Annotated in this window: 108 protein-coding genes and 2 tRNA genes (1 of these 110 only partly in view); 60 read left to right on the top strand and 50 right to left on the bottom strand. The window is 62.0% G+C overall.

Going from position 1 to position 110,997, the window contains the following annotated elements; genetic code table 11:
• The 7 genes from ACM6UT_RS09945 to ACM6UT_RS09915 all read left to right on the top strand — a co-directional run.
• A protein-coding gene (locus ACM6UT_RS09945; RefSeq protein ID WP_416797179.1) for a formate dehydrogenase beta subunit crosses the window boundary here: on the top strand, nucleotides 1-1,063 show its 3' portion. The gene continues 494 nt to the left of window position 1, outside the view; the window shows 1,063 of its 1,557 coding nt (coding positions 495-1,557); the start codon falls outside the window, past its left edge; its stop codon occupies nucleotides 1,061-1,063.
• Nucleotides 1,064-1,123: 60 nt separating this feature from the next.
• Nucleotides 1,124-4,006 carry a formate dehydrogenase subunit alpha gene (gene fdhF / locus ACM6UT_RS09940; RefSeq protein ID WP_416797178.1) on the top strand — a complete coding sequence of 961 codons (2,883 nt, stop codon included), beginning with the start codon at nucleotides 1,124-1,126 and terminating at the stop codon, nucleotides 4,004-4,006.
• Nucleotides 4,003-4,836, top strand: a complete 834-nt coding sequence (fdhD, locus tag ACM6UT_RS09935; protein ID WP_416797177.1) for a formate dehydrogenase accessory sulfurtransferase FdhD — start codon at nucleotides 4,003-4,005, stop codon at nucleotides 4,834-4,836. The genes fdhF and fdhD overlap by 4 nt, the downstream gene beginning before the upstream one ends.
• Before the next feature lie 25 nt (nucleotides 4,837-4,861).
• Nucleotides 4,862-5,059 (top strand): formate dehydrogenase subunit delta, encoded by a 198-nt coding sequence (locus ACM6UT_RS09930; protein ID WP_416797176.1) that lies wholly within the window; start codon nucleotides 4,862-4,864, stop codon nucleotides 5,057-5,059.
• Nucleotides 5,060-5,198: 139 nt separating this feature from the next.
• The gene (locus ACM6UT_RS09925) at nucleotides 5,199-6,545 is read left to right on the top strand and encodes a sigma-54-dependent transcriptional regulator (protein WP_416797327.1); all 1,347 of its coding nucleotides are present in this window, start codon (nucleotides 5,199-5,201) and stop codon (nucleotides 6,543-6,545) included.
• A complete protein-coding gene (locus ACM6UT_RS09920; protein ID WP_416797175.1) occupies nucleotides 6,538-8,562 on the top strand; it encodes a sensor histidine kinase in 2,025 nt (674 codons plus the stop codon). The genes ACM6UT_RS09925 and ACM6UT_RS09920 overlap by 8 nt, the downstream gene beginning before the upstream one ends.
• Before the next feature lie 296 nt (nucleotides 8,563-8,858).
• A complete protein-coding gene (locus ACM6UT_RS09915) occupies nucleotides 8,859-10,511 on the top strand; it encodes an OFA family MFS transporter (protein ID WP_416797174.1) in 1,653 nt (550 codons plus the stop codon).
• A gap of 64 nt (nucleotides 10,512-10,575) precedes the next feature.
• Here the strand turns inward: ACM6UT_RS09915 and ACM6UT_RS09910 are convergent, their stop codons facing one another.
• From ACM6UT_RS09910 to rocF, 4 genes are all read right to left on the bottom strand, one after another.
• Nucleotides 10,576-11,424 (bottom strand): asparaginase domain-containing protein, encoded by an 849-nt coding sequence (locus ACM6UT_RS09910; protein WP_416797173.1) that lies wholly within the window; start codon nucleotides 11,422-11,424, stop codon nucleotides 10,576-10,578.
• Between the two features lie 147 nt (nucleotides 11,425-11,571).
• Complete coding sequence (locus ACM6UT_RS09905) at nucleotides 11,572-12,051, bottom strand: chemotaxis protein CheW (RefSeq protein ID WP_112686511.1); 480 nt, start codon at nucleotides 12,049-12,051, stop codon at nucleotides 11,572-11,574.
• 215 nt (nucleotides 12,052-12,266) lie between these two features.
• Entirely contained in the window at nucleotides 12,267-13,475 is a 1,209-nt protein-coding gene (gene rocD / locus ACM6UT_RS09900; protein WP_416797172.1) for an ornithine--oxo-acid transaminase, read from the bottom strand.
• A gap of 18 nt (nucleotides 13,476-13,493) precedes the next feature.
• A complete protein-coding gene (rocF, locus tag ACM6UT_RS09895) occupies nucleotides 13,494-14,429 on the bottom strand; it encodes an arginase (protein WP_416797171.1) in 936 nt (311 codons plus the stop codon).
• Between the two features lie 120 nt (nucleotides 14,430-14,549).
• Here rocF and ACM6UT_RS09890 point away from each other — a divergent pair, with 120 nt between their 5' ends.
• Complete coding sequence (locus ACM6UT_RS09890; RefSeq protein ID WP_416797170.1) at nucleotides 14,550-14,978, top strand: Lrp/AsnC family transcriptional regulator; 429 nt, start codon at nucleotides 14,550-14,552, stop codon at nucleotides 14,976-14,978.
• Between the two features lie 41 nt (nucleotides 14,979-15,019).
• Here the strand turns inward: ACM6UT_RS09890 and ACM6UT_RS09885 are convergent, their stop codons facing one another.
• From ACM6UT_RS09885 to ACM6UT_RS09875, 3 genes are all read right to left on the bottom strand, one after another.
• Entirely contained in the window at nucleotides 15,020-19,183 is a 4,164-nt protein-coding gene (locus ACM6UT_RS09885) for a translocation/assembly module TamB domain-containing protein (RefSeq protein WP_416797169.1), read from the bottom strand.
• Nucleotides 19,184-19,225: 42 nt separating this feature from the next.
• Complete coding sequence (locus tag ACM6UT_RS09880; protein WP_416797326.1) at nucleotides 19,226-21,151, bottom strand: autotransporter assembly complex protein TamA; 1,926 nt, start codon at nucleotides 21,149-21,151, stop codon at nucleotides 19,226-19,228.
• 161 nt (nucleotides 21,152-21,312) lie between these two features.
• Entirely contained in the window at nucleotides 21,313-21,573 is a 261-nt protein-coding gene (locus ACM6UT_RS09875) for a YMGG-like glycine zipper-containing protein (protein ID WP_112686521.1), read from the bottom strand.
• Nucleotides 21,574-21,883: 310 nt separating this feature from the next.
• Between ACM6UT_RS09875 and ACM6UT_RS09870 the strand changes: the two genes are divergently transcribed.
• From ACM6UT_RS09870 to ACM6UT_RS09850, 5 genes are all read left to right on the top strand, one after another.
• A complete protein-coding gene (locus ACM6UT_RS09870) occupies nucleotides 21,884-22,372 on the top strand; it encodes a (2Fe-2S)-binding protein (protein WP_129333862.1) in 489 nt (162 codons plus the stop codon).
• A gap of 79 nt (nucleotides 22,373-22,451) precedes the next feature.
• Nucleotides 22,452-24,800 carry a xanthine dehydrogenase family protein molybdopterin-binding subunit gene (locus ACM6UT_RS09865; RefSeq protein WP_416797168.1) on the top strand — a complete coding sequence of 783 codons (2,349 nt, stop codon included), beginning with the start codon at nucleotides 22,452-22,454 and terminating at the stop codon, nucleotides 24,798-24,800.
• Between the two features lie 15 nt (nucleotides 24,801-24,815).
• The gene (locus ACM6UT_RS09860; protein ID WP_416797167.1) at nucleotides 24,816-25,610 is read left to right on the top strand and encodes an FAD binding domain-containing protein; all 795 of its coding nucleotides are present in this window, start codon (nucleotides 24,816-24,818) and stop codon (nucleotides 25,608-25,610) included.
• A gap of 218 nt (nucleotides 25,611-25,828) precedes the next feature.
• On the top strand, nucleotides 25,829-27,043 hold the full coding sequence (gene hemA / locus ACM6UT_RS09855) for a 5-aminolevulinate synthase (protein ID WP_416797166.1): 1,215 nt from the start codon (nucleotides 25,829-25,831) through the stop codon (nucleotides 27,041-27,043).
• Between the two features lie 75 nt (nucleotides 27,044-27,118).
• Nucleotides 27,119-28,114 carry a serine hydrolase domain-containing protein gene (locus ACM6UT_RS09850; RefSeq protein WP_416797165.1) on the top strand — a complete coding sequence of 332 codons (996 nt, stop codon included), beginning with the start codon at nucleotides 27,119-27,121 and terminating at the stop codon, nucleotides 28,112-28,114.
• A 145-nt stretch (nucleotides 28,115-28,259) separates the two neighbouring features.
• Here ACM6UT_RS09850 and dxr read toward each other — a convergent pair whose 3' ends face one another.
• Nucleotides 28,260-29,450 (bottom strand): 1-deoxy-D-xylulose-5-phosphate reductoisomerase, encoded by a 1,191-nt coding sequence (gene dxr / locus ACM6UT_RS09845; RefSeq protein ID WP_416797164.1) that lies wholly within the window; start codon nucleotides 29,448-29,450, stop codon nucleotides 28,260-28,262.
• A 115-nt stretch (nucleotides 29,451-29,565) separates the two neighbouring features.
• Between dxr and ACM6UT_RS09840 the strand changes: the two genes are divergently transcribed.
• Nucleotides 29,566-31,422: a heavy metal translocating P-type ATPase gene (locus ACM6UT_RS09840; protein ID WP_416797163.1), complete on the top strand. Its 1,857-nt coding sequence runs from the start codon at nucleotides 29,566-29,568 to the stop codon at nucleotides 31,420-31,422.
• 92 nt (nucleotides 31,423-31,514) lie between these two features.
• Nucleotides 31,515-32,012, top strand: a complete 498-nt coding sequence (locus tag ACM6UT_RS09835) for a YciE/YciF ferroxidase family protein (RefSeq protein ID WP_416797162.1) — start codon at nucleotides 31,515-31,517, stop codon at nucleotides 32,010-32,012.
• A gap of 37 nt (nucleotides 32,013-32,049) precedes the next feature.
• Here the strand turns inward: ACM6UT_RS09835 and ACM6UT_RS09830 are convergent, their stop codons facing one another.
• Complete coding sequence (locus ACM6UT_RS09830; protein WP_416797161.1) at nucleotides 32,050-33,126, bottom strand: DNA topoisomerase IB; 1,077 nt, start codon at nucleotides 33,124-33,126, stop codon at nucleotides 32,050-32,052.
• A gap of 18 nt (nucleotides 33,127-33,144) precedes the next feature.
• The gene (locus tag ACM6UT_RS09825; RefSeq protein WP_416797325.1) at nucleotides 33,145-33,411 is read right to left on the bottom strand and encodes a hypothetical protein; all 267 of its coding nucleotides are present in this window, start codon (nucleotides 33,409-33,411) and stop codon (nucleotides 33,145-33,147) included.
• A 167-nt stretch (nucleotides 33,412-33,578) separates the two neighbouring features.
• Here ACM6UT_RS09825 and ACM6UT_RS09820 point away from each other — a divergent pair, with 167 nt between their 5' ends.
• Nucleotides 33,579-33,923, top strand: coding sequence for a hypothetical protein (locus ACM6UT_RS09820; RefSeq protein WP_416797160.1), 345 nt, complete (start codon nucleotides 33,579-33,581; stop codon nucleotides 33,921-33,923).
• Nucleotides 33,924-33,939: 16 nt separating this feature from the next.
• Here the strand turns inward: ACM6UT_RS09820 and ACM6UT_RS09815 are convergent, their stop codons facing one another.
• Nucleotides 33,940-34,269, bottom strand: a complete 330-nt coding sequence (locus ACM6UT_RS09815; RefSeq protein WP_416797159.1) for a hypothetical protein — start codon at nucleotides 34,267-34,269, stop codon at nucleotides 33,940-33,942.
• A 124-nt stretch (nucleotides 34,270-34,393) separates the two neighbouring features.
• Between ACM6UT_RS09815 and ACM6UT_RS09810 the strand changes: the two genes are divergently transcribed.
• The 3 genes from ACM6UT_RS09810 to ACM6UT_RS09800 are packed head-to-tail and all read left to right on the top strand — an operon-like array spanning nucleotide 34,394 to nucleotide 35,289.
• Nucleotides 34,394-34,666 (top strand): hypothetical protein, encoded by a 273-nt coding sequence (locus ACM6UT_RS09810; RefSeq protein ID WP_416797158.1) that lies wholly within the window; start codon nucleotides 34,394-34,396, stop codon nucleotides 34,664-34,666.
• On the top strand, nucleotides 34,659-34,817 hold the full coding sequence (locus tag ACM6UT_RS09805) for a hypothetical protein (protein WP_416797157.1): 159 nt from the start codon (nucleotides 34,659-34,661) through the stop codon (nucleotides 34,815-34,817). The genes ACM6UT_RS09810 and ACM6UT_RS09805 overlap by 8 nt, the downstream gene beginning before the upstream one ends.
• 28 nt (nucleotides 34,818-34,845) lie before the next feature.
• Complete coding sequence (locus tag ACM6UT_RS09800) at nucleotides 34,846-35,289, top strand: HD domain-containing protein (RefSeq protein ID WP_416797156.1); 444 nt, start codon at nucleotides 34,846-34,848, stop codon at nucleotides 35,287-35,289.
• Here the strand turns inward: ACM6UT_RS09800 and ACM6UT_RS09795 are convergent.
• Together ACM6UT_RS09795 and ACM6UT_RS09790 are read right to left on the bottom strand one after the other, a co-directional pair.
• Nucleotides 35,284-35,360: transfer RNA gene (locus tag ACM6UT_RS09795), tRNA-Arg, on the bottom strand. The genes ACM6UT_RS09800 and ACM6UT_RS09795 overlap by 6 nt on opposite strands.
• 77 nt (nucleotides 35,361-35,437) lie before the next feature.
• Nucleotides 35,438-36,598, bottom strand: coding sequence for a M20 aminoacylase family protein (locus tag ACM6UT_RS09790; protein WP_416797155.1), 1,161 nt, complete (start codon nucleotides 36,596-36,598; stop codon nucleotides 35,438-35,440).
• 153 nt (nucleotides 36,599-36,751) lie between these two features.
• On the opposite strand from ACM6UT_RS09790, the gene ACM6UT_RS09785 reads away from it, so the two are divergent.
• On the top strand, nucleotides 36,752-37,864 hold the full coding sequence (locus ACM6UT_RS09785) for a D-alanyl-D-alanine carboxypeptidase family protein (RefSeq protein ID WP_416797154.1): 1,113 nt from the start codon (nucleotides 36,752-36,754) through the stop codon (nucleotides 37,862-37,864).
• Nucleotides 37,865-37,881: 17 nt separating this feature from the next.
• Nucleotides 37,882-39,009 carry a CobW family GTP-binding protein gene (locus ACM6UT_RS09780; RefSeq protein WP_416797153.1) on the top strand — a complete coding sequence of 376 codons (1,128 nt, stop codon included), beginning with the start codon at nucleotides 37,882-37,884 and terminating at the stop codon, nucleotides 39,007-39,009.
• 6 nt (nucleotides 39,010-39,015) lie between these two features.
• On the opposite strand, the gene ACM6UT_RS09775 is transcribed toward ACM6UT_RS09780, so the two are convergent.
• The 5 genes from ACM6UT_RS09775 to ACM6UT_RS09755 form a co-directional block, all read right to left on the bottom strand.
• Nucleotides 39,016-39,246, bottom strand: a complete 231-nt coding sequence (locus ACM6UT_RS09775; protein WP_416797152.1) for a sulfurtransferase TusA family protein — start codon at nucleotides 39,244-39,246, stop codon at nucleotides 39,016-39,018.
• Nucleotides 39,243-40,451 carry a L,D-transpeptidase family protein gene (locus tag ACM6UT_RS09770; protein ID WP_416797151.1) on the bottom strand — a complete coding sequence of 403 codons (1,209 nt, stop codon included), beginning with the start codon at nucleotides 40,449-40,451 and terminating at the stop codon, nucleotides 39,243-39,245. Before ACM6UT_RS09770 ends, ACM6UT_RS09775 begins: the two co-directional genes overlap by 4 nt.
• 167 nt (nucleotides 40,452-40,618) lie before the next feature.
• Nucleotides 40,619-41,572, bottom strand: a complete 954-nt coding sequence (locus ACM6UT_RS09765; protein WP_129333846.1) for an acetyl-CoA carboxylase carboxyltransferase subunit alpha — start codon at nucleotides 41,570-41,572, stop codon at nucleotides 40,619-40,621.
• A gap of 62 nt (nucleotides 41,573-41,634) precedes the next feature.
• Nucleotides 41,635-42,582: a site-specific tyrosine recombinase XerD gene (xerD, locus tag ACM6UT_RS09760; protein WP_416797150.1), complete on the bottom strand. Its 948-nt coding sequence runs from the start codon at nucleotides 42,580-42,582 to the stop codon at nucleotides 41,635-41,637.
• Between the two features lie 29 nt (nucleotides 42,583-42,611).
• Nucleotides 42,612-42,764, bottom strand: coding sequence for a hypothetical protein (locus tag ACM6UT_RS09755; RefSeq protein ID WP_416797149.1), 153 nt, complete (start codon nucleotides 42,762-42,764; stop codon nucleotides 42,612-42,614).
• A gap of 150 nt (nucleotides 42,765-42,914) precedes the next feature.
• Between ACM6UT_RS09755 and ACM6UT_RS09750 the strand changes: the two genes are divergently transcribed.
• Nucleotides 42,915-43,508, top strand: a complete 594-nt coding sequence (locus ACM6UT_RS09750; protein WP_416797148.1) for a shikimate kinase — start codon at nucleotides 42,915-42,917, stop codon at nucleotides 43,506-43,508.
• Nucleotides 43,501-44,628 carry a 3-dehydroquinate synthase gene (gene aroB, locus ACM6UT_RS09745; protein ID WP_416797147.1) on the top strand — a complete coding sequence of 376 codons (1,128 nt, stop codon included), beginning with the start codon at nucleotides 43,501-43,503 and terminating at the stop codon, nucleotides 44,626-44,628. The genes ACM6UT_RS09750 and aroB overlap by 8 nt, the downstream gene beginning before the upstream one ends.
• Nucleotides 44,629-44,753: 125 nt before the next feature.
• On the opposite strand, the gene ACM6UT_RS09740 is transcribed toward aroB, so the two are convergent.
• Nucleotides 44,754-45,035 (bottom strand): BolA family protein, encoded by a 282-nt coding sequence (locus ACM6UT_RS09740; protein ID WP_416797146.1) that lies wholly within the window; start codon nucleotides 45,033-45,035, stop codon nucleotides 44,754-44,756.
• A gap of 108 nt (nucleotides 45,036-45,143) precedes the next feature.
• On the opposite strand from ACM6UT_RS09740, the gene ACM6UT_RS09735 reads away from it, so the two are divergent.
• The 4 genes from ACM6UT_RS09735 to ACM6UT_RS09720 all read left to right on the top strand — a co-directional run bounded on the left by ACM6UT_RS09735 (nucleotide 45,144) and on the right by ACM6UT_RS09720 (nucleotide 49,748).
• Nucleotides 45,144-45,770: a J domain-containing protein gene (locus ACM6UT_RS09735; protein ID WP_416797324.1), complete on the top strand. Its 627-nt coding sequence runs from the start codon at nucleotides 45,144-45,146 to the stop codon at nucleotides 45,768-45,770.
• A 65-nt stretch (nucleotides 45,771-45,835) separates the two neighbouring features.
• Nucleotides 45,836-46,828, top strand: a complete 993-nt coding sequence (gene cobS / locus ACM6UT_RS09730; protein ID WP_129333839.1) for a cobaltochelatase subunit CobS — start codon at nucleotides 45,836-45,838, stop codon at nucleotides 46,826-46,828.
• Between the two features lie 15 nt (nucleotides 46,829-46,843).
• Nucleotides 46,844-48,742: a cobaltochelatase subunit CobT gene (gene cobT, locus ACM6UT_RS09725; RefSeq protein ID WP_416797145.1), complete on the top strand. Its 1,899-nt coding sequence runs from the start codon at nucleotides 46,844-46,846 to the stop codon at nucleotides 48,740-48,742.
• A 52-nt stretch (nucleotides 48,743-48,794) separates the two neighbouring features.
• The gene (locus ACM6UT_RS09720; protein ID WP_416797144.1) at nucleotides 48,795-49,748 is read left to right on the top strand and encodes an esterase-like activity of phytase family protein; all 954 of its coding nucleotides are present in this window, start codon (nucleotides 48,795-48,797) and stop codon (nucleotides 49,746-49,748) included.
• Between the two features lie 51 nt (nucleotides 49,749-49,799).
• Here ACM6UT_RS09720 and ACM6UT_RS09715 read toward each other — a convergent pair whose 3' ends face one another.
• Complete coding sequence (locus ACM6UT_RS09715; protein WP_416797143.1) at nucleotides 49,800-50,435, bottom strand: queuosine precursor transporter; 636 nt, start codon at nucleotides 50,433-50,435, stop codon at nucleotides 49,800-49,802.
• A gap of 109 nt (nucleotides 50,436-50,544) precedes the next feature.
• Nucleotides 50,545-50,835 carry a 50S ribosomal protein L28 gene (gene rpmB, locus ACM6UT_RS09710; RefSeq protein ID WP_129334129.1) on the bottom strand — a complete coding sequence of 97 codons (291 nt, stop codon included), beginning with the start codon at nucleotides 50,833-50,835 and terminating at the stop codon, nucleotides 50,545-50,547.
• 241 nt (nucleotides 50,836-51,076) lie between these two features.
• Between rpmB and ACM6UT_RS09705 the strand changes: the two genes are divergently transcribed.
• The gene (locus ACM6UT_RS09705; protein WP_416797142.1) at nucleotides 51,077-51,853 is read left to right on the top strand and encodes a DUF3108 domain-containing protein; all 777 of its coding nucleotides are present in this window, start codon (nucleotides 51,077-51,079) and stop codon (nucleotides 51,851-51,853) included.
• Nucleotides 51,854-51,998: 145 nt separating this feature from the next.
• Complete coding sequence (locus ACM6UT_RS09700; protein WP_416797141.1) at nucleotides 51,999-52,655, top strand: lysoplasmalogenase family protein; 657 nt, start codon at nucleotides 51,999-52,001, stop codon at nucleotides 52,653-52,655.
• On the opposite strand, the gene ACM6UT_RS09695 is transcribed toward ACM6UT_RS09700, so the two are convergent.
• Complete coding sequence (locus ACM6UT_RS09695) at nucleotides 52,652-53,077, bottom strand: cupin domain-containing protein (protein WP_416797140.1); 426 nt, start codon at nucleotides 53,075-53,077, stop codon at nucleotides 52,652-52,654. The two genes, ACM6UT_RS09700 and ACM6UT_RS09695, sit on opposite strands and share 4 nt — an antisense overlap.
• The gene (gene gloB / locus ACM6UT_RS09690; RefSeq protein WP_416797139.1) at nucleotides 53,077-53,847 is read right to left on the bottom strand and encodes a hydroxyacylglutathione hydrolase; all 771 of its coding nucleotides are present in this window, start codon (nucleotides 53,845-53,847) and stop codon (nucleotides 53,077-53,079) included. Before gloB ends, ACM6UT_RS09695 begins: the two co-directional genes overlap by 1 nt.
• 83 nt (nucleotides 53,848-53,930) lie before the next feature.
• Between gloB and ACM6UT_RS09685 the strand changes: the two genes are divergently transcribed.
• The 3 genes from ACM6UT_RS09685 to ACM6UT_RS09675 all read left to right on the top strand — a co-directional run bounded on the left by ACM6UT_RS09685 (nucleotide 53,931) and on the right by ACM6UT_RS09675 (nucleotide 56,826).
• Nucleotides 53,931-54,680, top strand: a complete 750-nt coding sequence (locus ACM6UT_RS09685; protein WP_416797138.1) for a class I SAM-dependent methyltransferase — start codon at nucleotides 53,931-53,933, stop codon at nucleotides 54,678-54,680.
• A 119-nt stretch (nucleotides 54,681-54,799) separates the two neighbouring features.
• Entirely contained in the window at nucleotides 54,800-55,897 is a 1,098-nt protein-coding gene (gene hisC, locus ACM6UT_RS09680; RefSeq protein WP_416797137.1) for a histidinol-phosphate transaminase, read from the top strand.
• On the top strand, nucleotides 55,894-56,826 hold the full coding sequence (locus tag ACM6UT_RS09675; RefSeq protein ID WP_416797136.1) for a prephenate/arogenate dehydrogenase family protein: 933 nt from the start codon (nucleotides 55,894-55,896) through the stop codon (nucleotides 56,824-56,826). The genes hisC and ACM6UT_RS09675 overlap by 4 nt, the downstream gene beginning before the upstream one ends.
• A gap of 3 nt (nucleotides 56,827-56,829) precedes the next feature.
• On the opposite strand, the gene ACM6UT_RS09670 is transcribed toward ACM6UT_RS09675, so the two are convergent.
• Nucleotides 56,830-57,849, bottom strand: coding sequence for a DUF2125 domain-containing protein (locus ACM6UT_RS09670; protein WP_416797135.1), 1,020 nt, complete (start codon nucleotides 57,847-57,849; stop codon nucleotides 56,830-56,832).
• A gap of 49 nt (nucleotides 57,850-57,898) precedes the next feature.
• On the opposite strand from ACM6UT_RS09670, the gene ACM6UT_RS09665 reads away from it, so the two are divergent.
• A complete protein-coding gene (locus tag ACM6UT_RS09665; RefSeq protein ID WP_416797134.1) occupies nucleotides 57,899-58,414 on the top strand; it encodes a gamma-glutamylcyclotransferase in 516 nt (171 codons plus the stop codon).
• 39 nt (nucleotides 58,415-58,453) lie between these two features.
• Here the strand turns inward: ACM6UT_RS09665 and ACM6UT_RS09660 are convergent, their stop codons facing one another.
• The 4 genes from ACM6UT_RS09660 to ftsE form a co-directional block, all read right to left on the bottom strand.
• Complete coding sequence (locus ACM6UT_RS09660; protein WP_416797133.1) at nucleotides 58,454-59,257, bottom strand: lysophospholipid acyltransferase family protein; 804 nt, start codon at nucleotides 59,255-59,257, stop codon at nucleotides 58,454-58,456.
• 74 nt (nucleotides 59,258-59,331) lie between these two features.
• The gene (locus ACM6UT_RS09655; protein ID WP_416797132.1) at nucleotides 59,332-60,042 is read right to left on the bottom strand and encodes a YdcF family protein; all 711 of its coding nucleotides are present in this window, start codon (nucleotides 60,040-60,042) and stop codon (nucleotides 59,332-59,334) included.
• 81 nt (nucleotides 60,043-60,123) lie between these two features.
• Nucleotides 60,124-61,131: a cell division protein FtsX gene (locus ACM6UT_RS09650; protein WP_416797131.1), complete on the bottom strand. Its 1,008-nt coding sequence runs from the start codon at nucleotides 61,129-61,131 to the stop codon at nucleotides 60,124-60,126.
• Nucleotides 61,124-61,783 carry a cell division ATP-binding protein FtsE gene (gene ftsE / locus ACM6UT_RS09645; RefSeq protein ID WP_129333825.1) on the bottom strand — a complete coding sequence of 220 codons (660 nt, stop codon included), beginning with the start codon at nucleotides 61,781-61,783 and terminating at the stop codon, nucleotides 61,124-61,126. The genes ACM6UT_RS09650 and ftsE overlap by 8 nt, the downstream gene beginning before the upstream one ends.
• A 198-nt stretch (nucleotides 61,784-61,981) precedes the next feature.
• On the opposite strand from ftsE, the gene ACM6UT_RS09640 reads away from it, so the two are divergent.
• The 3 genes from ACM6UT_RS09640 (at nucleotide 61,982) to ACM6UT_RS09630 (ending at nucleotide 63,780) form a co-directional block, all read left to right on the top strand.
• Nucleotides 61,982-62,674, top strand: a complete 693-nt coding sequence (locus tag ACM6UT_RS09640) for a hypothetical protein (RefSeq protein WP_416797130.1) — start codon at nucleotides 61,982-61,984, stop codon at nucleotides 62,672-62,674.
• 74 nt (nucleotides 62,675-62,748) lie between these two features.
• Nucleotides 62,749-63,303 carry a hypoxanthine phosphoribosyltransferase gene (gene hpt, locus ACM6UT_RS09635; protein WP_416797129.1) on the top strand — a complete coding sequence of 185 codons (555 nt, stop codon included), beginning with the start codon at nucleotides 62,749-62,751 and terminating at the stop codon, nucleotides 63,301-63,303.
• 117 nt (nucleotides 63,304-63,420) lie between these two features.
• Nucleotides 63,421-63,780: a response regulator gene (locus tag ACM6UT_RS09630; protein ID WP_129333822.1), complete on the top strand. Its 360-nt coding sequence runs from the start codon at nucleotides 63,421-63,423 to the stop codon at nucleotides 63,778-63,780.
• Between the two features lie 21 nt (nucleotides 63,781-63,801).
• Here the strand turns inward: ACM6UT_RS09630 and ACM6UT_RS09625 are convergent, their stop codons facing one another.
• From ACM6UT_RS09625 to argH, 4 genes are all read right to left on the bottom strand, one after another.
• The gene (locus ACM6UT_RS09625) at nucleotides 63,802-66,399 is read right to left on the bottom strand and encodes a TIGR02302 family protein (RefSeq protein WP_416797128.1); all 2,598 of its coding nucleotides are present in this window, start codon (nucleotides 66,397-66,399) and stop codon (nucleotides 63,802-63,804) included.
• 139 nt (nucleotides 66,400-66,538) lie between these two features.
• Nucleotides 66,539-67,807: a diaminopimelate decarboxylase gene (gene lysA / locus ACM6UT_RS09620; RefSeq protein ID WP_416797127.1), complete on the bottom strand. Its 1,269-nt coding sequence runs from the start codon at nucleotides 67,805-67,807 to the stop codon at nucleotides 66,539-66,541.
• Nucleotides 67,808-67,819: 12 nt separating this feature from the next.
• Nucleotides 67,820-68,011 (bottom strand): LPS translocon maturation chaperone LptM, encoded by a 192-nt coding sequence (lptM, locus tag ACM6UT_RS09615; protein WP_416797126.1) that lies wholly within the window; start codon nucleotides 68,009-68,011, stop codon nucleotides 67,820-67,822.
• A 98-nt stretch (nucleotides 68,012-68,109) separates the two neighbouring features.
• Nucleotides 68,110-69,513 (bottom strand): argininosuccinate lyase, encoded by a 1,404-nt coding sequence (argH, locus tag ACM6UT_RS09610; protein WP_416797125.1) that lies wholly within the window; start codon nucleotides 69,511-69,513, stop codon nucleotides 68,110-68,112.
• 24 nt (nucleotides 69,514-69,537) lie between these two features.
• On the opposite strand from argH, the gene tlpA reads away from it, so the two are divergent.
• A complete protein-coding gene (tlpA, locus tag ACM6UT_RS09605) occupies nucleotides 69,538-70,200 on the top strand; it encodes a thiol:disulfide interchange protein TlpA (protein WP_416797124.1) in 663 nt (220 codons plus the stop codon).
• 24 nt (nucleotides 70,201-70,224) lie between these two features.
• Here the strand turns inward: tlpA and ACM6UT_RS09600 are convergent, their stop codons facing one another.
• The 7 genes from ACM6UT_RS09600 to ACM6UT_RS09570 form a co-directional block, all read right to left on the bottom strand.
• Complete coding sequence (locus tag ACM6UT_RS09600) at nucleotides 70,225-71,106, bottom strand: 3-hydroxybutyryl-CoA dehydrogenase (protein ID WP_416797123.1); 882 nt, start codon at nucleotides 71,104-71,106, stop codon at nucleotides 70,225-70,227.
• Between the two features lie 129 nt (nucleotides 71,107-71,235).
• Entirely contained in the window at nucleotides 71,236-72,165 is a 930-nt protein-coding gene (locus ACM6UT_RS09595; protein ID WP_416797122.1) for an electron transfer flavoprotein subunit alpha/FixB family protein, read from the bottom strand.
• Nucleotides 72,166-72,190: 25 nt separating this feature from the next.
• Nucleotides 72,191-72,940: an electron transfer flavoprotein subunit beta/FixA family protein gene (locus tag ACM6UT_RS09590; RefSeq protein WP_182306098.1), complete on the bottom strand. Its 750-nt coding sequence runs from the start codon at nucleotides 72,938-72,940 to the stop codon at nucleotides 72,191-72,193.
• 181 nt (nucleotides 72,941-73,121) lie between these two features.
• On the bottom strand, nucleotides 73,122-73,895 hold the full coding sequence (locus tag ACM6UT_RS09585) for a rhomboid family intramembrane serine protease (RefSeq protein ID WP_416797121.1): 774 nt from the start codon (nucleotides 73,893-73,895) through the stop codon (nucleotides 73,122-73,124).
• A gap of 17 nt (nucleotides 73,896-73,912) precedes the next feature.
• Entirely contained in the window at nucleotides 73,913-74,491 is a 579-nt protein-coding gene (locus ACM6UT_RS09580; protein ID WP_416797120.1) for a cob(I)yrinic acid a,c-diamide adenosyltransferase, read from the bottom strand.
• A gap of 14 nt (nucleotides 74,492-74,505) precedes the next feature.
• Nucleotides 74,506-74,703: a twin transmembrane helix small protein gene (locus ACM6UT_RS09575; protein WP_129333811.1), complete on the bottom strand. Its 198-nt coding sequence runs from the start codon at nucleotides 74,701-74,703 to the stop codon at nucleotides 74,506-74,508.
• A gap of 28 nt (nucleotides 74,704-74,731) precedes the next feature.
• Nucleotides 74,732-75,565 (bottom strand): SDR family oxidoreductase, encoded by an 834-nt coding sequence (locus tag ACM6UT_RS09570; RefSeq protein WP_416797119.1) that lies wholly within the window; start codon nucleotides 75,563-75,565, stop codon nucleotides 74,732-74,734.
• A gap of 81 nt (nucleotides 75,566-75,646) precedes the next feature.
• Here ACM6UT_RS09570 and ACM6UT_RS09565 point away from each other — a divergent pair, with 81 nt between their 5' ends.
• Complete coding sequence (locus ACM6UT_RS09565; protein WP_416797118.1) at nucleotides 75,647-76,546, top strand: YihY/virulence factor BrkB family protein; 900 nt, start codon at nucleotides 75,647-75,649, stop codon at nucleotides 76,544-76,546.
• On the opposite strand, the gene gluQRS is transcribed toward ACM6UT_RS09565, so the two are convergent.
• A complete protein-coding gene (gene gluQRS, locus ACM6UT_RS09560) occupies nucleotides 76,511-77,395 on the bottom strand; it encodes a tRNA glutamyl-Q(34) synthetase GluQRS (RefSeq protein WP_416797117.1) in 885 nt (294 codons plus the stop codon). The two genes, ACM6UT_RS09565 and gluQRS, sit on opposite strands and share 36 nt — an antisense overlap.
• 53 nt (nucleotides 77,396-77,448) lie before the next feature.
• On the opposite strand from gluQRS, the gene ACM6UT_RS09555 reads away from it, so the two are divergent.
• Both ACM6UT_RS09555 and ACM6UT_RS09550 read left to right on the top strand, forming a co-directional pair.
• Nucleotides 77,449-78,099 carry a DNA-3-methyladenine glycosylase family protein gene (locus ACM6UT_RS09555; RefSeq protein ID WP_416797116.1) on the top strand — a complete coding sequence of 217 codons (651 nt, stop codon included), beginning with the start codon at nucleotides 77,449-77,451 and terminating at the stop codon, nucleotides 78,097-78,099.
• 136 nt (nucleotides 78,100-78,235) lie between these two features.
• Nucleotides 78,236-78,793 (top strand): HNH endonuclease, encoded by a 558-nt coding sequence (locus ACM6UT_RS09550; RefSeq protein WP_148154141.1) that lies wholly within the window; start codon nucleotides 78,236-78,238, stop codon nucleotides 78,791-78,793.
• 6 nt (nucleotides 78,794-78,799) lie between these two features.
• Here ACM6UT_RS09550 and ACM6UT_RS09545 read toward each other — a convergent pair whose 3' ends face one another.
• Entirely contained in the window at nucleotides 78,800-79,318 is a 519-nt protein-coding gene (locus ACM6UT_RS09545; protein ID WP_416797115.1) for a disulfide bond formation protein B, read from the bottom strand.
• 14 nt (nucleotides 79,319-79,332) lie between these two features.
• Nucleotides 79,333-79,923, bottom strand: a complete 591-nt coding sequence (locus ACM6UT_RS09540; RefSeq protein WP_416797114.1) for a YqaA family protein — start codon at nucleotides 79,921-79,923, stop codon at nucleotides 79,333-79,335.
• A 188-nt stretch (nucleotides 79,924-80,111) separates the two neighbouring features.
• Here ACM6UT_RS09540 and ACM6UT_RS09535 point away from each other — a divergent pair.
• Nucleotides 80,112-80,196 (top strand) — tRNA-Leu (locus ACM6UT_RS09535).
• Nucleotides 80,197-80,245: 49 nt separating this feature from the next.
• On the opposite strand, the gene ACM6UT_RS09530 is transcribed toward ACM6UT_RS09535, so the two are convergent.
• Complete coding sequence (locus ACM6UT_RS09530) at nucleotides 80,246-81,097, bottom strand: LysR substrate-binding domain-containing protein (RefSeq protein ID WP_416797113.1); 852 nt, start codon at nucleotides 81,095-81,097, stop codon at nucleotides 80,246-80,248.
• 108 nt (nucleotides 81,098-81,205) lie between these two features.
• Between ACM6UT_RS09530 and ACM6UT_RS09525 the strand changes: the two genes are divergently transcribed.
• Together ACM6UT_RS09525 and ACM6UT_RS09520 are read left to right on the top strand one after the other, a co-directional pair.
• Nucleotides 81,206-81,613, top strand: coding sequence for a tautomerase family protein (locus tag ACM6UT_RS09525; protein ID WP_416797112.1), 408 nt, complete (start codon nucleotides 81,206-81,208; stop codon nucleotides 81,611-81,613).
• Between the two features lie 91 nt (nucleotides 81,614-81,704).
• Nucleotides 81,705-83,345 (top strand): AMP-binding protein, encoded by a 1,641-nt coding sequence (locus tag ACM6UT_RS09520; protein ID WP_416797111.1) that lies wholly within the window; start codon nucleotides 81,705-81,707, stop codon nucleotides 83,343-83,345.
• A 7-nt stretch (nucleotides 83,346-83,352) separates the two neighbouring features.
• Here the strand turns inward: ACM6UT_RS09520 and ACM6UT_RS09515 are convergent, their stop codons facing one another.
• The 3 genes from ACM6UT_RS09515 to secA form a co-directional block, all read right to left on the bottom strand.
• Entirely contained in the window at nucleotides 83,353-84,630 is a 1,278-nt protein-coding gene (locus ACM6UT_RS09515) for a GNAT family N-acetyltransferase (protein WP_416797323.1), read from the bottom strand.
• Nucleotides 84,630-86,048 (bottom strand): lipopolysaccharide biosynthesis protein, encoded by a 1,419-nt coding sequence (locus tag ACM6UT_RS09510; protein WP_416797110.1) that lies wholly within the window; start codon nucleotides 86,046-86,048, stop codon nucleotides 84,630-84,632. Before ACM6UT_RS09510 ends, ACM6UT_RS09515 begins: the two co-directional genes overlap by 1 nt.
• Nucleotides 86,049-86,193: 145 nt before the next feature.
• Nucleotides 86,194-88,917, bottom strand: coding sequence for a preprotein translocase subunit SecA (secA, locus tag ACM6UT_RS09505; protein ID WP_416797322.1), 2,724 nt, complete (start codon nucleotides 88,915-88,917; stop codon nucleotides 86,194-86,196).
• 243 nt (nucleotides 88,918-89,160) lie between these two features.
• On the opposite strand from secA, the gene ACM6UT_RS09500 reads away from it, so the two are divergent.
• From ACM6UT_RS09500 to ACM6UT_RS09475, 6 genes are all read left to right on the top strand, one after another.
• On the top strand, nucleotides 89,161-90,006 hold the full coding sequence (locus ACM6UT_RS09500; RefSeq protein WP_416797109.1) for a peptidylprolyl isomerase: 846 nt from the start codon (nucleotides 89,161-89,163) through the stop codon (nucleotides 90,004-90,006).
• A 76-nt stretch (nucleotides 90,007-90,082) separates the two neighbouring features.
• Complete coding sequence (gene argJ, locus ACM6UT_RS09495; RefSeq protein WP_416797108.1) at nucleotides 90,083-91,324, top strand: bifunctional glutamate N-acetyltransferase/amino-acid acetyltransferase ArgJ; 1,242 nt, start codon at nucleotides 90,083-90,085, stop codon at nucleotides 91,322-91,324.
• Nucleotides 91,325-91,332: 8 nt separating this feature from the next.
• Nucleotides 91,333-92,112 (top strand): GNAT family N-acetyltransferase, encoded by a 780-nt coding sequence (locus tag ACM6UT_RS09490; protein WP_416797321.1) that lies wholly within the window; start codon nucleotides 91,333-91,335, stop codon nucleotides 92,110-92,112.
• Nucleotides 92,109-92,522: an 8-oxo-dGTP diphosphatase MutT gene (gene mutT, locus ACM6UT_RS09485; protein WP_416797107.1), complete on the top strand. Its 414-nt coding sequence runs from the start codon at nucleotides 92,109-92,111 to the stop codon at nucleotides 92,520-92,522. The genes ACM6UT_RS09490 and mutT overlap by 4 nt, the downstream gene beginning before the upstream one ends.
• Before the next feature lie 96 nt (nucleotides 92,523-92,618).
• Complete coding sequence (locus ACM6UT_RS09480) at nucleotides 92,619-92,939, top strand: hypothetical protein (RefSeq protein ID WP_416797106.1); 321 nt, start codon at nucleotides 92,619-92,621, stop codon at nucleotides 92,937-92,939.
• Between the two features lie 40 nt (nucleotides 92,940-92,979).
• A complete protein-coding gene (locus ACM6UT_RS09475) occupies nucleotides 92,980-93,153 on the top strand; it encodes a Flp family type IVb pilin (protein ID WP_416797105.1) in 174 nt (57 codons plus the stop codon).
• Nucleotides 93,154-93,159: 6 nt separating this feature from the next.
• On the opposite strand, the gene ACM6UT_RS09470 is transcribed toward ACM6UT_RS09475, so the two are convergent.
• Nucleotides 93,160-94,035 carry a methyltransferase domain-containing protein gene (locus tag ACM6UT_RS09470; RefSeq protein ID WP_416797104.1) on the bottom strand — a complete coding sequence of 292 codons (876 nt, stop codon included), beginning with the start codon at nucleotides 94,033-94,035 and terminating at the stop codon, nucleotides 93,160-93,162.
• A 60-nt stretch (nucleotides 94,036-94,095) separates the two neighbouring features.
• Here ACM6UT_RS09470 and ACM6UT_RS09465 point away from each other — a divergent pair, with 60 nt between their 5' ends.
• The 4 genes from ACM6UT_RS09465 to ACM6UT_RS09450 are packed head-to-tail and all read left to right on the top strand — an operon-like array spanning nucleotide 94,096 to nucleotide 96,471.
• Nucleotides 94,096-94,872, top strand: coding sequence for a ComF family protein (locus ACM6UT_RS09465; RefSeq protein WP_416797103.1), 777 nt, complete (start codon nucleotides 94,096-94,098; stop codon nucleotides 94,870-94,872).
• A gap of 46 nt (nucleotides 94,873-94,918) precedes the next feature.
• Entirely contained in the window at nucleotides 94,919-95,176 is a 258-nt protein-coding gene (grxC, locus tag ACM6UT_RS09460; protein WP_416797102.1) for a glutaredoxin 3, read from the top strand.
• Between the two features lie 12 nt (nucleotides 95,177-95,188).
• Nucleotides 95,189-96,046, top strand: coding sequence for a carbon-nitrogen hydrolase family protein (locus ACM6UT_RS09455; protein ID WP_416797101.1), 858 nt, complete (start codon nucleotides 95,189-95,191; stop codon nucleotides 96,044-96,046).
• Nucleotides 96,043-96,471, top strand: a complete 429-nt coding sequence (locus ACM6UT_RS09450; protein WP_416797100.1) for a DUF1178 family protein — start codon at nucleotides 96,043-96,045, stop codon at nucleotides 96,469-96,471. The genes ACM6UT_RS09455 and ACM6UT_RS09450 overlap by 4 nt, the downstream gene beginning before the upstream one ends.
• 66 nt (nucleotides 96,472-96,537) lie before the next feature.
• On the opposite strand, the gene ACM6UT_RS09445 is transcribed toward ACM6UT_RS09450, so the two are convergent.
• Together ACM6UT_RS09445 and ubiG are read right to left on the bottom strand one after the other, a co-directional pair.
• Entirely contained in the window at nucleotides 96,538-97,089 is a 552-nt protein-coding gene (locus ACM6UT_RS09445) for a DUF924 family protein (RefSeq protein WP_416797099.1), read from the bottom strand.
• Nucleotides 97,086-97,850, bottom strand: a complete 765-nt coding sequence (gene ubiG, locus ACM6UT_RS09440; RefSeq protein WP_416797320.1) for a bifunctional 2-polyprenyl-6-hydroxyphenol methylase/3-demethylubiquinol 3-O-methyltransferase UbiG — start codon at nucleotides 97,848-97,850, stop codon at nucleotides 97,086-97,088. The genes ACM6UT_RS09445 and ubiG overlap by 4 nt, the downstream gene beginning before the upstream one ends.
• A gap of 192 nt (nucleotides 97,851-98,042) precedes the next feature.
• On the opposite strand from ubiG, the gene ACM6UT_RS09435 reads away from it, so the two are divergent.
• The 7 genes from ACM6UT_RS09435 to clpB all read left to right on the top strand — a co-directional run bounded on the left by ACM6UT_RS09435 (nucleotide 98,043) and on the right by clpB (nucleotide 108,550).
• Nucleotides 98,043-98,762, top strand: coding sequence for an SH3 domain-containing protein (locus ACM6UT_RS09435; RefSeq protein ID WP_416797098.1), 720 nt, complete (start codon nucleotides 98,043-98,045; stop codon nucleotides 98,760-98,762).
• A 403-nt stretch (nucleotides 98,763-99,165) separates the two neighbouring features.
• Nucleotides 99,166-100,440, top strand: coding sequence for an aspartate kinase (locus ACM6UT_RS09430; protein WP_416797097.1), 1,275 nt, complete (start codon nucleotides 99,166-99,168; stop codon nucleotides 100,438-100,440).
• Nucleotides 100,441-100,526: 86 nt separating this feature from the next.
• The gene (gene ptsP, locus ACM6UT_RS09425) at nucleotides 100,527-102,794 is read left to right on the top strand and encodes a phosphoenolpyruvate--protein phosphotransferase (RefSeq protein ID WP_416797096.1); all 2,268 of its coding nucleotides are present in this window, start codon (nucleotides 100,527-100,529) and stop codon (nucleotides 102,792-102,794) included.
• A gap of 21 nt (nucleotides 102,795-102,815) precedes the next feature.
• A complete protein-coding gene (gene prfA / locus ACM6UT_RS09420; RefSeq protein ID WP_416797095.1) occupies nucleotides 102,816-103,895 on the top strand; it encodes a peptide chain release factor 1 in 1,080 nt (359 codons plus the stop codon).
• Entirely contained in the window at nucleotides 103,892-104,776 is an 885-nt protein-coding gene (gene prmC, locus ACM6UT_RS09415) for a peptide chain release factor N(5)-glutamine methyltransferase (RefSeq protein ID WP_416797094.1), read from the top strand. Before prfA ends, prmC begins: the two co-directional genes overlap by 4 nt.
• A 305-nt stretch (nucleotides 104,777-105,081) precedes the next feature.
• Nucleotides 105,082-105,738, top strand: a complete 657-nt coding sequence (locus tag ACM6UT_RS09410) for a DUF4167 domain-containing protein (RefSeq protein ID WP_416797093.1) — start codon at nucleotides 105,082-105,084, stop codon at nucleotides 105,736-105,738.
• A 208-nt stretch (nucleotides 105,739-105,946) separates the two neighbouring features.
• Entirely contained in the window at nucleotides 105,947-108,550 is a 2,604-nt protein-coding gene (gene clpB, locus ACM6UT_RS09405) for an ATP-dependent chaperone ClpB (protein WP_416797092.1), read from the top strand.
• Between the two features lie 87 nt (nucleotides 108,551-108,637).
• Here the strand turns inward: clpB and ACM6UT_RS09400 are convergent, their stop codons facing one another.
• Nucleotides 108,638-110,575 (bottom strand): M23 family metallopeptidase, encoded by a 1,938-nt coding sequence (locus ACM6UT_RS09400; RefSeq protein WP_416797091.1) that lies wholly within the window; start codon nucleotides 110,573-110,575, stop codon nucleotides 108,638-108,640.
• Between the last annotated feature and the right edge of the window lie 422 nt (nucleotides 110,576-110,997).

Here is a 110,997-nt window from a genome sequence, read left to right as displayed (position 1 = left end):
GACGGTTCTGGATGCCCCGGGCACGACGAAATACATCGTCTGCAATGCCGACGAAGGTGACTCCGGCACGTTTTCCGACCGCATGGTGATGGAAGGCGATCCATTCATGCTGATAGAAGGCATGATTGTCGCCGGAATGGCGACGGGTGCGACCAAGGGATACATCTATACCCGGTCCGAGTATCCTCACGCGATCGCGACGATGCGGAAGGCGATCACGATTGCCAGGGAAGCCAACCTTCTCGGCCCCTCCATCCTCGGGTCCGGCCGTGCCTTCGACATGGAAGTCCGCGAAGGCGCCGGCGCCTATGTTTGCGGCGAGGAGACGTCCCTGCTGAACAGTCTGGAAGGCAAGCGCGGGATCGTCCGGGCGAAGCCGCCGCTGCCGGCTCTGCAGGGGCTCTTCGGCTGTCCGACGGTGGTGAACAACGTGATTTCGCTCGCGTCCGTTCCGGTCATTCTCGATCGTGGCCCGGCCTTCTATCGGGATTTCGGGGTCGGCCGTTCCCATGGCACGATTCCGATCCAGCTTGCCGGCAACGTCAAGCACGGTGGTCTTTACGAGACGGCATTCGGTCTTTCACTCGGGGAGATCGTCAATGATATCGGCGGTGGCACCCTGAGCGGGCGTCCGGTCAAGGCCGTGCAGGTCGGCGGCCCGCTGGGGGCCTATTTCCCGCCCTCGCTCTTCGACACGCTCTTCGACTACGAGGCGTTCGCCGCCCGCGACGGCCTTATCGGTCATGCCGGCATCGTCGTTTTCGACGACACCGTCGACATGCTGAAGCAGGCGCGTTTTGCGATGGAATTCTGCGCGATCGAGAGCTGCGGCAAGTGCACGCCTTGCCGGATCGGCTCGACCCGCGGCGTCGAAACCGTCGACCGGATCGCGCACGGTATCGAACCGGAGGAGAACAAGGCGTTGCTGGCCGATCTCTGCAACACGATGAAGTTCGGCTCGCTCTGTGCGCTCGGCGGCTTCACGCCCTACCCGGTGATGAGTGCGCTAAAGCACTTTCCGGAGGATTTCGCGCCGGCACCCGTCAAGGAGGCGGCGGAATGACAAAGATGACCGTCGCTCTCTGCCGGACCTTTTCTTTTGTTTTCAACCAGGAGGCTCGCCATGCCCCTCGTTCCTGAAATCGATTACGGCACTCCGGCTTCCAGGTCGGAGAACACCGTCACGCTGACCGTCGACGGGAAGCGGGTCACGGTTCCTGCAGGCATCTCAATCATGCGGGCATCGATGGAAGCCGGCATCGAGGTGCCGAAACTCTGCGCGACGGACATGATGGACGCCTTCGGCTCCTGCCGCCTCTGTCTCGTCGAGATAGACGGACGCGCCGGCACGCCGGCTTCCTGCACCACGCCGGCGACCGAGGGCATGGTGGTCCACACCCAGACCGACCGGCTGAAGCAGATCCGCAAGGGCGTGATGGAGCTCTACATCTCCGACCACCCGCTCGACTGTCTCACCTGCGCGGCCAATGGCGACTGTGAGTTGCAGGACATGGCAGGCGCTGTGGGTCTGCGGGATGTCCGTTATGGCTATGACGGCGACAATCACGTGAAGGCGAGGTCGGGAACCGGCGAGGTGAACGCGCGCTGGATGCCGAAGGACGAGAGCAATCCTTACTTCACCTACGATCCGTCGAAGTGCATCGTGTGTTCGCGCTGTGTGCGAGCCTGCGAAGAGGTGCAGGGCACCTTCGCTCTGACGATCGAGGGCCGGGGCTTCGAATCCCGCGTCTCGCCGGGGATGCACGAAAATTTCCTGGCGTCCGAATGCGTGTCGTGTGGCGCTTGCGTGCAGGCCTGTCCGACCGCGACTCTCACCGAGAAGTCCGTCATTGAGATCGGGCAGCCGGAACACTCTGTCGTCACCACCTGCGCCTATTGCGGCGTCGGCTGTTCCTTCAAGGCGGAAATGCGCGGCGAGGAACTGGTGCGCATGGTTCCTTTCAAGGACGGAAAGGCCAATCGCGGCCATTCCTGCGTCAAGGGCCGGTTCGCCTATGGCTATGCCACCCACAAGGACCGCATTCTCAATCCGATGGTGCGCGAGAAGATCACCGATCCCTGGCGCGAAGTGACCTGGGAAGAAGCGCTTGCGCATGTCGCCTCCGAATTCCGCCGTCTTCAGTACCAGTACGGCAAGGATTCGATTGGCGGCATCACCTCGTCGCGCTGCACCAATGAGGAAACCTTCCTGGTGCAGAAGCTGATCCGTGCCGGCTTCGGCAACAACAATGTCGATACCTGCGCTCGCGTCTGTCATTCGCCGACCGGCTACGGTCTCGGCCAGGCCTTCGGCACGTCGGCTGGCACGCAGGACTTCGATTCGATCGAGCACGCCGATGTCATCATGGTGATCGGCGCCAACCCGTCGGCGGCGCACCCGGTCTTCGCCTCGCGCATGAAGAAGCGCATCCGCCAGGGCGCAAAGCTGATCGTGCTCGATCCCCGCGAGACCGAGACCGTCAATTCGGTCCATGCCAGGGCGGACTTCCACCTGCCGCTCAAGCCCGGTACCAATGTCGCGGTCATCACAGCGCTCGCCCATGTGATCGTCACCGAAGGTCTGTTCAACGAGGCCTTCATCCGCGAGCGCTGCGACTGGTCCGAGTTCGAGGACTGGGCCGCCTTCGTTTCCGAGCCGCAGCATTCGCCGGAGGAGACCGAAAAGTTCACCGGCGTATCGGCGGATCTCGTGCGCGGTGCGGCCCGGCTTTATGCCCGGGGCGGCAATGGCGCTATCTATTACGGCCTCGGCGTCACCGAGCACAGCCAGGGTTCGACGGCCGTCATGGCGATCGCCAACCTTGCCATGGCGACCGGCAATATCGGTCGCCCAGGCGTCGGCGTGAACCCGCTGCGCGGGCAGAACAACGTGCAGGGTTCCTGCGACATGGGCTCCTTCCCGCACGAACTGCCGGGCTATCGGCATATATCGGACGATGCGACCCGGGAAACCTTCGAAAAGATGTGGGGCGTGACGCTCAACAACGAACCGGGCCTGCGCATCCCGAACATGCTGGATGCGGCCGTCGACGGCTCGTTCAAGGGCCTTTACATCCAGGGTGAGGACATCCTGCAGTCCGATCCCGACACCAAGCATGTCTCGGCCGGTCTTGCCGCCATGGAATGCGTTGTCGTGCATGACCTGTTCCTCAACGAGACGGCCAATTACGCCCATGTCTTCCTGCCGGGCTCGACCTTCCTGGAAAAGGACGGCACGTTCACGAATGCCGAGCGCCGCATCAACCGCGTGCGCAAGGTCATGTCGCCGAAGAACGGCTATGCCGACTGGGAAGTGACGCAGATGCTCGCCCAAGCCATGGGCCTAGCGTGGAACTACAGCCATCCGTCGGAGATCATGGACGAGATCGCCGCCACGACGCCGAGTTTCGCGAGCGTCTCCTACGATCTCCTGGAGAGGATGGGTTCGGTGCAGTGGCCGTGCAACGAGAAGTTCCCCGAAGGGTCGCCGATCATGCACGTCAATGGCTTCGTGCGCGGCAAGGGCAAGTTCATTCGGACGGAGTATGTCGCGACGGACGAACGGACGGGCCCGCGTTTCCCTCTGCTTCTGACCACCGGCCGAATCCTGTCGCAGTACAATGTCGGCGCGCAGACGCGCCGCACGGAGAACGTCGCATGGCATGCGGAGGATCGTCTTGAGATCCATCCGCACGATGCCGAGCAGCGTGGCATCAAGGATGGGGATTGGGTGCGGCTCGCCAGCCGTGCAGGCGAAACGACGCTTCGGGCGGAGATCACCGAACGGGTCTCGCCGGGCGTGGTCTATACGACCTTCCACCATCCCGAGACGCAGGCGAACGTCATCACCACCGATTACTCGGATTGGGCGACAAACTGCCCGGAATACAAGGTGACCGCAGTCCAGGTCGCCCCGTCGAATGGTCCGTCCGAATGGCAGCAGGACTATGAAGACCTCTCGCGGAAGTCGCGCCGCATCGCCGGGAAACTGGAGGCCGCCGAATGACCTCAGGACGCCTCGCTGCTGTACCTGTGTCGGAGCTTGTCTTCCGGGCGGGCAGCATGCGGAGCGGCGAGCGCATGGTCCCCGACGAGGTTCCGATCGCCTTCAGCTATGGCGGCACCACCCATGCCGTCATGATGGCGACGCCGGCGGATCTTGAGGATTTTGCCGTCGGGTTCAGTCTCACCGAGGGTATCATCGCCGATCCGGCGGAGATCGTCGGTATAGAGGTCGTTGACGAGGGGCGCGGCGTCGACGTGCAGGTGACGCTCGCCGATCCGGTCGCCGACGCCCTTCGCGCACGTCGCCGCCACATGGCGGGCCCAGTCGGCTGCGGTTTGTGTGGAATTGAATCGATCGAACAGGCGCTGAGGCCAGTACGGTTCGTGGGCGGTGGCGAACTGCGCTTGCGTGCGGACGAAATTGTGGAGGCGGTGCGGGCGCTCGATGCGGCGCAACATCTCAACCGGCAGACGCACGCCGTCCATGGCGCCGGCTTCTTCGTACCGGGAAGGGGGCTGGTCGCAATCCGTGAAGACGTCGGGCGTCACAACGCCCTCGACAAGCTCTGCGGAGCCGTTGCCAAGACTGGCCTTCACGGTGAGGACGGTGCAGTCGTCGTCACCAGCCGCCTGTCGGTCGAGATGGTCCAGAAGGCGGCGGTCCTCGGAAGTCGGTTCCTGCTTGCTGTCTCAGCCCCGACACTTCTTGCGATCGAGACGGCCGAGCAGGCGGGCGTGACCCTCGTCGCCGTCGTTCGCGGCGAGGATTTCGAAGTTTTCACCTATGCTGACCGCATATCGTTTCCAGGAGCCGTTGCCGATGTCGCATGAGCAAACCGCCGAAAGGCTAGTTCGGATGGCGAACCAGATCGCGTCTTTCTTCGCCTCCCAGCCGGAGACGACGCGGATTGGCGGCGTAGCCACACACATCAACAAGTTCTGGGAGCCTCGCATGCGGCGTCAACTGTTCGAGATCATCGACGCAGGCGGGGCCGGCCTCGATCCGCTGGTTCTCGATGCCGCGAAACTGGTCAAGCGGCCCCAGCCGGCATAACGTTTCCGGTCTGTCGCAAACCTATCCCGTGGCTTTTGTGACTTCACCTTCTCTGCTATTTATGCCGGTGATCTGATCGACGGGATGGGAGAGGCGCGTGGGGGCAGAGACGGTACGGAAGTCGGCTGCCGCCGAACGCATGCCTGAATTCGGGCCGTGGCTTGCGCAAGCCTCGATTCTTGTCGTCGACGATGAGCCGGGAATGCGTAATTTTCTCGTTCGTACCCTCGGGCCGCGCTGCAAGCGGATCGAGGAGGCGGCCGATACGGACGAAGCGTCCCGCAAGCTCGACCGGCACCACTTCGACGTCGTCATCCTCGACAATATCATGCCGGGCAGGAACGGCGTCGACTGGCTGGTCGAGCAAAGGTCGATCGGCTTCTACGCCGACGCGATCCTTATGACCGCCTACGCAGATCTCGAGACGGCGATCCAGGCACTGAGGGCCGGGGCCGTTGATTTCGTCCTGAAGCCCTTCCGCTCCAACCAGATACTCAACGCCGTCGCCCGTTGTCTCGACCGCATGCGGTTGCAACGCGAGAACTTCGTCCTGCGCTACGAATTACGGGCCACCTCTCATCATATTCTCCTTCGCGACAAACTGATCGGTGAATCCCCGGCGATCCGCCGTGTTCGTGAGACGATCGCGAGGGTCGCTCCCTTGCCGACGACCGTGCTGCTTAGTGGTGAGTCGGGCACGGGCAAGGAAGTCGCAGCGCGATCGATCCACGCGTTGTCGGATCGCGCGGAGAAGCCGTTCGTACCGGTCAATTGTGCCGCGATTCCGCCTGACATGATCGAATCCGAGCTCTTCGGTCATCTCAAGGGTTCCTTCACAGGCGCGGAGACGAATCGCGAGGGGCTATTCATGCACGCCCAGGGCGGCACGCTGTTCCTGGACGAAATCGGCGAAATGCCGCTTGCCACCCAGAGCAAGCTGCTACGCGTGCTTGAAGACAGGCGCGTGCGCCCCGTCGGCGCCGAGCGCGAGGTTCCGGTCGACCTCCGCTTCGTCTTCGCAACCAATGCAGACCTTGATGCGCAAGTCAGACAAGGCAATTTCCGGCCCGATCTCTTCTACCGGATCAACGTCATGCAGCTTCTTCTGCCGCCGCTGCGCGAAAGGGACGGTGATGTGCTCGAACTGGCGGGACTCTTCATGGACAAGTTGTCCCAGCAACTCGGGATGCCTCCCGTCGCCATCGACGCGAATGTCAGGGCGGCGCTCCTGCGTTATCGCTGGCCGGGTAATGTTCGCGAGCTACGGAATCTCGTCGAGCGTTCGCTGATCCTCGGTGCCTTCCCCGACGACTTCCAGGGTCAACGTTTTCCTCCGGCCTCCGCCGCTTCGACGCTCGAAGACGTCGAGCGGCGACACATTCTTGCGGTCCTTCAGGAGGTTGGCGGCAACAGGGACGAAGCGGCGCGACGACTGGGCATCTCGCGCAAAACGATCGACCGCAAATGCCTGGCGTGGAATGTCTGAGCGACCGGCGTCCATCGTGTCTGGCACGGGCGGCTCCTCGATCCGCTTTCGGTTGCTTGCCATCGCGCTGTTACCGACGCTCGTCATATTGCCGGTGCTGCTCGCCGTCACCATGGCGCGGTGGGAAGCCAAGTTCGATGCGCTCCTGACCTCCAAGGTGAACGGCGATCTTACGATCGCGCACCAGTATCTGTCGCGGATTCTCGAAAACACCGGTGAGCACCTGAAGGCACTGACGGACTCGGCCGACTTTCGCGATGTGGTCGGCCAGCATGGGGCTGCCTCCCTGCCTGCGTTCCTCGACGAGAACCGCAAACGACTCGGCCTGGATTTCCTGATGGTCATCAGTGGTGGTGGCCCACTTGCCGCCTCTCCGCCCGTCGGAGCCGCCGCCCCGATCCGCGGCGACTGGCCGGTCGTGCGAGCTGCGCTCTCCGGCCGTGCGAGCACAGCCATCGACATCTTCAACAGTGAGGAACTGGCCGCCATCTCAGATCAGCTGGCGAGCCAGGCGCGGTTGGAGCTCGTACCGACGCCGAATGCGCTTCCAACCGACCGAACAATCGAAAACCGCGGCATGGTCGTCCATTCCGCGAGCCCCGCATTCGTGCCGGGGCTTGGAAACGTCGCGCTGGTCGGCGGAATCCTGCTCAACCAGAACCTCGTCTTCATCGACACCATCAACGATCTCGTCTACCGCGAAGCGAGCCTGCCGACCGGCAGCCGCGGAACCGCGACGCTTTTTCTCGACGACGTGCGAATTAGCACGAATGTCCGGCTCTTCGAGGACAAGCGGGCACTCGGCACGCGCGTGTCCAAGTCCGTTCGCGATGCGGTGCTTGACCATGGTCGTGTCTGGCTAGACAGCGCCTTCGTCGTCAATGACTGGTACGTTTCCGCCTACGAGCCGATCAGCGACAGCTACGGCAAGAGAGTCGGCATGCTTTATGTCGGCTTCCTGGAAGCGCCGTTCGCTCGCGCCAAGACAGAGACCCTGATCGGCATTGGCCTTGCATTCCTTGCCGTGACCGCGGCCAGCGTTCCAATCTTTCTTCGCTGGGCACGAGGAATCTTCAAGCCGCTCGAACGCATGACGGCGACGATCGGCAGGGTCGAAGAGGGGGAACTCGGTGCCCGCACAGGTCTCCCGCCCGCCGACGACGAGATCAGCCGTGTGGCGCACCATCTCGACACGCTTCTGGACCAGGTCCAGCAGCGTGATCGCGAACTCCGGACCTGGAACGAGGAGCTCAATGCCCGCGTCGCTGCCCGAACGCACGAGCTCGAAATCGCCAACAGACAGCTCGAGGCGACGACCAAGCAGCTGATTATGTCCGAAAAGCTTGCCGCGATCGGTGAGATCACGGCCGGAGTCGCTCACGAGATCAACAATCCCATAGCCGTCCTGCAAGGTAACCTCGACGTCGTTCGCAGCGTTCTCGGCGCCAACGCGGCGGATGCCGCAACCGAGTTCCGCCTCATCGACGAACAGATTCACCGGATCAGCCAGATCGTGACGAAGCTGCTGCAGTTCGCGAAGCCGGAGGAATACGCCGGGTATGTCGAACGGCACGTCGTCGCGGATGTCATTTCCGATTCCCTGCCGCTCGTGCACCACCTCCTGAGTAAAGGAGCGATCGCGGTCTCGCGCGAGGATACGGCCGAGCGGCTCGTGCTGATGAACCGGACAGAACTGCAGCAGGTTCTGGTGAACCTGATCGTCAATGCCATCCACGCCATGCCGAACGGTGGCACGTTAACGCTGAAGAGCCGGGACGAAGATCATGAAGGGCGGCGGGGTGTTGCGATCAAGGTGACGGATACCGGCGTCGGGATGACACCCGACGTGCTGCATCGCATCTTCGACCCCTTCTTTACCACCAAGCGGCAAGGCGGAACCGGTCTCGGCCTGTCGATCAGTCAAACGCTGGTTACTCGACAGGGGGGCAGCTTGGCCGCCGAGAGCCGTCCGGGAGAGGGAACCACTTTCACGATCTGGCTTCCCGAAGCGGATTGACTCAGTCCTTCCCGGACAAAATGTCGCGCAAATCCGGACAAAATGTCCGAATTTCTGAGTGGGCGCGACCTAACGCACTGAAAAATCTAGGACTGTTTTCTGGCACGCGGTTTGCTCCATGAATCCGGCATCCGGCGCATCGTCCGACATTCGGTCGCCGGAAGCGGAAGAGCGAGTCGTTTGCGCGACATCGCTGGGGAGGCAGCGCAGCGTCTTCGTAGACGGGGACCGGTGCCGGTCTGCCTGCAAGCAGATGGACCCGCCGGCTTCGACCGGCGGCAGGGAGGAGAACAGGAATGACTGCCACAACGGAAACACTAACCGACGGTTACGGTGCGGGTTTGCTCGACCGCGAACGCATCATCGCAAAACCGGGCTTCAATCGCTGGCTCGTGCCGCCGGCGGCGCTTGCCATTCATCTCTGCATCGGCATGGCTTATGGCTTCTCGGTATTCTGGCTACCGCTAACCAAGTCGATCGGAATCAACCAGTCGGTTGCCTGCACCGATCTCACGCTTTTCTCGGCCCTCTTCACCACGACATGCGACTGGCGGGTGAGTGACCTCGGCTGGATCTACACGCTCTTCTTCGTCCTGCTCGGTTCGTCAGCCGCGATCTGGGGTGGTTGGCTGGAGCGAGTCGGCCCCCGTCGCGCCGGCTTCGTCTCGGCCTGCTGCTGGTGCGGAGGCATTCTGATTGCTGCACTCGGCGTCATCTTCCATCAACTCTGGCTGATGTGGGTCGGTGCAGGGGTGATCGGCGGTGTCGGCCTGGGTCTCGGCTACATCTCACCGGTCTCGACGCTGATCAAGTGGTTTCCCGACCGTCGTGGGATGGCGACAGGGATGGCCATCATGGGCTTCGGCGGCGGCGCGATGATCGGTGCGCCGCTTGCCGACATGCTGATGAACGTCTTCAAAAGCGAGACCTCCGTCGGCGTCTGGCAGACGTTCGTCGTCATGGCTGGCGTCTACTTCGTGTTCATGATGGGGGGCGCCTTCGGCTATCGCATTCCGCCCGCCGGGTGGCGCCCGGACGGCTGGCAGCCGAAGGTCACCGGAAATGCCATGATCACACACGGCCACGTCCATTTGCGCAATGCGCACAAGACTCCGCAATTCTGGCTGATCTGGGCCGTGCTCTGCCTCAACGTATCCGCGGGGATCGGCGTGATCGGCATGGCCTCACCGATGCTGCAGGAGATTTTCGCCGGCTCGCTGATCGGCGTTCCAGACGTGAAATTCGCCGACCTCAATAAGGAACAGCTTGCGGCTGTTGCGGCGATCGCCGCCGGCTTCACCGGTCTGCTCTCGCTCTTCAATATCGGCGGACGGTTCTTCTGGGCGTCGCTTTCCGACAGACTCGGACGCAAGAACACCTACTACGTCTTCTTCCTGCTCGGCATTTTGCTCTATGCCTCCGCTCCCTGGGCGGCCGGCATCGGCAGCAAGGTGTTCTTCGTCGCTGCCCTGTGCGTCATCCTGTCCATGTACGGTGGCGGGTTCTCGACCGTTCCGGCTTATCTCGCGGACATTTTCGGCACACAGTTCGTCGGCGCGATCCACGGTCGTCTCCTGACAGCCTGGGCGACGGCCGGCATCATCGGTCCGGTGGTTGTGAACTACATACGTGAAGCGCAGATTGCCGCCGGCATTCCCCGCGCGCAGGTCTATGACTTCACCATGTACATCCTCGCCGGGTTGCTGGCGCTCGGGCTCATTGCCAACACGCTGGTCAGGCCGCTCTCGGACAAATGGTTTATGTCGGACGAAGAAGTCGCGGCTCTGCAGGCGAAGACGCAGGCAAGCAACGCTGGCCCGACCGGCTCCTTCGGGATCGGCAAAGGTGGGTTTGACGGAAAGGCGCTGGTCGCCTGGGCCGTCGTCGGCCTGCCGATCCTCTGGGGTGTCTGGATCACGCTGCAGAAGACTTTCGTGCTCTTCAACTGAGCCGGCGTGGAGTGAGACCCAATCCGGGAGGCGGGCTTCAGCTCGCCTCTCTCTTGCATTCGCCTCAGTTGAGCCAGAGGCGGATGAGTGCCGCTTCCGGTGTTTCCATGCCGCCGTTTTCGACGCCAGTCGCCCAAAGACCCGCCCCCGCGGCGTAGGTTCCGGGCGTTAAGCCGCCCGCCTCGCACTGGCTCACCGCGCGTATCCGCTTGCCCGCGGCAACGGCCTCGGCAAGAGCCTTCAGGATCGCCTGGTCCGACGGTGCCGTACCTGCGCCGAAAACGCGGAGGACAGCGCCGTCCAGCGTCGCAAGGACGGCTTCCAGCGCCTCAGCCGGCAGACCCGGGGAAAGCGTCAGGATGGCGAAACGACGGGTGTCGAAGCTGCGTCTTGACGGTGTCGGTTGTGGTTGCTGCGGCTGTGAGCGGAACGACAGAGCCTCGTGGCTGTGGTGCTTCACAAGGCCGTCTGCCGGCAGCAGCGAGCCGGCAAAGGCCAGTTGCACGCCTTCATCACCCGTCGCCATGGTCGCGTCGATCGCAAGCGCGAGATTGCCTTCGGCGTCGCCGCCCATGCCGATCGGCGTCATGGAACCGCAAAGAATGACGCTACGACCTTCTCCGGCAAGCGCCTGCGAAAGCGCGGCGCCGGTGAAGGCCATCGTGTCGGTACCATGGGTCACGATGACGGGTATGCCTGGGTAGGCGCGGATAGCCGAAAGGATGGCATTCCAGCCGTCCGGTCCCATGTCCGCACTGTCGATCAGTGGATCGAAGACATGGCTATGGAGAGTGACGCCTGCCGGCAGGCGTTCCGCCACTGCCTTTTCGACGAGTCCCCTCATCGGTGCGAGGCCATCGGGCCCGGGGGCCATGCCGATCGTACCGCCGGTATGGATGAGAAGCAGTTGCATGACGTTCAAACCTCGGAAGACCGTACCTGCCTCTGGTACGTCAGGTGCCGTGCGCGATCAACTCGCCTGACGGCAGACAGGTTTGCGAGAAACCGGCGCTATCGGATAGCGCCGGCTCCCGTAAATCAAGGCGTTTATGGGCCGCGATCAGGCGGCGAGGTCGTCGGCTTCCGTACCTTTGAACATCTTCGAGAGGTTCAGGAAGCAGATCATGCCATTCTCGGTGGCGATGATGCCTTCCGAGAAGGACTTGTCGAAGGAGGCCGAGATTTCCGGTACCGGCTGCACCTGGGAGCTCGGGATCGTCAGGATGTCGGAGACGCGGTCGACGAGCATGCCGATGACCATGTTGTGGACTTCGGCGACGACGATTGCGCTGCGCTCGTTCGCGACCGTGCTCTTCATGCCGAGCTTGTAGGCGAGGTCGATGATCGGGATCACCGAGCCGCGCAAGTTCATGACGCCAATCACGTCGGCCGGCGCATGCGGAATGGGCGTCGAAGGTGCCCAGCCGCGGATTTCGCGAATGGTCGTCGTCTTCACGCAGAATTCCTGGTCGTGGAGACGGAAGGCGATGATCTCGAGAGTATCGCCGCCGAAGGTCGTGGAGTTGATCGTCGTTGCCATCAGTGTGTTCCCCGTCCTTTTGTCTTTCGCAGAGCACCGGCGCTGAAACGTCCTTGCTCATGCTATGAAAACGCGTACCGGCGATGCGACGGACCGGGCTGCGGCAGTGACATCTCGTCTCGCTCTGTGCACCGTAGCGCAAGAGTGTTGCTCAAATCTAAATCGGAGACGGCAAAGGGGAGCTGCAGCCAGCAGCGGTCAAGGGCCCGCCGCTTTCACGCGCCTTTTGACAGTACGGCGTCGATGTTTTCGATTGCCCAATCCACCTGGTCCCTGGTGATGACCAGTGGTGGCGCGAGGCGGATCGTGTTGACATGGGTGTCCTTGGCGAGGATGCCGCGATCCTTCATGGCGTAGCAGTACTTGCGGGCACCACCTGCCTCGGGCAAGAGTTCGACCGCCATCATCAGTCCGCGTCCGCGGACTTCCCGGACCATGTTGGAGCGAATGGACCGAAGACCTTCCATGAAATAGGCGCCCATCTTCTCGGCGTTCTCGATCATGCCTTCTTCGATCAACACTTTCAGCGCCTCGCGGGCGATCGCGCAGGCGAGTGGGTTGCCTCCGAAGGTGGAGCCGTGTTGGCCCGGCTGCAACACTCCGAGCACTTCGGAGTTCGAAAGCACCGCGGAGACGGGATAGAACCCGCCGGAGAGGGCCTTGCCGATGAGGGTCGCATCCGCCTCGATCCCCTCGTGCTCCTCGGCTAGCAGTTTGCCGGTTCGCCCGAGCCCGGTCTGGATCTCATCGAGGATCAGCGTGACGTTGTGCTCCGTGCACAGATCGCGCACGCGGCGGAAATAGCCGGCGGGGGGGATGATGACACCGGCTTCGCCCTGAATCGGCTCGATGAGGGCGGCAACCGTATTCGCGTTGATCGCGGCCTCGAACGCGGCGGCATCACCGAAAGGCACGATGGTGAAGCCCGGCGTGTAAGGACCGAAGCCTTCGCGGGCGTCCGGGTCGGTCGAGAAGCTGATGATGCTCAGCGTCCGGCCGTGGAAATTCTCCGAGCAGACGATAATCTCGGCCTTGTTCTTTTCGACCCCCTTTACCTCATAGCCCCATTTGCGCACCGCCTTGATCGCGGTCTCGACGGCTTCCGCGCCCGAGTTCATCGGCAGGATCTTGTGGGAGCCGGTAAGCGCGGCAAGCTCCTCGTAGAAGAGAGCAAGCTGGTCGTTGCGGAAGGCGCGCGAGGTCAGCGTGAGTTTCGACGCCTGTTCCGTCATGGCCGTCAGGATGCGCGGGTGGCAATGCCCCTGGTTGACGGCGGAATAAGCCGACAGGCAATCGAGATAACGGTTTCCGTCGCTGTCCCAGACATGCACGCCCTGTCCCCGCGTCAGGACGACGTCGAGAGGCTTATAGTTATGGGCGCCGAGGCGGTGTTCGGTGGCAATGAGTTCGGCTGTCTGCGACATGACGGCGTTCCTTGTGGCTCAGGCGGAGCGGGTGGGGCGATCGAGGACGCGGCGACCGAAAAGGCTCGCCGCAAGATCGACCAGGACGCGGGCACTCTTGCCGCGATCGTCCAGAAAAGGGTTCAGTTCGACGAGGTCGAGCGAGGAAACGAGCCCGCTGTCGTGGAGCATTTCCATGATGAGGTGGGCCTCGCGGAAGGTCGCTCCGCCCGGTACGGTGGTACCGACACCGGGAGCGACGTCCGGGTCGAGGAAATCGACGTCGAGGCTCACATGCAGGAGGCCGTTGCGGCCCTCGACCTCAGCGAGAATCCTACGCATAATCGCGCCGACACCCTCTTCGTCCACGGCACGCATGTCGAATACGTTGACCTCGTGTTTCGCGATCGCGACGCGCTCCTCCTCGTCCACCGAGCGAATACCGACCTGATAAACCCGCGTCGGATCGACGAACGGCCGTTCGGCCGGAAGGATGGGAGCGAACTCCGCCTGACCGCAGAAGAAGGCGACCGGCATTCCGTGCATGTTGCCGGAGGGGGAAGTCTCCGGCGTGTTGAAGTCGGCATGGGCATCCAGCCAGAGGACGAAAAGCGGACGGCCGACCTGTTCGGCGTAGCGGGCCATGCCAGAAACACTGCCCATCGACAGGCTGTGATCGCCGCCGAGCGCCACCGGCAAGCTGCCGGCGTCGGCGGCATCGAACGTTGCCTTCTCGAGGGCGCGGGTGAACGCGGCGACAGCGGGAAGATTGCGAGCCCTTGCGCTCGTGGCGAGATCGTCCGTCGGCTCCGGCCGGAGATCGCCCGCATCGCTGACGCGATAGCCGAGTTCCTGCAGGACATGCCCGATCCCGGCAATCCTGAGGGCCGCGGGTCCCATCGCGCAACCGCCGCGACCCGAGCCTTCCTCGACCGGCACCCCGATCAGTGTCACCGCCTTCTGCTGCACCTGCATTCTCGACTCCCCGATGTTGTTGGGATTATCTCCGTGCATCGCGCCGGCAAAAAGATGGAAAAATGTCGAAAAGTGAGCTACATTTATCAGAATGCGAAGCTATTCTGGCGGAATGTAACCTTGGACGATTTGGATCACACCATACTCGGCGCATTGCGCCACAATGCCAGAATCGCCGTGTCATCGCTTGCGGCGATGACCGGTGCCTCGCGCGCGACCATCGCCGCACGGATCGATCGCATGGTTGCAGACGGTACCATCGCAGGCTTCACCATCAAAACCGGAAGTGAGCTGCGCGCTGCCGGTGTCCGCGCGATCGTGATGATAGAGGTTGTTGGTAAGTTCGCAGACAAGGTCGCCCATCAGCTACGCGGTTTGCCCGAGGTGCGCGCACTTCACAGCACCAACGGCCGGTGGGACTTCGTCGCCGAACTGGAAGATCGCGACCTCGCATCCTTCGACGAGACGCTACGGCGCATCCGTCTCATCGAAGGCATCAATACCACCGAGAGCAACATTCTTCTGAAGACCAGTAAAGTGAGCTACTGAGCCGCACTGCCGCAACGGCGAGCCGGGACGACGTCCGGGGCTCAGTATTCCTTTTCGTAGAAGATGCCTGCACCGCCGGAGCCGTCACCGCCTGCTTCGCCCTTCAGTTTGACACCGCGGCCGACATCGAGATTGATGATCGCTCGACCCGTTCCGTTGGCTCCTTGTTCGAGCTCGATATAAGTGCGCTCGTTCAGGTATTTTCCGGCGCGGAACTGGGCTTGACCGCGTTCATCGGTGGTGATGTCGAGATTGTCGATACCAATTGCACTGCGCAGGCTGTTGAAGAGCGACGTCTGCCCGCCGGCGAGCTGTCCCACGGCATCGGCAAGCTGGGCAATCTGGAGTGCCGAAAGCCGGGTCATCGACTGACCGAAAATGAGCTGCGCCAGGATCTCGTCTTGCGGGAGGGCTGGCGACGACGAGAACGCGACCTGCGGATTGTTGGCCAACCCCGAGATCGTTACGGTTATCGTGGTGCTGCCGGATGTGGTGGTGGCTTCCATGTCGAGGATGGGGATCAGGCCGCCCCCGAAGGTGATCGTGCCACGGGTGAAGTCCAGCCGCTTCGTCAGGATGGTCAGGCGGCCGCGTCGCAGCGTGAAGGCGCCGCTGACCTCTGGATCGGCGGCAGTTCCCCTCAGAGTGAGCGAACCCCCGAGTTCGGCGTCGATGCCGCGGCCGCGCACGAAGACGCGGGAGGGCGAGGAAACCGCAAGGTCAAGCCGGGTGCCGGAACTGCTGCCGCGCGCTTCCGCCGGCCGCAATGCGGCCGTCTGGGCGCGAACGGCCGGCGGCGGATTCCTGTGCTTGATGTCGAGTTCGGCAAGACTGGCGGGTAGCCGTTCCGGCACCGTGATCGCTGTATCGGAGAGGGCGAGCGATCCGGAGAGCACGGGGCCGGAGAGAAGGGGGCCGCGCAAAGCGAGCGTGCCGTCGACCGTCGAGTGGAAGAGCGTTCCATCGACATAGACGGCCTTGATGAGCTTGATCTCGATATCGGCGGGTAATCCGGGAGAACGAATGTCGATGGTGCCCGAGCCCGACACCGTGCCGCCGCTCGCCAGACGCCCGGTGAGACTCGAGATCGTCGCCCGGTTGTCCGCAAGTACGACCGTGGCGGTGAGGCCTTCCACGGTAAGATTTCTCCGCACGTCGATGAGCCGCGCGCCACTGGTCGTCAGTCTGCCGCCGATAACGGGACCACGGAGATTGCCGGATACGGTGAACTGGACATTTGCAGTGCCCTCCAGCACCAGGCCCTGTTGTGCCAGCAGGCCGGACAGCGTCGCAAAGGGCAGGTCGCCGACGAAGCGCATGTCGACATCCTGCCTGCCGGACACGACAAGCGATCCTCCGCCCGTCAGGACCGCGCCGCCGGCGCCGGTCGTTCGCGTCTCGATCGTCAGCCGATTGCCTTCGAAGCGTCCGCGAGCATTGATGTTCAAGTCGCCGAGGGCGGCCGAGCGTGTCTGGGCGATCGCTGCGTTCCGCCAGTCGAGCGTATAGCCCACCACAGGTGATGCGGCCCGCCCGGTGACCGTGACGGTACCTGAGATGTTGCCGGCTGCACCGAGCGTGGGCGAGAGGCTGTTGGCCAACGCCGCCGGAATGTTGTTCAGCGCCGCGTTCAGAGCAAGCGCGCTGCCGGCCTTTCCATTGAGTGTGACGGTGCCGTTGCCTGCAGAGATGACAACGGAACGGAGGGTTGCGCTGCCGTCCACGACGTCCACCGAGGCAGGAGCGGACAGTCGCAGCGGGAGCCCGCGCGGCGCGGCCGAAAGCCGGCTGATCGCGATGGTCAGTCCGCTCGGGGTTTCCGCCACGTCACCTTCGAAGAGAACGGGCGCGTTGTCATAGCGGGCTTCGAGTTTGATCCCGGTGGATGAGCCGCGGCGAGTGAACGAGAGAAGAGGTGCCTCCAGCGTCTGGCCGCCGAGCTTGACCGACTGTGCACGAACCGATCCGCTGGCGGCAAACGTCTGGAGATCGGCGATTGTGACGTTCACATCGGGTCTGCCCACCACGATGCCGTCACGACTTGCAGCCGAACCGCTCGCCATGACGTTCAGGCTCGTCCGCCCGTTGTCGTCTCCAATCGTCACCTTGCCCTTGAGATCGCCGGTGAGCTGCTGACCGGCCAGCGCGGCAAGGAGACCAAGGTCCGGAAAATCGAAGGTCAGTTCGCCGCTCGGTACGAATTCCGGCGAGAACGACATCGAGCCAGACGCACGGTTCGGACCCACGACGACCGAAAGGGCCGGGATGTTCGTCCCACCGTTCGCCGGGACAAGGTCGGCGCTGCCGCTGATGGCCTGTCCGTCCAGTTTGCCGGAAATCCTGAGCTGGCCTGTCGGAGCTGTCGGTCTCGCAGTCCCTTCCAGCTCGACAGTCAGGTCTTCCAGTGTCCGTCCGGCTACTGTCGCCTTGGCGGCGTTCAGCGCCACTTGTGCTCTGGGGCCGTCGAGTGGGCCGGACGCGGAAACGGTGAAGCCGGCCCCGCCTGAGGTATTGGCGATGAAATGGCCTATGTCGGCGAGCTTACCTCCCAGGTCCGCAGAAATCTGGTTGTCGGATGTGAGCGCGCCCTTGCCCGAGATCTCCAGGATGTCGGAGGTCACCTTCAGATTTTCGAGGCTTACGGCGCGCGGTGGCGAGAATTGAAGATCGCCGGCCAGCCCGATCGTTCCGCTGAACTTCGACGCGACGCCCGCTGGCAGGACATCCGGCAGCAGGAACAGGGCGAGGTGGGATGACAAACTGCCGCTCTCCAGCGAGTAGCTCCCGTCGAGCTTGCCGCCGATCGAGGCGCTTTCGATGGTCGACCCGTCGAAGCCGATGCTTGCAGACGAAACGACGAGCGGCGCGTGTATGGTCAGCGGCGGTCGGACGACGCGGCTCAGCCAAGGGTTCGAAAACGTGCCTGTGTTGACCGATAGCATCGTGTCGATCAGGCCTTCCCGCTTCGCGAGGTTGAAGGCCGCACTTCTTGCCGAGAGTGCCACCGTGTTCAGGCGTCCCTCCGTCGTGGCGACGGACTGCAACTGTGCCCTGATATCGAGTGCGGCCGCCGACGCCGGTCCGTTGACGGACAATGTCGCGCTTTCGATCTCCGTTTCGATGGCGCGCTTGTCGGCGGTCCAGCGAACGGTGACGGGTCCGGACAAGCCGGAGAGACTGGCCCGTAGGTCGTTCTGGCCCGCGGGATCTAAGGTTCCCGAGGCGTTGAGCTGGAAGCGAGCAGTCGTGACCTTTCCGCTTTCGATCTCGATCGCGCCGGAGGGCGCGAGCGCCGCTGCCAGGTCGAGCTGGGTCCGGCCTGAAAACAGTTCGCGCAGGGCAGGCGGAAGAATCCGATCGAATTGGCCGTCGCCCTTGAGCGTCACGTGCCGGCGGTTCTCCGCCACGATGCGGTGCGTGGCTGTGACCGAGACCGTAGGCTGACCGTCGACGTCGGCTGAGACTTTGCCGCGCCAGTCGGACAGCGGTCCGTCGCCGTCCACTGCAATCTTGAACGCCGGTTCTCCCGGCAAGCGCAGCAAGCCGGCCACGAGTCCGCCGGCTGGCTCCGTGACAGTCGCCTGCAGGCGCAAGCGATCATCTGCCGGAGCATAGAGCAGCTCCGCAACAAGTGCCGAACCCGGATCATGCTCGCGTCGGGCCTCGACAGTCGCCGCCATCCGGTCGGCATCGGCCATCCCGGACCCGGCCAGGGAAAAGGTCATCGGCTTGCCGGTCAGATCGCTGCCGAGTGAAATCTCGCTCACTTCGACGGAGGCTACGTCAATCGCCAATGGCAACCGGAACGGGCCGCCTGACGGTGTCGGAGGTTGCGTCACCATCGGTTGTCTGTCGATCTCGATCGCCGTTGCGGCGATGCGATCGGCGCGGAAACGTCCGGCAAGCAGAGCCGACGGTGTCCAGTCGACAGCGAGGTCACGGATCGTGGCGTAGGTTCCCTTCGTGTCGGCAATTGTGACCGTGCCGATGCGAAGTCTTCCCGACAGAAGTGGGCCCGGCTCGGAAATCGCAATCCGGCGATCCGGCGTCGAGGCGAGCTCCGCGATCCAGCCCGACAACAGCCTTCCGCCGAAAGAGGTGAACCCGCCGAGCACGATTGCAACGATCAGCAGCGCAAGTGTCGTTCCTGCGACATAGGCCGCGAGGCGAAGGATCCATTTCGTCAGGCGGGTCAGGAATTGCATCGCGGTTCTTCGTCTTCCCTTTCGGTGTGGCGGTAGGCGGTGTCAGAAGCTCTGTCCGATTCCGGCGTAGATGCCATAACGGCTGCCGCCGTCGTAGCGATCGAGCGGCATGGCGACGTCGAGCCGGATCGGCCCGAAGGGCGTATTATAGCGCAGACCGATGCCTGCCCCGAGGCGGACATCAGAGAAATCGGGATAGATCTCCGACGATACGGTTCCAAAATCGAGGAACGGAACGACACCGATCGTATTGGTGACGTTGAGGCGCGCCTCAACGGAACCTGTGACGTAGGATCGCCCGCCGGTCGCATCGCCGCTGCCGTTGTACGGGGAGATTTCCTGGTAGGCGTAGCCGCGGACCGAGCCGCCGCCTCCGGCATAGAAGCGGCGCGTCGCCGGCATGCTGGCGAGGCCGTCGCCGCCGATCAGTGTCCCGGCCGCGAGCTTGCCGGCAAGGACGAGGCGGTCGTCTTCGCCGAAGCCGCGGTAGCCGGAAATCGAGCCCTCAAAGGACGAGAAGATCGTTCCCTCGAGAACCTCGTAGCTTGGTGCTGCAGAGAGTGTGGCGCGGTATCCCTCTGTCGGATTGAGGGTGTTGTCGCGCGTATCGCGAACATAGTCGATCGGCAGGGCAAACGTGACGTAGCGATTGTTGCCGAACGCATCGTCGATGTCGTCGAAGCTCAGTGTCGCCGCAGCGGAGAGCGTGTCCTTGTCGGAAAGTTCGTAGGAGTAGCCGAGGCGCGCGACGACCGAAGCGGCGTCATAGGATTCCGTCGTGATCGTCGAACCCTTGATGCTGGCGTCCAGTGTTCCGGAGGGAACGAAGGCGCCGGGCTTCACGAAAGAGATGCCGGCGGTGTAATCGAGATTTTCGACGCCGTTCCAATTGCCAAGACCGCCTACCGAACCCTCGATCCTCAAGGATTCCGCCTGCCCGAAGAGGTTGCGATGACCCCAATACCCCTGCAGTCCGCCTCCATCGATCGTTGAGATCGACGCGCCGAAACCGAAATAGCGGTGCTTGCCTTCGGAGACGGTGATGCCGATCGGCAGCGATCCATCCGGAGCAAGTGTCTCCGCTTCCTTGATCGTCACGCTTGAAAAGACGCCGAGTTTGCGCAGCCGCTCAGAGGCCTTCCTTATGTCTTCGGGGATGTAGGGCTTTCCCTGGTTGAGCCGCGAATACCGTCGGATAAAGTCTGGGTCGACGGCCTTCTCTCCCGAAATTGTGACGGGTCCGATCGGGGCGATGGGGCCGCTTTCCGCGCCGAGCACCACATCGACCGTCCGCGACTTGTGATCTGCGACGACTTGCTGCTCGGTGAGGTGCGCCAGCGGGCGGCCCTCCGTCTTGAGATCATCGACGATCTGTCGGGCCGCCTTGATGATCACGAGCGATCCGGCATCCGCGCCGGGCCGCAGATCGTAGCGGCCGGGATCAAGACGGGCCGCATCGCCTTCCAGGCGGATGTCGCCAAGTGTGAAGACCGGGCCGGGCTCGACGCGGAGGGTGACCGGCACCGGACCGGACCGGTCGAACTTCGGGTTGGGAGGAAGATCGTCGATGCTGCGGCCGCCGATCGTGACGGTGACCACGCCTCCATAATGGGCCCGCTCATAAAGTGCCGCAATCAGCCTGTCGCGATCGTCGCGTGCCTTGATGACCAGCCCAAGATCGCCGGAGACCGGGTTCTCAGCCTGATTGACGAGCAGCGAACTTCGTTCGATGGCCCGGGCGAGCTCGCGGTCGGAGCCATCGGTATCCAGATGAACGCTGTAGTTAAGTGGATCGACGACGTTTACATCAGCCTCGTCGTCCCCGAATAGTGTGATGCCGAAGATCTTGAAGGCGTGGGCGTCACCGGCAAAGCCGAGGCAAAACAAAGCCGTCGCTGCGACCGTCAAGGCGCTCCCGGCCCCCCGAAACGCAGAACTCAAATTCGGCAATGTCGATCCGATCGGTATACGCAACGTTGGTATTTCGGGTCATCCTATCCGACAGACGTTTCCGCTTCGCTAAGGGCAACTTCAGATGCAGACGCGGAAGGGATACCGCTTTAGGACGTCCTAGAAAAGGAAAAAGTCCCGGTTTGTCGCCGGGACTTCTCTGATTTGGCAAGAGGCGATCAGTAGCCGCGTGGGCAGTAATCGACGTAGCGGCGGCCGTAGCGATCGCGGTAGTAGCACTTGCCGGGCTCACTGGCGGCGCCAATGACGGCGCCGGATACACCGCCGATTGCGGCGCCGACGGCAGCGCCGCGGACGTCACCCGTAATTGCACCGCCGATGATTGCGCCCGAGGCGGCGCCGATGGTGGCGCCCTTCTCGGTCTGTGTGCAACCAGCGACCGAAAGGCCGATCAGTACAAGCACAAGAGCCTTTTTCATGACTTTTCTCCAATGGTTTTACGCATTCCGGATGACCGGTCACTGCATCACTCGCGTATCCGCCGGCAGATCTCAATCCGTCCTTGCGATCGCTGCACAAGAATATCCTCCAAAATCGGAAAGTCCATTGAATTCAAATGTCCGTGATCACGTGCCGCGACGGCAGTGTTCGCGGCGACACAGTAAAGTCCCGCGGTTGCTGCAATGCGGGAAATAAAAATGCCGCTCCCCCTCGAAGTACCAGTTGATCCGCTCTGGAAAAAGACAAATGATGACTCGGGTGTCCTGGAGAGACACGAGGAGGAACAATATGGCTAAAGTAACGCTGTCGGTGAACGGCCGTACAGTCAGCGGTGATTGCGACGATCGCACGCTTCTCGTTCAATTCATCAGGGAAAAGCTGGGGCTGACGGGCACCCATGTCGGGTGTGACACGACGCAGTGCGGCGCGTGTGTGGTGCACATGGACGGCAAGTCCATCAAGAGCTGCTCCATCCTCGCCGTCCAGGCGTCGGGGTCCAGCATCACGACAATCGAGGGGCTCTCCACCAACGGCGAACTGCATCCGGTGCAGGCGGCGTTCAAGGAGCACCATGGGCTCCAATGCGGTTTCTGTACGCCGGGCATGGTGATGACTGCGGTCGACATGATCAACCGCCATGGCGGCGCACTCGATGAGGCCACCGTTCGCCACGAGCTCGACGGCAACATCTGTCGCTGCACCGGATATCACAACATCGTCAAAGCCGTTCTTGCCGCCAATGCCGAGATGCATGCCGGCCGCCAGGCTGCCGAGTAAAAACGTCGATTTGCCGGCCGCTTGCCGCTGATCGTCGTCTGCAGCTGTTGGGCCGCCGAAATGCCATCGGGAGGATATGATGGGCGTTGAAGGAATTGGAGCGCGTGTCGCGCGCAAGGAAGACAAGCGATTTCTCACAGGCAAGGGTCGTTACACGGACGACATGGTCGTCCCGGGCATGAAGTACGCCTATTTCGTGCGCTCGCCCTATGCACATGCCCGTGTCACGGGCGTGGACGCGAGCGCGGCCAAGGCGATGCCGGGGGTGATCGACGTTCTCGACGGCAAGCAACTGCTGGCCGACGGGATCGGTAACCTGATCTGTGGCTGGATGATCCATTCCAAGGATGGCTCGCCCATGAAGATGGGTGCATGGCGTCCGCTCGCCCACGACACGGTGCGTTATGTCGGTGACGCGGTCGCGGTGGTGATTGCCGACTCGGTAGCCGAGGCGCGCGATGCCGCCGAGGCAGTGGTCGTCGACTACAAGGAGCTGCCGGTTGTCACGGACGCCGTCAGTGCGCTCGGCGAAGGGGTACCGCAGATTCATCCGGAGGCACCCGGCAACCTGATCTTCGACTGGGAGATCGGCGACAGCTCGGCGGCCGACAAGGCGATTGCAGAGGCTGCGCACGTCACGGAAATCGAGATCCGCAACAACCGGCTGTCACCCAATGCGATGGAGCCGCGCGCGGCACTCGGCATCTATGATGCGGCCGAGGATCATTACACCTGCTATACGACGAGCCAGAACCCGCACGTGGCCCGCCTGGTGATGAGCGCCTTCTACAATGTCGCGCCGGAGAACAAGTTGCGGGTCATTGCGCCGGATGTCGGCGGCGGCTTCGGATCGAAGATCTACATCTACCCGGAGGAAATCGTCTGTCTCTGGGCGTCCAAGAAGACGGGCGTTCCGGTCAAGTGGACGGCGGACCGGTCGGAAGCCTTCATGACCGATGCCCACGGCCGTGACCATGTGTCGAAGGTCAAGATGGCCTTCGACAAGGACAACCGCATCACCGGTCTGAAGGTGGACACGATCGCCAATCTCGGCGCTTATATGTCGCTCTTCTCGTCCTCCGTGCCGACCTATCTCTACGCGACGCTGCTTTCCGGCCAGTACGACATTCCCGCGATCCACTGCAACGTCCGGACCGTCTACACCAACACCGTGCCGGTCGACGCCTACCGAGGAGCCGGACGCCCTGAAGCGACCTATTTGCTCGAGCGGACGGTGGAAACGGCGGCGAGGGAACTCGGGCTTTCCCCGGCGGAACTTCGCCGGAAGAACTTCATCCGTACCTTCCCCCATCAGACGCCGGTGATCATGACCTATGACGCCGGCGACTATGACGCCTCGCTCGAGGCGGCCTTGGCCGCCGCCGACTGGAACGGCTTTCCGGCCCGCCGGGCCGAGGCCGGGCGCCGGGGCATGAAGCGTGGCATCGGCATGAGCTGCTATATCGAGGCCTGCGGTATCGCTCCGTCGCAGGCCGTCGGGTCGCTCGGCGCCGGCGTCGGTCTCTGGGAATCGGCGGAAGTCAGGGTGAACGCGGTCGGCACGATCGAGGTGCTGACGGGTTCGCACAGTCACGGTCAGGGTCACGAAACGACCTTCGCCCAGCTCGTTGCGGATCGTCTCGGCGTGTCGATCGACAGTATTTCGATCGTCCACGGCGACACCGACAAGGTGCAGATGGGCATGGGGACCTATGGGTCCCGCTCCGGCGCCGTCGGCATGTCGGCGATCGTCAAGGCGCTCGACAAGGTCGAAGCGAAGGCCAAGAAGATCGCCGCGCACCTGATGGAGGCAGACGAGAGCGACATCGTCCTGGAGAACGGGGAACTCAAGGTGGCTGGCACCGACAAGTCGCTACCCTGGTTCCAGGTGGCGCTCGCCGCCTATACTGCGCATAACCTGCCAGCCGGCATGGAGCCGGGCCTGAAAGAAAGTGCCTTCTACGACCCGTCGAACTTCACCTTCCCGGCCGGCTGCTACATCTGTGAGGTGGAGGTCGATCCGGAGACCGGCAAGACGACCATTATCCAGTTCGTCGCAGCCGACGATTTCGGGAACATTATCAATCCCATGATCGTCGAGGGGCAGGTGCACGGCGGCATTGCGCAGGGTATCGGCCAGGCGATGCTGGAAAATGTCGAATACGATCCCACGACGGGTCAGCTGCTGACCGCCAGCTTCATGGACTACGCCATGCCGCGAGCGGACGACCTGCCATCCTTCAACGTCTCGCATCAGTGCACACCCTGCCCGGGCAACCCGCTCGGCATCAAGGGGTGCGGGGAGGCCGGGGCTATCGGCTCGCCGCCGGCGCTCATCAACGCCATAACCGATGCGATCGGAAACAATCGCCTGAACATGCCGGCCACGCCGCAGGCCGTCTGGCGGGCCATGCAGGCTCAGATCTAAAGGGGGACGGAGATCATGTACGCAACGAATTATCATCGCGCCTCCTCGGTCGAGGAGGCGGGCAGGCTTATCGCCGCAGCGGAGGACGGCAAGTATGTGGCAGGTGGCCAGACCCTGGTCGCGACCATGAAGCAGAGGCTTGCTCAGCCGAGCGACCTCATCGACCTTCGCCACGTTCCCTCGCTGAAAGGCATCCGCGTCGATGGCCGCAATGTGACGATCGGCGCGGGCGTCACGCATGCGGAGGTCGCCTCGTCGGACCTCCTGCGGTCGGTCTGTCCGGCAATCTGCAATCTCGCCGGGATGATCGGCGACCCACATGTGCGACACCTCGGCACCATCGGCGGTTCGATCGCCAACAACGACCCGGCGGCCGACTATCCGGCCGCCATGCTGGGCCTCGGTGCGACCATTGTCACGGACCGTCGCGAAATCGCCGCAGGCGACTTCTTCCGGGGGCTCTTCGAAACCGCCCTCGAAAACGGTGAGGTCATCACCGCAGTGCGTTTCCGCGCGCCGGAGAAGGCGGCTTACGTGAAATTCGCTAACCCGGCGTCCCGATTTGCGATGACCGGCGTCTTCGTCTCCAGGGGGGACAGTGGCGTTCGCGTCGCGGTGACGGGAGCCGGCTCGAACGGCGTCTTCCGTCACGAGGGAATGGAAGCTGCCTTGTCGGCCAACTGGGCTCCGGAGGCGGTCTCCAACGTGGCGGTCGAGACCGACGACCTCATGTCGGACATGCACTGTAGCGCCGAGTATCGGGCGAACCTCATTCGCGTGATGGCCAGGCGCGCGGTCGCCGCGAGTTGAGGCGGCAATAGATCGATGAAGGGGCGGCTGCGGCCGCCCTTTCCCTTTTGTGCTTGACGTAGATCAAGTCTGAGGGCGTTCCGATCGGGTAGCAGTGTGTTCCGAAGGGACGGAAAGGCCGGCGCCTTTTGTCGCAGTTTAGAACGAATTTACAATGCCGGGGTTGACCGCATGCCCCGACGATCCCAAAAGGGACGAGGACATACTGGAGCTTGGCGATGGACTTCGAAGCGTTTTTCAAGAGCGAATTGGCGGGCCTGCATGAAGAAGGCCGGTACCGCATTTTTGCCGATCTTGAGAGACAGAGGGGCAATTTCCCGCGAGCCACCCGCTATACCGAGCAGGGTGAGCAGGACGTGACCGTCTGGTGCTCGAACGATTACCTGGGCATGGGTCAGAACCCGCAGGTGATCGAAGCCATGAAAGAGGCCATCGACCACTGTGGCGCGGGTGCGGGAGGCACCCGGAACATTTCCGGCACCAATCATTACCATGTTCTCCTCGAGCGCGAGCTTGCCGACCTGCATGGCAAGGAATCGACGCTGATCTTCACCTCCGGCTATATTTCGAACTGGGCGACGCTCGGCACCCTGGGCCAGAAGATCCCGGGCCTCATCATCTTCTCCGACGCGCTCAACCACGCGTCCATGATCGAAGGCATTCGCTATGCAAAATGCGAGCGCGTCATCTGGAAGCACAACGATGTGAAGGACCTCGAGGCAAAGCTCGCCGCGGCTGATCCGAATGCCCCGAAGCTCATCGCCTTCGAATCCGTCTATTCGATGGATGGCGATATCGCGCCCATCAAGGAAATCTGCGACATCGCAGACAAATACGGCGCAATGACCTATCTGGACGAGGTTCATGCCGTCGGGATGTACGGAGCGCGTGGCGGCGGCATCGCCGAGCGCGAAGGACTGATGCATCGCCTGACCGTGATCGAAGGTACGCTCGGCAAGGCTTTCGGCGTCATGGGCGGCTACATCGCGGCCTCTTCGGCTCTTTGCGATTTCGTCCGTTCGTTCGCTTCGGGCTTCATCTTCACCACCGCGCTGCCGCCGGCACTCGCTGCGGGCGCGGTCGCTTCGATCCGCCATCTGAAGACCAGCCAGATCGAGCGCTTCGCCCATCAAGAACGTGTCCGGCGCCTTCGTTCCATGCTCGATGCCCGCGGTATCCCGCACATGGCCAATCCGAGCCATATCGTGCCGGTCATGGTGGGCGATGCGGCCAAGTGCAAGTGGATCTCGGACCTGCTGCTCGACAATTTCGGCATCTATGTGCAGCCGATCAACTATCCCACGGTGCCGAAGAAGACCGAACGTCTTCGCATCACCCCGACGCCGCTCCATTCCGACGACGATCTCGAAAAGCTCGTCGGCGCCCTGCATCAGCTCTGGTCACGCTGCGCTCTCGCCCGCGCTGTCGCCTGATCGACCAGTTGCCGTTTCCATTTCGATGCGGATCATGTCACATGATCCGCATTTTTCGTTTGGAGACTACAGGTCATGGGCATTGCCGAGCGTGTCGGCCGGGCGGTCGATGAAGCCGTAAGCGAAGAGCAAGTCGTTGGCGCGGTCGTCCTCGTCTACCAGGATGGGGAACCTCTTGTCTGCAAGGCGGCGGGATATGCGGACCGCGAAGCGCAAATTCCGGTCCGTCTCGACACCATCTTCCGCTATGCCTCGGTGACCAAGCCGATCGTCGCGGCGACGGCCCTGGCGATGATCGAGGCGGGGCTGTTCCGGCTGGATGATGCTGTTTCGGATTTCCTCGCTTGGTTCAGGCCAAGGACTGCGGACGGGCACGAGCCGCGCATCACGATCCGTCATCTGCTGACCCACACCTCAGGGCTCGTCTACGATCCCGCGCTGGAGGCGCTTCCGCCGGAGCGGGCGGTGAGTCTCGGTCTCTCCAATAGCGAGCTGACGCTCGAGGAGAACTTCAGCCGCTGCAACGCCGTGCCGCTCGCCTTCGAGCCCGGCGACCGCTGGGCCTATTCCCACGCTACCGACATTCTCGGTGCCCTTATAGCTACCGTATACGGCGGTTCGCTCGAAGCAGCGGTGATCCGTCATGTCACCGGTCCGCTGCGGATGGACGACGCCCGTTTTCATGTGACCGATCCGAAGCGCCTGTCGACCGCCTATGCGGACGGAACGGAGCGACCGATCAGGATGCCGGACCCCTGGGTTCCTGCGGAAGACGCAGAGTGGCGCGCACCCTTCTCGCCCGCGCGCATCTTCAATCCAAAGGCTTTCCAGTCCGGAGGTGCGGGGATGGCCGGCACGGCAGGCGATATTCTGAAGCTGCTCGAGGCGTTTCGTCAGGGAGGCAGCCCGATCGTATCCCTGGAGACTGCGGCGGCGGCTCTTTCGAACCAGATTGGCGATGTCCCGGGCGATCCGGGAATGCGTTTCGGATACCTGGGCGGGATCATCACTGACCCGGCGCTGGCGGGCACCTGCCTGCCGGCGGGTGCCGTCCGATGGGGCGGCGTCTAACGGCGGCACCTGGTTCATCGATCCAGGACGCAAGCTCACGGTCGTCAACCTGACGAACACGGCGCTCGAAGGCTGCATGGGGCTCTACCCGGAACGGATCAGAAGGGCAGTGTACGCGGAGGACTGAGGTCCTTAGCCGAAGGCGTCAGGCCGCAGCCATCCGGCCGACGACCTCGCGGGCGCGTCGCCTCGCTTCCGCGTCGGCCTGCACGACATCGGAAATCTCGCCGGCAGGACCGAGGTCCGCCAACTGGTCCATGACGACCTCGACCACGTCCGCCATATCGAGGAATCCGATCCGCTCGGCGACGAAGGCGGCGAAGGCGGCCTCTTCCGCACCGTTGAGGACGGCACCCTGAAGGCCGCCGCGTTCGAGCGCCGTTCGGGCAAGGCGGAGCGCCGGGAAGCGTGCCTCGTCCGGCGCTTCGAAGTCGAGCCGCGCAAGTTTGGCAAAATCGAGCCGTTCTACGTCGAGCGCAGATCGATTCGGGTAGGAAAGGGCATATCCGATTGCCGTGCGCATGTCCGGTACACCGAGCTGCGCGATGACCGAGCCGTCGACGTAGCCCACCATCGAGTGGATGATGGACTGCGGATGAATGACGACCTCGATCTGGTCCGGGCGAACACCGAACAGGTGCTTGGCCTCGATCATCTCGAAAGCCTTGTTGAACATCGAAGCACTACCGACAGAGATTTTCAGGCCCATCGACCAGTTCGGATGAGAGCGCGCCGCCTGCAGCGTGACATTTGCCATCTGCTCGCGTGTGTAACCCCGGAACGGGCCACCGGATGCCGTCAGGATGATCCTTTCCAACGCATGTCGCTGGCTCTTGTCGAGACACTGGAAGATGGCGCTGTGTTCGCTGTCGACGGGGATCAATTGCCCGCCGCCGGTGCCGACGGCGTCGAGGAAGAGTTCACCGGCCGAGACCAGGCACTCCTTGTTGGCAAGCGCTATATTGGCGCCACGGCGGGCCGCATGGAGAGTCGGTGCGAGACCGGCCGTCCCGACGATTGCTGCCATGACCCAGTCGGCATCGAGTTCCGCCGCCTCTTTGAGGCCGCTCACGCCGGCAGCGACTGCGATGCCGCTACCGGACAGCGCGTCCTTCAAGTCTGCGTAGCGGTTCTCGTCCGCCGTCACAGCCAGGCGCGCGCCGAATTTTCGGGCCTGTTCCGCCAGAAGCTCGATATTGCCATTACCGGTGAGCGCCATGATCTCGAATGCGTCGCGACCACCCAACTGGCGAACGACGTCGAGCGTGTTTGTGCCGATCGAGCCGGTCGAACCGAAAACGGTCAGACGGCGCGGCACCTCGGTTCCCATGATCATTCCATATTCCGGAGATTGCTTCCCTTGCAAATGCGTCTACAAGGGAATGTGCGCGCCAGCAAGCTTTAGCTCTTCAGCGGCGGTATGCCCGGCGCCCAATAGCGGTGAGGAAGACGTGAGCGCGCTGTCGCGATTTTTCGAGAATTATGGCAGGCCTCTCCTCGCGATCCTCGCCCTGCTGACACTGGCCGGCGGCGCTTTCGCGCAGTGGTCTGGTGCCGCTTCGCTCTCCGGGCAATTCTGGTTTGCGGGGGGATCGGTCGTTCTTGCGGTGCTCCTGGTGGAGATCGTGCGCTCGCTCCTGCAGCGGCAGTTCGGGCTCGATGTCGTCGCCGCGCTCTCGATGTCCGCCGCACTTGCCTTCGACGAGCCGTTGGCCGCCAACATCGTGGCACTCATGTATGCGGGTGGCCAACAGCTCGAGAACTTTGCGGAGGGACGAGCACGTCGCGAGATGACCGCGCTGCTCGGCCGGGTCGCCCGCACGGCCATGTGCTACCGCGGTAACGGGCTTGAAGAGGTTCCGATAGAACGTCTCGTGCCTGGAGACCGCATCCTCGTCAGGCGCGGCGAGGTGATCCCTGTCGACGGCGTTCTTGCCGCTCCCTCGGCAGACATCGACATGTCGGCGCTCACGGGCGAATCCATGCCGATCCGGTTTTTCGACGGCGATCAGGTGCCGAGCGGCTGTGTCAGTTGCGGTGCAGCTTTCGATCTGATCACCGCCCTCCCTGCTGCCGAGAGTACCTATGCGGGCATCGTTCGGCTGGTGAAGAGTGCGCAGGAAAGCAAGGCGCCGATGGTGAGGCTCGCCGATCGTTATGCGTTGTGGTTCCTGATGGCTACCGTGGTCATAGCAGGCATGGCCTGGTGGATTACCGGCGATCGGCTCCGGGCTCTCTCCGTCCTTGTCGTCGCGACGCCCTGTCCGCTGATCCTCGCGGTACCCGTCGCGATCATCTCAGGCATGTCGCGTGCCGCCTCGATCGGCGTTCTGATCAAGAGCGGAGGAGCGCTGGAAACGCTTGCGCGCGTCAGAACCGCGATCTTAGACAAGACCGGAACGATGACCACCGGGCGGGCGGGCGTCGTCGATATTCGCACCGTGAATGGTGTCGAGGCGACCGAAATGCTCCGATTTGCCGCTTCACTCGACCAGGCATCCAATCACGCCAGCGCCGAGAACCTTGTCGCGGCGGCCAAAGGGGCAGGACTCACACTCAGCAATCCGGCGGATGTGACCGAGAGGCCCGGGAGCGGCGTCGAAGGCACGGTCGACGGGCATCGCGTGGTCGTGGGCGGCAGCAACTTCGTCAAGGAGCACTGCCGATCCGGCGACCCTTACGACCTAGGTGACCGCCTTCCTCCCGGATCGGCGGTCGTTGCGGTCGGCATAGATGGCGTGGTCGCCGGCATCATCCTCCTTTCAGATCAGGTGAGGAGCGATGCGCAGGAGACGATCGCCGCGTTTCGCGACGCCGGCGTCTCGCGTTTCGTCCTCGCCTCCGGCGATCGTGCGGATGTCGTCCAGACCGTCGGTGCCAAGCTCGGAATAGACCCCGCACACGGCGACCTCGCACCTGCCGACAAGGTGGAGATCGTGTTGCAAGAGCGGGAACGTGTGCCGGTTATGATGATCGGTGACGGGGTGAACGATGCACCAGCCCTTGCGGCTGCAGACGTTGGCGTCGCTATGGGTGCACGGGGAGCAGCGGCCTCCTCGGAGGCCGCTGACGTCGTGGTTCTGGTCGATGACCTCGGGCCACTGGCGATTGCAATTTCGCTTGCCCGCCGCGCCCGCAGGATCGCGCTGCAAAGCGTCGCGGTCGGGATCGGGCTTTCGTTTATGGCGATGGGTTTCGCAGCCCTCGGTTACCTGCCGCCCGTCGAAGGCGCGATCCTGCAGGAGGTTATCGACGTTGCCGTCATTTTGAACGCCCTCCGTGCCCTTGTGCCGCCCCGAAAGAGCTGACCGCCGGCAGCCTTCCTGTGACCGATGGCCGGAACAAAGGGCAGCGGATAAAGGTTCTTCTGCGGCAAGTCCAACCGCAACGGAGAACCGCAATGGCAGAAAAGAATTTGGAAGATCTCTTCCACGAAACGCTGAAGGACATCTACTACGCGGAACGGAAGATCCTGAAGGCGCTGCCGAGGATGGCGCGCGGCGCCAGCAGCCAGAAGCTGAAGTCGGCGTTCGAGAAACACAAGGAGGAAACCGAGGAACACGTCGAACGCCTGCAGCAGGTTTTCGAGATCATCGGCAAGCGTCCGCGGGCTAAGACCTGCCCTGCGATCGACGGCATCATCGAAGAGGGCGAGGAGATCATGGAGGCCTTCAAGGGGGCTCCGGCGCTCGACGCGGGATTGCTGGCGGCCGCGCAGGCGGTCGAGCACTACGAGATCAGCCGGTACGGTACGCTGCGTTCGTGGGCCGAACAGCTCGGCCACAAGGATGCAGTGAAGCTGCTCGACCAGACGCTCACCGAGGAAGCCAAGACCGACGAGTCGCTCACCAAACTTGCCGAAAGCGCTGTGAACACGGCTGCACAGAAGGCGGCGTGAGCTCGAAGGCCGGGCAAGGAGATTGCCCGGCCTTCCCTCATCTCTTCATCTTTCGATCTTCTCCGCGCTCCCGAAGAAACGCGACCAGTCTCGCCTCATCCGCATAGAGGCCGGGCTTTGGAACACTGCGGTCGAGTCGCGCGAGAAGATTTCTCCTTTCCTCATCATCATCCAAATCAGCCAGCGAAAGGATTGCGGGATGGACGTAGCTCGTCCGGCAGACCGAGGGCGTGTTGTGGAGGGCCTTTGCCGCCGACTGGCACATATCCTTGACGCGCGGCTGTTCCCCTTGGCGCAGCGGCGACAAGCCTTCGCGGAACGCGGCCAGGCTGCCGCCCCAGGTCCGAAAAGTCTTCGCGGAGACGGAAAGTCCTGCAATTTCGCTCAGATAGGCATTCAACTGGCTCGACTCGACGCGATGTAAACCCGCCTGGTCTCGCCAGGAGAAGAGCTCGCGTCCCGGCAAGTCGGCGATCTCCTCCAGGATCCTCTGCAGCCGCGGGCTTCTCAGTCGCTTGGTGATGCGCTTGCCGCCCTTGGCGCGAAAGCGGATCTCTACCTGTTCGCCTTCCAGGGAGAGATGTTGCTTGAGGAGCGTTGTCGCGCCGTAGGTGCGATTTTCTTTCGCGTAGGACCGGCTGCCGACCCGCAGATGCGTCTCGTCCAGGAGAACGACCAGAGCGGCCAGCAGAAAATGCGCCTCGTCCGACGGGTCGCGAAGATCGCGGTCGACCCGGCGCCGTATGATGGGAAGGCTTTCGGCGAAGTGGAGAAGATCGCCGAATTTCTGCTGGCTTCGCAGCGCCTGCCACTCCGCATGATAGAAATACTGTTTGCGACCGCGGGCATCGTATCCAGTTGCCTGCAGATGGCCATTCGCTTTGGCACAGATCCACACGTCATGGTAGGCGGGAGGCAGGGCGAGGGCCTTGATGCGTTGCCGCTCGACAGGATCGTCCAGGAGCGATCCGTCCGGCAGTTGATAGCTGAAGCCTCGGCCCCGTCGAACACGCCGAATGCCCGCTTCCTCGTCGCTCACATAGACGAGCCCCGCCTTCTCCAGGCAGTCGGGCCGCTCCGCGGGCGAATTGTCAGTATGGGGAACCTTGCGCACTGCGCGAATGCCGGTGGTTCACTGCTCCCTGTCGACGAATTTGTTGAAACGGCTCTCCTTCCCGCCTTCGGTCTCGTCCTGGTAAAGGAAGGCGAGCCCAGCGGAATCGAAGATCTCGAAGAACTCCTCCCAACTGATCTCCTGCAGATTGTTCTCCGGCGCGCGGAAATCTATGCGCAGCACCCCGCCGCGAGACACACCTTTGACTTTCGCCGGCCGACCACCGCGCGCCTCGGTCCATTTGCGTATCGTCTGGTGATCGGTTGTCTGTTTTGCCGTGGTCATGACGCCCTCCGTGCCGCTCTGGATTTTTCCGGCAAACAGCACAGGATGTCAGAATGTTCCGGCCGCCTAACGTGAGTATGTCCCTTCTTGCGTGCCGGCTCCGGAACAATGGCCGTCGCGAGCCGGTTTCCGCCACTGCAGGAGCCGGGCAACACGGAGGAGCGAACATGTCCGAACACATCGAGAATGCAGACGGGCAGGGAACCCTGGTGATCGGGGGACGAAGATCACCGGTGACTTACCAGATCTCCGCGGTGCGAAGCGGAGAGCGATACGTAGCGACGACGACCCTGCAGGCGCCGCGCGACTGGCTGCTGCAGCAAGGTTTCCGACAGGAAGCGCTGCTGGAGCGTGACGGTGCGGACGTGATCAAGTTGTATCGGCCGGAAGTGCTCGATGTCGTTGATGACGTCAGCGTCTCCCTTTCGTCGGAGCCGCTGACGTGCGAGACGCGCGAGGAACTCGTGAACCGGTTCCCGGAACTCGATCTTGTGCGGATGCACCGTCTCTAGGCCCTTTCGACGCCGGTCAGATCTGCTTCGGCAGAATGACGTCGCGCCGGATCTGGCCCGCGACGACGCCACGCGGACCTTCGGCCGGATAATGGCCGCTTTCATCCAGCACGACGCTGTAGAGCTTGTCGCTGCGAAAGGCGCTGCCGATTGCAGTCGAGACGTCTTCGGCGGGTTTCGCGTGTACTTCGGGGAAGTCGCCTTCGGCTTCCGTTGCCACGATGCGGGCGTCGCCTGCAGAGCGCGCCCGGACCACGACTTCCCCGTGTGACGGCGAATTCTGCCAGTTGGGGTCATCCGGCTCCGCGAGTGGAACAAGGCGATAGATTTGCAGCTCGTCGTCCATTTTTCTTTTCCTTCCGAGGTGTCCATGAGCCGGGGCAACGCGCCGTCGTCGGGTGACGTTCCAGGCGGAACCTTTGTCGAGCTGGCGGGTTCCGATCAATGGCAGAGAACGAGGAGACGAGAAGATGAAGAATGCCACGCCGAAACCGGGACGACCCGGTGAAGTGTCGCAGTGGCCTCGCTGGGAGGGGCCCGAGGAGAGCCGACCTGCCGGTTACCTGCCGGCGGAGAGAAATGCCGGCACGGAGTCCGGCGATTCTCGGGAGAAGACGCGAGACGATACGCCCGAGGCCAGCCTTCGGGCTGAACGGGACGCTCTTTCGCTCGAAGGCGTCTACGCCCGCGAAAATCGACTCGAGGTAGGAGGTAGCAAGAGCGGGACGTTACGTGATGGCTGATCTGGTCTGGTTCATTGCGGTCGCCATCGGTCCGATCATGCTTGGGGCGGCGATCGCATACGCGATATTGCGTCAGAGACGGCTCTCGGCACGGGAAAAGCATGAGCAGAACGACGCGGTGCGTCGTCTGTACCAAAACGGCCGAAGATAGGCCGGAACGCGGGGAGGGGAGCGGTATCGTGCAGACGAGCGAACACCTGAAGCACGCGATCCAGATTGCAGCGGACGCCCATGACGGACAGATGGACAAGACCGGCCGGCCGTATTTCGAGCACTGCCAACGGGTCGCCGCCGCCCTGACCGACGAAGAGGCGAAGATCGTGGCCTACCTGCACGATGTCCCTGAAAAAGGATACGGTTGGACTGTCGACAGAGTAAAGGAGGAAGGATTCTCCCCGCACATCGTCTCGGCAGTCGACACGCTCACGAAGAGGATACAGGAGGACGAAGATACCTTCCTGCGTCGCATTTCCCGTCACCCACTGGCTCGCAAAGTGAAGCTCGCCGATCTGGAGGACAATCTCTGGCAAGTGAACCTGTCACGAGGGAACGCGGAGAAGTACGAGCATGCACTCGAAAAGCTGACGGAATGGGCAAACGGCGCATTGCGACAGAAATGGTGATCCCGGCGCGATTTGAACGCGCGACCCCCAGATTAGGAATCTGGTGCTCTATCCTGCTGAGCTACGGGACCACTGGGCTGCATCCATACAAAACGAGTGCGGTGAAGCCAAGCTTTTTTCGGGGAAGTAGGTTTTCGTCCAGCTGCGATCACTCGGTGAGGCGTTGTTCGGCGAGGCGTACCCAGTAGGAGACGCCGTAGGCGATCACCTCGTCGTTGAAGTCGTAGGCCGGGTGGTGGAGGCCGGCAGTCTTGCCGTTGCCGATCAGGATGTAGGCGCCGGGTCGCGCCTGAAGCATGAAGGCGAAATCCTCTCCGGCCATCGAGGGATCGACTTCCGTGTCGACATTCTGCGGACCGGCGACATCGATCGCGGCGCGCGCCGCGTGCACGGTTTCTTCCGGATGGTTGACGGTCACAGGACACGCGCGTTCGTATTCAACAGTGACATCGGCGCCGTGAGCCGCCGCCACGCCTTTCGCCACCTCGCGGATGCGAGTCTCGGCAAGGTCGCGGACCGCCTCGTCGAGCGAGCGGACAGTGCCGCCGAGCACTGCCTCTTCAGGAATGATATTGTGGGTCGTCCCGGCGTGGAAACGGGTCACTGATACCACGACGGAACGCAGGGGATTGGTGTTGCGCGACGCAATCAGCTGCAGGTTGCCGACGATCTGGGCACCGATCGCTATCGGATCGATTGTGTGGTGCGGTTCGGCGGCGTGGCCACCCCGGCCTTTCACCGTCATGGTGAACTTATCCGGTGCCGCCATGATGCCGCCCTTGCGAATGGCGAAGGTGCCGACGGGCATGCCGGGCATATTGTGCATCCCGTAGACCTCCTCGATGCCGAAACGCTCCATCAGACCGTCCTGAACCATGGCGAGCGCTCCCGCACCGCCCTCTTCGGCTGGCTGAAAGATAACGACGACCGCGCCGCGGAAGTTACGAGTCTCGGCAAGATGCTTGGCAGCTCCGAGCAACATGGCGGTATGGCCGTCATGCCCGCAGGCATGCATCTTGCCGGGAGTCTTCGAGGCCCAGGCTATATCGCCGATCTCCTGGATGGGCAGGGCGTCCATATCTGCACGCAATCCGATTGCGCGTCCCGCTCCCTGGCCACGGATCACGCCGACGACGCCGGTTCGTCCGATCCCCGTCACGATTTCGTCCACACCAAATTCCCGCAACTTCTCAGCGACGAAAGCGGCAGTCTCATCGACGTCGTATAGAATCTCGGGATTCGTATGGAGCTGGCGGCGCCATTCAATGACTTCGCGTTGGAGTTCGGCGGCGCGGTTCAAGATCGGCATCTGAGGTCCTTGTCCGGCGTTACTGGTAGCCTTCGATTCGCTCGGGGAATGTGCCCCTCCTGATTGACCTATTCAATGGGCTTTGCCATTGGTTGGCGAGATAGGTTAAATACCGCAGGTTCTGAAGCTTCCAAATATTCGAGGAATTCCATCGTGCAGACGAAGCAGACGTCCTTTTTGTCCGCATTGCGCCGGGGTCGCCGTCTAGCTCTCCTTATGGGGCTGGTCCTGACCGCCCTGCCGTCTCTCGCCGAGGCCAATCCGAGGATCGTCGTCGAGGTCAATTCCGGGCGCGTGATCGAACACGAGGACGCCTTTCGCAGGTGGTACCCCGCTTCGCTGACGAAGCTGATGACCGCCTACACGACGTTCCGCGCGGTGAGGTCGGGCCAGATTTCGCTGGAGAGCATCGTCACGATGAGCAAGAAGGCCGCCGACCAACCGGCGAGCAAGATGTATTTCAAGCCGGGCGCGCAGCTGACGCTAGACAGCGCATTGAAGCTGCTCCTGGTGAAATCTGCAAACGACATCGCCGTGGCGATCGCCGAGACCGTCGGCGGATCGCTCGATAATTTCGTCGCCCAGATGAACGCCAATGCCGCCCAGCTCGGGATGACCTCCTCACATTTCGTCAATCCCAACGGACTTCCCGGGGCGGGACAGTATACGACGGCGCGGGATCTCGCCGTGCTTGCCGTCGCGATCCGTCGTGAGTTTCCCGAGTACGCCGGTTATTTTTCGCTGGAAGGGGTCAACACCGGCAAGCGCACTTATCCCAACTACAATCTGCTGATCGGTCGCTTTGACGGTGCAGATGGCATGAAGACGGGCTTCATCTGCGCATCGGGCTTCAACCAGGTTTCGTCCGCGACGCGGAACGGCCGGACGGTAGTCTCGGTGGTGCTCGGTGCAGACAGCCTCGGAGCGCGTGCCGATCTCTCTGCCGAACTGCTCCAGAAGGCGCTGACCACCCGCTCGGGTGCGGGCGTCACGCTGGAGACGCTTGCACCCTACGGCGAGGGGCGTGATCATGTGACCGACATCAGCGGCGACATCTGCTCTCAGACCGCGCGCAAGGAGCGCAGCGAAGGACGCGACGAAGAAGGTCGCATGAAACTCTTCTCGCCCTATATAAGGGAGATGGACCGGCCGCCACGGGCGGTGTTCGCAGGTCTCCTGCCCGGCGGAGAAGTATCGGCCCAGCCGGCGTCTGCGAGCAACGCCGTCGCGAACGTACCGATCCCCATTCCGAGGCCCAATTTCTGATCCAGAGGGGTCCCAGCATGCCATCCATGAACGAACGCATTCCCGTTTCCATCCTGACGGGGTTTCTCGGTGCGGGCAAATCGACCTTGCTCAACCGTATTCTCAAGGACCCGGCGATGCGGGATGCCGCCGTCATCATCAACGAATTCGGTGAGGTCGGCATCGATCATATGCTGGTCGAGTCCTCGAACGACGCCATCATTGAACTTGCCGACGGCTGCCTCTGCTGCACCGTGCGCGGCGAGCTCGTCGACACTTTGGCAGCCCTGGTCGACGGCATGCAAACCGGCAGGATCAAGCAAGTGTCGCGTGTCGTGATCGAAACCACGGGTCTCGCAGACCCCGCTCCCGTCATGCAGTCGGTGATGGGGCATCCGGTGATCGCCAGCTACTTCGATCTCGAAGGAGTGGTCACGGTCGTGGACGCAGTGAACGGTCTTTCGACGCTCGACAACTTTTCCGAGGCCGTCCGGCAGGTGGCGGTGGCTGACAGGCTTGTCCTTTCAAAGGCGTCCCTCGCGGATCCGGAGAGCCTGCCTCAATTGGAGGCTCGCCTTGCGGTGCTCAATCCCCGCGCGCCGACTGTCGACGCGGACCGCGACGAGGTCGGAACTGCAGCGATCTTTGCAAATGGCCTCTATGACCCTGCGACGAAAATCCCGGATGTCGACCGCTGGCTCAGGGACGGGGCAACCGAACCCGATCATGCGCATGGGCATCATCACGAACACGGGCATGATCATCATCACCACGACGTGAACCGGCACGGCGAGGCGATCCGATCCTACTCGATCATCCATGACGGGCCTATCGACCCGGCGTCGCTCGAGATGTTTGTCGATCTGCTGCGGTCGACCCACGGCGACAAGCTCCTGCGAATGAAGGCGATCGTGCGGTTGACCGATCGCCCGGAACAGCCACTGGTGCTGCACGGAGTTCAGTCCATCTTCCATCCGCCTTTCCGGTTGCCTGCGTGGACAGATCCAGATGATCGGCGCACGCGTCTTGTCCTGATTGCCAGGGACCTGCCGGAAACCTATGTGCGGGAGCTCTTCGACGCCTTCACGGGCAAGCCGCAAATCGACAGACCGGATCGTGCCGCGCTCGAGGACAATCCGCTCGCCATTCCGGGCATGCGCATGTGAGCGGCTTCAGCCTTTGCGGATATGAAAGCGGTGGCTGGCTTCGTGTTTCTCGCTCGCGAGGAGAACGTGTCCGCTTTCGCTACAGAAGTGAGGGATGTCGATTACTGCGAGCGGATCGGTGGTCTCGATCCACAGTTCCGCACCGCTTTCCATGATAGAAAGCCGCCGCCGTGTCTTGAGTACGGGCAGAGGGCATTTCAGCCCCCTGAGATCGTAGATCGCGTCCGCGGTGGTCACTTCTGCCAGAACTTCCAGAAAGGCTTCTTGGGTTCCTCGGCCGCCGGCGCTACCGCTGCCGGAGCGAGCGGGTTCGCCTGCGGCACGGGCACGCTGGCCGTCTGTGCAACTTCGGCCGTCTTCGTCGAAGGCTGAGTGGAAGCTGCGGTTGTCGCGGGTGCGGCAACCGGCTTGGCTGCCGTGTCTTTCTCCGCGACGAGCTTCTCGAACTCCTCGATCTTCAGCAGCTTCCCGGCCTTGAGCGCGGAGCCCGTCGGCGCGTAGGCTAGGTCGTGACCCTTGCGCATCTCGGCGACGAGCGCCTTGCGTTCGGCCTCAGTCGGGTCGTACCAGATCTTGCCATCGTATTTCCTGGACGCCTTGGCGAAGTCGCGCTCGTACTGCATGTTGTAGGAAGCAAGCGCCACCTGCAAGGCAGGGGGCGTCGTCATCGGCGGGCAGGCTGCCGTGGCGCTCAGAGCCTTGCCTTCCTCTATCTGCTGATTGAAGACGTATTTGCGGTCGCAGACGCCGACCTCGGGGGGGCGCTTGGTGACTTCGAAGTTGTCGTAGCCAACCTTCAGCATCTTCCAGAAGTCGTAGTGCGGGCTGTGCTGATGGCGCGCCATGTTGTCGGCGGTCATGCGGAACGGAAAGGCCTGCAACTGTACCGTCTGCTGGCCACCCTTGAATGCGTCGCGAGCAAAGGCGTAGATTTCCAGAATCTGCGCATCCGTCATCGAATAGCAGCCCGAAGACGAGCACGCGCCGTGGATCATGAGATTGGTGCCGTTGCGGCCGTTCGCCTGATCGTAGCGGTTCGGGTATCCGGTATTAATCGCCAGGAAATACTTGGAATTCGGGTTCAGATGGTACGGGGAAAGGGGATAGAAGCCCTCCGGAGCCTGGCGGTCGCCTTCCTTGATCTTCGGGCCAAGTCGCCCCGACCAGGCACATATCTGATATTCGGCGATCTTGTCGAAACGGTTGTTCGTCTTCGCCTTCCAGATTTCCAGGACACCCTCTTCCTTGAAGATGCGCATGGCGATCGGCGAATTCCGCTCCATGCCCTTTGCCTTCATCTCGTCGAGAACGCGCGAAGGCAGCTGATATTCGACCTTGTTCTTGACGGTGGAAGGGTCAACGACGCTGTCAAGCGTATCGTTGCAGCCCGCAAGACCCATGGCGAGGGCAATCATCAGAAGAGCGGTTGGGTTCAAACGCATTCGGGATTCTCATCTCGAAAAGGGGTAACGTCGCCGACTGTCACGTCGCACGCCTAATGTACGATCGCAACCTTCACAAATTGTAAACCATGGTCGCGACGCCCGCCAACATAACGGGTCGGCGCCTAGCATTCAAAGACAGCAGGATTATGGCTTCGAGCGACGCATCAAAGTGAACGGCCGATATCCAGGAATTTCTGCCGACGTTCCTGCCGCAGCCGATCGCCCGACAGGCGGCCGAGATCGCCGAGAGCGGAGGCGATGACGTCGCCGGTGCGGCTGATGACCGCATCGGGATCGCGGTGTGCGCCGCCAATCGGTTCCGGGATGATGCCGTCGATCACGTTCATGGCCTTGAGGTCCTCGGCGGTGATCTTCATGTTCGTCGCGGCTTCCTTGGCGCGGGTCGAGTCGCGCCAGAGGATGGAGGCGGCACCTTCCGGAGAGATAACCGAGTAGATCGCATGCTCGAGCATGTAGACGCGATTGCCTGTGGCGATCGCGATGGCGCCGCCCGATCCGCCCTCACCGACCACCACCGAAACGATCGGGACGCGCAGGTTGAGGCAGGTCTCGGTGGAACGCGCAATTGCTTCCGCCTGGCCGCGCTCTTCGGCTCCGATGCCGGGATAAGCTCCGGCGGTATCGATCAGCGTCACCACCGGCAGGCCGAAGCGGTTGGCCATTTCCATGATGCGGATCGCCTTCCGGTAGCCTTCCGGACGGGCGCTGCCGAAGTTGTGCATCAGGCGCGACTTGGTATCGTTACCCTTTTCCTGGCCGATTACCGCGACGGGCTCGCCGCGAAACCGTGCGAAGCCAGCCTGGATCGCCGCGTCCTCTGCGAACTTGCGGTCGCCGGCGAGTGGCGTGAACTCCGTGAAGAGCTTTGCGGCGTAGTCTACGAAGTGGGGACGCTGCGGATGGCGGGCAACCTGCGTCTTCTGCCAGGCATTGAGCTTGGAGTAGATTTCCTCCATCGCCTCGCGCACGCGAACCTCGAGACGAGCGATTTCCTCCGACGTGTCGATGCTCTCATCTTCTTCCGCGAGTTTCTTCAGCTCGTGGATCTTGCCTTCCAGGTCGGAGATAGGCTTTTCGAAATCGAGATAGTTATGCATTGAAACGCTTTCCGATCGTTATGCGCTTGCTTCAAGGGCGCGTGGCACCGGCGTTGCCGGTCCTAATCGTGGTTTTTCGCCACTTTGGCAAGAGGGTGATGCGTCTGAACGAGCTGCTGCAGACGCTCATCGAGCACATGCGTGTAGATTTGGGTCGTCGAGATGTCGGAATGGCCGAGTAGTTCCTGAACCACGCGGAGATCCGCGCCGTTGGCGAGGAGATGGCTGGCGAAGGCGTGGCGCAGCACGTGAGGCGAGATGGTGGCTGCGTCGAGGCCGGCGCGCGCGGCGAGACCCTTCAAGTCGCGCGCGAAGACCTGGCGCGGCAGGTATCCCTCCTTGCTCGCCGCCGGAAACAGCCAGAGGGCTTTCTCCTTCGTTTCCTTGGTCGTGCGCGCCAGCTCCTCGCCATAGGCCCGGATCGCGGCGATCGCGCTGCGCGACAAGGGAACGAGCCGTTCCTTCGCTCCCTTGCCGCGGATTACCAGGAAGCGGCCCTCCTGGGCCAGCACCTTCGCGGGCAGCGCGACGAGCTCGCTGACCCGCATTCCCGTCGCATACAGAAGTTCGAGCAGAGCCAACATTCGCAGTTTCAAGAGTTTCTCAGCGCCCTCTGCTTCGCTCTCCTGCTGCGCGAGCGACAGCAGTCTTTCGACGTCTGCGACGGAAAGTGTCTTCGGAAGTGGGCGCGCCTTCTTGGGCGTGTCAAGGATCGACGTCGGATCGTCGGCGCGGATGCCCTCGGCGTAGAGGAACTTGTAGAACTGGCGCATTGCCGACAGGCGGCGCGCCTGAGATGTCTCCATGAAGCCGCGTCTGGCCAAGTCGGCGAGATAGGCGGCGAGGTCGGCGGACCTTGCCTCAACCACGCTGACCTTACGCGGCGCGAGAAACGACCAGAGATCCTGAAGATCGTGTTCGTAGGACGCAAGAGTATTGCCTGCGGCGCCCCGTTCAGCGCTCATCATCTCCAGAAACGCCTCGATGCGTGCTTTGCTGAGATCGGACACGGGGAGTTTCCTGTTTGCCTCGGCTCGGCCTATTCTTGCGTCGGGTTGACCCGCTCGGAGGGAATCCGGACGGTGATCTCCCTCTCCTTCGGCTCCACGAACAGCACGAGCGCATACATCGTTCCGTAGATCATGGCCGCGATCGTCGCGCAGAAGAAGAGGAAACGAAACAGGGTCGGCATCGGATCATCCTTCGTCCGCGGGCGCCCCTTCTATATGAAGAGGGCTTGCAGCCGTTGCAAGCCCGCGGCGGGTACCTCTTTCGGTCACTGTGGCTTGACGCTCGGCCCGCATTTGTCAATACCGTTCTCAAAAGAGACGTGAATAGGCCGATGACCGATTTGACCCCACCCCTTGCCCCGTCGCTGAGTGCGCGTGCCCGCGCAGCGCTCGGGCGCAGAAATCTGGTCTTCGTCGGACTGATGGGCGCCGGGAAGTCGGCGATCGGCCGCATGACGGCCTCGCAGCTCGGTCTTCCCTTCGTCGATACCGATGCCGAAATCGAGCGGGTGTCACGGATGACGATCAGCGAACTCTTTGCCGCCTATGGCGAGAGCGAGTTCCGCGAGCTAGAGACGCGGGTCATCAAGCGGCTTCTGAGAACCGGTCCGCGGGTGATATCGACCGGAGGAGGCGCCTTCATCAACGAAAAGACGCGCAGGCAGATCGAGCGCGGTGGGATCTCGTTGTGGCTGAAGGCTGATCTGGATGTGCTCTGGGAGCGTGTTAACAAGCGCGATCATCGCCCTCTGCTGAAGACGGAAAATCCGAAGCAGACGCTCGAAAACCTGATGAACCAGCGCTATCCAGTCTATGGACTGGCGGACGTGACGGTTCAGTCGCGGGACGAGCGCAAGGAAGTCATCGTCGACGAGGTGCTCGAGGCGATCGTGGAATACTGTACCAAAGGCCGCAAATATGAGTGAAGTTGAGAGTTCGGAACGTCTCGTCCATGTGCCGCTCGGTGACCGGGCCTATGACATCCTTATTGGGAGGGGCCTGATCGCGCGCGCGGGTGGCGAGATATCCACCCGCATCAAGGGGCGTAAGGCTGCAATCATTACCGATGAGCATGTCGGTCCCCTCTATCTCGACGCGTTGATGGACAGCCTGCAGACGGATGGGATCGAGGCTGTGTCGCTGAGTCTGCCGGCAGGCGAGAAGACCAAGAGCTTCGAGCATCTGATGCGGGTCTGTGATGTTCTCCTCGAGGCCCGGATCGAGCGCAACGACGCCGTCATCGCACTTGGCGGCGGCGTGATCGGTGATCTGACCGGCTTTGCAGCCGGGATTGTCCGCAGGGGTGTCCGTTTCGTGCAGATCCCGACCTCGCTTCTGGCGCAGGTGGACTCTTCGGTCGGCGGCAAAACGGGCATCAATACCCGCCAGGGCAAGAACCTTGTCGGCGTGTTCTACCAACCGGATCTCGTGCTTGCGGATACGGCGGTCCTCGGCAGCCTGAGCAAGCGTGAATTCCGGGCAGGTTACGCCGAAGTGGTCAAATACGGGCTGATCGACAAGCCAGACTTCTTCGAATGGCTCGAACGAAACTGGAAGGATGTCTTCGCCGGCGGTGAGGCGCGTGCCGAGGCGATTGCCACGAGCTGCCGGGCGAAGGCGGAAGTGGTCGCTGCCGACGAGCGCGAACTCGGGCGTCGCGCGTTGCTCAATCTCGGCCATACCTTCGGCCACGCACTCGAGGCGGCGACCGGGTATGACAGCAAGCGTCTCGTCCACGGGGAGGGGGTTGCAATCGGTATGGTGCTGGCGCACCAGTTTTCCGCGCGCCTCAATCTCGCGAGCCCGGACGACGCCGAGCGGGTTGCGGCCCATCTCAAGGCCGTCGGCCTTCCGACGACGATGGGGGATATTGAAGGCGAGCTTCCGCCGACCGATATATTGATGGAGGCGATCGCCCAGGACAAGAAAGTCAAGGGCGGCAAGCTCACATTCATCCTGACCCACGGCATCGGCCAGTCGTTTGTTGCCGACGATGTCGCGGCCTCGGAGGTGTCCAGCTTCCTTCAGGAAAAGCATCCGGGATAATTGTTCCCGCCCGGCATGCGCCCCATCGCGCTGCTCCAGTGCGCTCGTCTCGCTCTCAACCGGGGCGGCGAAATGGCGTTGATCCGCGGAGAAATGCCGCGGATCGAAGTCGCTGTGTTTGCGTTCTACCAGCGTGTCTCTTCGCCGGGAGCGGCAGCCTCGATAGCGAGGGCGTGGAGGCCGGCGTCGAACTCCGCCGTCAGGAGGTCGGTGATGGCCCTGTGGCGGGCGACACGGCTCATTCCGGAGAATGCGTCGGCCACGATCCGGATGCGCATATGCGTCTCGCCGGATCCGGTCATGCCGGGCTGATGTCCGGCGTGCTGCATGCTTTCATCGAGCACCAGCAGGCGCTCCGGATGAAAGGCGTCGACGAGCTTGGCTTCTATTGTTGAGCGGACCGACATTAAGGCTATCTCCGACTTTGCTGCGAGAGCGAAAAGCTCCCACAAAGCCAAGAACATTCTGATTTGTCAATTCTTGCCGCAAGGCAAGCGGAACCCCATAATTCGATGATGAACCTCGACTCAAAATACTTCGATCGCATCCGCACCCGTCGCAAGAAGGAGCAGGATGCCGGTCCTGCCACGCCGACGTGCCAGTGGGATGGCTGCGACAAGGCCGGAGTCCATCGCGCGCCGGTCGGTCGCAATGCGGAGGGGCAGTTTTTCCTGTTCTGCTTCGAGCACGTGAAGGAATACAACAAGGGATATAACTACTTCTCCGGCCTGTCGGACACCGAGATCGCCCGCTATCAGAAGGAGGCGATCACCGGTCATCGCCCGACCTGGACGGTCGGCGTCAACAAGGCGGCGCGGAATAGTCCACTGCATTCGACGTTGCGTTCCGGTACGGCCGGAACGCATTCGCGGGTCAAGGACCCCTTTGGTTTTGTCGGACAGTCCCGCGGCGCGGGTGCACGCTTCCCGCCGCAGGCCCGAAAACTCAAGAGCCTGGAAGCCAAGGCGCTCGACACGCTCGGCCTTCCGGGGAGCTCGTCTGCGAGCGAGATCAAGAGCCGCTACAAGGAGCTTGTGAAAAAGCATCACCCGGACGCAAATGGCGGCGATAGGGGATCGGAAGACCGTTTTCGCGCTGTTATCCAAGCGTATCAACTGCTAAAGCAGTCTGGCTTCTGTTAGTCGAAAACGCTACGAAATACGCATTCTATATGCAGCCGGTCGTCGCCGTCCGGCATGGAGAGACGATGAGCAAAATTGACCTTGACGTGTCCAATCTTCCCGACACGACCATTTCCGTCCGGGAGGTGTTCGGAATTGACAGTGACATCCGTGTCCCGGCCTACAGCACCGGCGACGCCTACGTGCCGGATCTTGATCCCGACTACCTCTTCGACCGCGAAACCACGCTCGCGATCCTCGCCGGTTTTGCGCATAACCGGCGCGTGATGGTGTCGGGCTTCCACGGGACGGGCAAATCGACGCATATCGAGCAGGTTGCGGCTCGTCTCAACTGGCCCTGCGTCCGCGTGAACCTCGACAGCCACGTCAGCCGTATCGACCTGGTCGGCAAGGACGCGATCGTTCTGAAGGACGGCAAGCAGATCACCGAGTTCAAGGACGGTATCCTTCCCTGGGCCTACCAGCACAACGTCGCTCTGGTGTTCGACGAATACGATGCGGGTCGTCCGGACGTGATGTTCGTGATCCAGCGTGTTCTGGAATCCTCCGGCCGCCTGACGCTCCTCGACCAGAGCCGTGTCATCCGTCCGCATCCGGCGTTCCGTCTGTTTGCGACGGCCAACACCGTCGGGCTCGGTGATACGACGGGCCTCTACCACGGCACACAGCAGATCAACCAGGCACAGATGGACCGCTGGTCGATCGTGACCACGCTCAACTACCTGCCGCACGAGAAGGAAGTCGACATCGTGCTCGCCAAGGTGAAGAGCTTCGCCTCGACAGAGGCGGGCCGCGAGACCGTCTCGCGCATGGTGCGGCTTGCCGATCTCACCCGATCGGCGTTCATGAACGGCGATCTCTCGACCGTGATGAGCCCGCGCACAGTCATCACCTGGGCGGAAAATGCCGAAATCTTCGGCGACGTCGCGTTCGCTTTCCGTGTTACCTTCCTCAACAAGTGCGACGAACTCGAGCGCAACCTGGTCGCGGAACAGTACCAGCGCGCCTTCGGGGTCGAATTGAAGGAGAGTGCCGCGAACATCGTTCTCGGTGCGTAAGGAAGCATTCTGACGATGGCAGGGCCGGGCGACAATATCAGGGCAAAGTCAGGTTCGGCGGCGGATACGGAACCGCTGCGACGGGCGATCACCGGGTGTGTTCGCTCGGTGGCCGGCAACGGTGAAGTCGAGGTTGTCTTCGCCAACGAGCGTCCGGGCCTCGCGGGCGAGCGCGTGCGTTTGCCCGAACTCTCCAAGCGTCCCACAGCGCACGAGCTCGCCGTGACGCGCGGGCTCGGCGACTCCATGGCCCTCAGGCTCGCTTGTCATGACCAGAAGGTCCATTCGGCCATGGCGCCCCAGGGCGTCGATGCCCGCGCGGTTTTTGACGCCGTCGAACAGGCTAGGGTCGAATCGATCGGCGCCTTGCGGATGCGTGGCATGGCCGCGAACCTCCAGATGATGAACGCCGAGAAATACGCCAAGGCAAATTTCTCCGGCATCAGCCGGCAGGAGGATGCCCCGCTCTCCGAAGCCATGGCGATGCTGGTGCGGGAAAAGCTGACGGGTGAGAAGCCGCCGGAAAGTGCGGGCAAGGTTCTCGATCTCTGGCGCCCCTTCATCGAGGACAAGGCTTCGAGCGAGTTCGAAGGGCTGAGCGGCGCCATCAATGACCAGCAGGCGTTTGCGAGGGTCGTGCGCCATATCCTGAGCGCGATGGAAATGGCCGAGGACTTCGGCGACGAGTCCGAGGAAAGCGAACAGGAAGATACGACCGACGAGGATCAGCCGCGCAGCAACGAGGAAAATCAGGAAAGCGCTGAGGAAGAAGCCGGCCAGGACGCTGCGCCTGCGGAGGAGAGCGAAGCCTCCCAAGAGCAGATGGAAGAAGGCGAGATGGACGGCGCCGAGATCTCCGAAGACGAGATGATGGACGAGGGTGAGGATGATTCCGAAACGCCCGGTGAGATGCGTCGTCCGGCGAGCCCCTTCGACGATTTCAACGAGAAGGTCGACTACCGGATCTACACGACGGAGTTCGACGAAGTCATCACGGCCGAGGAGCTTTGCGACGAAGCGGAACTCGATCGGTTGCGCGCCTTCCTCGACAAGCAGCTTGCGCATCTGCAGGGCGCCGTCGGACGCCTTGCGAACCGGCTGCAGCGTCGCCTGATGGCGCAGCAGAACCGCTCTTGGGACTTCGATCTCGAGGAAGGCTATCTCGACACCGCTCGCCTGACGCGCATGGTGATCGATCCCATGCAGCCGCTCTCCTTCAAGATGGAGCGCGACACGCAATTCCGGGATACTGTCGTAACGCTGGTCATCGACAATTCCGGTTCGATGCGCGGGCGCCCCATCACCGTCGCCGCGACCTGCGCCGACATCCTGGCGCGCACACTCGAGCGCTGCGGCGTGAAGGTCGAGATTCTCGGCTTTACCACCAAGGCGTGGAAGGGCGGCCAGTCCCGCGAGAAATGGCTTGCAAGCGGAAAGCCGCCGACGCCGGGTCGCCTCAACGATCTCCGGCACATCGTCTACAAGTCGGCCGATGCCCCTTGGCGCCGTTCGCGTCGCAATCTGGGCCTGATGATGCGCGAAGGCCTGCTCAAGGAAAATATCGACGGCGAGGCACTGATGTGGGCGCATAGCCGTTTGCTCGGCCGCCGTGAGCAGCGAAAGATCTTGATGATGATCTCCGACGGCGCGCCGGTCGACGACTCCACGCTGTCGGTCAATCCGGGCAACTATCTGGAGCGGCATCTGCGTGCCGTGATCGATCAGATCGAAAGCCGGTCGCCGGTCGAGCTGCTGGCAATCGGCATCGGGCATGACGTCACCCGTTACTATAGCCGCGCGGTGACCATCGTCGACGCCGATGAGCTGGCGGGCGCGATGACCGAGCAGCTTGCGGCGCTTTTCGAGGACAAATCCCGGGCGCCGCGGGGCGATCGCTTGCGCCGTGCGGGCTAAACCTTCAATTTTCGTACAGATCGGTGCCGCCCTCTTCGTCGGGGCGGCTCTCATGGTGCATGACGGGGTTGCCGAGGAGCCCGAGCACATCGCGGTCGCGAGCGCGCCGATCCATCTCTTCGACCGTGCGTCGCAAACCACTCGTTTCGGGGCACTCGAATTTCTCGGGGGACTGGAATTGTCCTCGGCCGAGATGGCGTTCGGTGCGTGGTCCTCGATCCGCTTCCTGCCCGATGGGCGGCATTTCATCGGCGTGCTCGATACCGGCCACTGGCTGAAGGGCGAAATCCGGCGCGACGGCGAAGGACGTCTCTCGGGCGTGGACGACGTGTGGCTGACGTCAATGCGTGACGTCGACGGCAGCTATAACCAGAACAAATGGTCGGTTGACGCGGAGAGCCTCGCGATCCGTGGAGACGAGGTGGTCGTGAGCTATGAGCAGCGCCACCGCGTCACTGTCTTCTCGCCGCTTTCCAAGTTCGAGACGGCACTGCCCGGCGAATCCCTGCCCCTGCCGTTTGTGACCGACGAGCTGCGCAACAATGGTGGATTGGAGACGCTTGCGTTGTCGCCGGTTGCAAGCCCTCTCGGAGGCGCTCTGGTGGCTGTGGCCGAGAAGAGCCGCAACCGGGATGAGTACCGCCTCGCCGGTATTCTCGACGGACCGTTGCGTGGCGCATTCCGCGTCAGAACGAGCGACGACTTCGACGTCACGGATGGGGCTTTTCTTCCCGGTGGCGACCTGCTCTTGCTCCAGCGTCGCTTCAATCTCTCCGATGGCGTCGGAATGCGTATCGTGAGGATATCCGGCGACACATTGAGACCCGGAGCCGTCGTCGAGGGCGACACGATCCTTGAAGCGGATCTCGGTTACCAGATTGACAACATGGAGGGGCTTGACGCTGTTCAGGCCGAAGACGGTTCCGTGCATCTCTTTATGGTGTCGGACGACAACCATTCGATCCTGCAGCGGACGCTGCTTCTGGAATTCCGTCTCGTCGAATGAAAATGGCCGCACGGCATCAGCCGGCGGCCATCTCCTGATCGGGTTATCCCGTCAGACGCTCTTCAGGGGCGTCATCGGGCGGATCGTATTCATCAGCGCTCCGTAGGGCAGCAACATGATGAGCCCCACCAGCATCTTGACGGCGAAATCGCCGATCGCCCACGAGACCCAGCGCGGGGCCTCCAAGGCGAAGATTCCGAGGATCGGTGCCGAGCCGATTGCGAAATCGTCATTCGGGCCAATGAGACTGAAAATCGCGGCAAAGGACAGGGAGAAGAAGATCACCGTATCTGTCACCGAGCCGAAGATCGAGCCAAAGAGCGGGGCCTTCCACCAGGTCATCCGGCGCAGCTTGTTGAAGACGGCGATGTCCAGCAATTGCCCGACGAGGTAGGCCGATCCGGACGCGATCGCGATGCGGGGCTGTGACGTCGCGAACGAAAGTCCTACACCGACGAGGAAGCCGACGAAGACAACCTTGCGGGCAATCGCCGGGCCGAACTGGCGGTTCGTCAGGTCGGTGACCAGAAACGCGACCGGGTAGGTGAACGCACCGTAGGTCAGAATGTCGCCGAGTTGGATACCCGCGAGCTCGCCGGAAAGCGGATACTGGACGAGGATGTTCGATGCGACCACGACGGCCGTCATCAACAGGCTGTAGATGAAGATATAGCGTGTCATCTGCATTTTTTTATCCTGGGTGATGCCACCAGTTGGAGGGACGGTTCTTTCAAAAGGAAAAGGCCTGAGCGGCGCAAGCCGCACAAGCCTTACGATCCTTCAGCCTCGAAGACGCTTACGCGGCTTCGGCGGTCTTCTTGACGATCTGGCGGCGCAGCAGGCGGGCGCGCATGCTCAGTTCCTTCTCGTCAGCCTTCAGAAGGAAGGCGTCGAGGCCACCGCGATGCTCGACCGAGCGCAGGGCAGCGGCCGAAACGCGCAGGCGGAAACGCTGGCCGAGAGCGTCCGAGATCAGGGTGACGTCACACAGGTTCGGAAGGAACTTGCGCTTGGTCTTGTTGTTCGCGTGGCTCACGTTGTGGCCCGACTGGACGCCCTTGCCGGTCAATTCGCAACTGCGGGACATGATACACCTATTCTTCTTGGCCATCGGATCGGTGCCGGAAAACCGGTGCGCAATCCAACTAGGCATGATTGGAAAGTTGCGGTTCTATAGTCAGACTGGCCGCGCACGTCAAGCCTGACGGCGGAGATTCCGTCAATTGTACGCTCGGCATGCTATTTTCTTGCCATGTTCTGGTTCAAAGGTAGCCTGCGCGAAGGGACTTCTACCCTCGCAGCTCAGTTTAGGGGCCGGACCAAGCTACATGAAACGTTATCTGAGCGTCCTGACGTTTGCATTCGCAGCGATGGCTTCCGTCGCACCCGCGGGAGCCGAGGGCGACATCCGATACGAGACCGAATACAACGTGTCGCTCGGCATCCTGCCGATCGCGCATGCGTCGTTCGTGACGAAGGTTCTCAGCAGCGGCTATACCATTTCCGGCGATGTCAGATCAGCCGGAATCGTCGACGTCATCGCGAAGATCTCGGCACAGACCAGTGTTTCCGGGGTGCTGATGAAGGACCGGATGCAGGCTTCGCGCTATTCGCTCGTCTACAAGTCCAACAACAAGGTTCAGACGTATGACGTGCGTTACCGGAACGGAAACGTCGTCAAGGCCGAGATCAGGCCGACACCGAAAAGAAAGCCACGCAACTGGATCGATGTTACCGATCGCGACCTGAAGTCGGTACTGGATCCGATCAGCGGCATGATCGTGCCGGACGGTCAGGACGTTTGTCGCAGGACACTGCCGATCTTCGACGGCGAGAGCCGGATGGACCTGGTCCTGTCTCCAAAAGGAAGCTCGCGCTTTTCCGTCGGCGACGTTGAAGGAGAGGCGATCGTCTGCGCCATTCGCTATGTTCCGAAATCCGGATTCCGCAAAGGGCGCAAGGATATCGAGTATCTGCGTCAGGCGACCGACATGGAGATCTGGTTTGCCAAGACGGCGCTGCTCAAGGTATATGCTCCGGTCTACGCTCGCGTGCCGACCCGCATGGGTCCGCTCTATATCAGGGCCGTGAAGTTCGACGGCTGAGGTCATCGCGGGATCGTCAACGCCCGCAAGGGGGAAGGTGAGATCGAGGATGACACAGATCCGGTTCTTGGCCGCCCTCGTGCGTTCGCCCATGCCATCTGCTGCTTCCATCGCGCCCGTCGCCAGTTAATCGGCGGGCAGAAGGATGGAAATCTCGTCTGCTGTCTGGCTGTGGTTGTCGGTTGCGCTCGGCCTGTTCTACACCGCCTTTCTCGGTCGCGCGCCGAGCGTTCTCCGGACAGTCTCGAAGACACTGCCGGTAACCCTGCTCGCAGGATTTGCCTGGTCCGTCGACGCACCCGCGCTGCTGCTGGCGGCATTGCTTCTGAGCGCCGCGGGCGACGCCTTTCTTGCGCACGATGGAGAAGGCGCATTCAGGAATGGTCTCGCATCGTTCCTCGCAGCCCACCTCGCATATGGGGCTCTCTTCGTTTCGATGGCCGCTCCGTCGGTCCTTTCGTCCGAGGTCTGGAGAGTTGCCGCCGGAGCGGTGTCGGTGGCCGCGATCGTTATCATTCTGCCGCTCCTGCGCAGACACGCAGGGCAGCATCGCGTGGCGGTGTCCGTCTACGGCCTGGTTATCCTCGGGATGGCACTGCTTGCATTGATCGTTCAGGCGCCGACCGTCTTTCTCGGGGCGGCCGTCTTCATGAGCTCAGACGCCGTGCTCGCCCTGCAACGGTTCGTGCTTAGGCCGAACTATGCCATGAGCCGGGCTGCATCCTACTATGTCTGGATCAGCTATTACGGTGCCCAGTGCATTCTCACCTTGGCGCTCGCAAGGCCCGCAGCGAGCCTCTAGCCCTGTCCCGGTGACCAGCCAGGAGGTGCCATTTCGAAGGCGGAGAAGTCGAAGCCTGGAGCGACAGTGCACCCGACCAGGGTGTACTCCCCGAGGCTTTCGGCCGCCTGCCAGCAATTGGCGGGGATCACGGCCTGTGGTCGCTCGCCCTTCAGCAGGGCGGGACCGAGGCGGATCGTCTCGGCGGTGACGCCATCCGCGGCATGATGAAGAGCAAGCGGGGCACCGGCGTAGTAGTGCCAGACCTCCGCGGCGTCCCTGACGCGGTGCCAATGCGATCGCTGGCCGCACGTCAACAGATAATAGATCGCTGTCGAATGACCGCGGCCGATGTCAGCCGCATCGCGAAAGGTTTCGGAATACCAGCCGCCTTCCGGATGAGGTTGCATTCCGAGCGCCGCGACGATGTCTTCGGCGCGCATCAGAAGCGGTCCTTGCGCCGGCGAATTTCCGCAAAGACCTCCTCGTTGGTCCGACCTTCCATCAGAAGATTGCGGCGGATTGCCGGATCTGACGCCCGAAGGAACGGATTCGTCTCCTTCTCCAGTCCGATTGTCGTCGGAATCGTAAATTTGCCTTCCGCGCGCAGCCTCTCGATCTCGTCGGCACGTGTTTTCAGTCGCTCGTTATCAGGATCGATCGTCAGGGCAAAGCGGGCATTCGCCAGTGTGTATTCGTGGCCGAAGTAGACTGCCGTTTCGTCGGGCAGAGCCGCAAGCTTCTGCAGGGAGTGCCACATGTCGGCTGCCGGGCGTTCGAACAGTCGGCCACAGCCGAGCGCAAAGAGGGTGTCTGCGGCAAACAGCAGCTTGCTGTCGGGAAAATGATAGCAGACATGACCGGCCGTGTGGCCGGGAGTCTCGATTACCTGAACGACATGGCCTCCGAAGCCGAACGAATCGCCATCACCCACAGCCCGATCGAGGCCCGGGATCGCCACGGCTTCGTTGCGCGGCCCGATGATCTCGCAGCGATAGCGATCCTTGAGTGCAAGATTGGCCTCGACGTGGTCTCCATGGTGATGCGTCGTCAGTATATGGGTGATATTCCAGCCCCGCCGATCGGCCATGGCGACTATCGGAGCGTATTCAGAGGCGTCAATCGATGCTGTCAGCTTGCTTTCGTGGCAGTGGAGAAGGACACCGAAATTATCGCTGCGGCAAAGAAAGATTTCGAGTTCCAACGCCTTCATGGGATCCGTCCGTCTCTGCTTCGTTGCGCGGAATGTAACGTCTTTGGCCTTGAAGTCCAACCAGCGACTGATATCAATTGCCCATGCACGTCGATATCGTCGATCTCCGCCAATTCTATCATTCGCGCCTCGGGCGAATGGCCGAGCACTCGATCGGGATGGCACTCGCATCGCTCTGGAGCCGGCTGCCGCAGGAGCGTCTCGTGGGTCTCGGCTACTGCGTTCCGTTTCTGGATCGCTTCCGGGCCGATACGGAACGGACCTTTGCCTTCATGCCGGCCGGACAAGGCGCGGTAAACTGGCCTGTCGGCGAACCGTCCGCCACTGCACTGGTCTTTGAAGAGGAGCTACCACTTCCGGACTCCTCCATCGATCGTGTGCTGATGGTGCACTCTCTCGAATTCGCTGAGGATCCGCGCGAAACCCTCAAGGAGATCTGGCGCGTGCTGGCCCCGGGCGGGCGGCTGGTGATCGTGGTGCCGAACCGCCGCGGCGTCTGGGCGCGGATGGAACATACCCCCTTCGGCTCCGGACGGCCCTATTCGCGTGGTCAGCTCACAACCTTGCTGAGAGAGACGAACTTCACCCCCGGAGCGAGTGCAGAGGCTCTGTTTTTCCCGCCGTCGAAGATAAGAGCCGTGCTGCGCCTGCGACGGAACTTCGAGCGCGTGGGCCGTTTCATTTGGCCAGCCTTTTCCGGCGTCATCATCGTCGAAGCGCAGAAGCGGCTGTACCAGGGCCTTCCGGTGAAGGCGCGCGTCTCCCGTCGTGTTTTTGCCCCCGCCCTGGCGCCGCGCGGTGTGCCGACCGTCCGGCAGTCCGCCGACGGATGACCCCTTCCGGCAGGCGCGCAACCCTCGACAAATGGCGGTTTCCGTTCTAATGGCTCTGAACCCGAAACCGCGCCTCCGCCGGTAGTTATCACCTCACCAGTAGTTCGACGAGCAGCGACATGACCAAGCCTACGCCGCGCCCCGGTATCCTCGACATTGCCGCTTATGTGCCAGGCAAGGAGCATGCTCCGGGCGTCGAGCGCGTGTTCAAGCTCTCGTCCAACGAGACGCCCCTCGGGCCCAGCCCGACGGCGATTGAAGCCTTCAAGCAGAGCGCCGGCCATCTCGAGCTTTATCCGGACGGACAGGCAACGGCCCTGCGCGAGGCGATTGCCGAGGTTCATGGCCTGAACATGGCGAACATTCTCTGCGGCAACGGTTCGGATGAACTGCTCGGGCTTCTTTGCCACGTCTATCTCGGCCCCGGTGACGAGGGCATCATCACCGAGCACGGATTCCTCGTTTACAAGATCCAGATCATGGGCGCCGGCGCCACCCCGGTGGTGGTGAATGAAAAGAACTGCACTGTCGACGTCGATGCCATTCTGGCTGCCGTCACCGAGAAGACGAAGATCGCATTCATCGCCAATCCCGGCAATCCGACCGGAACCTACGTGCCGGTCAGCGAGATCCGCCGCCTTCAGGCCGGGCTGCCGGCTCATGTCATCCTCGTTCTTGATGCTGCCTATGCGGAATATGTTCGCCGTAACGATTACGAAGCCGGCATCGAGCTGGTCTCGGGGAACCGCAACGTCGTGATGACGCGGACCTTCTCGAAGGTCTACGGTCTCGCGGCCTTGCGCATTGGATGGCTCTACGCCCCGGCGGAGATCGTCGACGCGATGAACCGGGTGCGTGGGCCCTTCAATCTCAATGCGCCGGCGATTGCGGCAGGCGCTGCCGCGATCAGAGACCAGGCATTCGTGGAAACGGCTGTAACCCACAACCGGCTCTGGCTGGAGAAGGTGACGGAGGCTCTTGCAGAGATCGGCCTCGACGTGACGCCTTCGGTCACCAATTTCGTGCTCATTCATTTCCCGGACGTGGAGGGCAAGCGGGCGGCGGAGGCAGACGCCTTTCTCACCAGCCGCGGCTACATTCTGCGCGCAGTCCGCGGGTACGGTTTTGCCAATTCGCTCAGGATGACGATCGGTAGCGACGAAGCCAATCTCGGTGTCATCGACGCCCTGCGTGAGTTTATGGGGCGCCGCGGATGACGGACGTGCATTTCGAAAAGATCGCGCTTATCGGCATCGGCCTTATCGGTTCGTCTATCGCACGCGACGTGAAGGACCAGCGACTGGCCGGCAAGATCGTGATCTCGACCCGTTCGGCGGATACGCTGAAGCGGGCCGAGGAACTGGAACTCGGCGACAGCTACACACTTTCCGCCGCCGAGGCGGTCGAGGGCGCTGACCTCGTGATCATCTCGGTTCCGGTCGGAGCGTCGGAGAGTGTCGCCAGGCAGATTGCGTCGCATCTGAAGCCCGGCGCGATTGTTACCGACGTCGGGTCGACGAAGGCGTCCGTCATCGCACAGATAGCACCCCATATGCCGCCGGGTATCCACTTCGTGCCCGGACACCCGATCGCCGGCACGGAGAAATCCGGTCCGGACGCCGGCTTCTGCGGTCTTTTCAAGGGGCGCTGGTGCATCCTGACACCACTGCCGGGGACCGATGCCGGAGCGCTAACCCGTCTCAGGGCTTTCTGGGAAGCGCTGGGGTCGAGGGTCGACGAGATGGACCCGCAGCACCATGACAAGGTTCTCGCGATCGTTTCCCATCTGCCGCACATTATCGCCTACAACATCGTCGGCACGGCGGATGATCTGGAGACGGTTACGGAATCGGAAGTGATCAAGTATTCCGCGTCTGGTTTCCGCGATTTTACCCGCCTTGCAGCATCCGATCCCACCATGTGGCGCGATGTCTGCCTGCATAACCGTGACGCCATCCTCGAAATGCTGGCGCGCTTCTCGGAAGATCTCGCCTACCTGCAGCGCGCGATCCGCTGGGGAGAGGGCGACAAGCTCTTCGAGCTCTTCACCCGCACGCGGGCGATCCGTCGCTCGATCGTGGAAGCAGGTCAGGACGTCGATGCGCCTGACTTCGGCCGCCACGCCCTGGACGAGAAAAAGGGCTGATCATCAGAGGGGCGGCAGGACACCGATCGGTATGATCCCGACGGAGACGACGCCTTCATGCAAGATGAGCTCGGCGGAGCCGGAATCCTTCCCTCCGAAAAGTGCGGCGAGCACCTTCGCTGCGTTGTCGAATTCGACCGCGGAGTCAGGAAAGGCGACCGTGAGTGCGTCTTTCCAGCCCTCGACCTTCTCAAGCTCCAGGTGGAGCTTGCCAGAGAGGTTGCCATCGTCGCCAACAGACAAGGGACCGCTGGCAGTCAGGACGCGACCCTGCCCGAGATCGATCACGAGCCGCCGGATTTCGCCCTTGCTCCCGTAGAGCTCGGCGGCAGTAGCGTCATGCACCGGATCGAGCAAGGCGGCCTTGCCGAGCATTGTCACGTCGAGGCTGGCGGAGACAGGCGGCAGAGTGAGTGGTGTGGCCTTCGGCATGAGGACGCTTGCGTTCGTCACCAGGGCAGCGGCGTCGAGGTCTTCTCCGTTGCGGCGGATATGGAACTCCCCATGCTCGGTTTGTACCGTGGCAGTGCTGCCGTCCGCCACCGCTGTGGCGTCGATCTTCAAACCCTCGGTTACGAGTGAGGAGCGGGACAGGCCATCGAACCAGGCACTAACGCTGGAGTGCAGTTTCTCCCATTGCACCGAGAAGGAGAAGCCGAGGGCCGATCGCACCTCCGCAGGGCTATCCATTTCCCCAACGAAGTGGCTAGGTGCGTAGACTTGGGCAGCGGAACGGAACGCGCCGAGCGACGCGGAAATGCCATTGAAGCGGTCATCAACAGTGATCGACGAACAGAAGAGACCAATTCGAAAGGGATAGCCGCGGATATCCATATCGTTGCAGCGAACCTCAGCGCCTGCCGTGTCGCCGCCGTCGAAGAGTTCTGAAACGCGCTGTCGCATCAGGGTTGCGGCGAGCATCCAGCCTCCGCTATAGACGCCTATCGCCAGGACGACGAGCACGCCGAGCAGGACGATTTTCCGTGTCACAGCTGTCTGACCGGATCGGGTTGACGATGCCATCGGGCACTCCATGATGGGATAATTCGAACGCACTGAGATGATGCCGGATATGGACGAATTTTGGGTCTTTGGCTACGGATCGCTGATGTGGAACCCCGGCTTCCCCTTCGAGGAGCGGGTGCAAGCCCGAACCTTCGGCTATCGGCGCTCGCTTTGTGTCCATTCATGGGTGCATCGGGGAACCGAGGAGCGTCCGGGTCTGGTGTTGGGCCTCGATCGTGGAGGTTCGTGCCGCGGCGTGGCCTTCCGTGTTGCTGCGCCGGAGTGGGATGCCACACTCGGCTATCTGCGCGAACGCGAACTCGTTACCCATGTTTACCGCGAGCGCTCAATGCCGATAGCGCTCAATGACGGCCGCACTGTTTCGGCGGTCACTTACGTAGTGGATCGCAGTCATCGGCAATATGCCGGCGCCATGACGATTACCGACGCCGCGGGCATCGTAAGCCAGGCAGTCGGGCGATCCGGTCCCAATCGGGCATATGTCGCGAATACCGTCGCACATTTGCAGGAGATGGGCATAAGGGATCACTGGCTGGAACAGGTACTAGCGGCAATCGGTTGATATGCCACCGGGCCCGTCCAAGGGCAATCCATATGACGGTCAGCGGTCCTCGTTTGCCGATGCTTCTCTTGCAAGCTCATTGAGACGGAGCTTTGCCGTCGGTGGGAGCGGAACATGCGGGTTTTCTCTCGCGGTCTCGACCAGCAATTCGTCACTTGCCGCTTCGAGGACACTCATGAGTTTCTCGAAGAATGCGTCCGGATCGAGCCCGGGTTCGATCGGGGGCAGGATACGCACTTTGAAGTGGCCCGGGAAACGAAGGAATTTGCGGCGCGGCCAGAAGAGACCCGGATGCATAGCCACCGGCACGACCGGCACCTGAAGATCGCGATAGAGCCGGGCGATGCCATATTTGTATTCCGGATGCGCGCCGGGGGGGCGGCGCGTTCCCTCCGGATAGATGATGAGCTGTCGTCCATTGCGCACCTCGTCGGCCGTTTGCGCCATGACCGCCGCCATGGCCTTGCCACGTGCGCCGCGGTTCACCGGGATCATCCGTTGCTTCTTTGCGTACCAGCCGAACAGGGGAATCCAGAGCAGTTCGCGCTTCAGGATATACACCGGATCGTCGAGCCAGGGCAGCAATGCGAACGTGTCCCAGAACGACTGATGCTTCGGCGCCAGGATGTATCCGCCCTTGGGGATGTTCTCCAGCCCTTCGATCGTGAATGTGGTTCCGACGATCGTCTTCATCAGCCAGTGGCAGGACAGCGCCCAGTTCTTCGGGATCGAGAATGCCTTCTTGCGAGGTATCACGAAATAGATCGGCGAAAGCACGATCATTCGCAGGATGAGATTCAGATAGAAAGCAGTGTTGAAGAGAATGGAACGCAAGGCGATCATGAAAGGCTTCCCGCGACGTGGTTGCGACGTGCCTATACGAAATCAGGTCCGAGAGAAAGCGCCCGGGACCGCTATCACCGGACTGATTTGGCGAGTGTCGTGCTCGAGCGCAAGCCGTCTCCCATGCTCCAGCCCACCAGACCGCGTGCGAACGCGACCAAGGTCTTCCCGTACTCCGCAAGCAGCGTGCGCAGAACGCTCGGGTTCGCAAACCAGTTCGTCGTCTTGAGGTCGGAATTCACGACCGGATAGGCGATGAACTCCGTCGCGCGGTCGATACGCCGGAGCTCCATGAGGCTGCGTGGCATATGGTAGTTGTTGGTCACAACCAAAACCCGGGAATAGCCGCGGTCGTGAATCCAGCGGGATATTTCGTTGGCGTTGCCGATAGTATCGAGTGCCTGGTAGCCAATGTCGACACAGCAGTCGAAGAGATCGTTGGAACTTTGTGTCATCCGCCGGATTTGTGATGGCGTCGTCGCCGGATGAACCCCGGAGATGAGCAAGCGGTTGCCCGAGCCGCGCCGGAGGAGGTCCACCGCCTGATCGATCCGTTGATATCCGCCGGTTAGAACGACGATCGCATCGGCCTTGGCATCTGTCGGCGGTTTCAGTGTCGTAACGAGGTCGGCAAAACGCAGGAAGCCGGCGACGAGCAACGCACAGATGAATATCGCGACTATCCCGCCATAGCGCAGAACGCGACGCAGCGGTCCACGTCGCGCGAAGAGACCGTGCGCGGGACGCTGCCGCGGCATCTTCGGACTTGCTGTGATCCGTGACATCCGACCCATCGTCATATATTGTGCATACCGCCCTTTTGGCACGGCGAACAGGCGGCTTTGTGGCAAGTCAACAGGCTTTCCTCAGTCGCTGATCAGACCATCCGTGCGAGCAGGATCCGAACGGATCAGATCGATTTCATAGATGGTCCTGATGACGGTGAAGCGGGCGGTAAGCGTGGTCAGCAGCGCAATGACGATCATCGTCGCGAAGATGCCAAGGTAGCCCATGAAACCAATGCTGAAGGTGCCGAAGAGCGCCGCCGTCTGGTCGCTTTCGGGTGTCGCCAACGATCGGCTCTGCCAGTAGCTTGCCAGTGCGAAGAGCGTTGCCGCCGCGAGGCCTCCCGCGGCCGCGCCCTTGAGGCTGATCTTCAGGAAGTGCTTCTGGAACTCCTGCGCCACAAAGGAGCCCTCGGCGCCGACGAAATGCAGGACCTCGATGATGTGGCGGTTACCGGAGAGCGCACCGCGCGTTGCGAAGACGACGGTCAGCACCATGGCGATGAAGACCAACAGCAGAATGCCGGAACCCACGAGGACGGTGGTCCGCGCCATGGAGACAAGGCGGTCCACCCAGGTGCGGTGATCGTCCAGGAAGGCCTGCGGTACTTCCTCCTTCAGCAGCGCACGCATGGCTGTGAAGTCCGGCGGATGCGTCTCGTCGATGGTGATGATGACGAGGCGCGGCACGGGAAGATCATTGATGTCCAGCCCGGTGCCAAGCCAGGGTTCCAGGAGACGGGCGGTTGCATCGTCGTCCATGATCGTGCCGTTCTTGGCGCCGACGAAGGTCAAGGCAAGGTCGCGGGCGCGAACCAGCGCCTTGTTCATGTCGAGACCGTCCTCGGGCTTGATCTGAATGGTGATTTCACGGGAGATCTGGCTTTGCCAGCCGGCGGCCGTCGCCCGCACCATGCTGACGGCGCCGAGCGTCAGGCAGGCGAGAAAGGCCATGATGGCGATCACCACCATCAGGGCATTACCCTGTATGTTGGAGGCCGGCAGGATCGGGGCCGTGGGGCGGACGTGCATTTCCGTCCGGCGCGGCGGCTGCTTGCTGCGGGGAAGCGGGCGTTGCAGATCAATCATAGATTTCCAGCCGTCCGTCGGTGAGGATCATGCGGCGCGCATCGATCTGGTCCATCAAGGCAAAATCATGCGTGGCGATGACGACCGCTGTGCCGAGGCGATTGAGCTCGAGAAAGAGGCTCAGCAGACGCCGCGCCATCGGCGGATCGACATTCCCAGTGGGTTCGTCGGCAAGCAGGATTTCGGGGCGGTCGATCAGTGCCCGTGCGATCGCCACGCGCTGCTTCTCGCCGCCCGAAAGGACGGGCGGCAGTACATTGATGCGCTCACCAAGACCGACCCATTTCAGGAGCTCGATGACATCGTTGCGATATGCAGCTTCGTCCTTGCCCCGAACTCTCAAGGGCAGAGCGACATTCTCGTAGGTCGTGAGATGGTCGAGAAGCTGGAAATCCTGAAAGACGATTCCGACGCGTCTCCGCAACATCGGCAATTCGCTGCGCGGAATCTGCGTCACATCGCGGCCGAAGCTGCGGATCAGCCCGCGGGTTGGCTGCAGCGACATGAAGAGCAGACGCAACAGAGTCGTCTTGCCGGCGCCCGAGGGGCCGGTCAGGAACTGGAAGGAGCGCTTTGGGATGTCGAAGGTGAGATCTCTCAGGATCTCCGGTCCCATTCCATAGCGCAGGCCGACGTTTTCGAAATGAATCAACGGACAGGTCCGGTCTGACAGTGCTCGAGTTCTGGCGACTTGTTAACGCACTCGGTTAACAGACGGTAAACTGGCGTCGAAAGACGGCCTTCCAGGCAAATCTTTGCGAAGCATTAACCATTCAAATTTACGACTGGAGAGGATTCGTTTCAATGGCCTGTTTTGCGGCGCCTTGATGGGCCGCGCAGCGAGGGCAAGATGAGCGCATTCCGCAATCACAGACGGACGGCCGAGACAATCATCGACCTGCTGCCACCGGAGCGTCCCTCCCGGGTAGCGCGCACTTCGCCGGTCCGCACGTCCGTGACAGACGTCGCCGATGCACAATTCGTCACCGTCGCGAAGAACATTCCCACGGCGGGCGCCAAAAGCTGGTGCAACGACAATCACAACAACCGGCCTCTAAGCTCCGCTTCCCGAAAGCGGTCCTCCTCCTCTTCTTCTGCCTTGGCCAGTCGCGTCGTCCGCGGTATCGAAGGAGTACTCGGACGCCTGTCTGATAGAAACTTCGCGTTTCTGGTCGCGCTCGTGTTCGGTGCCGTCTTTACAGCCGCAGGTCTGTTCGCTTCTCCGGAGCGGGCCTCGCCGATTCGCGCCGTCGCGCTCGACATCACGCATGTCACGCTGACGCCGCAGGATGCAAACGGCATGCAGGTGCTGCTCGTCAATGCGATCATCGAAAATCATGGCCCGGGACAGCGGTCGATGCCGAGAGTTCGAGCGGATCTGCTTTCCGGCGGCCAAGTAGTGGCCAGTACGTTCATCGATACTCCCACCGGGTCGATCGGTGCGGGGGAGAGCCGGGGTCTTGCCGCACGCCTCCGGCATCCCGGTGGAAAATTGCCGGAACTGCGGCTTTCTTTCGCGGACGAGGATGCCCGCAGCATCTGATTGTGTTATCGCGGGTCGGCAAGCATGTCGGCACGACCATGTCGCCGACGGTCTTTCATCCCATGGAGTGAAATATGCCCGTCGTCCGCGGAAAGAACATCGAGCCCCTGTACACGGCCGAGCAGATTGCCGAGCGAAATCGCCAACTCGCTGCAGAGATTGCCAGCGGTCCCTGTGAGGACCTTTTGGTCATCTCCGTTCTCAAGGGCTCTTTCATCTTTGCGGCCGATCTCATTCGGGCGCTGCATGATGCCGGACTTGCACCTGAGGTCGAGTTCATTACGCTGTCCAGCTATGGCACAGGCACCGTGTCCCAGGGGGTGCGTATCATCAAGGACATCGACAGCGACGTTCATGGTCGCAACGTCCTGCTGATTGACGACATTTTGGAATCAGGGCGCACGCTCCTGTTTGCCAAGACGTTGATGTACGAGCGTGGTGCTCGCAACGTCTCTATCGCGGTTCTCCTGGACAAGAAGGTGAAGCGCAAGGAGGTGTTTGACGCTGACTACGTCGGGTTCGAGTGCCCGGATTACTTCGTTGTCGGCTATGGGATGGACGTGGCCTATGCATTCCGCGAGCTGCCCTTCGTCGGTGTCGTGACCGGCGATGCGGAAGGCGACGCCTAGCACGCCTCTGCAAAGTTCCTGTTAACCATCTCGCCGTCACCGGCCGTTTCCGTTTACCGATCGCAAAGGAAACTCTGGTGACTTGCAGCGATATGAACGGATGACGGGAGCATGCCCATGGCAAGGATTCTGATAACGGAAGACGAGGATTCGCTGCGCTCGTTCGTCGCCCGTGCACTGAGACTCGACGGGCATGATACGGCAGAGGCCGCCGACGGCGCCGAAGGATTGGAAAGGCTGGGCGACGGCGCTTTTGATCTCTTGCTATCCGATATCCGCATGCCGGTGATGGACGGCATCGAACTCGCGCACCGTGCCTCGTCGGCGTTTCCGGACCTGAAGATATTGCTGATGACCGGCTACGCCGAGCAGCGCGAGCGTGCTGACGACCTGATGACGAAGGTGGTCGACGTGGTCGACAAACCGTTCTCGCTTCTCGACATCCGCAAGGCAGTGGCTCAAGCGCTTGCGATCTGAAGCCGGGACGACTTCCACCGCCTATTGGATGTCCAGCAATCGTTCCAGATAGCGCCGTTCCAGCTCGGGACTGAGATTGTTCCCGAGTTTATCTCGGATCGCCTCGAGGATCTCTCTGGCTCTCTGGACGTCGATTTCGTCGGGAACCTTCACATCGTCGCCGAATTCCGGCCCGTCGGTCGGACGGGGACGCCCGAGCGGATCGCGGCCGGTCTGGTCACCCTGCTGTGTGCCCTGGCCCTGACCTTGGTTGCGCATCGCCTGCATCATCTGTCCCATCATGTCGCGCGCACCCTGGCGTAGAGCTTCGAGCGCCTTGCCCTGTCCTTCCACCGCCCGTTCGCCTTGGCCCTGGCCCAGAGCTTCGCCGGCACCGCGCATTTCACGTTCCGCCTGGGCAAAGCCTTCGCCCGGCTTCACACCCAGATCGCTCAGGCCTTTCTGCAGGTCTCCGAGCTTGCGCCCGAGCGCATCCTGTTGTGCCCGCAGATTCTTCAGGGCCTCGCGTAGCTGCTCCGCAGTCATGTTGTCGGTCGGCGAGGGTTGGCCGCCCGGCTGCTGTCCCGGCTCCTCGGTGAGTTCGCCGTCCTCACCGTCGCTGGGGTCGCCACGCTGCATGCGATCCTTCAGGGCCTGGTCGAGCTTGAAGGTTTCCTCCATGAGCTTCTGCTGCTCCTGCATCAGTTCGCCGAGCTTGTCGATCTGCTGCTGTACCTGGCTGTTCTGTTGCTGGTTGCCCTGCTGCGGCCGTGCGGTCTGGAGATTGTTCATCATCCGCTGCAATTGAGACAACATGTCCCGCGCAGCATCACGGTTGCCCGAGCGGGCAAGATTCTCGATCTGGTTCAGCATGTTCTCCAGGTCGCGCTGGCGCAGGACGTTTTGTGCCGATTGCTGACGGTTCTCCGAGCCCGCATTGGGCTGGCGCTCGGCCATTGCTTTCATGAAGTCCTGCATCGCCGCGCGAAGCTCGTCCATAAGTTTCTTGATCTCGTCGTCTGGAGCGTTGCGCTCGAGCGCGTCCTGCAGCGCTTGCTGCGCCTCCCGCAGCTTCCGTTCGGCCAGCGAAAGGTTGCCATCGTCAATTCCGAGAGCGATCTCCCAGAGATAATCGGCGGTGCCCTTCAGATCTTCCGTTGTGCGTGCGAGCTTCATCCGCGCCTGAGCCGACTGGATCAACAGGAAATGCGTGAGGTTCGGGATCGTCTCGTCCGCCCTGATGGCCAAGGCTTCGTTGAGCGCGATCGCCTTCGGAAGATCGCGGGTATCCAGTGCGAAGACCTGCCGCTCCTCGGCGACGGCCGCAGCAAGCGGCTGCGCGAACTCTCGCGATGGCAACGTCATCTCGAAAGGAGCGCTGCGCCCCGCCTGACCGGCCCCGTCCCGGGCGACCAGCGTGATCTTTACCTTTTGTCCGGCCAACGGATGTTCCGTCAGGTTCCTGCTCGATGTGCCCTTCGGGTCGCGCGGGCTCCGACGCGGCAGATCGAGCTTGTACTCGGGCGCCGGGTAGAGCGGGGTCGCGTCGGGTTTGGCGGCGGTCGGCTCGATCTCGGCGTGTGCCTCGACGAGGCCGTAGTCGTCATGGCCTTTGAAAGCGATCTCGAGAGCACCGTTGACGCTACGCCGCGGTGTGCCGTCGAAGGCAATCTGCGGCGGCTGGTCAGGTGTCACGTCGATGGTCCATCGGCCCGGACCGACGGCCAGCACGCCGCTCTCGGTGAGTTCCGCCTCGTAGGTCTGTCCTGTGGCTTGGACAGCTTCGGATGCCGGTTCTCCGGCAGGGTTAGCAGTTTTTGCTGCTCCGAGTGGTACAGCCTCCACCGCCTTCACGGGCTGAAAGCTGACCTGTTCCTCGCCGCTGCCTCCGCTCACGCGGATCGTCATTCTGGAGTGTTGGGGGACGCTGACCGCAGGAGGTGTCCCGCCGTCCTCTCCAGACTCCCGGCGCGTCAGGAAAACCGGTGCCCTGCCGGTATAGGCAGGCGGCGTAATCCAGGCATCGACGCGCAGGTCCGGTGCCGCTGCGCCGGATGTCGACCAGCGGAAAGCGTCGGCAATCGTGCCGGCTCCGTTGGAACCGGAGTAGGCGAAAGCTGTCACCAGGAGCAAGGCAGGGATGGTCCGCAGTGCAAACCTGTCGTGACGCGCGATGTCGGGGCGTGGGGTGCCGGCGTCGAGAGAAGCGATCGTCTCGGCCATACGTCTCTGGTGTTCGCTCCAGAGCGCGCGGGCGAATGCCGTTTCGAAGGCCGGGACGTCATCCTGGGCGGTGACCGGCTGGTGCGGGAGATGATTTCGCTCCTCCAGCAGTCGGTCGGCCTCGTCGGCTCTGGGCCAGCGCAGTTTCGCAAACGGCAACAAGGATGCCAGGAAACCGAATGTGAGAATGAAGACCGTCGCGAGACGCAGCCAATCGGGAAAGATGCGGTAGAGGCCGAGCCAGGCAAAAGAGACGAACAGTGCCGCGAAGCCGAGCACCGGGAGGAAAAGTGGTACGAGACGTTCGATGAAGAGGACGAGGCGCGCGACCGCGCGCTTCGCACGCACACGGCGCGCAAGCCTGAGATCGGTTCCAGGAAGTCTCGTGCTCTCTCTTTCAGACGGAGCAGCGTTCATCCGTAAGGTTCTCACTCGGCGTCGATCGTCCTGCCGACAATTCTGCAGCCTCGGACTTGGCGAGGTCCAAGGATAGCATTCTTTGTGGCGAAGACGAGGGCAAAGCGCCGCCGCCCGTCATTTTCGCGTTCCCGTGGCGTCAGTCGAGCCAGGCAGGAAGCGAATCGAGGCGGATCAGGTCTTCGAAGCTCGGGCGCGGCCGTATGACATGGAATTCATCGCCCCTGACAAGCACCTCGGGGATGAGACGCCGGCTGTTGTAGGTGCCTGCCTGCACAGCGCCATAGGCGCCGGCCGAGCCGACTGCCAGCAGATCGCCAGTGCGTGGCATCGCCATTTCGCGATCGAGTGCGAGATAGTCCCCGGTCTCGCAAACGGGGCCGACCACGTCGGCGCGGATCCTCGGCGCACTGGCCGCGGAGAGCACGACGGGGCGTATTTCGTGGTGCGCGTCATAGAGCGTCGGGCGGATGAGATCGTTCATCGCAGCGTCGACGATAACGAAGGTCTTGTCGCCGCCGTCCTTCACGTAGACGACTTCGGTTACGAGGATGCCTGCATTGCCGACGATCAGGCGTCCGGGCTCGGTGACGATGCGGCAGCCGAGGCCGCTCAGTTGCTCCTTGACGATCCTAGCATAAGCGTCCGGCTCCGGCGGTGGATTGTTATCGTCGTGATACGGAATGCCGAGGCCGCCGCCGATGTCCACGTGCTCGATCGCGTGTCCGTCGGCACGCAGCGTCGCCACCAGTTCCTTCAGCAGGCGGAAGGCATCCTCGAATGGCTGCAACTCGGTGATCTGGCTGCCGATATGCATGTCGATGCCGGTGACCTTGATGCCGGGCAGCGTGGCGGCATGGGCGTAGACCGCCTGCGCGCGCTCGTAGGAAATGCCGAACTTGTTTTCCTTCTTGCCGGTCGAAATCTTGGCATGCGTGCGCGCGTCGACATCCGGATTGATCCGGAACGAAACGTGGGCCACCTTGCCGGCCTTCTGTGCCCGCTGGTTCAGCACTTCTAGCTCGGGTTCGGATTCGACGTTGAAGCAGTAGATCCCCGCTTCCAGCGCGAGATCCATCTCATGCACGGTCTTGCCAACGCCGGAGAACATGATGCGTTCGCCCGGGATGCCGGCGGCCAGTGCGCGCCGCAGTTCGCCTTCCGAGACCACGTCCACGCCGGCGCCGAGACGTCCCAGCGTCTTGAGCACGGCCTGGTTCGAATTCGCCTTCATGGCGTAGCAGACCATCGCGTCCGTGCCCTCGAACGCCTTGGAGAAGACCCGGTAGTGACGTTCCAAGGTCGCCGTCGAGTAGCAGTAGAAGGGTGTGCCGACCGCTGCGGCAATCGCCGGAACGGGTACGTTCTCGGCGTATAGAACGCCATCACGATATTCGAAGTGGTTCACGACGGGGACCTGTCAGAGAAGAGGATCGAGGACAAAAGGATCGTCCGGAACAGTGGCTTCCTGTTTGGTCGACTGCTTGTTCTGTTCAGCAGCCGGCATATTCGGCGGGTCGAGGTCCGCCTTGCGGCCGCAGCCGGAAAGCGCCACGGATGCCGCAGCCATAACACCCATCGTTACGAACAAGCTTCGAAGCGCCCTAGCCATTACTTTGCCCAACCGGAGGAAACCTTTATCTAGCCTCTATCGAAAAAGCGGGGTCTTGTGCACCCTCAATCTCGTGATGGCAATGCAAAGGACGGTGATCAGTTGCGCTGGCGCCACCAGCCAATCTGCTTGCGTACCTCGCTCGGGGCCGTGCCACCGTAGCTCTTACGGCTCGCGACCGAGGCCTCGACCGTCAGCACGTCGAAAACGCCCGCGGTGATCGCCGGGTTGATCGCCTGCAATTCATCGAGCGAAAGTTCTGCCAGATCGCAGCCCTTGCCTTCGGCAAGCGCCACGGCGCGGCCGGTCACGTGATGGGCCTCGCGGAACGGCAGTCCGGCTTCCCGCACCAGCCAGTCGGCGAGATCCGTCGCGGTCGAGTAACCGGCGCCGGCGGCCGCCTTCATCCGGTCCGTCCGGACCGTCATGTCGCGGACCATGCCGGTCATCGCGGCGAGGGCGAGCTCCAGGCTTTCCGCCGCATCGAAGACCTGCTCCTTGTCTTCCTGCATGTCCTTCGAATAGGCGAGAGGCAGACCCTTCATCACGGTAAGGAGTGCGACGAGCGATCCGTTGATACGCCCCGTCTTCGCGCGCACGAGCTCGGCGGCATCCGGATTCTTCTTTTGCGGCATGATCGACGAGCCCGTCGAGAAGGCATCCGAAAGCCGGACGAAGCCGAATTGCGGCGTGGACCAGATGACGATCTCCTCGGCCAGACGCGAGAGATGGGTGGCAGCGATCGAAGCCATGGCGAGGAATTCGAGTGCGAAGTCACGATCGGACACGGTGTCGATCGAGTTGCGGGTCGGTTCGCGGAAGCCCAGTGCCTTGGCGGTCATGTGCCGGTCGATGTTGTAACCGGTGCCGGCGAGTGCTGCCGCCCCAATGGGGCTTTCATCGAGGTGCTCGATTGCGTGCCGCACGCGCTGCCGGTCACGGCCGAACATTTCGACATAGGCCATGCAGTGGTGGCCGAAGGTGACCGGCTGGGCCGTCTGCAGGTGGGTGAAGCCGGGCATCACCGTCTCGGCATGTTCTTCCGCCCGGTCGAGGAAGGCACTGATGAGGGAGGTCAACGCGACCTCGGTCTTCTGCAGTTCTTCCTTTACCCAGAGTCGGAAATCGAGCGCCACCTGGTCGTTGCGCGAACGAGCCGTGTGAAGGCGTCCCGCTGCGGGACCGATCAGGTCGGCAAGCCGCGCCTCGACGTTCATGTGAATGTCTTCGAGGCGACGGGAGAATTCGAAACGGCCGCTTTCGATCTCTGACAGGATCGTGTTCAGACCGTGAACGATCTTGTCTTTGTCTTCGGTCGCGATGATGCCCTGATGGGCAAGCATGGTCGCGTGCGCTATTGAGCCGCGGATGTCCTGGGCATAAAGCTTCTTGTCGAAATCGATGGAGGCATTTATCTCCTCCATGATGGCTGCAGGGCCGGAGGCGAAACGTCCGCCCCACATCTGGTTGGAGGTCAGCGTGTCCTTTGTGTCCTCGGCCATTTGATGCCCATCCCGGAGATGTTGATGACAGAAAAAAGACCCCTCGGACTTCCTTCCGCCAAGCTGGTTGCGATTGCGGCAGTCGCCGGGATTTTGGCCGGCGCGGCAGCGGTATACGTGAAGCAGACCGTGTCTGGCAATGGCGAGGTTGCTGCGGAGGCGGGCCAGTGCGAAGGAGCGGTCGGCAAGGCGGCGAGCCTTGATTCCGTCGCGAAGGGCGAGGTCGCCGCCATGACCGCGGCCACGGAACCGCGTTCGATCGCCGGCCTGGCGTTTAAGGATGCCGCGGAGAAGGATGTAGCAATCGAGGCCTTTGCCGGAAAGACGGTTCTCCTCAACGTCTGGGCGACATGGTGTGTGCCTTGCCGCGAGGAGATGCCGGCTCTCAACAGTCTTCAGGGGAAGATGGGCGGCAAGGATTTCGAGGTCGTGGCGATCAACATCGACACGGGTGACGCGGAAAAGCCGAAGGCCTTTCTTGCCGAGACCGGCGTCGACAAGCTCGGGCTTTATCGCGACAACACGATGGGTGTCTTCAATGCTCTGAAGAAGCAGGGGCTTGCCTTCGGGCTTCCGGTGACGCTCCTGATCGACGAAAAGGGCTGCCTTCTCGGCTCCATGAACGGCCCCGCCGCATGGGACAGCGGCGACGCGCAGGCACTGATTACGGCCGCCGTGAAGCTCTGACACTCTTCGAGCGGCCGATCGACCTCAGCGCGTCGGGACCGGCGTCTCGCCGCGATAGTCGTAGAAGCCGCGGCCGGACTTACGGCCGAGCCATCCGGCCTCGACGTATTTCACCAGCAGCGGGCAGGGGCGGTACTTGCTGTCGGCCAGGCCGTCATGCAGCACCTGCATGATCGAAAGACAGGTATCCAGGCCGATGAAGTCGGCAAGCTGCAGCGGGCCCATCGGATGATTGGCGCCGAGCCGCATGGCGGTATCGATCGCTTCCACCGAGCCGACACCTTCGTAAAGCGTATAGATCGCCTCGTTGATCATCGGCAGCAGGATGCGGTTGACGATGAATGCGGGAAAATCTTCGGCGACCGTGATCGTCTTGTCGAGCGACTGGGCGAAAGCCTTGGCCGTCGCGAAGGTCGTCTCATCGGTGGCAATGCCGCGCACGAGTTCCACCAGCTTCATCACCGGAACGGGGTTCATGAAGTGGATGCCCATGAACCGCTCGGGGCGATCGGTAGCTGCGGCGAGCCTCGTGATGGAGAGCGACGAGGTGTTGGTGGCGAGGAGGGCCTCGGGTTTGAGCACCGGGCAGATCTGGGCGAATATCTTGCGCTTGACCGTTTCGTCCTCGGTTGCGGCTTCGATGACCATATCCATCGGCGCCATGTCGTTTATGTCCGTCGTGCCGGAAATGCGCGCCATGGCAGCCTTGCGATCCTCTTCGGAAAGCTTGCCGTTGTTCACTTGCCGGGCGAGGTTGCCGTTGACGGTCGCAAGACCCGCTTCAATCCTTTCCTTGGAAAGGTCGTAGACGGTGACCTTATAGCCGGCGAGTGCACTGACCTGAACGATCCCGCAACCCATCTGGCCTGCACCTACAACGCCCAAGCTCTTGATTGCCGTTCCCATCGCGCTCTCCTCGCCGCACTCTGTCCCACAAGAATCTGCCGGGCCGACAGTATCGACCCGGCAGAAACTGATAGACGTGCTTGCTCGATTTTTCCAGTCCTTTCGCAAGTGCGAAGGGACGGGTTTCGGTTAAAGCGCCTTTTCGAGTTCGGGAAGAATTTCGAAGAGGTCTCCGACGAGGCCGTAGTCGGCCACCTGGAAGATCGGTGCCTCCTCGTCCTTGTTGATGGCGACGATCACCTTCGAGTCCTTCATGCCGGCGAGATGCTGGATGGCGCCGGAGATGCCGCAAGCGATGTAGAGCTCCGGAGCAACGACCTTGCCAGTCTGGCCGACCTGCCAGTCGTTCGGCGCGTAGCCGGCGTCGACAGCCGCACGCGAGGCACCGACGGCGGCACCGAGCTTGTCGGCCACAGGAAGGATCACTTCCTTGAACTTCTCCGAGGAGCCGAGCGCACGACCACCAGAGATGATGATCTTTGCGGAGGTGAGTTCGGGACGGTCGGAGGAGGAAAGCGCATCGCCGACGAAGGTCGAGAGGCCGGGGTTTGCGGCAGCCGCGACCGTTTCCACGGAAGCCGATCCGCCGTCGCCGGTAGCCGCGAAAGAGGCGGTGCGCACGGTGATGACCTTCTTGGCGTCGGAAGACTGGACCGTCTGTATGGCATTACCGGCATAGATCGGGCGCTTGAAGGTGTCGGAGGAAACGACCTCGACGATTTCCGAGACCTGCATCACGTCGAGCAGTGCGGCGACGCGTGGCATGACGTTCTTGCCGATAGAAGTCGCGGGTGCGACGATGGCGTCGTAGCCGCCGGCCAGGGAAACAATGAGAGCCGCAAGCGGTTCCGCCAGATTGTTCGCAAGCGCAGCATCGTCGGCGAGCAGCACCTTGGAGACGCCTGAGAGCTTGGCTGCCGCGTCGGCGGCAGGCTTCGCGCCTGAGCCGGCGACGAGCACGTGGACGTCACCGCCGATCTTGGCCGCGGCGGTCAGAGCCTTCGCGGTCTGGTCGGACAGGGTTGCGTTGTCGTGTTCTGCCAGAAGAAGAATGGCCATGTTGTAAATCTCCTCTCCGGATCCGTTAGAGCACGCCGGCTTCGTTCTTGAGCTTGTCGACCAGTTCGGCGACTGTCTTGACCTTTACGCCGGCCTTGCGTCCGCCGGGCTCCTCGGTCTTCAGGACCTTGAGGCGCGGCGTGGTGTCGACGCCGAAGTCCGCGGGGGTCTTCTTGTCGAGCGGCTTCTTCTTTGCCTTCATGATGTTCGGCAGCGAGGCATAGCGCGGCTCGTTGAGGCGCAGGTCGGTCGTGACGACTGCCGGCAGCTTGACCTCGATAGTCTGGAGGCCACCGTCGACCTCGCGGGTCACCTTGGCGGAGCCGTCGCCGATCTCGACCTTGGAGGCGAAGGTCGCCTGGGGCCAGCCGAGGAGGGCCGAGAGCATCTGGCCGGTCTGGTTGGAATCATCGTCAATCGCCTGCTTGCCGGTGATGACGAGGCCGGGCTGTTCTGCTTCGATCACGCCCTTCAGTATCTTGGCGACGGCGAGCGGCTCGACGGCATCGTCGGTCTCAACCAGCACGGCGCGATCGGCGCCCATCGCGAGCCCGGTGCGGAGCGTTTCTTCAGCCTTGGCCGGACCGATGGAGACGACGACGATTTCCGAAGCCTTGCCGGCCTCCTTCAGGCGCAGAGCTTCTTCCACCGCGATTTCGTCGAAGGGGTTCATCGACATCTTCACGTTGGCAAGCTCGACGCCCGATCCATCGGGCTTCACACGGATCTTGACGTTGTAGTCGACGACCCGCTTGACGGTCACGAGTATCTTCATGGGTTCCTTCCTTCACTGCTTCCGCCGGAAAATGCGCCTGAAAGCGGTCCTCCGATTGTCGGTTGGCGACATCGATACGCATTTTTTCTCCAAACACAACGTCCCACGTCCGGTTCGTTGCATCGGTCGGCATGAATAAGTTACGTTTACGTTTACGTCAACGCTGATAAGGCAAGCTCGGTTACGGCTTCCGCCCGATGGAGTCTCGTGTGTCTCCCTCCGCACGTGCCGGCGCGGCGGACTGCTGTTCTATCGCCTTCAGCGTGACGATCGCGCGGTCGAAGAGAGGCACTCCCGGGCGCCGCATGAAGATCACCAGCAGTGCGCCGGCGGCGATGCCTCCGACGTGAGCGCCCCAGGACACGTTGTCATCCTGGCTGAGACCGAGCATCCAGAACTGCTGACCGATCCAGAAGAGCAGCGGTATGAAGGCCGGAAGCGGCAGGGGAAAACGGAAGAAAACCAGAACCCAGATCCGGACTCGTGGATGCAGCAGCACGTAGGCGGAGACGACACCGGCGATCGCGCCTGAGGCGCCGATCAGCGGGCTTTGCGATGTCGGCACGAGAGCGCCGTGTGCGAAAGCGCCGGCGACTGCGCAGAGGAGATAAAAGAGCAGGAAACGGACGTGGCCGAGCGCGTCTTCGACATTGTCGCCGAACACCCAGAGGAACAGCATGTTGGTGGCAAGATGTACGACGTTCCCGTGCAGGAAGGCGTAGGTAATCGAGGTAAGCTGGCTTGGCACAAGAACGAGGGACGGATCGAGCACGGCACTGCCGAAGACGACGGCCGGAATAAAGCCGAGGCCGAGGACGCTCGCTTGAACGAGGTCTTCCGTGGCCAACGGACCCGTCAGGAGCCAGATGGCGACGTTGAGGACGATCAGCCCGTGGGTCACGTATTGTCGTTTTATATGCTTGAGGCCGTTGCGATCATGGAGGGGAACGAACATCGGCGGCCCTTATCGCGTCAGCGGTGCTTTCCCGGCACCCAGAGAATGTCGTTCCTGCCGCCTGCGTTTGCGAACCGGGCAGCGACGAAAAGAAAATCCGAAAGACGGTTGATGTATTTGAGTGCCGGAGCACCGACCGTCTCCGCTTCGCATCGCGAAAGCTCGACCATGATCCGTTCGGCACGTCGCGCTACCGTGCGAGCAAGATGAAGATGAGCGGCGGCGGGCGTCCCGCCCGGCAGGATGAAGGATTTCAGCGGGTCGAGCCCGGCATTCAGCTGATCTATCTCATGCTCGAGACGGACGACCTGTTCCTCGATTACTCGCAGGGGTTCGTAGGGCAGCGCTTCACCGGTTTCCGGGGCAGCAAGATCCGCGCCGAGATCGAAGAGGTCGTTCTGGACGCGCAGGAGCATGGCGTCGAGATCGGGTGTTGCCGCCGTATGAAGTCGTGCAACACCGATCGCGGAATTCGTTTCGTCGACGGTGCCGTAGGCCTCGACCCGCAGATCATGCTTTTGACGGCGCGGGCCGCTGACCAACGCGGTGGTGCCGTCGTCGCCGGTTCGGGTATAGATCTTATTCAACCTGACCATGTCTTACGCTCCCGTCAGCGTCCGCCGCCCGTCAGCCAGAGGGTGACCATGATGAGGACGATCGCCACCGCCTGCAACAGAATTCGCATGCGCATCAGTTGGTTCGAACGGTTGCCGCTGCCGCCTTTCATCATGTTCACCAGGCCTCGGATAAGCACGAGGACGACGAGGCCCATGACGATCAACGTGAGTGTTGTTGTGAAGGCGGACATTTTTCCTCTTTGGCCCTTCGGCTTGGTATCAGCTGAGCGACCGCATCAGCTGGTAGAAAAGATCGGCGGGTAGGAGCCGTTTGAGCACAGCGCCCTGCCGGGCGGGTGTCGTGACGAGATAATGCGGGCGGGGTCGCCCGGCGGTCAAGGCATGCTTGAGGGCGACATAGACGGCATCTGGGCCGAGCTTGTGGCGGTTAACCGGACCGGTGCCGTCGAGGCGCGCGAGCTGCCGCTTGTATTCTTCTGCATACACGGAGCCTTCGAGATCGATGTTTTCGCGAATGTGGGTCAGTGCGTTGGCGGTGAACCGCGACTCGATCGGGCCCGGTTCGATCAGGCTGACATGAATGCCGCTTCCTTCGAGTTCCATCCGCAGGGTGAGACTGAGCCCTTCGAGCGCATATTTCGAGGCGGTGTAGGCGCCACGAAACCGATAGGGCAGGAGCCCCAGGATGGAGGAGCACTGTACGATCCGGCCGTGGCCTTGCCGCCGCATGAGCGGAACGACCCGCCGCGTGAGCTCATGCCAGCCGAAGACGTTCGTCTCGAACTGTCGCCGGAGCGCTTCGGTCGGCAAGTCTTCTACGGCGCCCGGCTGGCCGTAGGCTCCATTGTTGAAGAGGGCGTCTATGCGTCCGCCGGTCCTTCTTTCGACCTCCTGCGCCAGTGCCGCGATGCTCGGCCCGTCGGTATAGTCCATCAACAGGGCCTCGATCCCCGCCTCTTCGAGGGGAGCCAGATCCGCCGGCTTGCGGACAGTCGCAAAAACCCGCCATCCGTCGTTACGCAGTGCTCCGGCGCAGTAGGCACCGATACCTGAAGAACAGCCGGTAACGATGATGCAGGGGCGGTCCGCCATGGAATGTTTCCTGTACAATGCCGCGGAGGTTTCCCATATTCGCTTCCGGGTGACAACCGGCACTGACAATCGGGAGACGAAATGCCAGCATTCCTGCGCATGCTCTACAAGGTAGGCTTTGATGCGCTGAAGCATTTTTCCGAGGATGACGGCTGGGCAATGGCAAGTCACGTGGCGCTTTCGGCGCTGCTCGCAGTCTTTCCGTTCCTGATATTCGGGACCGCGGTTGCCGGCTTCTTCGGCGCGGATACGTTCGCCGATACCGCGATCCACCTCATTTTCGATACCTGGCCCGAGGCGATCGCCAGACCTCTTGCGGAGCAGGTCCTGCAAGTCCTCACCGTGCCGCGCGGTCTCTTGACCGTTTCAGTGCTGGCAGCGGCCTATTTCGCGTCTAACGGCGTGGAAGCGCTGAGAGTGTCGCTCAATCGCGCCTATCGCGTAACGGAGGACCGCCCGTGGTATCTCACACGCCTCGTCAGTTTCGCCTACGTGATCGGAGGGGTCGTGGTCCTGGCGATCGTCAGCGCGCTGCTCGTTGCCGTTCCGATTGCACTTGGCTTTGCCAGCAAGTGGTTCCCCTTGCTTGAAGAATTTCTCGCGATCGTCTCCAACTGGAGGGTCTACGGAACGTTGCTCCTGCTGGCCGCCGGCTTGATTATCTTTCATCTCGGCCTGCCTGCCGGGCACCGGCGATTGCGGGACGTTATCCCTGGCGTCCTCCTGACTTTGGTGCTCTGGCTCTTCGGCGCCCTGGCCTTCGCGTCCTATCTCGCTACCTTCGCCAATTACGCCGCAACCTACGCCGGACTGGCGTCGGTCATGGTGGTGCTCGTCTTCCTCTACATGGTCGGCGCTATCTTCATCATCGGCGCGGAATTCAACGCCGCACTCCTGAAATACGATGTGCTCTCCGGCCGGCGCATGGCCAATGCCCGAAGGCGCTCACGCAAGGCCGACCAGCCGTCGGATGTCGGCTGACGTCAGTCCCTGCGCCCTCAGTGCCGCGAGTGCGGTGTCGCCCGCACTCTTGGAAAGCTTGCGGCCGTCGGCGCCGAGGATCAGCCGGTGGTGATGGTAGACAGGGGCGGGCAGTCCAAGCAGTTCCTGCAGAAGCCTGTGGACGGCGGTCGCATGGAAAAGATCGAGTCCACGGACCACATGGGTGACGCCCTGCAGCGCATCGTCGACCGTGACAGACAGGTGATAGCTCGACGGCGCGTCTGACCGCCACAGCACGATATCACCCCAGTCCTCCGGACGCGCAGCGATGTGGCCCTTCGGCCCATGGCCCGTTTCCGTCCAGGTCAGCCTTCTTCCGAGTTCTGCCGTCGCTTTCGCGACGTTGAGACGCCAGGCATGCCGACGACCATCAGCGAGAAGGCGCTCTTTGTCGATCGTGGGCCGCTCCCTGTCAGTTGGCGGGTAAAGTGGAGCGCCGTCAGGATCGCGCGGCCAGGGTTGGCCTCGCTGCTCGGCCTCGGACACATGGGCCTTCACCTCGCCGCGGCTCATGAATGCCGGGTAGGCCAGACCGAGATCGATCAGTTTCTGCAGGGCCTGCCGATACTCGTCGAGATGCTCGGACTGGCGGCGCACTGGTTCTTCCCATGAGATACCGAGCCAGGTCAGGTCATCGAAGATTGCCGTTTCGAATTCCGGCGTGCAACGGGAAAGGTCGATGTCCTCGATCCTCAGCAGGAGCCGCCCCCCGGAAGTCTTTGCCATATCCCGATTGAGCAGAGCCGAAAGTGCGTGGCCGAGATGGAGGCGCCCGTTGGGGCTCGGCGCAAAGCGGAAAACGGACCTTTGATTCTCGAGGACAGTCATGCTCTCTTCTGGCACGAACGGAGCGCTGCCGCCAAGAGGAGCACGGTAGGCGAATGAGGATCATCCGGACTGCGGAAGATGTCGAATACGGCCTTCGCGAGTTGTGCCACATCGACCCGCGACTGCGCGTGCTCCACGGAGCCGTCGGTCGATTGCCACTTCGACTCATGGAGCCGGGGTTTGCGGGTCTCGCACAGATCATTGTTTCGCAGATGGTGTCGAGAGCGAGTGCCGAGGCGATATGGAGAAGACTCGTCGCGGCGACAGGCGATCCGACGGCACGGAGCTATCTGTCGCTCGATCCGGCCGCCGTCGGTGGTCTCGGCTTGTCGCGGGCGAAAGCCGAGACGTTGCGTGGGGTTGCAGAGGCGATCGCGGCCGGGGAACTCGATCTCGCCTCCTTCGACGGCGGGGAGGCGGAGGGCGTGGTTGGCGTTTTGACGTCCTATCGCGGTATCGGCCCCTGGACGGCCGAGGTCTACCTGATGTTCTGCTGCGGACATCCCGATGTCTTTCCTGCAGGGGACGTCGCGCTTAGAACCGCAGTGGGCAAGGCGCTCGGACATGCCGAACGCCCGCCGCCTTCCGCGGTGGCCTCGATCGCAGAGGCCTGGCGGCCGTGGCGCTCTGTCGCCGCCCGGCTTTTCTGGGCATATTACGCGGGAGACTCCGCGCCTCTTCCCGGCATAAACCCGTCCGGTTGACGGCGGCTGCAATCCGGTTTGCTTCCCGCTCGGGCGAAACGCCGCATTCTGCAGCGGGTGCGTTATTCTGCTTCACAATCCTGTAACAACGGACCTAATATACAAGGGTGGATGCCGAATCGCTCAGGAGACGCCCTTGACGATTGCAGTCTCGCCCCAGTCCTTGCCGGCGCTCGTGCTGAATGCCGACTACAGGCCGCTGAGTTACTATCCCTTGTCGCTATGGTCCTGGCAGGACGCGATCAAGGCAGTCTTCCTTGACCGCGTCAACATCATAGCGGAGTACGAACACTCGGTTTCTTCTCCCAGTTTTTCGATGCGGGTGCCGAGCGTCGTCAGCCTCAAGACCTATGTCCAGCCGTCGCGCAATCCGGCGTTTACCCGCTTCAACGTCTTCCTGCGAGATCGTTTCGAGTGTCAGTACTGCGGTTCGACCGACGACCTGACCTTCGATCATGTCATCCCGCGCGCCCACGGCGGCGAGACGACATGGGAGAACGTCGTCGCGGCCTGCTCGCCGTGCAACCTCCGGAAGGGTAGCAAGCTTCCGAAACAGGCGCAGATGTTCCCGGCGCAAAAGCCTTATCGCCCGTCGGTGCAGGACCTGCACAACAATGGCAGGCTCTTCCCGCCGAACTATCTGCATGAAAGCTGGGTCGACTACCTTTACTGGGATTCCGAATTGCAGCCCTGAACCGCGTCAGGGGCGCTTGCCGAAGACGCCCCAGGCCGCGATCGCCGCGAGTATCACGCTTCCGGTCACGTTCCACCCTGCAAAGGAGAGTCCGAGTACGCGGAGCGTGGCTTCGGTGCAGGACGGCCCCTTCACGCTGTTGAGCTGGTTGAGGATGTCGCCGGACCCAGTGGCGGGGGCCGCGCCGCCGACCGAGCAGCTCGCCGGTCCTTCCCAGAAGCCCCACTCGACGCCGGAATGATAGACGCCGAGGCCCCCACCGACGATCATCAGGATCATGACGACCGCGAGCAGGCCGCGCGTGATCCACGACGGCAGGTTCAGGACGCCCGCCAGTATCGCCAGAATTCCGACGGGGATGCCGATGTAATAGGGATTTCGCTGAAGAAGGCACAGCGCACACGGGATGTAGCCACCGATATGCTCGAACGCGAGCGCCGAGCCGACGACGAAAGCCATGCCGAGAGTGGAGAGCACCGCCGCAACGGTCGTCTTGTTTTTGACGAGAGATGTAGAAAGACTCATGGCCGTTTTCCGTTTCAGTGCGCGACGTAGCGATAGCCCACGTAAAGCGCGATCAATACTGCCGCGCCGGCCGCCGCTATATGGCCGAGCCGCTTCTCGATGAAGTCGCGGATCGGTGCGCCATAGCGCCGCAACAGCCAGGCGAGCAGGAGGAACCGTCCGCCGCGCGCGGCAATGGCCGAGACGATGAACAGCCCCAGATTGATGTGCGCGACGCCGGACAGGATGGTGACGACCTTAATCGGCGGAAGATGGGCAAGACCCGAAGTAACCAGCAGCAGGAGCACGGTCTGATAGTCGACGCCCGTCCGCAGCCGCTCAAAGGCGTCGAGTTTGCCGTAGAATTCTAGGATCGGTCTGGCGATGGCCTCGAAGGCGTAATAACCGAGAAACCAACCCGCAATCCCTCCGAGAACGGAAGCAACCGTTGCGATAGTCGCATACCGCCACGCTCTCTCCGGTCTTGCGAGCGCCATGGGCAGGTAGAGGACATCCGCCGGCACGAGGAAGATTGAACTCTCGATAAAGGCGATGACGGCGAGCCAGGCCTCCGCAGACTTGCGAGCCGCCAGCGACATGGTCCAATCATAGAGGCGACGCAGCATTCGCGGTTTCCTGATCTTCGGGTCGAGCGGTTTTATGCAAGTGCGCCCTACCTGTAAATGCCCTGCCTTGCGGCGCATCATCCTGCCCGCAAACATTCGCGTGAACGGCTTTGGCGAAAAAGGCGTTGACCGCCTCGGCCCGCTTCGTATAGTCCGGCGCTGTTCTACTGACGTTATGACGCTTCTGTGCCCCATTGGCGGAACTGGTAGACGCGCTCGACTCAAAATCGAGTTCCGAAAGGAGTGCTGGTTCGATTCCGGCATGGGGCACCATTCATTCTCGGGCAGGACTGACCATTGAATTGGGTCATGCTTGTGTCGACTACGCGAAATTCGGCAACAATTCTGCCAGAAGATCTGCGAGGTCGGTGGCCGGGCCCACAGCGTCGCGACGCAATCGAAGCGAAAATTCGGCCGTCGGGAGCTCAGGCAGTCCGGCACTTTCCAGGACCGGCAAACCCTCTGCGAGCATTCGCGACGTCCTGGCCGTCACGGCTATCCCGCTGCGCACGGCCGTCGAGAGTCCCGAAAGACTGGCACTAGTGGCGGCGATGCGATAGCGTCGACCAGCGGCATCCAGTGCGGAAATCATGGCGCTTCGAAACCCGCACGGGGGATCGAGGAGCGCGAGGGGCACCTCGCTACCTTCCCTCTGAAGACATGTCGGGAACCCCAACCAGAGCATAGGTTCGCAAAGAACTGTCCGCTCGCCCTCCTGTGCCCCGTGCCGCATGGTGATTGCAATGTCGAGTTCGCCCCGCTCGAACGCACCCGCCAGCTCGGCCGAGCGGCCGATCCGCAAGTCGAGGCGCAACCGTGGGTGACTTCGCGCAAAGAGCCGCAGTATGTCGGGCAGACCTTTTTCCGCAAAATCCTGCGTGCTTCCCAGCGCCAGACGACCATCGGCATGTATACCCTTCAGGCTCAGCAGGGCTTCTCGATGTGTCGCCAGAATTCGGCGTGCATGACCGACGAGGGCCTCGCCGGCAAGGGTCAGAGTTCGCCCCCGCCCGGCCTGCTCCAGCAGGGGCTCGCCGACGGACGTCTCCAGGCGTTGCATCTGCGCCGTGACGGCGGAGGGCGAGCGGCCCACGATCTCCGAGGCACGCGACAGAGAGCCGCTGTCCACGAAAGCGAGAAAGGTTCGGAGCAGTTCCGGGTCGAGCGTGTACATAATTCGATCTTATCGAAGTTTTTGGCTAATAAAATCCAATTTTATTGATGTTTGAAAACTGTCATGACTGCTGGCCGACAAGGGAAATTCAACTGTAGGAGCCACCCGATGCCGATCATCAACATCACCCTGTCCACTCGTCCCGACGCAGCACGCTCAAAGCGGATTGCGCACGAGGTTACGGAGCTTACGCAACGCCATCTTCGCAAGGATCCGACGGTCACGGCGGTCGCTATCTCGCACATCGAGCCCGAGCATTGGTTTGCAGGAGGTCCATCGCTCGCAGACCAGCAGCGGGAGAGCTTCTGGCTGGACATCAAGGTGGTCGATGGCACAAACACCAAAGATGAACTCGCCGCGTACATAGCCGAAGTCTACGAAGGCGTCGGGACTATTCTCGGCGCACTGCATCCCGAGAGTTACGCGTTCGTTCATGAGGTCTCTGCGGCAGCCTATGGATTCGGCGGCAGGACCCAGGAGTATCGCTATATCAAGGGCCGCTTGGCGGCGGTATAGGCGATCGGCGGTCGGTGCGACGGTCCGCCTTCCTCGTTGTGCCCATGCGAAACGAATGCTAGCAGTTCCCGATGTGAGACGGGATACCGGTATGTTTCTGCCAGCAGGCAATTCTTACGAGAGTATCCTCCGCGACTTCTCGTGGAAGATACCCGAGGACTTCAATATTGGACGCGCCGTCAGCGATGAGTGGGCGGCGCGCGATCCTGAGCGGGTCTGTCTGGAACACTTCAGACCCGACGGCAATCATCTGTCGATGACCTATCGAGGGCTTTCCGAGCGTTCTGCAGCGTTTGCGCATGCACTGCAATCGCTGGGGGTCGTCGCCGGCGACCGTGTGGCCCTGCTGCTGCCGCAGTCCTTCGAGACGGTTATCGCGCATGTTTCGATCTACAAGATCGGGGGGATCGCACTGCCGCTCGCTCTTCTTTTCGGGGAAGAAGCGCTCGAATTTCGCCTGCGGGTGTCCGGCGCCAAGGTGGTGGTGACCAACGACTTTGGCCTTTTGCGTCTTGCGCCGATACGCGGGCGCCTGCCTGAACTCGAGCACGTGATCTCGATCGACGAGGGTGGTGCCTCGGTCCTGTCCTTTGCTCGATTGATCGATGCTCACCCGTCCGTCTTCGAAGTGGTGGAGGGTGGCCCCGACAAGCCTGCGATGATGATCTTCACTTCAGGGACGACGGGGCCGCCAAAGGGCGCCCTGCACGGGCACCGCGTTCTTCCCGGGCATATGCCGGGTTTCCAGATGGCACATGCCCTTCCGCCGCAGCCGGGAGACAAGATGTGGACGCCGGCGGACTGGGCCTGGGCCGGTGGCCTGCTCAACGCGCTCCTTCCGGCGCTACTGCTCGGAATTCCGGTGGTTTCGTCGCCCGCGCAGAAATTTGACCCGCACATGGCGTTCCGTATCATGGCTGAAATGAAGGTGCGCAACGCCTTCATCCCGCCGACGGCCCTGCGGCTGATGAAGGCTGTGGAGCGTCCGCGAGACAGATACGACCTTGTTCTGCGCAGCATCGGCAGTGCCGGCGAAGCTCTCGGACGAGAGACCTACGAGTGGGTGAAGTCGGCGCTCGGGATCGTGCCCAACGAATTCTACGGCCAGACGGAGTGTAATTTCGTTCTCTCGTCGGCGGCTCATCTCGGCATCAGCAAGGCCGGCGCGATCGGACGGCCGGTGCCCGGCCATGATGTCGCGATCATCGATCCGGAAGGGAATGTCCTTCCGGCCGGCGCTGCCGGGCAGATCGCGATCCGTCGCCCGGATCCGGTGATGTTCCTCGAATACTGGCAGAAGCGGGAAGCGACCGCCGCCAAGTTCATCGGCGATTGGATGACCACGGGCGATGTGGGTCGGAAGGACGAAGAGGGCTATTTCTTCTTTCTCGGTCGCGACGACGACGTCATCACCTCATCCGGTTACCGGATCGGACCGACCGAGATCGAGGACTGCCTCCTTGGCCATCCCGCGGTGCAACTCGCGGCGGTGATCGGAAAGCCGGATCCGCTGCGCACGGAAATCGTCAAGGCCTTCGTTGTTCTCAGGCCCGGTCATGTCCCGGGTCCCGAGTTGGCAGCCGATCTTCGTTTGTGGGTGAAGCAGCGTTTGTCGATGCACGAATATCCTCGCGAGGTCACCTTCGTGGACGAGTTGCCGCTGACGACGTCGGGCAAGGTGATCCGTCGGCTTCTGCGCGAGCAGGAGACAGCGGGTTTCGCTGCGGAATAAGACGCCCTCAGCGATCACCAAATCGGCGCGACAGGATCTTGTCGCGCAGCATCCGTGCGAGATTGCGGGTATTTCTGTAGAGATGAAGTTGCGTAGCAACCTGCCGGACATCACGGTCGGAGTTGCGGGTGAGACCGATGACCACCGTCGCCATCTCCTCGCGTTCCCGCCACATGCGGTGCAGCATGGTCTGCTCGGCTTCGGTGGAGGAATCCGTGCGCACGATGTTGGCGTCTTCGAGGTGCCAGACAGTCAGGTCTGCGGCAAGCAGCTTGCCGGGTGAGAAGCGGGCATAATCCTCGTCGAACGTGGTCTTCCAGGTGTAGGCCTCGCCGGCCATGATGAAGACGATCATCGAGGCGACCGCTTTGCCGTCGAGGTCGAGCGTGTGAATGCGCACGGCGTCGACTTCGGCAAGGTTACTGACGGCTTCACGGGCGAAGGCGGAACGATAGCGGTCGTTGAGGAGCGCGGTCCGCCTTTTCCCCTTCCAGCCCCTTGCCTCGAGCGAGAGGAACTCCTCCATACGCAGCCGGATCTCCTCGGGCTGTCGGGCGACGCTGTAGACAAGTTCGCCCTCCTGGGCGAGCAACCGGCGCTGCCGGCGGATATCCTTCAGGTGTCCCCTGGAGATGGCGTTTCTGAGGTAGGTGTTGCCGTCCTCATAGCTCTCGAGCATCGGGCGCTGGGAAGGATTGGTGATCGTCAGGGGCAGGTCCCGGCTGAGGGCCAGCGCTCTCGCAAGCTTGGCGAACGGGCCGTTGACACGGAGGCCGGGCAGGGCGAGGACTCCGGGGAGTTTTGCCTCCGGCGCGGCGAGTGCCTCGAAGAGGTTGTCGATCGTCTCCGCGGCATCCTCCGCGTCGACGAGCGGCGTTCCGAGCGGACCGAAGTCGTTGGCCCAAACCCTGATGATCGAAGGGCCGACGGAGAAGCCCGGCTTCTCGATGGAGAATGGCATCAACAGGCGCATACGGCTACGCGCGCCGACCTCATCGCGAATGATGGCGATGCGGATCTGCCGGTCCTCGAGTCGCGGCATGGCCGGCGCGAGGAAGCGGGCAGCGAAGAAGATGTTGGGCTCCATCGCCCGATAAGTCAGGAAGTCAAGTTCCTCCTGCAGATCGTACCCCATGCGCCCGGGATAGAGCGCAAGGTGACGTCCGGGACGTCCGACGGCGATCCGCACGTCGGCGACGACACCTGGACGTCCGTCGACCGAAAGTGCCCCGGGAGGGAGGCTGTCGGGACCATTCTTGCTGTCGTTGAAGATCGGCGGCTGCATCATGATCTGGATGGCCTTGTTCTGTCCAGTATTGCCAGCGGATTGGCGAATGCGAAAAGTACGATACCGAGCGAAGCGCGCACGGCGAGGTGGAGGAGAAGCGCTTCGACCATCATGGCTGCGGCGGTGGCGGAAGCCGCGCCCACCAAGCCGAAGTGCGGGATCAGAATAACATTCAATGCAATGTTTGTCGCGAGCGCGACGACGTAAAGCCACACGCAAAGTCCTTGCCGTCCGGCCATGGTTAGTAGCACTTCGCCAGGCCCGACCACCGCCTTCGAGAGAATGCCTGCCAGCAGGATTGCCATGAGGATGTAGCCCGAAGTGAAGGCCTCGCCGAACAGCATCAGAAGAAACCTTCCGAAGAGTAATACGGCGAATCCCATCACGAGTGACGGCCAGAAGCTCCAGCGAACGGTGTTGCCGGCGAAGACTGCGAGTTGCCGCACGTCCCGCTGCGCCATCATGGCCGAGAACCGGGGTGCCACGACTGTCTTTATGGCGAAATAGACGAACTGCACGAGCGCCATGGTCTTGGAGGCGGCGAAATAGACGGCAACCTGTTCCGGATCAAGGTAGAGGCCGACGATGACCACATCCGAGTTGGTGAGGAGAAAGGAAAATCCCTCGATCAGGAAGATCGGAATTGCGACCTTGAACCAAACGAGGAAATCGACCTTTCCCGTATTGAACGAGAACCGCTTCCGCAATCTCCACTCGATAACCGCGAACTGGCTGAGGGAGGTGACATAGGTGGCAAGCAACGCGGCCTGCATGGCCGTCGTCGCCGTATGCGGCGCGCCGAAAAGAACGGCAATGACCATGAAGAGCAGGATTAGCGTCGGACGGATGAGATAGGTCGGGCTGAGAGCCCCGATGGTCCAGTGGTTGGCGCGAGCGGTGCCTTCGAGGACATCGCCCAACGCAATCATCGGCAAGGTGGCAAGGCCGAAGATCAGCGGCATGACATAATAGGTTTCGATCCGTTCACCTGCATACTGCAGGAGGAGGATGCCCACGACGGCGAGCAGGCTTGCCATCAACATCGAGAAGCGCCGCGCGGTGTGGGTCAGGCCGCGGATGCTGTCGTGTTCGCCCAGCGCCTGGTACTGCGGCAGAAAACGGATGATCGTAGCATGAAAGCCGAGGCAGGAGAGGTTCCCGGCGAGCACGACCAGGACCCATACGAAGACGAATATGCCGTATTCGAACTCGCCCATGATCCGGGCCTGGATGATCTGGGAGACAAGGGCGATGGCGGCGCTGACGACGCGGATTGCAAAGGCGATGAGCGCCTTGCGCCGGGACTGGGCGTTGTCGTCGTTGCTCAGCAGCGCGCTCTTCAGCCGCCTGAACGCCGGATGCAGGCCGCTCGGCAGTATTTTTTCCGCAAACTGGATCACTGCCGGGATCGACACGCTATACTCACCGATGACGCAATACTGATCGGCGTACTGTGCCCATTCAGGGTTAAAAAACGGTTCCTCTACCGCGCATGCGGTGTGTCGCCAGAATGCAGAAAGGCGGCCCGAGAGCCGCCTTCCAGAGTTCCGTTCTTGCCTCTTACGCCTGTTCGAAGGCGCCGTGGCAATGCTTGTATTTCTTTCCCGAGCCGCAAGGGCAGGCCTCGTTGCGGCCGACCTTGCCCCACGTGGACGGATTCTCGGGATCGCGGTTTTCCGGAGCGACGTAGTCGGCGGCCAGCAGGGCGCCTGCGGCCCCGCCCTCGCTGAAGTCGTCCTCGCCGGTCGTCGCATCGATGTGATGGCCTTCCATCTCGGGAACCGACGGCGGCGGCGCTTCACGCACCAGTTCGACCCGCATCATCTGCGTCGTCACGGCTTCACGGAGATTTGCAAGCAGTGCCTGGAAGAGTTCGAAGGCTTCGGCCTTGTACTCCTGCAGCGGATCGCGCTGGGCGTAGCCGCGGAAACCGATCACCGAACGCAGGTGGTCGAGATTGACGATATGTTCCCGCCAGAGCTGGTCGATCGTCTGGAGCACGACGGAGCGCTCGACATAATGCATGATTTCCGGACCGAAACGTTCGGCCTTGTCGGCAACGGCCTTGTTTGCGGCTTCCGTGATGCGCGCGAGGATATCATCGTCGGCGATGCCTTCCTCTCTCCCCCATTCCTCGATCGGAAGGTCGAGATTGAGGATCCGCGCGGCAGCGGCCCTGAGGCCCACCGTATCCCATTGCTCGGCGTAAGCCCGCTCAGGAATGTGCAGACCCACAAGCGACTCGATGACGTCATTGCGCATGTCGGCGATCGTCGCCGAGACGTCCGGAGAATCCATGAGCTCGAGACGCTGCTCGAAGATGACCTTGCGCTGGTCGTTGAGAACGTCGTCGTATTTCAGGAGGTTCTTGCGGATATCGAAGTTTCGCGCCTCGACCTTCTTCTGCGCGCGCTCGAGTGCCTTGTTGATCCAGGGGTGGACGATCGCCTCGCCTTCCTTCAGCCCCAGCTTCTGCAGCATCCCATCCATCCGGTCGGAACCGAAGATTCGCATCAGATCGTCCTGGAGCGACAGATAGAACTTGGAACGGCCGGGGTCGCCCTGACGGCCGGAACGACCGCGCAGCTGGTTGTCAATACGGCGGCTCTCGTGCCGCTCGCTGGCGATGACATAGAGGCCGCCCGCTTCGAGTGCCTTCTGCTTGAGCCGGGCAACCTCGTCCTTGATTGCCGCGATCCTGGCGTCGCGTTCGGCGCCGTCCTCCATCTCGGCCGTTTCCCGCTCGATCCGCATTTCGAGGTTGCCGCCGAGCTGGATGTCGGTGCCGCGGCCGGCCATGTTGGTGGCGATGGTCACCGCACCCGGCACACCAGCCTGGCCGACGATATAGGCTTCCTGCTCGTGATAGCGTGCGTTGAGCACGGAGAAATCCTGAAAGCCGGATTGCTTCAGCAAGGCTGCAAGGAGTTCCGACTTCTCAATCGAGGTGGTGCCGACGAGTACCGGCTGGCCGCGTCCGTTGGCCGTCTTGATCTCTTCAATGATCGCCCGGAACTTCTCTTCGGCGGTCCGGTAAACCTCGTCGTCCTCGTCTATGCGCTGGATCGGAAGGTTCGTCGGAACCTCGACCACGTCAAGGCCATAGATGTTGGCGAATTCTTCCGCTTCCGTCGCCGCGGTCCCGGTCATGCCCGCCAGCTTGTCGTACATGCGGAAGTAGTTCTGGAAGGTGATCGATGCCAGCGTCTGGTTTTCGGGCTGGATCTGCACCTTTTCCTTGGCTTCTAGCGCCTGGTGCTGCCCTTCCGAATAGCGTCTGCCTGGCATCATGCGGCCGGTGAACTCGTCGATGATGACGACCTCGCCGTCGCGAACGATGTAGTCCTTGTCGCGCGTGAAGAGCTTATGCGCCTTCAGTGCGTTGTTGATGTGGTGGACGATGGCGACGTTTTCGACGTCGTAGAGCGAAGCACCCTTCAGAAGGTTGGCTTCCCGCAGCAGGTTCTCGAGCTTTTCGGTGCCGACTTCGGAGAAGTTTGCCGAGCGCTGCTTTTCGTCGATCTCGTAGTCCTCTTCCGACAGGAGCGGAATGAAGGCATCGATCGTCGTGTAGAGGTCGGAACGGTCGTCGAGCGGGCCGGAGATGATGAGCGGCGTGCGCGCCTCGTCGACCAGGATCGAGTCCACCTCGTCGACGATCGCATAGTTGTGGTCGCGCTGCACCATCTGCGAGCGCTCGTACTTCATGTTGTCGCGGAGGTAATCGAAACCGAGTTCGTTATTCGTCGCGTAGGTGATGTCGCAGGCATAGGCGGCCCGACGTTCTTCGTCCGACAAGCCGTGGACGATCACGCCCGTGGTCATGCCTAGGAAGCTGTAGAGCTTGCCCATCGTCGTCGAGTCGCGCTTGGCAAGGTAATCGTTGACGGTGACGACATGGACGCCCTTGCCGGCGAGCGCGTTCAGGTAGACGGCGAGCGTCGCGACGAGGGTCTTGCCTTCGCCCGTCTTCATTTCGGCGATCGAATTATCGTTCAGGATCATCGCGCCAATGAGCTGAACGTCGAAAGGCCGCAGCCCAAGAGTCCGGCGTGCAGCCTCGCGGGCGACGGCGAAGGCGGGGACGAGAAGATCGTCGAGGGTCTTGCCGGCGGCAAGCTGCTCGCGGAACTCCACCGTCTTTGCGGCGAGTGCTCCGTCGTCCAGAGCCTTCATGCTGTCTTCGAGAGCATTGATTGCCGCGACCTTCGGCTGGTAGGAGCGGATACGGCGATCGTTTGCCGAGCCGAACAGTTTGCGGGCGAGCCCACCAAGACTGACCATCAGCATGGTCCTTTCTGACACTTCGTCACATATTGCGCGCGCACTCGCCGGCAGCCGATCACGGACGAAATGGAGTGCCGCCACCGGAAACTTCACTGGACGCGAGGTTGCGTGACAGATAAGAGGGGGGTCGAATGATGTCAACGGGACAGGTTGATGCGGAGGCGTTGGTTTCCGGCGTATCCGACAACTTTTCGCCCGATTCAATCGGTTTGAAGCGGTATCCTATTCGAAAGGTCTCTCATGTCTCGCTATCATAAACTTGCCCTTGCTGCATGCGTGGCGCTCGTGGGCCTTAAGGTACCTGCTTTTGCCGAAGACGCCCTGGTGGCGAAGGTCGGCAACCTCGAGATCCGTCAGTCCGAGCTCGACATCGCGCTCGCGAATCTGGATCCGCAGCTGTCGCAGCTTCCCGATGAGCAGAAGAAGGTTGCCGCTCTCTCGAGCGCCATCGATGTGAAGCTCCTGGCAGGCAATGCGACGGCTGAGGGCCTGAAGGACGATCCCGCCTACCAGCAGCGCATGCAGTTCATTGCCGAACGGGAACTTCATAACCTGTACTTCAAGAAGCATGTGGTCGACGCTGTAACCGACGACGAGGTCAAGGCACGCTACGAGAAGGAGATCGCAGCTCTGCCGAAGCAGGAAGAGGTTCGCGCCCGGCACATCCTCGTGAAGACCGAAGACGAGGCGAAGGCTGTCATTGCCGAACTCGACAAGGGCAAGGATTTCGTCGAGCTTGCGAAAGAGAAGTCCACCGATCCGAACAAATCGGAAGGTGGTGATCTCGGCTACTTCACCAAGGGGCGGATGGTGCCGGAATTCGAACAGGCCGCGTTCGCCATGGAGAAGGGCACTTACTCGAAGACCCCGGTCAAGACCCAGTTCGGCTTCCACGTCATCAAGGTCGAGGACAAGCGCGACGCGCCGCCGCCGGCCTACGACGATGTTTCGCAGCAGGTGCGCCAGCTCGTCATGCGTGACAAGTATCTCGAACTGATCGCCAAGGCGAAAGCCGAACAGAAGGTCGAGATCGTCGATGAGGCCCTGCGCAAGGGCTATGAAGACGTGAACAAGCAGCCGCAATAACGGCGGCAACCTTTCGGCCCGCGCCGACCGCGCGGGCCTTCCCTTTTCTGCTTCGTATTATTCAGGCCGCAAAGAAATGTCTGCCACCGTCTCCCCGCTTGCTCCCAAATCCTACCCTGCCATGCCGCCGATCAGAGGTGTCCGCATGGCGACCGCAGCAGCCGGCATAAAGTACAAGAACCGCACCGACGTCCTGCTGATGGCCTTCGACAAGCCCGCAGCCGTTGCCGGCGTGTTCACCCGTTCCAAATGTCCGTCGGCGCCGGTTGATTTCTGCCGCGAGAATCTTCCCCACGGCATTGCGCACGGTGTGGTTGTTAATTCGGGCAACGCCAATGCGTTCACCGGCATGAAGGGCAGGGCGGCGACCGTACTGACGGCGAAATCGGCGGCCGCGGCACTTGGCTGTGCGGAGAACGAGATCTATCTCGCCTCCACCGGCGTCATCGGCGAGCCGCTCGATGCGACCAAGTTCTCGGGCGTTCTCGGCGACATGGCCAAGACCGCGACCGGCGACTTCTGGCTGGAAGCCGCCAAGGCGATCATGACCACCGACACCTATCCGAAGGTGGCGACCCGAACGGCAAAGATCGACGGTGTCAATGTGACGATCAACGGCATAGCCAAGGGCGCGGGCATGATCGCGCCGGATATGGCGACGATGCTGTCTTTCGTGGTCACCGATGCGGACATCGCGGCTCCGGCGCTTCAGGCGCTTCTTTCTGCCGGCGTCGGCCCGAGCTTCAACTCCGTAACGGTGGACAGCGACACTTCTACCTCGGATACGCTGATGCTTTTTGCGACCGGTGCCGCCGCGGTGGACGGGCAGGCTCGCGTCGAGTCTGCGGACGATGCCCGTCTCGGCAGCTTCAGGGCCGCGCTCGATGATCTTCTCAAGGACCTGGCGTTGCAGGTGGTCCGCGACGGTGAAGGCGCACGGAAGATGATTGCGATCACCGTCACCGGTGCCGAAAACCACGGTGCTGCCAAGCGCATCGGCCTGTCGATCGCCAACTCTCCGCTCGTCAAGACGGCGGTTGCCGGTGAAGATGCGAACTGGGGCCGGGTGGTCATGGCTGTCGGCAAGTCCGGCGAAATGGCCGACCGTGACCGGCTCGCCATATGGTTTGGCGATGTCCGCGTGGCGGTCAATGGCGAGCGGGATCCCGATTACTCCGAAGCCGCGGCCAGTGCTGTGATGAAGGAAGACGACGTCGCAATCCGGGTCGATATCGGGCTCGGCAATGGCGAGGCGACCGTCTGGACGTGCGATCTCACCAAGGAATACGTTGCGATCAACGGCGATTACCGGAGCTGATGGCGCGGATGCAGGCGGAGCGACAGCAGGCGAATCTTCCGCTCGTGCGGCGGCTCGAGGCAGTCAGTTTCCGAGCCTGGCCCGCCGCTTCCGTGCAGTACGACGGCAGTTGGCAGGTAAGGCTGACCGGCGGACATCCATCGAAGCGGCTGAACTGCGTGGTCGCGCTCGATCCGTCCGACAGTCGCGACATTGCCATTCGGCTCGAGCGAGCCGCGCGGAAGTTCGACGCCTATGGCCGTCCGCTGGTGGTGCGGGAAACACCACTGACGCCAAAGCCTCTCGTTGACCATCTGATCGCCGGGGGCTGGACGTGTTTCGAGGAGGTCGTCACCCAGACGGCCGATCTCACCGCGCTGGAAATCCCCGATACGCTCGATCATCTGCCGACCCAGGACGTCGGACGTTTCGTCGACGCAAGTCTTGCCCTTCAGGGCCAAGACCCGGCGCTGAAGCCGGTCCTGGCTGAAGTCATCAATTCCATCAAGCCGACTGCCGGCATGTTCCTGATCGAGGATCCGAATGCCGGTCCGGTCGCATCGCTCCTGTGCGTGCAGGACAACGACCTTGCCGGCATCCTGCTCTTTGCCGTGTCGGACAAGCATCGCCGGCGCGGCGTCGGCATGGAAGTCCTTTCGTCCGCACTCCGCTGGGCGCGAATGCGCGGTGCGCGCGCTGCCTGGCTCCAGGTATCTGTGGACAACGAAGCAGCCTTGTCGCTCTATGCCAAGCTCGGCTTCGTCGAGGCTTACCGCTACTACTACTGGTCTAAGGACGGTAAGCAATGAATGGCGGACCCAAGCCTATCCTTCTGGTCGCCGCCTGCGCGCTCGTGGATACGGACGGGCGAATCCTGCTGGCCCAGCGGCCCGAAGGAAAATCGCTCGCGGGTCTCTGGGAGTTTCCAGGTGGCAAGGTCGAAGCAGGGGAGACACCCGAAGAAACGCTCGTGCGTGAGCTCGAGGAGGAACTCGGGATCACCACTCGCATTCCGTGTCTGGCACCGCTCACGTTCGCAAGCCACAGCTACGACAGTTTTCACCTGCTGATGCCTCTCTTCATCTGCCGCCGTTATGACGGTATAGCCCATGGCAGGGAGGGCCAGGCGGTCAAGTGGGTGCGCCCGCAAGCCCTGCGCGACTACCCGATGCCTCCGGCTGACGAGCCGCTCATCCCCTATTTGCAGGATCTGCTGTAGTCCTTCGAAGTTCTTGCAATTGTTCTTAACGAAAAGTTTATAACCCTCAGGCATGGATAGAACTGTTCATGCGGTAGAGTGTGCGTGGGGCATATCATGGCAAACGAGGATTTCTGGAAGACCGTGGGGTCTGGAGAACGGTCTTCGCAAAAAGCCAGGAAGACGGGTGTTTTGAACATTGCGTTGCTGTTCGGAACAGCGGTGATCGCGCTGTCGCTCATCCTCACACCTATGCTTTCGGGGAACTCGGAAAGAAAGAGTCTGGCGTTCACGCCGGATGAATACGACAACATAACGACGGGCTCGATCAGCAAGACAGGGCCGGGCAGGCGATACACGATACGCAGGAGCGTCCTGCAAGAAACGCCGGGCTCCGTCTGCATCATCGACCGCTATGGTGCGGGGGACGGCTGCTGAGCGAACTCCGATCCGGAGCCGGTCGGAAAAAGGGGGAAACATGCGCCTGCTGAGAAGCCTGATCGCCGACGACGCTGGCGCGACGGCGATCGAATACGGACTGATCGCAGCAATAATTTCCGTAGCCTTGCTCACTGGCTACGGTGCGTTCACGGGCGCCTTGATGAACGTTTTCGAAACCATCACCACGGCCATCAACACGGCCGGGGCCTGACGGCGGTCAGTCCCGCTTGGGGACTGCGAGCGCGTCAGCGAGCCTCATCTTGGCCGAACCGGGCTTCAGCGGCTTCTGCTGGCTTTCATGCGGTGCCCATCCCGAGACATAGATGAACACGAAGGTCGCGCGTATGCGCCCGTCGGGATCGGCGTAGCGTTCCGCGTACTTCTCCGCGGCGCGCAGGAAAAAACGCCGACCAAGTGGCTTGCGGCTCCGGTCGATGAGGGGATTTGCCATCCCCATCGCCTTGAGATCCCGCATCAGCCCGAATATCGAGTCGTACCGGACGGTATAGGTCTGGGTATCGACGACCGGAAGGGTAAAGCCCGCCCGTTGCATCAGCGCGCCGATGTCGCGGATATCGGCAAAGGGAATCACTCTCGGACTGGCCCCACCCGAAAGCTCTATCTCCGTTGACAGGAGAACATCCCGCAGTTCGGCCAGCGTACCGGCACCCGGAACAGCCGCGAGAAACAGGCCGTCGGGTTTTAATGCCTTGCGGATCTGAATGAGAACGCCGGGCGTATCGTTGGTGATGTGAAGTGCAAGCGGAGACAACACGAGATTGACCGACTGCTCCTCGAGTGGCACCTGTTCCAGAGGCGCTTCGGTCAAGGCTTCATCCGCTTCGGCGAAGCTTGAATGGGTCTCAATGCGCCTGAGGTCGCCGATCTTGCCCGTCTCCATGCACTTCCTGGCGGTCGTGCCGCTTGCACCGTGCAGTTCGACCGCCTGCTCGAAATGTCGTTCGATGAGAGAAAGTCTCTCGGCGAGTTCGCCCGCTGCGACCTGCAGCAGGAAGTCCGCCCCGTCCGCGCGCCGCAAGTGGGCGCGGCGGCGATTTTCGGTCACCAGGTCGAGATCGAAGAGTCTATCCATGGCATCGTCCGGCTGAAACTGTGCGTGGTAAAGGCGCCCGCAGCAGCCTAATGTCAACCTATGGACGATCATATAGCGCAATCGCCGGGTCGATTAAGAGCCTCGCCTCTGGCGACGCTGGCGACGATCGTTCGCGACCTGGTGTACCCGCCGTCCTGCGCTCATTGTGGCATTCGAATCGCCCGCCATGGTGCACTTTGTCCGGAATGCTGGACGTCGATACGGTTCATAGAGCGGCCCTTCTGCGAAGTTCTGGGTACGCCGTTTCCCTTCGATCATGGAACCGCAGCGCTCTCGCCGGAAGCCATCGCCAACCCTCCGGCCTTCGATCGCCTGCGTTCCGTCGCCACCCATGACGGCATCGTCCGTGAGCTGGTGCACAGCCTGAAGTACCGGGATCGCATCGATCTCGCGCCGGTCCTCGCTCGCTGGATGGTCCGCGCCGGCGCCCCCGAGCTTGCCGCGTGCGATGCCGTTCTTGCCGTTCCGTTGCATCGCACGCGACTCTTTACACGAAACTTCAACCAGTCCGCGGAATTGGCTCGGCACATAGCCCGGTCGACCGGCAAGCCGTTTCTTGCATATACGGTTCTGCGCGTGAAGCGGACCGCCCGACAGGTCGGGCTCAGTGCGAATGCGCGCGCTGACAACGTGCGCGGTGCCTTTGCAATCGGATCCGGCCGTGACGCGGACGTCTTCGGGCGCCGACTGGTCCTGGTCGACGACGTTTTCACGACCGGGGCAACCGTGTCGGCCGTTGCCAAAGTTCTAAAACGCGCCGGTGCCGCCGATGTCACTGTTTTAACCTTTGCAAGGGCATTGTCCGATCCTATATGAGCCTACCACGAGATCCACTTCCGCCCCGGCGGCATCGGAGAAATGCATGGCATCTGTGACGATCTACACACGCCAATTCTGCGGCTACTGCGCACGTGCCAAGGCGCTGCTGGATGCGAAAGGCGTCGCCTACGTCGAGCATGACGCGACGGGCAGGCCCGAGGTGCGGGAGGAGATGATCGCCCGGTCGCACGGTGGCATGACCTTCCCGCAGATCTTCATCGGCGACAGGCATGTGGGCGGCTGTGACGATCTTCACGCCCTTGATCGGGCCGGCAGGCTCGATGAAATGCTGGCAAACTAGGAGCGTGAGGCAATGACATTCAAGGCGGCTGCCGTCCAAATGTGCTCCGGGGTGAACCCGGAGAAGAATGCCGATGCCATGGCCCGTCTCGTGCGCGAAGCTGCCGGGCACGGCGCGACGTATGTGCAGACGCCTGAAATGACCGGCGCGGTGCAACGCGATCGCCAGGAACTTATGTCCGTGCTCCGGGACGAGGATACCGACATCATCGTCAGCACGGCGGGTGGTCTCGCGAAAGAGCTCGAGATTCATCTCCACGTCGGCTCCACGGCCATCGCGCTTCCCGACAGAAAGATCGCCAATCGTGCTTTCCTGTTCGGGCCGGACGGTCGCAAGATCTGCTCCTACGACAAGATCCACATGTTCGACGTTGATCTCGACAACGGCGAGAGCTGGCGTGAGAGCTCGGTCTATCGTCCGGGATCGGAAGCCCAACTGGCCGAGTTGTCGTTCGCCAGGCTCGGCTTTGCAATATGCTACGACCTGCGTTTTCCGGCACTCTTCCGCGCCGAAGCGGTGGCCGGAGCCGAGGTGCTGACCGTTCCCGCAGCGTTCACGAGGCAGACGGGTGAGGCTCACTGGGAAGTGTTACTGCGAGCCCGCGCCATCGAGAACGGCGCTTTCGTGATCGCCGCCGCGCAAGCCGGCCTTCATGAGGACGGTCGCGAGACGTTCGGTCATTCCATGATCGTCGATCCCTGGGGCAGAGTTCTTGCGTCCGCGGCCGGAACGGGCGAGGCGATCGTGCTTGCCGACATCGACGTTTCGGCGGTTAAGGCCGCGCGTGCGAAGATTCCGAACCTCAGGAATGCGCGCGAGTTCACCCTCGAGACGTCGCCTTTGTCCGCCAGGGAGGGCGTGACTGTTTGATTCGCTACTCTCTTCGCTGTGACAACGCCCACGAGTTCGAGGGGTGGTTTTCGGAGAGCGCCGACTACGAAAGGCAGCAGGCGCTCGGTCTGGTGAACTGTCTCGCCTGTGGCTCCACAAAAGTGTCCAAGCTGCTGATGGCGCCTTCCTTGTCGACCGCACGCAAGAAGGAAGCGGCTCACGCGCTCGCGGTGACCATCGAACAGCAAGAGGCCCTTCAGAAATTGAAGGAGGCGGTCGCCGCCATTCGCGCCAACAGTGAGGATGTCGGTGAGCGTTTCCCTGAGGAAGCGCGCAAGATTCACTATGGAGAGGCCGACGCCCGCGGCATCATCGGCCAGGCGTCGCCATCGGATGTCAGGGCGTTGGTCGAGGAGGGGATCGAGGTCGCTCCGATCCCTGTTCTTCCCGACGATGTAAACTGACAGCGAACTCCTCGTTAGCCCCGAACAGCAGCCGAGAACCTCGTGCGAGCGTGTGGATGGCTGAAGTCAGCCCTTGAAGCCGCCGTCGTCCAGATACTTCTGTTCTTCGGGTGTCGTCTCGCGGCCGAGCGCGGCATTACGATGAGGAAACCGCCCGAAACGCGCGATGATATCGCAATGTTCAATGGCATACGGGAGCGTGCGCTCGTCACCGCTTCGGTCCCGATGTTCCGTGAAGAGCCGGACGCTGAGTTCCTGGTCCGTCGGGTTTTCCGAATGCTCGAACGGAAGGTAGAAGAATATCGCCAACGTCGCATCCACCTGCCGGTCGAAGCCGGCAGCAAGTGCTCGTCGGGCGACGGCACGCGCGAGACCGTCGGTCGCGAAGGCATGTCCCGTGCCGCGGTAGAGATTGCGCGGGAACTGGTCGAGAAGCAGGAGTAGCGCGAGTGAACCTTCTGCGCTTTCCTCCCAGGCGGACAACTCACCCCGGGCGGCCTGCATGTGCAGGCCGGCGTAGCGAAGCGTGATTGCAGCATCCAGTGCAGCGTCCCGGGCGAACCATTTGTCGTAACCCTGACCTTGCCAGAACGCGACGACGTCGGCCGGCGACGTCATGATCGGGACTCCTGCACCGCGGGCCGGGCCGCCAGCACCATGTAGTTGACGTCGGTGTCCGGCGAAAGACGCCACTGGTTCTGCAAGGGATTGAAGAAGACGCCCGCGCGCTCGACAAGATTCATGCCGCTCTGCAGAAGGGGAGCTTCCAGTTCTTCCGGGCGCACCAGCTTCTCATATTGATGTGTCCCGCGCGGCAGCCAGCCGAGCACGTATTCCGCGCCGACGATGGCGAGTGCCGCGGCCTTGAGTGTACGATTGATCGTCGAAATCAACATGAGGCCGCCGGGTTTGACCATGGAGGCGCAGGTGGTGATGAAGAAATCGACGTCGGCGACGTGTTCGACGACTTCCATATTCAGAACCACATCGAAACGCTCGCCGGCCGCAGCCAGCGCTTCTGCAGTGACGGCGCGATAGTCGACGATGGTTCCCGTCTGCTCGGCATGGGTGCGGGCGATGCCGATGTTCCTTTCCGAGGCGTCGGCGCCCACCACCGTCGCGCCCATCCGCGCGACGGGCTCCGAGAGCAGGCCGCCGCCGCAACCGATGTCGAGAATTCTCAACCCCTGCAGCGGATGGTGGCTTTTCGGATCTCGCCCGAAATGCGCGGACACCTTGTCGCGAATATAGGTGAGCCGGACCGGATTGATCTTGTGCAGTGGCTTGAACTTGCCGGTGGGGTCCCACCATTCCGCAGCCATTGCTGAAAAACGGTCGACCTCGACCTGATCAATGGTGGTGCGTGCCTGTTCGGTCATTTGCCGATCTCCATGAATTCCCGACAAAACCAAGTCGGACGATCGACTGCGGATGTCAAGTCCACTGATACTTGCCGGTCGTGGCGCGGTCGGAGCTTGCCTCAATACGGCCGGAAAGTCGGAACATCCACAATGTCGAAACGTTACTGTTTCGATACGCATAGGCCCCATTTCGGGGCTCAGGAGACGATCATGAAGAAACTATGGCTACTTGCAGCGGCCGCCTTGGGAGCGTTTGGTATCCCGGCGCTTGCGGAAGCGGCTCCGGCCTACTCGACGGCGGACGTTAATATGCGCTCGGGTCCTAGCACTCAGTACCCGCCCGTGTTGGTGATCCCTTATGGCAGTCGTGTAGACATCCGGGGATGTCTGAGCTCGCAGGCCTGGTGCGACGTCGACTATCGCGGCATCCGTGGCTGGGTCTCGGGGAGCTACCTGCAGGCGAGCTACGAGCAGCGCCGTGTCTATGTCGGCCCGACCTACTACGAGCCGCTCGGCATTCCCACCGTGATGTTCAGCATCGACACCTATTGGGACAGCCACTATCGAGATCGGGACTTCTATCGTCATCGGGACGAATGGCGGGACGGCTACTATCGCCCGACGGTTCGCCGCGACGATTATCGCCGTCCTCCGCCGCCGCGGTGGAACGACGACGAGGATGAGGATTATGGTTGGCGCGAGCCGCCCCGGCGCGTTCGCGAGCAGCGCCGCGACCCGCCGCCACCTCCCCCGCCGCCGGTCATGCATGACGAGGAACGTGCGTGGGTGGCGTACGAACGCAAGATGCGTCACCTGCCGCCGCGTGACCGCGGGGAAATGATCCAGGAGAGGAACAAGAAGCGGTCCAACGACGAGCAACGCGTTATCCGCTGCAAGCAGGGTATGCTCGCCTGCCAATCGCACGATTGATGACAACACCTGCGCGATCGCCGTGGAGATCGCGCAGGTTTCCGTTTCAAGTGAACGTCGCGACGAAGTATTCTATGTGCCTGGGTCGTCCCGTCGGCCTTCGATTTTCCGGCGAGGTCGCGCTGTTTCTCCCCTTGGGGCCATCTCGGCGTGCCGTTCGCCTCCCCTTTCCACCTCGATGAAAGCCCGCCTCTTCGTCTCGCTGCCGAACGATGCACCGCTCTCTCCGTGTCGCCGGTCATTGTTGGTACGAAACCCCTTGACCTGTCGGCATTTCGGGCCTCGGGGCATTGAACTTCCCAGGGGATTTGGCTATGAGACCGCAACTCGCCCGTGCCTTGCGTCCGGGCGCATCTTCCGCGGTGCCGGTCGGTACCCAACATTCGTGACGGTAGTTTAGGCAATGGCTCGCATCGTGATGAAATTCGGCGGAACGTCCGTCGCCAATCTCGAACGTATTCACAATGTCGCACGGCATGTGAAACGTGAGGTCGATGCCGGTCACGAAGTCGCGGTTGTCGTCTCGGCCATGTCGGGCAAGACGAACGAACTGGTCGACTGGGTGCGCAACATGCCAAAAGTCGCCGGCGCCGACTCGCCCTTCTACGACGCGCGCGAGTACGATGCGGTCGTGGCATCGGGAGAGCAGATAACTTCCGGTCTGCTGGCGATCGCATTGCAGTCGATGGATATCAATGCGCGCTCCTGGCAGGGTTGGCAGATTCCAATCAAGACGGACAATGCCCACGGCGCCGCCCGTATTCAGGAGATCGACGGTTCGGACATCATTCGCCGGATGGGCGAGGGGCAGGTGGCCGTCGTCGCGGGTTTTCAGGGCATCGGGCCCGATAACCGCATCTCGACGCTTGGTCGCGGCGGTTCCGATACGTCGGCGGTGGCGATCGCCGCCGCGGTGAAAGCCGATCGTTGCGACATCTACACGGATGTCGACGGCGTCTATACCACGGACCCTCGCGTCGAGCCGAAAGCGCGTCGACTGAAGAAGATCGCCTTCGAAGAAATGCTCGAGATGGCGTCGCTAGGTGCGAAGGTGCTGCAGGTGCGTTCAGTCGAACTCGCCATGGTGCACAAGGTTCGGACCTTCGTGCGTTCGAGTTTCGAAGACCCGGATGCTCCGGGAATGGGCGACCTTCTCAATCCGCCCGGTACGTTGATTTGCGATGAGGAAGAGATCGTGGAACAGGAAGTTGTCACCGGCATTGCATATGCCAAGGATGAAGCGCAAATCTCGCTGCGTCGCGTCGCAGACCGGCCGGGCGTTTCCGCCGCGATCTTCGGTCCGCTCGCCGAGGCGCACATCAACGTCGACATGATCGTCCAGAATATCTCCGAGGACGGAACCCGGACGGATATGACCTTTACGGTTCCCTCGGGCGACGTCGAAAAGGCGCTCGCTGTTCTCGGCGACAACAAGGAACAGATCGGCTACGATGTGGTCCAGAGCGAATCGGGCCTGGTCAAGGTCTCGGTCATCGGTATCGGCATGCGCAGCCATGCCGGCGTGGCGGCCACCGCTTTCAAGGCGCTCGCTGAAAAGGGTATCAACATCAAAGCGATCACCACGTCGGAGATCAAGATTTCCATCCTGATCGACGGCCCCTATGCCGAACTCGCGGTCCGGACTTTGCATTCCTGCTACGGCCTCGATAAGAATTGATTCCGCTGAGGCGTTTTGCCACTCTCGACGATTGACGCGGGTGGTGGGTCGCCCGTACATAGACCGTTTTCGGGAGCATGCGCGCGATGAGAGACCTGTCTGCCGGTCCACGCGTTCTTCTCAAACGGCTCCGCGAACTGATGGCGGAGCCGCTTGAGCCACAGGAGCGCCTCGACCGGATTGTTCGTCAGATCGCGAGCAATATGGTCGCGGAAGTGTGCTCGGTCTACGTCCTGCGCTCGGACGGTGTTCTCGAACTCTACGCGACCGAAGGCCTGAACAAGGACGCGGTGCATCTCGCCCAGCTGAAAATGGGGCAGGGGCTTGTTGGGACCATTGCAGCCAGCGCGCAGTCGCTCAATCTTTCCGATGCTCAGGCCCACCCGGCATTCCGCTACCTCCCTGAGACGGGGGAAGAAATCTATCATTCCTTCCTCGGTGTGCCGATTCTGAGGGCCGGCCGCAGTCTTGGCGTTCTCGTGGTTCAGAACAAGGCGCAACGGAGCTACCGGGAGGATGAACTTGAGGCGCTCGAAACGACAGCCATGGTGCTGGCCGAGATGATCGCCACGGGCGAACTGAAGAAGATCACCAGGCCGGGTCTTGAACTCGACCTGACGCGGGCAGTCACCATCGAGGGCGACAGCTACGGCGAGGGGATCGGACTCGGTTATGTCGTGCTGCATGAGCCGCGCATCGTGGTGACCAATCTCCTCAACGAAGACAGCGAGAAGGAAATCCGACGGCTCGCCGACGCGCTCGGTTCTTTGCGCATTTCGATCGACGACATGTTGTCACGACGCGAGGTCGCGATGGAAGGCGAGCACCGCGAAGTGCTCGAGACTTACCGCATGTTCGCTCACGATCAGGGCTGGGTCCGCCGCATGGAAGAGGCGATCCACAACGGCCTGACCGCGGAGGCGGCGGTCGAAAAAGTGCAGAGCGACACCAAGGCGCGCATGATCCGCCTGACGGATCCCTATCTTCGGGAGCGGATGCACGACTTCGACGATCTGGCCAACCGTCTGCTGCGTCAGCTGACTGGTTTTTCCTCGCGAAGCGCATCGGAAGGTTTTCCGGCCGACGCCATCATTCTCGCGCGCGCCATGGGTGCTGCGGAGCTGCTCGACTATCCACGCAGCCATATTCGCGGCCTGGTTCTTGAGGAGGGGGCCGTGACGAGCCACGTGGTGATCGTCGCGCGCGCGATGGGCATTCCGGTCGTCGGCCAGGCGGCGGGCGCGGTGGCGCTCGCGGAGAACGGCGATCCGGTCATCATCGACGGCGACGACGGCAAGATCCACGTCCGGCCGATGGCAGATCTGCAGAAGGCATATGAGGAGAAGGTGAGGTTGCGCGCGCGTCGGCAGGAGCAGTTCCGGGCGCTGCGCGACGTGGACCCCCTGACGAAGGATGGCAAGCGTATCCTCCTCCAGATGAATGCCGGTCTTCTCGTCGATCTGCCGCAACTGACGGCTTCGGGTGCAGAAGGGATCGGATTGTTCCGTACCGAACTGCAGTTCATGATTTCGTCCACGATGCCGAAGGCGGAAGAACAGGAGAGTTTCTACCGCAGTGTCCTGCGCCAGGCCGACGGACGACCGGTGACTTTCCGTACGTTGGACATCGGCGGCGACAAGGTCGTTCCCTATTTTCGCTCGCAGGAGGAAGAGAATCCGGCCCTCGGCTGGCGCGCGATACGCCTCTCGCTCGACCGGCCCGGGCTGTTGCGCACCCAGCTCAGGGCGCTCCTGAAAGCATCCGCCGGCGCCGAGCTGAAGATGATGCTGCCGATGGTGACCGAGGTCTCCGAAATTCGCGCAGTGCGTGAGCTGATGCAGAAGGAGGTCCAGCACCTCTCCAAGTTCGGACACCAGCTGCCGAAGCGCCTGCAGTTCGGCGTGATGCTGGAGGTTCCTGCGCTGCTGTGGCAACTGGAAGAGCTGATGGAGGAGGTGGACTTCGTCTCGGTCGGCTCAAACGACCTCTTCCAGTTTTCGATGGCTGTCGACCGCGGCAACGCCCGGGTGGCGGACCGCTTCGACGTGCTCGGCCGACCGTTCCTGCGCATTCTTCGCGACATTGTCCGCGCTGCGGATAAGGCCGGAACGCCGCTGACACTGTGTGGCGAGATGGCGGGTAAACCGCTCAGCGCGATGGCCCTGCTCGGGCTCGGCTTTCGGTCGATCTCGATGTCGGCAACATCGATCGGCCCGATAAAGGCGATGCTCCTGGCGCTGGATGTCGACCGTCTGAGCAAGCTGCTCGACGCGGCCCTCGATGACCATCGCACGCATCTGCCTGTACGCGATGTCCTCACCGGATTCGCGGAAGACAACAACATTCCCCTTTGAATGATCTGCCTGGAGTAGAGAGTGGCAAAGCTACCTGTCGATAAGATGCGTGAGCTCGAACGCCGATTCGGTGAGATCGAGGCTCGCATGTCGGCCGGGCCATCGGCGGACGTCTACGTCAAGCTTGCCTCGGAATATGCCGAGTTGCAGCCTGTCGTCCGCAAGATCCGCGAATATGAAGCGGCGCTCGCCGAACTCGCCGGCCTGCGATCGATGCTGGCGGACAAATCGACCGATCGCGAGATGCGCGACCTTGCGGAGATCGAACTGCCCGAGGTCGAGGAGCGCATCGCAGCGCTCGAGACGGATATCCAAATTCTCCTGCTGCCGAAGGATGCAGCGGACGAAAAGAGCGCCATTCTCGAGATTCGAGCCGGCACCGGCGGTTCGGAGGCGGCGCTTTTTGCTGGTGACCTTTTTCGGATGTATGAACGCTTTGCCAGTTCGAAGGGTTGGAAGGTTGAGGTCCTGTCGGCCAGCGAAGGCGAGGCGGGCGGCTACAAGGAAATCATTGCTTCGATCACCGGTCGCGGCGCATTCTCCAAACTCAAATTCGAATCCGGCGTACACCGCGTGCAGCGCGTTCCTGAAACGGAGGCGAGCGGCCGCATTCATACGTCCGCGGCAACTGTTGCGGTGTTGCCGGAGGCCGAGGAAATCGACGTGGAGATCCGGCCGGAGGACATCCGGATCGACACGATGCGCTCGTCCGGAGCCGGAGGGCAGCACGTCAATACAACCGACTCGGCGGTTCGTATAACGCACCTGCCGACAGGACTGGTGGTCACGAGCTCGGAGAAGTCGCAGCACCAGAACCGCGCGAAGGCGATGCAGGTCCTGCGTTCCAGGCTCTATGATATGGAGCGTCAGCGGAGTGAGAGCGAGCGTTCGGCGGACCGCAGGAGCCAGGTGGGGTCTGGTGACCGGTCCGAGCGTATTCGTACCTACAATTTTCCCCAGGGCCGGGTCACCGATCACCGCATCAACCTCACCCTCTACAAGCTGGATCGGATGATGGAGGGAGACATCGACGAGATCGTCGATGCGTTGATCTCCGACTATCAGGCCGGCCAGCTTGCGCAGCTCGGCGAGCAGTTGTGAGCAGGGATCGCGACACGGCGAGTGCGCTGATTGCCGAAGCAAGGCGGTGTTTTACCGAGGCGAACCTCGCCGATCCCGCGACTGATGCGCGTGTTCTCGTTGCCGGTATTCTCGGTTTGTCGCTTTCCGACGTCGTGATGCGGGGTGATATTGCCGTTTGCCGCGAGGAGGCAGAGCGGGTGCGCGCAGCCGTTGTGCGCCGCTGCAAGCACGAGCCCGTTCACCGGATTCTGGGGCATCGGGCGTTTTACGGACTGGATTTGCGGCTTTCTCCCGCAACGCTCGAGCCGCGACCGGATACCGAAATTCTGGTCGACAGCGTCTTGCCGCACTTGAAGCGGACGATTGCCGAAAAGGGCAGTGCGCGGCTACTCGATCTCGGTGTCGGAACGGGCGCGATCGCGCTCGCCCTGCTCAAGGAATGCCCGCAGGCTCGCGCTGTCGGAAGCGATATTTCCGAAGAGGCACTTTCAACGGCGGAAAGCAATGCCTACATCAACGGTGTCGCCGAGCGGTTTGAAACCGTGCGGAGCGCATGGTTCGCCTGCATCGATGGAAGGTTCGACATCATCGTGTCAAATCCTCCCTATATTCCGACAGGCGTGGTCGCAGAGCTGGACCCGGAGGTCCGGGACTACGATCCGTTGGCGGCGCTTGATGGAGGCGAGGATGGGCTCGACGCGTATCGCGCGCTTGCTGCGGGAGCTGGTGCCTTCCTTGAACCGCGCGGATTGGTGGCCGTCGAGATTGGCTATGACCAGAAGGACAGCGTGACCGCGCTCTTCGAAGCAGCAGGTTTTTCCCTGCTCGAGGCGCGTCGCGACCATGGCGGCAACGACCGGGTTCTTCTGTTCACGACGCGAAATTGCTGCAAGTGCTAAGTTGTTTCCCGCTTGCGAAGAAAACGCTTGGTTTTCCAGAGGAAGCGGGCTAGGTTGCGGGCACGCAGCGGGCAGCGGGGAATGAACAGAGATTCGTTCGGGTCTGGGGCGGCTTCGATTTCGGCTCCTTTGGAGTTTCGCGAAGCGAGCATTCCCGTTGCGTGATCAGTTAATTTGGCTTTCACCAGCGGCAGATGAAGCAATGGCGCACCATGCCCGCGGCACGCGGAGCTTTGATCCGGTCTAACCAGATGCGGCAGCGTAGCCAATCTATCAGCAATCTAGAGAATTCAGGTGAATAATCGATGAGGCCAGGACAGCAGAACAAGCGTGGTCGCGGACGTGGCGGCAACGGCGGTGGCGGCAACTTCAACCGCAAGGGCGTCAATCCGCTGACGCGAACTTATGACAGCTCCGGTCCCGATGTGAAGATTCGTGGTACTGCCCAGCATATCGCCGAGAAGTATGCCGCGCTTGCTCGTGATGCCCAGAGTTCCGGTGACCGTGTCATGGCGGAGAATTATCTGCAGCACGCCGAGCACTATAACCGTATCATTGCAGCCGCTCAGGCACAGATGCAGGAACGTTTCCAGCGCGACGACCGTGGCGACTACGCCGATCGCGACGTCGACGACATGGACATTCTCGACGAGCCGACCGTGGTTCAGGTCGCGCCGCCGGCGCCGCGCCCCGCTGAGGCGCCGCGCCCCGCTGAGATCGCTGGCAGCGGCCCGCAACCCGTCATCGAGGGGACGCCGGTAGAGGTCGCCGCTGCCGAAGAGGCGGCGGAGGAGGGCGGCGAGCAAAGGCAGTCTCGTCGTCGCAATTCAGGCTCGCGCCCGCGCCGGCAACGTCGCGGCGGTGGTCCTGGTGCGCAAGGCGAGGATGCCGGTGACGCAGGATCGGCCGGCGCCGAGTCGAGTTCGGAAAAGCCGGAACTGGCTGCGGCTGCTTCCGAATAGGCGACCTCCGCTGTCGCGAAGTAAAGGATCGAGGAACTCCGGCCATATGCCGGAGTTTTTCGTTTAAGTTCCTCTTTAAACGCCGAAATTCTCTCCCCATATCACGATCACAAGGGCGCAGACGCCCGCGGGTTCGCCTGTTGAGGGGGCCCGATCCTTAACCGCTGCATTGTGCCGTTGCGGGCAGTGCAGCTCGTGGAGATAGGCGATGAATATCGAGAAATATTCCGAGCGCGTTCGCGGCTTCCTGCAGTCGGCGCAGACCTACGCACTGTCGGAAGGTCATCAGCAATTTGCGGCTGAACACGTCCTCAAGGTCCTTCTGGACGATGATCAGGGCATGGCGGCGTCGCTCATCACGCGCGCTGGCGGCGATCCGAAGGAAGCGCGGCTTGCCAATGACGTGGCCCTTTCCAAGCTTCCGAAGGTTTCCGGCGGTGGCGGCCAGGTCTATCTTTCGCAACCCCTCGCCAAGGTGTTTTCGACTGCCGAAGAAGCGGCAAAGAAGGCCGGTGACAGTTTCGTCACCGTCGAGCGCTTGCTGCTGGCGCTCGCAATCGAACCGTCTGCGTCGACCTCTGCGAGCCTGAAGAAGGCCGGCGTCACCGCTGCGACGCTCAACCAGGTCATAAACGATATCCGCAAGGGCCGCACCGCCGACACGGCGAGCGCCGAACAGGGATTCGATGCCCTCAAGAAGTATGCCCGCGATCTCACGGCCGAAGCACGGGACGGCAAGCTCGATCCCGTCATCGGACGCGATGACGAGATCCGCCGCACTATTCAGGTGCTCTCTCGCCGGACGAAGAACAATCCGGTCCTGATCGGCGAACCGGGTGTCGGCAAGACTGCGATCGCCGAGGGTCTGGCGCTGCGCATCATCAACGGTGACGTTCCGGAGAGTCTCAAGGACAAGCGGCTGATGGCGCTCGACATGGGCGCTCTCATCGCCGGCGCGAAATACCGCGGCGAGTTCGAAGAACGCCTGAAGGCGGTATTGAACGAAGTGCAGGCGGAGAGTGGGGAAATCATCCTCTTCATCGACGAGATGCATACGTTGGTCGGCGCCGGCAAGGCCGACGGGGCGATGGACGCCTCGAACCTTCTGAAGCCGGCTCTTGCCCGCGGTGAACTGCACTGCGTCGGCGCGACCACGCTCGACGAATACCGCAAGCATGTCGAAAAGGATGCGGCGCTTGCCCGTCGTTTCCAGCCGGTCATGGTCGACGAGCCGACCGTCGAGGACACAATCTCGATCCTGCGCGGGCTGAAGGAAAAGTACGAACAACATCACAAGGTGCGCATTTCCGACTCCGCGATCGTCGCGGCGGCAACCTTGTCGAACCGTTATATCACCGACCGCTTCCTGCCGGACAAGGCGATCGACCTCATGGACGAGGCCGCTTCGCGGCTCCGGATGCAGGTCGACTCCAAGCCGGAGGAACTGGACGAACTCGATCGCCGGATCATCCAGCTGAAGATCGAACGCGAGGCGTTGAAGAAGGAAACCGATACCTCTTCGGCCGATCGCTTGAAGAAGCTGGAGAGCGAACTGGCTTCCCTTGAGGAGCAGTCGGATGCGCTGACCGCCCGCTGGCAGGCCGAAAAAAGCAAGCTCGGTCTTGCGGCGGACCTCAAGCGGCAGCTCGACGAGGCGCGCAACGAACTTGCGACTGCCCAGCGCAAGGGCGAGTTCCAGCGGGCCGGCGAGCTGGCCTACGGGGTCATCCCGAAGCTGGAGAAGGATCTCACCGAGGCCGAGACGCAGGACGGCAGCGCCCGCGAGAGCATGGTTCAGGAGGTCGTGACGGCCGACAACATCGCTCATGTCGTTTCGCGCTGGACCGGGATTCCGGTCGACAAGATGCTGGAAGGCGAACGGGACAAACTGCTTCGCATGGAGGACGAACTCGCCAAGTGGGTCGTCGGCCAGGGCGATGCGGTACAGGCGGTCTCTCGGGCCGTCCGCAGGTCGCGGGCCGGCCTGCAGGACCCGAACCGCCCGATCGGCTCCTTCATCTTCCTCGGCCCGACGGGTGTGGGCAAGACGGAGCTCACCAAATCGCTTGCCCGGTTTCTTTTCGATGACGAAACCGCGCTCGTGCGTATCGACATGTCGGAATACATGGAAAAGCATTCGGTCGCCCGCCTCATCGGCGCGCCTCCCGGCTACGTCGGATACGAGGAGGGTGGTGCCCTGACGGAGTCCGTGCGGCGCAGGCCATATCAGGTCGTGCTCTTCGACGAGATCGAGAAGGCGCATCCGGATGTGTTCAACGTACTGCTGCAGGTTCTCGACGACGGCCGCCTGACCGACGGCCAGGGCCGGACCGTGGACTTCAAGAACACGATCATCATCATGACGTCGAACCTCGGTGCGGAGTATCTGACAAACCTGCCGGAAGGCTCGGATACGGACCAGGTTCGCGACCAGGTGATGGATGTGGTGAAGGCATCGTTCCGGCCGGAATTCCTCAACCGCGTCGACGAAATCATCCTTTTCCACCGCCTGCAGCGGACGGAAATGGGCGCAATCGTCGATATCCAGATGAAGCGGCTCCTGGCACTGCTCGCCGAGCGCAAGATCACCGTCGATCTCGGCGAGGATGCCCGCAATTGGCTCGCGGACAAGGGGTACGACCCGGTTTACGGAGCCCGGCCGCTGAAGCGGGTCATCCAGAAATACGTACAGGATCCGCTGGCGGAGCAGATTCTCTCAGGCCGAATTCCGGACAAATCGAACGTTGCGATTGCCGCGGGATCGGATCGCCTCCTGTTCAACGTCCGGCAGGTCGCCGACGAGGCAGCGTAAGCGGTGAACGAATCCGAGACAACGAAATGGCGGCCTGTGAGCCGCCATTTTTCTTCGTTCTTCGAGTAACTCGGCCTTCTTCTGTTCTCAGCGGGCCGCCAGCTGTTTCTGCCGCTCGACGTTGCCGAGCAGCGCATCGATGCGCTGGCGCTCGACTTCGAATTTTGCGAGTGCCTCTCCCGTGAGCGATTTCCCGCCGGGAAGGCGAACCTTCAACGGGTCGACCTTGGTGCCGTTGACGACCAGTTCGTAGTGCAGGTGGGCGCCCGTCGAAAGCCCGGTGTTGCCGACCCATCCGATCACCTGCCCCTGCCGAACCTTTGCGCCCGGCTTTACGTCCTTGGCGATCGCACTCTGGTGATTGTAGGAGGTAATGTATCCGTTGGCATGCCGGATGAGGGTCTGGTTGCCGTAGCCGCCGGAATCCCAGCCGGCCTTCTCTACGACGCCGTTGCCCGACGCGATGATGGGGGTGCCGCGGGGGGCTGCCCAGTCGGCCCCGGTGTGCATCTTCGAGTATCCGAGAATCGGATGGCGTCGCATGCCGAAGCCGGAGGTGAAGCGGCCATTCGGCACGGGATTCCGGAGCAGGAACTGGCGAATGCTCTTGCCCTCGGCATCGAAGTAATCGATCGAGCTGTCCGCCGGATCCTGGAAGCGGTAGAAGGTCGTCAGGGTGTCGCCGAAGCGCGCACTGACGTAGAGAAGCTCCGACTCATCGGTTGCCTGACCATCTTCGTCCGAAACCGAGAAGAAGGCCTCCAGCATGTCCGTCGGCTTCAACTGCGCCTGAAAATCGACGTTACTGGCAAGGAGCCGGATGATCTGCGCCGTCATCTGCTTGTTCATGCCGTAGGAGATAGCAGCGCGGTAGATGCCGTCGTATACGCGCGGCAGATCACGACCGGCTGGGATCGGCATGGGGCGGTCGTCGAACGCCGATGCGATGGCATCGAGGAGGGGTGGCTCGCTGCCAACCACCAGACGACCGGCGTCGTTCAGCGCAAGGGTGACGACATGCGTTGCGTGCCGGTAGAGGCTGACGCGGACGATCCGTGCCTCCTCGCCTCGCTGTATAAGGCCGATCCTGAGTACGTCGCCTTCGGTCAGCCCGTCGGCGCCGATCTGCGGAGCGAGATAGCGGGCGACATCTTCGGCTTCCGCCCGGGGATAGCCCGAGCCCATCATGGCGGCGTCCACCGGCTGGGCACGGCGGACCGGGATGATGTCGTCGGCATATTCTGGCGTTTGCGGTGTAAGGGGCTCGGGTGCCGATACCGACATGTTCTGTTCGATGACGCGGGCGGCCAGCCCGGCGGTCAGATCGACCTCGCTGTCGTCTGCGAAGCGCTGCGGATCGATGTAAGACAGCGCGGCGATCTGTGTGTTGCCGTCGGTCAGAACCGAGCCGTTGGTGCGGACCGCCTCCTCCACCTCGTCGAACGACATCCCGCTGGCATAGGGATGAGTATCGCCGGTGACAGGAAAGGCGATGGTTCGGAGGCTCACCTGGGATTCGACGTCGGAACCGTAAAGGCTGCCGGTTCTCGGCGCCGTGTTTTTGTCGTCGTCTGCGAAGATCGCCAGCGGATCGAATCTCGGATATTCGTCCTGAACCGCATAATTGGCTGCGAGACTCATCTTCACGTGCATGAAAGGCTGGCGGCGCACGACTTCGGTCTCGCCCTCGTGAATGACCGTCGGCACTTCGAGGATCGCCTTGTCCGAAGGCCTCGCGGCGATGTTCGGACCGATGAGCCGTTCTCCGCGCTTGGCGGTCTCCTGTGAGCTGTCCTGGTCAGGCCCGGCAACTGCATAGGCCTCCGCCGGAATGGCGAGTTGCTGACGACCGTCAAGCGCGGCAAACAATGCCACGCCCATCAGTACACATGAGGTAATTCCCGTCAGAAAGGTGCCGGTCAGCCAGCGCAGGGAAATCTCCCGCCGGTCCGGCGCACGGCGGCCGTCGGCAAGGATCGGCGGCTCGGTGCCGAGAGACCGCACCATGTTGCGGTCCGTCATCATGCCGCCCGCCTCCGTCTGTTCAAGAGCACGCTCCGTTCCTGGGTATCTGGCCGCGAAATCTGCACAATTGGCAGGCCTTCGTCAAATGACGGGTCGTCGCGCGTCCGGCCGAATCTATTTTCCAGCTCGTTTCAGAGCATTTGATTGTGAACTTCTCGGGGCAAATACGCCTGCCGTCCTTCAGCGAAGGGCGTCCGGTGATGCTCCGGTGCTGCCCCGCGCGGGTATTTCACCCTGAGAACGGACTGCTAAGACCTCTCTCATTTGCTGGGAATGGAAATGTTGGCTCTATTGGCGTTGGGTGTGGTGGTTATGGTTGGTGGGGTGTTGGGTTTGGATTTTGCGGTGTGGTGTTGTAAAAATGGAAAAGAGTGTTGTTTTTCAGAGAGTTGGAAATTTCTTTGAAAAAATTGGAGGTGGTG

Source organism: Ciceribacter azotifigens (assembly GCF_048159625.1).
Classification (GTDB): Bacteria; Pseudomonadota; Alphaproteobacteria; order Rhizobiales; family Rhizobiaceae; genus Allorhizobium; species Allorhizobium azotifigens.
Note: the sequence above shows the minus strand (reverse complement) of the source record. Positions and strands in the feature narration are given on the sequence as shown.

Bases quoted from the DNA above. Each gene is read 5' to 3' on its own strand.
- fdhF (WP_416797178.1), top strand. From the start codon at position 1,124: ATGCCCCTCGTTCCTGAAATCGATTACGGCACTCCGGCTTCCAGGTCG.
- fdhD (WP_416797177.1), top strand. From the start codon at position 4,003: ATGACCTCAGGACGCCTCGCTGCTGTACCTGTGTCGGAGCTTGTCTTC.
- ACM6UT_RS09930 (WP_416797176.1), top strand. From the start codon at position 4,862: ATGGCGAACCAGATCGCGTCTTTCTTCGCCTCCCAGCCGGAGACGACG.
- ACM6UT_RS09925 (WP_416797327.1), top strand. From the start codon at position 5,199: ATGCCTGAATTCGGGCCGTGGCTTGCGCAAGCCTCGATTCTTGTCGTC.
- ACM6UT_RS09920 (WP_416797175.1), top strand. From the start codon at position 6,538: ATGTCTGAGCGACCGGCGTCCATCGTGTCTGGCACGGGCGGCTCCTCG.
- ACM6UT_RS09915 (WP_416797174.1), top strand. From the start codon at position 8,859: ATGACTGCCACAACGGAAACACTAACCGACGGTTACGGTGCGGGTTTG.
- ACM6UT_RS09910 (WP_416797173.1), bottom strand. From the start codon at position 11,424: ATGCAACTGCTTCTCATCCATACCGGCGGTACGATCGGCATGGCCCCC.
- ACM6UT_RS09905 (WP_112686511.1), bottom strand. From the start codon at position 12,051: ATGGCAACGACGATCAACTCCACGACCTTCGGCGGCGATACTCTCGAG.
- rocD (WP_416797172.1), bottom strand. From the start codon at position 13,475: ATGTCGCAGACAGCCGAACTCATTGCCACCGAACACCGCCTCGGCGCC.
- rocF (WP_416797171.1), bottom strand. From the start codon at position 14,429: ATGCAGGTGCAGCAGAAGGCGGTGACACTGATCGGGGTGCCGGTCGAG.
- ACM6UT_RS09885 (WP_416797169.1), bottom strand. From the start codon at position 19,183: ATGCAATTCCTGACCCGCCTGACGAAATGGATCCTTCGCCTCGCGGCC.
- ACM6UT_RS09875 (WP_112686521.1), bottom strand. From the start codon at position 21,573: ATGAAAAAGGCTCTTGTGCTTGTACTGATCGGCCTTTCGGTCGCTGGT.
- ACM6UT_RS09870 (WP_129333862.1), top strand. From the start codon at position 21,884: ATGGCTAAAGTAACGCTGTCGGTGAACGGCCGTACAGTCAGCGGTGAT.
- ACM6UT_RS09865 (WP_416797168.1), top strand. From the start codon at position 22,452: ATGGGCGTTGAAGGAATTGGAGCGCGTGTCGCGCGCAAGGAAGACAAG.
- ACM6UT_RS09860 (WP_416797167.1), top strand. From the start codon at position 24,816: ATGTACGCAACGAATTATCATCGCGCCTCCTCGGTCGAGGAGGCGGGC.
- hemA (WP_416797166.1), top strand. From the start codon at position 25,829: ATGGACTTCGAAGCGTTTTTCAAGAGCGAATTGGCGGGCCTGCATGAA.
- ACM6UT_RS09850 (WP_416797165.1), top strand. From the start codon at position 27,119: ATGGGCATTGCCGAGCGTGTCGGCCGGGCGGTCGATGAAGCCGTAAGC.
- dxr (WP_416797164.1), bottom strand. From the start codon at position 29,450: ATGATCATGGGAACCGAGGTGCCGCGCCGTCTGACCGTTTTCGGTTCG.
- ACM6UT_RS09835 (WP_416797162.1), top strand. From the start codon at position 31,515: ATGGCAGAAAAGAATTTGGAAGATCTCTTCCACGAAACGCTGAAGGAC.
- ACM6UT_RS09825 (WP_416797325.1), bottom strand. From the start codon at position 33,411: ATGACCACGGCAAAACAGACAACCGATCACCAGACGATACGCAAATGG.
- ACM6UT_RS09820 (WP_416797160.1), top strand. From the start codon at position 33,579: ATGTCCGAACACATCGAGAATGCAGACGGGCAGGGAACCCTGGTGATC.
- ACM6UT_RS09815 (WP_416797159.1), bottom strand. From the start codon at position 34,269: ATGGACGACGAGCTGCAAATCTATCGCCTTGTTCCACTCGCGGAGCCG.
- ACM6UT_RS09810 (WP_416797158.1), top strand. From the start codon at position 34,394: ATGAAGAATGCCACGCCGAAACCGGGACGACCCGGTGAAGTGTCGCAG.
- ACM6UT_RS09805 (WP_416797157.1), top strand. From the start codon at position 34,659: ATGGCTGATCTGGTCTGGTTCATTGCGGTCGCCATCGGTCCGATCATG.
- ACM6UT_RS09790 (WP_416797155.1), bottom strand. From the start codon at position 36,598: ATGCCGATCTTGAACCGCGCCGCCGAACTCCAACGCGAAGTCATTGAA.
- ACM6UT_RS09780 (WP_416797153.1), top strand. From the start codon at position 37,882: ATGCCATCCATGAACGAACGCATTCCCGTTTCCATCCTGACGGGGTTT.
- ACM6UT_RS09770 (WP_416797151.1), bottom strand. From the start codon at position 40,451: ATGCGTTTGAACCCAACCGCTCTTCTGATGATTGCCCTCGCCATGGGT.
- ACM6UT_RS09765 (WP_129333846.1), bottom strand. From the start codon at position 41,572: ATGCATAACTATCTCGATTTCGAAAAGCCTATCTCCGACCTGGAAGGC.
- ACM6UT_RS09755 (WP_416797149.1), bottom strand. From the start codon at position 42,764: ATGCCGACCCTGTTTCGTTTCCTCTTCTTCTGCGCGACGATCGCGGCC.
- ACM6UT_RS09750 (WP_416797148.1), top strand. From the start codon at position 42,915: ATGACCGATTTGACCCCACCCCTTGCCCCGTCGCTGAGTGCGCGTGCC.
- aroB (WP_416797147.1), top strand. From the start codon at position 43,501: ATGAGTGAAGTTGAGAGTTCGGAACGTCTCGTCCATGTGCCGCTCGGT.
- ACM6UT_RS09740 (WP_416797146.1), bottom strand. From the start codon at position 45,035: ATGTCGGTCCGCTCAACAATAGAAGCCAAGCTCGTCGACGCCTTTCAT.
- ACM6UT_RS09735 (WP_416797324.1), top strand. From the start codon at position 45,144: ATGAACCTCGACTCAAAATACTTCGATCGCATCCGCACCCGTCGCAAG.
- cobS (WP_129333839.1), top strand. From the start codon at position 45,836: ATGAGCAAAATTGACCTTGACGTGTCCAATCTTCCCGACACGACCATT.
- cobT (WP_416797145.1), top strand. From the start codon at position 46,844: ATGGCAGGGCCGGGCGACAATATCAGGGCAAAGTCAGGTTCGGCGGCG.
- ACM6UT_RS09720 (WP_416797144.1), top strand. From the start codon at position 48,795: ATGGTGCATGACGGGGTTGCCGAGGAGCCCGAGCACATCGCGGTCGCG.
- ACM6UT_RS09715 (WP_416797143.1), bottom strand. From the start codon at position 50,435: ATGCAGATGACACGCTATATCTTCATCTACAGCCTGTTGATGACGGCC.
- rpmB (WP_129334129.1), bottom strand. From the start codon at position 50,835: ATGTCCCGCAGTTGCGAATTGACCGGCAAGGGCGTCCAGTCGGGCCAC.
- ACM6UT_RS09705 (WP_416797142.1), top strand. From the start codon at position 51,077: ATGAAACGTTATCTGAGCGTCCTGACGTTTGCATTCGCAGCGATGGCT.
- ACM6UT_RS09700 (WP_416797141.1), top strand. From the start codon at position 51,999: ATGGAAATCTCGTCTGCTGTCTGGCTGTGGTTGTCGGTTGCGCTCGGC.
- ACM6UT_RS09695 (WP_416797140.1), bottom strand. From the start codon at position 53,077: ATGCGCGCCGAAGACATCGTCGCGGCGCTCGGAATGCAACCTCATCCG.
- gloB (WP_416797139.1), bottom strand. From the start codon at position 53,847: ATGAAGGCGTTGGAACTCGAAATCTTTCTTTGCCGCAGCGATAATTTC.
- ACM6UT_RS09685 (WP_416797138.1), top strand. From the start codon at position 53,931: ATGCACGTCGATATCGTCGATCTCCGCCAATTCTATCATTCGCGCCTC.
- hisC (WP_416797137.1), top strand. From the start codon at position 54,800: ATGACCAAGCCTACGCCGCGCCCCGGTATCCTCGACATTGCCGCTTAT.
- ACM6UT_RS09675 (WP_416797136.1), top strand. From the start codon at position 55,894: ATGACGGACGTGCATTTCGAAAAGATCGCGCTTATCGGCATCGGCCTT.
- ACM6UT_RS09670 (WP_416797135.1), bottom strand. From the start codon at position 57,849: ATGGCATCGTCAACCCGATCCGGTCAGACAGCTGTGACACGGAAAATC.
- ACM6UT_RS09665 (WP_416797134.1), top strand. From the start codon at position 57,899: ATGGACGAATTTTGGGTCTTTGGCTACGGATCGCTGATGTGGAACCCC.
- ACM6UT_RS09660 (WP_416797133.1), bottom strand. From the start codon at position 59,257: ATGATCGCCTTGCGTTCCATTCTCTTCAACACTGCTTTCTATCTGAAT.
- ACM6UT_RS09655 (WP_416797132.1), bottom strand. From the start codon at position 60,042: ATGTCACGGATCACAGCAAGTCCGAAGATGCCGCGGCAGCGTCCCGCG.
- ACM6UT_RS09650 (WP_416797131.1), bottom strand. From the start codon at position 61,131: ATGATTGATCTGCAACGCCCGCTTCCCCGCAGCAAGCAGCCGCCGCGC.
- ACM6UT_RS09640 (WP_416797130.1), top strand. From the start codon at position 61,982: ATGAGCGCATTCCGCAATCACAGACGGACGGCCGAGACAATCATCGAC.
- hpt (WP_416797129.1), top strand. From the start codon at position 62,749: ATGCCCGTCGTCCGCGGAAAGAACATCGAGCCCCTGTACACGGCCGAG.
- ACM6UT_RS09630 (WP_129333822.1), top strand. From the start codon at position 63,421: ATGGCAAGGATTCTGATAACGGAAGACGAGGATTCGCTGCGCTCGTTC.
- ACM6UT_RS09625 (WP_416797128.1), bottom strand. From the start codon at position 66,399: ATGAACGCTGCTCCGTCTGAAAGAGAGAGCACGAGACTTCCTGGAACC.
- lptM (WP_416797126.1), bottom strand. From the start codon at position 68,011: ATGGCTAGGGCGCTTCGAAGCTTGTTCGTAACGATGGGTGTTATGGCT.
- argH (WP_416797125.1), bottom strand. From the start codon at position 69,513: ATGGCCGAGGACACAAAGGACACGCTGACCTCCAACCAGATGTGGGGC.
- tlpA (WP_416797124.1), top strand. From the start codon at position 69,538: ATGACAGAAAAAAGACCCCTCGGACTTCCTTCCGCCAAGCTGGTTGCG.
- ACM6UT_RS09600 (WP_416797123.1), bottom strand. From the start codon at position 71,106: ATGGGAACGGCAATCAAGAGCTTGGGCGTTGTAGGTGCAGGCCAGATG.
- ACM6UT_RS09595 (WP_416797122.1), bottom strand. From the start codon at position 72,165: ATGGCCATTCTTCTTCTGGCAGAACACGACAACGCAACCCTGTCCGAC.
- ACM6UT_RS09590 (WP_182306098.1), bottom strand. From the start codon at position 72,940: ATGAAGATACTCGTGACCGTCAAGCGGGTCGTCGACTACAACGTCAAG.
- ACM6UT_RS09585 (WP_416797121.1), bottom strand. From the start codon at position 73,895: ATGTTCGTTCCCCTCCATGATCGCAACGGCCTCAAGCATATAAAACGA.
- ACM6UT_RS09580 (WP_416797120.1), bottom strand. From the start codon at position 74,491: ATGGTCAGGTTGAATAAGATCTATACCCGAACCGGCGACGACGGCACC.
- ACM6UT_RS09575 (WP_129333811.1), bottom strand. From the start codon at position 74,703: ATGTCCGCCTTCACAACAACACTCACGTTGATCGTCATGGGCCTCGTC.
- ACM6UT_RS09570 (WP_416797119.1), bottom strand. From the start codon at position 75,565: ATGGCGGACCGCCCCTGCATCATCGTTACCGGCTGTTCTTCAGGTATC.
- ACM6UT_RS09565 (WP_416797118.1), top strand. From the start codon at position 75,647: ATGCCAGCATTCCTGCGCATGCTCTACAAGGTAGGCTTTGATGCGCTG.
- gluQRS (WP_416797117.1), bottom strand. From the start codon at position 77,395: ATGACTGTCCTCGAGAATCAAAGGTCCGTTTTCCGCTTTGCGCCGAGC.
- ACM6UT_RS09555 (WP_416797116.1), top strand. From the start codon at position 77,449: ATGAGGATCATCCGGACTGCGGAAGATGTCGAATACGGCCTTCGCGAG.
- ACM6UT_RS09545 (WP_416797115.1), bottom strand. From the start codon at position 79,318: ATGAGTCTTTCTACATCTCTCGTCAAAAACAAGACGACCGTTGCGGCG.
- ACM6UT_RS09540 (WP_416797114.1), bottom strand. From the start codon at position 79,923: ATGCTGCGTCGCCTCTATGATTGGACCATGTCGCTGGCGGCTCGCAAG.
- ACM6UT_RS09530 (WP_416797113.1), bottom strand. From the start codon at position 81,097: ATGTACACGCTCGACCCGGAACTGCTCCGAACCTTTCTCGCTTTCGTG.
- ACM6UT_RS09525 (WP_416797112.1), top strand. From the start codon at position 81,206: ATGCCGATCATCAACATCACCCTGTCCACTCGTCCCGACGCAGCACGC.
- ACM6UT_RS09520 (WP_416797111.1), top strand. From the start codon at position 81,705: ATGTTTCTGCCAGCAGGCAATTCTTACGAGAGTATCCTCCGCGACTTC.
- ACM6UT_RS09515 (WP_416797323.1), bottom strand. From the start codon at position 84,630: ATGCAGCCGCCGATCTTCAACGACAGCAAGAATGGTCCCGACAGCCTC.
- secA (WP_416797322.1), bottom strand. From the start codon at position 88,917: ATGGTCAGTCTTGGTGGGCTCGCCCGCAAACTGTTCGGCTCGGCAAAC.
- ACM6UT_RS09500 (WP_416797109.1), top strand. From the start codon at position 89,161: ATGTCTCGCTATCATAAACTTGCCCTTGCTGCATGCGTGGCGCTCGTG.
- argJ (WP_416797108.1), top strand. From the start codon at position 90,083: ATGTCTGCCACCGTCTCCCCGCTTGCTCCCAAATCCTACCCTGCCATG.
- ACM6UT_RS09490 (WP_416797321.1), top strand. From the start codon at position 91,333: ATGCAGGCGGAGCGACAGCAGGCGAATCTTCCGCTCGTGCGGCGGCTC.
- mutT (WP_416797107.1), top strand. From the start codon at position 92,109: ATGAATGGCGGACCCAAGCCTATCCTTCTGGTCGCCGCCTGCGCGCTC.
- ACM6UT_RS09480 (WP_416797106.1), top strand. From the start codon at position 92,619: ATGGCAAACGAGGATTTCTGGAAGACCGTGGGGTCTGGAGAACGGTCT.
- ACM6UT_RS09475 (WP_416797105.1), top strand. From the start codon at position 92,980: ATGCGCCTGCTGAGAAGCCTGATCGCCGACGACGCTGGCGCGACGGCG.
- ACM6UT_RS09470 (WP_416797104.1), bottom strand. From the start codon at position 94,035: ATGGATAGACTCTTCGATCTCGACCTGGTGACCGAAAATCGCCGCCGC.
- ACM6UT_RS09465 (WP_416797103.1), top strand. From the start codon at position 94,096: ATGGACGATCATATAGCGCAATCGCCGGGTCGATTAAGAGCCTCGCCT.
- grxC (WP_416797102.1), top strand. From the start codon at position 94,919: ATGGCATCTGTGACGATCTACACACGCCAATTCTGCGGCTACTGCGCA.
- ACM6UT_RS09455 (WP_416797101.1), top strand. From the start codon at position 95,189: ATGACATTCAAGGCGGCTGCCGTCCAAATGTGCTCCGGGGTGAACCCG.
- ACM6UT_RS09445 (WP_416797099.1), bottom strand. From the start codon at position 97,089: ATGACGTCGCCGGCCGACGTCGTCGCGTTCTGGCAAGGTCAGGGTTAC.
- ubiG (WP_416797320.1), bottom strand. From the start codon at position 97,850: ATGACCGAACAGGCACGCACCACCATTGATCAGGTCGAGGTCGACCGT.
- ACM6UT_RS09435 (WP_416797098.1), top strand. From the start codon at position 98,043: ATGAAGAAACTATGGCTACTTGCAGCGGCCGCCTTGGGAGCGTTTGGT.
- ACM6UT_RS09430 (WP_416797097.1), top strand. From the start codon at position 99,166: ATGGCTCGCATCGTGATGAAATTCGGCGGAACGTCCGTCGCCAATCTC.
- ptsP (WP_416797096.1), top strand. From the start codon at position 100,527: ATGAGAGACCTGTCTGCCGGTCCACGCGTTCTTCTCAAACGGCTCCGC.
- ACM6UT_RS09410 (WP_416797093.1), top strand. From the start codon at position 105,082: ATGAGGCCAGGACAGCAGAACAAGCGTGGTCGCGGACGTGGCGGCAAC.
- clpB (WP_416797092.1), top strand. From the start codon at position 105,947: ATGAATATCGAGAAATATTCCGAGCGCGTTCGCGGCTTCCTGCAGTCG.
- ACM6UT_RS09400 (WP_416797091.1), bottom strand. From the start codon at position 110,575: ATGATGACGGACCGCAACATGGTGCGGTCTCTCGGCACCGAGCCGCCG.